The following is a 110,616-nucleotide window of genomic DNA, read 5'->3' as shown; positions in this document are numbered from 1 at the left end:
CAATGTCGCCATACGCTGGACCTTCGACCGTGTCGACAAGGCCGGCACCGTGCGCCGGCTGGAAGAGGTGGCCCTGCAGCGCTGGCATGGTGACCGGATTGCGGAGGAGCGGTTCGTCTACGGCACCGCCTCGGCCTGGCGCCTCGTGGGGCCGGACGGCAAGGTGGTGGAGGGGTGACGATCACCGGGTCAGGTCATGATGAGATTTGGTTGAAATCTCATCATGATCTAACCCTTTGTTGGAGCATGATCTTTTCCAAAACCGGCACCCACTTTTTGGGATCATGCTCTAGACGGCCCCGGCTGGGACCGTTACGCACTTGTGATGAAGGCAGCCGAGAAGGACGGATTGCAGCAAAACTCAGCGATGGCGCGGCTGCGTGACAGGCTGCGCAAGCTCTATCACGGGCGCACGCCGGCGGCGTTCCGGTTTCAACTGGCGGCGGTCATCATCGACCTCGCCATCATCGCCTTCTTCGTTGCCACGCCGGTGCTCCAGGACAAGCCGTCATTCCTGTGGCTCGACTATACCGTCGCCGCATTGGTCGCCGCCGACCTGATTGCCCGGCTGTTAGCCTCCAACGACATGTTGCGCCTGATGAAACAGCCGACATCCTGGGTCGATGTCTTCATCCTTTTGACGCTGCTGATGCCGACGGCGCTGGCAAATCTGGCGTTCCTGCGCATCCTGCGGCTGTGGTCGCTGTCGCGCAGCGGGTCGCTGTGGCGGCATTTCGAAATGCGTGGCTTGAGGCCCTGGCGCGAGGCGAGCCACGCGGTCATCAACCTGTTGACGTTCCTGTTCGTCATCACCGGCTTCGTCTACACCTTCTTCTTCCGCACCGGCGCCGGCCTCGAAAACTACATTGATGCGCTGTATTTCACCGTTGCCACGGTGACGACCACCGGTTTCGGCGACATCGTGCTGCCGGGGATCGCCGGCAAGCTGACCGCGATCGCCACCATGATCATCGGCATCTCGCTGTTCGTCAGACTGGCGACGGCGATTTTTCGACCCGCCAAGGTGTTCTTTCCCTGTCCGCAATGCGGACTGCAACGGCATGAGCCGGACGCCGTGCACTGCAAGGCCTGCGGGCATCTTCTCAACATACCGGATGAGGGGAATTGACCGACCGCTACGAGGCCGCGACCTCGGCCGGCTTTGGCGCCTTGCGCTGCAGGTTGAGCAGGTTGCCCATCAGGATCAGCAGGGCGCCGCCGGCTGTAAAGATGTCGATCTGCTCGCTGTAGAGCAGCCAGCCGATCAGCGCCGACAGCGGCACGCGCAGGAAATCCATCGGTGAAATCACCGTAGCGTCGGCATAGGTGAGGGCACGCGCCATGCAGAAATGCGACGACATGCCGGTGAAGGCAATCAGCAGGATCCATGGCCAGAGTTCGAGCGGTGGGTTGCGCCATTCATAAAGCGCCGGGATCAGGCCGACCACCGACTGGATGATCAGCATCCAGAAGATGATGCGCACGACGCTGTCCGTGCGGGTCAGCGACTTGACCAACACCACCGATACGCCAAAGCACACGGCCGCGCCGAGAACGACGAGGTGACCCGGATCCATGGAGCCGACGCCGGGGCGAACGATGACCACCACGCCGATCAGGCCAAGCACGACCGCCGCAATTTTCGGGCGGGAGAGCCTTTCGCCAAGAAAGGTCACCGCCAGGATCGCGGTCCAGATCGGTGTGGTGAATTCGATCGATATGAGCACCGCAAGCGGGATCAGCGTCAGCGCATAGAGCCATGCCGCCTGGCCCGTATAGTGGATGACATTGCGAGCGATATGGGCCAACGGGCGCTGCGTGAGCATTGCGGCGAATCCGCCGCTCATCATCACCAGCGGCAACAGGATGAAGAAGCCGATTACCGAGCGCAGTTCCAGTACCTGGAAGACGTTGAGCTCGGCGGTGGTTGCGCGGCCGGCGACTGACATCGCCAGAAACGAGGCGATCGACAGCGCCATCCAGAACGCGGCTTTGGGGATCGATGGGGAAGGTGCCATAGGCGCTATGTCGCAAGCCGGGACTTCTATCGCAACCGTTAGGCGACGCATTCGACTGGGCCAGACCGTTGCAAAACAGCCATGCTGGAAGTGGAACCTGACGCAACGGCAGGCGTTGGTTCCCGGTATTGGCCAATTGCTGGACGCATCGTTTCTTCAACATCAACGGGGGAAAGGTTCCGATGAAATCATTCGCGCGGTTTCTGCTAGCCGGCTGCCTGCTAACTGCAAGCGCCGCGGCCCATGCCGACGAGGCGAATTTTCTCAGCTCCTTGCAAGGGAATTTCTCCGGCAAGGGGACAGTCAAGGTCACCACCGACGCACCGACGATGAATGTGTCCTGCACCTTCAATTCAGACGCGACCTCGAGCTCATTGTCGCTTGACGGCAATTGCCGTGGTCTTGTCGTGGTGACGCGCGCCATCAGCGCCAATCTGAAGGCCCGCGGGGCGACGTATACAGGCGTCTATGTCGGGTCGCGCACCGGGCCGGCACAGCTCGCCGGCAGCCGCTCCGGCAACGCGATCAGTCTCGGAATTCGCTGGGCGGCGGAGGTCAATGGTGATCGCAAGGCGCGGTTGACGGTCGAGAAAACCAGCGGCGACGGAATGCGATTGACCGTTACCGACGTCGATCCGAAAACCGGCAAGAACGTGGTGACGAGCCGCATCGATCTCAAGCGTATCTAAGCCGTCTCACTCCTCGATCGGCTCCGGCGGGTTGGCGTTGCGGCCTTTACCGAAGGTGTAGCCGGTTTCCACCGCCTTCTTGCCGAACTTGTCGCGCAGCGTATCGATGGCGCTTTCGGCCATGGCGCGCTTGCGCGAGCCGACGTCGACGAGATCGGGCGGATCGGCCTTCTCGTCATCCGAGAGATCGCTGACACCGATGCCAAGCAGCCGGTACTTTGTCCCGTCCGCCTCCTTGCGCAACAGCTCGAGCCCGGTCTGGAAAATGCGGTCGGCCAGCCGGGTCGGGTCGCCGAGCTGGCGGTTGCGGGTACGCAGCTTGAAATCCTGCGTCTTCAGCTTCAGCACCACCGTGCGCCCGGCAATGCCTGACTTCTTCAGCCGCGCCGAGACCTTTTCCGACAATCCCCTCAACACTGGAACCAGTTCGCCCATTTCAGCTATGTCGGTGTCGAAAGTGGTTTCGGCCGACACACTTTTCGCATCCTGGTGGGGATCGACACGGCGGTCGTCCTGGCCGCGCGAGAGATGGTAGAGCCGGGTGCCCATCACGCCATAGCGGCGCATAAGATCGGCGCGCTCCATGCGCTGCAACTGGGCGATGCTGCGGATGCCGTCGCGTTCGAGCGTTGCGGCAAAAGCCTTGCCGACGCCCCAGATCAGCGTCACTGGCTGTTCGGCCAGGAAACCCAGCGCCTCGGCTTCGCCGATCACCGAAAAGCCTCGCGGCTTGCGGAAATCGGAGGCAACCTTGGCCAGGAACTTGCAGTAGGAAAGGCCGGCCGAAACGGTGATGCCGATTTCCTTTTCGACGGTCTGCGCAAAGCGCGCCAGCACCACCGCCGGAGGCATGCCGTGCAGGCGCTCGGTGCCGGCGAGGTCGAGAAACGCCTCATCGATGGAGAGCGGTTCGACCAGCGGCGTCAGCGCCTGCATCAAGGCGCGGACCTCGCGGCCGACGCGGACGTATTTCTCCATGTTGGGTGGAATCACGACCGCTTCCGGACAGGCTTCGAGCGCCTTGAACATCGGCATTGCCGAGCGCACCCCCTGGATGCGGGCGATGTAGCAGGCGGTGGAGACGACGCCGCGCTTGCCGCCGCCGATGATCAGCGGCTTGTCCTCCAGCGCCGGATTGTCGCGCTTTTCGATCGCCGCATAGAAGGCGTCGCAATCGATATGCGCCAGATGCAGCTGGTAGAGCTCGGGATGGCGGGTGAGTCGAGGGCTGCCGCAACGCTCACAGCGCCTGGTATCGCTGCGCTGAAAGGTCAGGCAGTCGCGGCAAAAACCGTGCTCGGGATTGTTGACAGGGGCCGCCATCGCTGCGAACATAAAGAGAACAGATGCGATGGTACGTCAGGACGGAAGCCGCCACAAGCGGTTAGCCGGGAGATAACTCATGAGCACGACCATAGCGCCGCTGGCGCCCGACCTGTGGGCGGATTTCGAGGATCTTTTCGGCAAGCAGGGCGCCTGTTACGGGTGCTGGTGCACGCATTTCCGGATGGCGCCGGCGGTCCGGCGGGCCAGCGACAAACAGCGCAACAAGGATCATATCAAGGCGCGCATCGAGGCTGGGCCGCCGCCGGGGCTTTTGGCTTTCGAGGACGGCATAGCGGTCGGCTGGATGCAGATCGGCCCGCGCGCCGACGTGCCCGAATGGAACAATCGGGGCAGGGGCTCGGCGCCGGTCGATCCAACCGACGCCGTAGATCCCGCCGTCTGGGCCATCTCCTGCTTCTTCATCCGCGCCAGCGCGCGCGGCCGGGGCGTCAGCCACCGCCTGGTCGAGGGCGGCATCGCTTTTGCCCGCCAGAACAAGGCGCGGCTGGTCGAGGCGTGTCCGATCGACGTGTCGCGCGATTCGCGTTCGATCGGGCTGTTCGTCGGCTCGTCGCGTGTGTTCGAAAAGGCCGGCTTCGAGCGGCTCCTCGAACGCAAGGCCGGCCGGCCGCTGATGCGGCTTGTGCTGTAGGCGGCAGCAATCCATAGGTCTTGTCTTGCGGCTGTGATGGTATTTTCCTACCAGTGGTAGAAGCGGTTTTGACGACTGCAATAAAGTGGAGGATCGATATGAAGCGCGTTTTGCCATTCGCTTTGCTTCTAGCCTGCAGTGCGCCGGCGCTTGGGCAGACGGTCGACAGCGAGGGCGCCAAGCAGCTTACCGACAATCTGGCGCGCTATTTCAGCAAGAAGCCGTTCGAGATCGGATTTCTGAAGGTCTCGGTCGAAGGCGACGCCTACAAGCTCGCATTCGATTTCAAGCCCGTCGTGGAACTCTTGGCAAAACAGGATGGCCTGAAGCTCGATCTCACCCCTTATACGCTGTTGACCAAACCACGCAGCGATGGCGCGTGGGATGTCTCAGGCAATCTGGCGCCGGAAGGGTCGATGGAGTTCAACGGCCCTCAGGGGCCGCAAAGCATGAAGATATCTATCAAGGGCGGGAAGTTCGTTGGTGTCTACGATCCCGAGTTGGCGGCTTTCAGCAGCGCCACGTCGTCACTTGAAGGCATGAATATGACGTCGCAGGACGCCAGGCAGCGCACGGAGATGAGTTCTGGTGCTGGAACCGCCACAATGAGCGCTACCAAGGGCGCAACTGGCGGTGTCGATTTTAGCATGGTTCAGACGTTTGCCGATTTTGCAGAGGTCATCACGATCGACAACCCCAACAGCGGGCAGAAAATCCCGCTGACGGTCAAGTCGCCCGAATTTTCGGTCGACGCGAAAGGCAAGGGGCTGCGCACGAAGCCTATTCTGGACCTGTTGGCTTTCGCCGTGGCCAATGAGGACGAGGCGAAACTGAAAGCCGATCAGGCGGAGCTCAAGTCGCATCTTCTGACCGCGCTGCCGATATGGGAGCGGATTGATGGGGCTTACAGTCTCAAGGATTTCAGCGTCGGCAGCCCGATCGGCAGTTTCGGCGCAGCAACACTCGGCATCGCCTTCGGCATGGACGGTGTCTCGCGCAACGGGACGATCAGCTACGGGATCAAAGCGTCTGGGCTCTCGATACCGCAAAATCTTGTTCCAGCCTGGAGCGTCGCGCTGTTGCCCACCGACATCGACCTCAATTTCGGTGGGGCCAACATCGATCTCGACACAATGGCCAAGAAGGCTATCGAGGCCTTCGATCTCAACAACAACCCGCCGCTTTCGGCGGATTTCGGCGACGGCGTGAAGAAAGATTTTCTGGCGAACGGCCCCAAGATCCTCATCGGCCACAGCACGGTCAAGGGCGGCGGTGCCGAAATCGGGCTGGAGGGCGATATGACGTTTCCCGATGGCGAGAAGCCCGATGCCAACGTGACGATCGACGTGACCGGCTACGACAAGATCGTGGCAAGCCTGCAGGAGGCGGCGAAGACCGACCCGCAGGCCTCACAGGCTTTTACCGGCGCCTTGGCCATCAAGGGATTTGCCAAGACGCTGCCGGATGGCCGTATCGAATGGGTGATCAACGCCAAGCACGATGGGTCGGTGACGGTCAACGGCGCCATGCTGAAGGGGCCGGATCCGGTCGTGGAAGACAACACCGATCAGGATGCGATCCCTGGCGAGGGCAACAATGGCGGAGCAGGGGCGAAGCTGCAGCCTTGATCGCCAAGCTTGGAGGCGCTTGGGCTTAAAGCCCGAGCGCGCTCGCGATCTTCGGCGCGGCATCGCGCCAGTCCTCGACGGAGATGATGTCGTCGGGCACCGGCGGCATGAAGGCGCGCAGCGAATTGTCGGCCATCAGGTGGAAGAGATGCGCGTCGGCGACGGAATTGCGCGCCGAGATAAGATTGGCGGGCTGGTCGTCGACAAAGGCCACCGGCCGGCCGTTCTTGCCGCGCAGTTTCGCCACCGCCGGTCCCTTGGCCATCTCGGTGGTCAACAGCGGGTAGGGCAGCCCGAGCGCATCGAGATGGGCGCGGCGCGCAGCGCGATGCCGGTGCGGCATGGCGGTCAAAAGGACGATCTCGACGCGGTCGCTGAGGCTGGCAAGCGCTTGTTCGGCACCGTCGGTAACGCTCTGCCAGTCGGCCTGCGTATCGAAGAAATCTCCGAGAAGTGCCGTCACCTCCGGCTGTTCGATCAGCCGGCCGCTCGCCGTTTCGGCAATGTTGCCGGTGAGACGGAAGGAGGCCAGGGTCAGGCCGAAGCCGCGCGATTTCAGGAAATGCGGAAACGGCCGGATGAATTCGAGCACGACATCGTCGACATCGAGGATCAGCAGAGGCCGGTCGTCGGCTGCAAGTTCGGCGATCTGGCGTGCCGTCTCGGGATCGTCGCTCATATCGAATGCTCATGGTCGTCGCCGCCAAGAGGCAGCGCCCGCAACGCCTTGCCGATGGCGGCCGGGGGCGTGTCGGTTTCCTCGGCAAAGCGCAGCAAGGTCGGCTCGTGGGCAAGCATGAACTGCAGCACGCCGGCAAGGAATCCCGGTTCGGCCGCGGCGCGGCGGATGGCGGACGCCTCGATGCCGGTGAGGGCCAGGAAGCGCGGCAGGAGTTCGGGGTCGGCGGCGACGAAGCCCAGTGCCTTCACGGCAATGGTTTCCGCTTCCTCGCGCATTGACGCTGCGTTTGCCATCACTACTTTCTCGTTGCGGAAATGAGTCTCTTTTCCGCAGTAATCGCAAGCGTCGCCTGCGGCAAGCCACAGCCCCGATCCAATGTGGTTTTCGAGGTGGAATCCGAATGGCTTTTGCCGCTTCGGGTTTCCATTTCGTCAATCATATTGCCTTAAGAGTGAGCGAGGGTTTGGTGTGCTTCGACAAGGGCGCATAGCGGCAGGGCTTCGGGCAGAAGCCTGGCCGGGACGGGAAATCGATGCCTAAGAAGGTCATGATCGTCGAGGACAACGAGCTCAATATGAAGCTCTTTCGCGACCTCATCGAAGCCAGCGGTTATGAAACGGTGCGCACGCGCAACGGGCTCGAGGCGCTCGATCTGGCGCGCCAGCACAGGCCCGACCTGATCCTGATGGACATCCAGCTGCCCGAAGTGTCGGGGCTGGAAGTGACGAAATGGCTGAAGGAGGACGACGACCTCCATTCCATTCCGGTCATCGCCGTCACCGCCTTCGCCATGAAGGGCGACGAGGAACGCATTCGCCAGGGCGGTTGCGAGGCCTACATCTCCAAGCCGATCTCGGTGCCGCGTTTCATCGAGACCATCAAATCCTATCTCGGTGATGCCTGATGCCTTCAGCCGGAGCCTTGTGACATGACCGCGCGGATCCTCGTCGTCGACGACATTCCTGCCAATGTCAAACTTCTCGAGGTTCGGCTGCTGGCCGAATATTTCGAGGTGTTGACGGCCTCCAACGGGCCGGACGCGATCGAGACCTGCGAAAACGGCAAGGTCGATGTCGTGCTGCTCGACGTGATGATGCCCGGCATGGACGGGTTCGAGGTCTGCAAGCGGCTGAAAAGCGATCCGGCGACCGCGCATATACCGGTGGTCATGGTGACCGCGCTGGGCCATGTTGCCGACCGGGTGCGCGGCCTCGAGGCAGGCGCCGACGACTTTCTCACCAAGCCGGTCAACGATCTGCAACTGATGACGCGGGTGAAGAGCCTGGTCAGGCTGAAGTCGCTGACCGACGAGCTGCGGCTGCGCGCATCGACCACCCGCAACATCGGCGTCGAGGCGCTGTTGAGCCGCAGCTTCGCGTCGGAGGACGCCACGCCGAAGGTGCTGTTGATCGACGAGCGCAAATCGTCGGTTGAGCGCATCCAGAACATGCTGCGCGGCAGCGCCGAGCTCGACATTGCCACCGATCCGCATGCCGGCTTCTTCCAGGCCGCCGAGGCGCCCTATGAGTGCGTGCTGATCTCGACCGGTTTTACCGATTTCGATCCGCTGCGGTTGTGTTCGCAATTGCGTTCGCTCGACCGCACCCGCTTCCTGCCGATCATCCTGATTGCCGACGAAGGCGAGGAGGGCCGCATCATCAGAGGCCTCGAGCTCGGCATCAACGACTATCTGATGCGGCCGATCGACCAGCAGGAGCTGACGGCGCGGCTGCGCACGCAGGTGCGCCGCAAGCGCTACAACGACCAGCTGCGCGCCAGTGTCACCCAGACCATCGAGATGGCGGTGACCGACGCGTTGACCGGGCTGCACAACCGCCGCTACCTCGACAGCCATTTGCAGACGCTGTTCGACCGCGCCGTGGCGCGGCGGCGGCCTCTGTCGGTGATGATCACCGATCTCGACCGCTTCAAGACCGTCAATGACTCGCATGGCCATGATGGCGGCGACGATGTGCTGCGCGAGTTCGCAAGGCGGCTGCGCAAGAACGTCAGGGGCATCGACCTTGCCTGCCGCTTCGGCGGCGAGGAATTCGTCGTTGTGATGCCGGACACGGACGGCACGGTGGCGGAGAAGGTTGCCGAGCGCATTCGCGCCGAAATCGCCCAGCTGCCGTTTGCCATCGGTCCTGACGGCAAGGCGATCGAAGTCACGGTCAGCGTCGGCGTGTCATCGGTTCTGAAGGGCGCGGACACGGTCGCGGCGTTGATGAAACGTGCCGACGTGGCGCTCTACGAAGCCAAAAGTGGCGGCCGCAACCGGGTCGTCGCCAAGGCAGCGTAGGCTAGACCACCGATTATCCAGGCAATCGGACAGGGTTAGGAATTTACCTTAATCCAAGCGATTCGGCAGGCTTGGTTAAGAAACTATTGATTTTCAAACATTGTTGCGCAAATGTGCGGTGCAAGAACAAGGGCGATGCGGGCACGAGGGTAGACAGCCGCATCGCTTCGCCGAATACCCCATGATGCTCAGGTCCGCCGCATCTCCTGGGTCCGTGGGGTCGGCCGGCCGGCGCTGGCACATAGTGGCCTCCTCGTACCGCTGCCATACGCCGACCGGCCCCCTTTTTTGCCAAAAAATGAGATGAGCACTTCGCGCCAAACAGCGGAGGGTTCTGGCTTTTCGGGGCCTTGAATCAAAAACGCCGCCCGAAGGGGCGGCGCTTTTGACAGAGCGTATGAAAACCAGATTACTTGATCTTGGTTTCCTTGAACTCGACATGCTTCTTGGCGACCGGGTCGTATTTGCGGAACGACAGCTTGTCGGTCTTGGTACGGCTGTTCTTGCTGGTCACGTAGAAGAAACCGGTGTCGGCGGTCGACAGAAGCTTGATCTTGATGTTTGCGGCTTTGGCCATTGTATCAGTCCGTTATGTTCGTGGGGTTTTGGCCGCTGGAGCGGGGGAAAACACCCGGACGCGGGAAACTTGGCGCGACACATAAAGAACGTGCCCGGAAAGTCAAGCCCGGCGCGGCCGCCGTGTCGTAAGCACATGAGTTGTCCGGATTAGGTAGCACATGAGTTGTCCGGTTTTATCATCGGCCCGATGGAGGCTGAGGATGAGACGGACAGCATGGCTATAGGCCGGCGAATGCCGCGACGCTGCGAAGCGGCGCTGGTTCGGCAGGGTGGATTGGTCACCCGCGCCCAACTCTTCGCAGGCTCAGGGCATTCGAATCTCGAAAAACCACGCAATTGGCTTTTCGTCCGCTACGGACCGCTTCTCACCTCACAACGGAGAAGGTAAGGCCGGTGCTTCCCCTCAGCGGGGCCGGATTTCTAGGCTTCTTCCTTAACTGGAAGCGCTTTCTTCCAGTCCCCGGTGGTGTTCCACCAGCGATTCGGATTGGCGCGGTCGTCCAGGCCCTTGGAGCGGCTGGCGAGGATCGGCTGGATGCGGATCACCGGCTCCTGGTAGGAATGCGCCTGGAAAATCGCCTCGACGACGCAGGCGGCGAGCACCTGGTCGTCGGGCAACTCGAACGAGACCTCGACGGTGCCGGGGCGGCGGCGCAGTTCGGTTTCGACGCCGGCGGCTGCACCTTCCAGCGGTCGGTAGCGTTCGATGCCGTGCGCCGTTTGATAGGCGTTGCGGTCGTATTTGCCCATTGCCAGCGGCGCGATCGCGACCACGGCGTCCATGATGCGGTCGACATCGGCTGCCGGGGCCTGGAAGCTGACAAGCAGCAGAAGCGTCATGCGCAGAGATGTGGTTTCAAAGCCGCTGTCGATCATCGCCGTATCCTCAAACTCGGGTTTTTTGGGACACCCTTTTAGCTGAGGTCTCCTGACACGGTTCTGTCAGCAGCGGCGACATCCCGTCAGGATTCCGCAGGCTGGCGACGGACAGGCTACCAGATCTTGCGGACCAGCCTGGCGCTGACCAAGGCGATATAGGCGGCAAAGAACAGGCCGAGCGACCAGCCGAAGCCGGAGGGCCCGAAGGCATCCATGCCGATGCCGATCGCCTGCGGGCCAAGCACCATGCCGACGCCGTAGCAGAGCACGAAGGCGGCATTGGCCGAGGCCAGTTCATGGCCGGAGAGCTGCGAGCCCAGATGGGCAAGGCCGATCGTGTACATGGCGGCCACCACGCCGCCCCAGACGAACAGAAGCGCCGCCATCAGGTGCCAATTGCCGGCGAAGAACGGCATGAAGATGGTGCCGGCAAGTCCGACCGTGGCACAGGCCAAAAGCAGATAGCGGCGGTCTGAGACGCGGTCGCTGATCATGCCGATAGGGATCTGCAACAGCACGTTGCCGAGGCCGATCATGGTGAGCAGGAGGGCTGCATCCGCCTCGGAATAGCCGATGCGGTTGCCATAGACGGGGAACAGCGCAAAGCCGCCGGTCTCGACGGCGCCGAACACCAGCACGGCGGCGGTCGCTGTCGGCACCAGCCAGATGTAGCGCAGGAAGTTGCTGGTTTCGCCGTCAACCACGATTGTGGGACTTTCATTCCGTGCGGCCAGCACCGGGATTGCGGCCAGCGCGACCAGGACGATGATGACGCCAAACGGCAAGAAGCCGGTGCTGCCGATATGGGCGAAGATCCATGGCCCGGCGGCGAAGCCGAGCGACAGCACTGTGGCGTAGATGCCGAGCACCAGGCCGCGCCGGCGCGGCGGCGCCGAGGTGCTGATCCAGAATTCCGACAGGATGAACAGCACCGTCAGCGCGATGTGCAGCACGACGCGTAGTGGGAACCACATCCAGAAGTCCGGCGCGAAGTGGAAGCCGACAAAGGCGAGCGCGCCGGCGGCGATCATGGCGATCATCGTCCAGGCGACGCCGAAGCGCATCGCCAGCGGCGTGGCCAGCGGGGCGCCGGCGATCGAGGCGAGGCCGGCGACCGCGGTGTTGAGGCCGATCATCGATGCCGAGTGGCCGCGGCTCTCGAGAATAACGCTGAGCAGCGGCATGCCGAGGCCTATGGCGATGCCCACGACGCTGATCGACGAGATCGCGGCGATCATAGGTAGCCAATGTACGCGCTCGTCGCCCTCTTGCTGGGTATCGACCGTCATGTGATGCCTGAATACTCTGTTTGTTTGATATTGCGTAATTCCGGACGGAAAACCGCGTCACACTTTTCCTGGAATTGCTCTAAAGAATTTCGCGAACGAAGCGATTGCGGAAAAGCCGGTAGAACGGCACGGACCCACCGGGTCGCAGGCGCGGATCGTCGGCAAGCCGCGTCTCCAGCTCCTGCAAGATCGTTCGGGTGATGTCGGGGATATCGGCCTCTCTGGCCTTGGCAAGCGGCAGCCAGACCAGTTCTTCCAGCTCATTGGTCGGGCCGCCACCCGGCAGTTCCACGGCGACATCGCTGCGCCAGGCGCTGAAGAAGCGGGTGTCGAAACGACGCACGCGATTGGGCGGGGTGATGGCGCGGGCGATGAAGCGCAGCGGCGCCAGCGAAGGCTGGACGCCGTGCTCGACAAAGCCCTGCCAGTCGCGTTTGTCGGTTGCGAACGAGCCTTTGCTGCCGATGAGCAGGCCGGCTTCCTCATAAGTCTCGCGGATGGCCGAGAGCGCGATGGCACGGGCCCGCGACGGGCTGATGCGGCCGACGCCGGCAGTCAGCCTGGCTTCTTCCTCCGGGAGCAATGGGGTGGCAACGGCAATGCGGCTGTCGGCCGAATCGGTGCGGCCGCCGGGAAAGACGAACTTGCCGGGCATGAAGGCGTGGCCTGCATGGCGCCGGCCCATCAGCACCAGAATCTCGTCGCCCTCGCGGTCGAGCAGGATCAGGGTGGCGGCATCGCGCGGGCGTATGGGCAGGCCGCTGTGGGCGGCTGCGCCACGGTCCATCCTGCTGACTTCCGCCTTGGTCATACCTTCCATGCGCAGGACCTAGCGGAAACTTCTGGCAAACGAAAGTGGCCTTTCACGGTCGGCATGTTGCGCCAGGCGACATTGCCCTGACGCAAACTAGGTTCCGGGATGCGGCTCGGTGCCGTCTTTTTCGCCGCCGAAGCCGTGCATATAGAGCGCCCATTGCAGTCCGATGACGGCGCCCTTGACCGGTTGCAGCAGAGCGACCGACAACACGATGGTCAGCGGCACCCAAATGGCGATGTGCTGCCACATGGAGAGCGTCGAGGTCGCCTCAACGCCCATGAAGGCGCCGAGAACGATGTGGCCGACAATGACGATGACGAGATAAGCGGGCAGGTCGTCGGCGCGGTGGTGGTGGAACTCCTCACCGCACACGGCGCATTTGTCGACACTTTTGGTGAAGCCGGCGAACAACCTGCCTTCGCCGCAATGCGGGCAGCGGCCAAGGGCGCCGCGCTTCATCGCCGTCCACAGCGGGCGGGCGACTCGGCCCGAATGATGTTCGCCGCCGAAAACCTGCTTCTGGATTCCCATTTCGCTTGCCATTATCGTCTCCTGCCGCGCGACCCCGGGCGCGATTGCGACGCGCGGGCGCGGCCTTTTGCCTTGTGAAACGACCGTTTGGAGCCGGGCAGGGGCTTCGGGTCGGTCAGCATCTCGAAACGCATCGCGCCGGCCATAGGCGCCACCTCGATCAGGCGAACCTCGACGCGGTCGGCAAGCTGATAGCCCTTGCCGGTGCGTTCTCCGAACAGCGATCGCGCGGTTTCGTCATATATATAGTAATCGCCATCCAGACTTGACACCGGGATGAAGCCATCTGCGCCAAACTGCGGCAATTGGACAAATAGTCCCGATTTGGTGACGCCCGAAATGCGGGCGTCGAAGCGGTCGTCGATGCGCTCGGCGAGGTAGGCGGCGATCAGCCGGTCGACGGTGTCGCGCTCGGCCGCCATGGCGCGGCGCTCGGTGCCCGAGATCAGCACCGCGACGTCTTCCAGCCGCGTCTCTTCGTCCTGCGTCAGCCCGCCGGGGCCGAGCCCAAGTGCGGCAATCAGCCCGCGATGCACGATCAGATCGGCATAGCGGCGGATCGGCGAGGTGAAATGCGCGTAGCGCTTCAGGTTGAGGCCGAAATGGCCGATGTTCTTGGGCGAATATTCGGCCTGACTCTGCGAGCGCAGCACCACTTCGTTGACCAGCCCCTCATTGTCGGCGCCACGCACGCGCTCGAGAATGCCGTTGAACTGGGCGGGCCGCATCTGCGCGCCACGCGCCAGCGACAGGCCGAGCGTCTGCAGGAACTCGCGCAGCGATTCCTGCTTGGCCAGCGACGGCGCATCGTGGACGCGGTAGACCAGCGCCTGCTTCTTCGCTTCCAGCGTTTCGGCGGCGGCGACATTGGCCTGGATCATGAATTCTTCGATCAGCTTGTGGGCGTCGAGCCGCTCCGGGACGACGACGCGGTCGACGGTGCCGTCCGGCTTGAGCAGGATCTTGCGCTCGGGCAGATCAAGCTCGAGTGGCTGGCGGCCATCGCGGCCGCGCTTGAGGATGGCGTAGGCGTCCCACAGCGGCTTCAGCACCGTATCGAGGATCGGGCCGGTCTTGTCGTCAGGAAGGCCGTCTATCGCGGCCTGGGCCTGCGGATAGGCGAGCTTTGCCGCCGATTTCATCATGACGCGGTGGAAGGTGTGACGCAGCTTGCGGCCATCGGCGGCAAAAATCATGCGCACGGCAAGCGCGGGACGGTCCTGGCCTTCGCGCAGCGAGCACAGGTCGTTGGAGATGCGCTCTGGCAGCATCGGCACGACGCGGTCGGGGAAATAGACAGAATTGCCGCGTTTCAGCGCCTCGCGATCGAGTGCGGTGCCATAGCGGACATAGGCTGCAACATCGGCGATCGCCACCGTGGCGATCACGCCGCCGGGGTTCTTCTCGTCGAGGTCGGGCGTGGCGAAGACGGCGTCGTCATGGTCCTTGGCGTCGGCCGGGTCGATGGTCACCAGCGGCAGGTCGCGCCAGTCCTCGCGGTGAGCAAGCGTCGCCGGTTTTACCGCCTCGGATTCGGCGATGACGTCGGCCGGGAAGATATGCGGAATGTCGTGCGCGTGGATGGCGATCATCGAGACCGCCTTTTCGCTGGTCAGCGAGCCCAGCACCGCCAGCACTTTTGCGCGCGGCAAACCATACCGGGAGGCCCGCGCGGGCTCGACCTCGACAAGGTCGCCGTTCCTGGCGCCGTTCTGGAATTCCTTGTCGACGATCAGTTCGGGCTGGCGACGTTCGACCGGCTCGATGCGGAAGGTGCCGTCCCTCAGGATCCGGAAGACGCCCAGCACGGCATCGGTGCGCTTCTCGAAAATCTTCATCACGCGGCCGGTATAGGCAGGCCCGGTCGCATCGTCGGTCGGGAAGGTCTTGGCCAGCACACGGTCGCCGATGCCCGGCTGCGGGCCATTGCCGCCGCGCGAGACGCGGATCGAGACGACGGGCGGTTCGCCGGTGCCTACGGGCTCGGCAGGATGCGCCAGCAGGATGCCGTCGCCATCGCGGCCAAAAATGTCGAGTACGGCGACATGCGACAAGGCGCCGACACGGGCCAGCCGTTTGCGCTCCTTGGTCAGGATGCCTTCGTCCTGCAGGTCGCGCAGGATGTCCTTCAGCCAAATGCGGTCGTCGCCGCGCAAGGCAAACGCCTTGGCGATGTCGCGTTTTCCCGCGCGGTCGGGGTTCTCGGCGATGTAGCGCAGGATTTCGTCACGCGACGGGCGATAGTCGTCCTTGACCTTGGCGCGGGTATCCGCGGTGCGCGGATCGCCGTGGCTTCTACCGGTGATCCTGCGCGCCACGCTGCTATCCCTTTTTCTTCGCCGCCGGCTTCTTGGTCGCCGATTTCTTGGCTGTGGTTTTCTTGCCAGTGGTTGTCTTGCCAGTGGTTGTCTTGGCTGCGGGGGCCTTGGCGGCTGCCGCCTTGCGGAACGGCTTCTTGCCGCCGCCGCCCTTGGCTTCCTTCTCGGCAATCAGCGCCACCGCGTCCTCGACGGTCACCGACTGCGGATCCTTGCCCTTGGGCAGTGTCGCGTTGACCTTGCCGTAGTTGACATAGGGCCCGTATTTGCCATCGCGCACGACGATCTTGCCGCCGCCATCGGGATGGTCGCCGAGTTCCTTCAGCGCGGCAGCAGTGCCGCCATTGCGGCCGCCCTTGCCCTTCAGCTGCTTCTCGGCGATCACGGTGACAGCGCGGTTGAGGCCGATCGAGAACACATCCTCTATGCTGTCGACATTGGCATAGGTGCCATCATGCAAAACAAACGGACCATAGCGGCCAAGCCCGGCGGAGATCATCTTGCCGGATTCAGGATGCTTGCCGATATCGCGCGGCAGCGACAGCAGCGCCAAGGCCTTTTCATGGTCGATCGAGTCGGGCGTCCAGCCCTTGGGCAGGCTGGAGCGCTTGGCTTCCTTGCCGTCGCCGCGCTGGATATAAGGACCGAAGCGGCCTGAGCGCAGCGTGATTTCCTCTGCTGTGTAGGGATCGTTGCCGAGCACCTTGGTGGCGTCCTCGCCGCCGCCATTCTCGCCATTCGGGTTGGCGGCATCGCCGAGTTGGCGGGTAAAGGAACATTCCGGATAATTGGAGCAGCCGACGAAGGCGCCGAACTTGCCGAGTTTCAGCGACAGATTGCCGGAGCCGCATTTTGGGCAGATGCGGGGATTCGAGCCATCCTCCCGCGCGGGGAACACCAGCGGCGCCAGTTCCTCGTTCAGCGCATCGAGCACGTCGGTGACGCGCAGTTCCTTGATGTCGGCGACGGCGCCGGAAAAGTCTTTCCAGAAGTCGCGCAGCACGTCCTTCCAGGCGAGCTTGCCGTCGGAAATCTCGTCAAGCTTTTCCTCGAGTGAGGCCGTAAAGTCGTATTCGACATAGCGCTCGAAGAAGCTTTCGAGGAAAGCCGACAGCAGCCGGCCCTTGGCCTGCGGCACCAGCCGGCGCTTGTCGATGGTGACGTAGTCGCGGTCTTCCAACGTCTTCAGGATCGCGGTGTAGGTCGACGGACGGCCGATGCCGAGCTCTTCCAGCTTCTTGATCAGCGACGCCTCGGAGTAGCGCGGCGGCGGCTCGGTGGTGTGCTGGGTGGCATTGATCGCCTGACGGGCCAGCTGCTCGCCGGCACGGATCTCGGGCAGACGACGGTTTTCCTCGTCTTCGGCGTCGTCGTCCTTCTGGTCGGTGTAGGCGGCGATGAAGCCGTCGAAGCGAACGACGGAACCGACGGCGCGAAGCTCCGCGGTGCGAGCGCCATTGACCGCCTCGATTTCGACCGTGGTACGCTCGATCTCGGCCGACTGCATCTGGCTGGCGATGGCGCGCTTCCAGATCAATTCGTAAAGCCGCAGCTGGTCGGAATCGAGATACTGCCTGACCGAAGCCGGCGTGCGCATGAAATCGGTCGGGCGGACCGCCTCGTGCGCTTCCTGGGCATTCTTAGCCTTGGCTGTGTACTGGCGCGGCTTTTCCGGGAGGTATCGTGGGCCGAATTCCTTGGCGATGGTGTCGCGGGCGGCGTCGATCGCCTCCGGCGCCATCTGCACGCCGTCGGTTCGCATATAGGTGATCAGGCCGGTGGTCTCGCCGCCGATCTCCATGCCTTCATAGAGGCGCTGCGCCACCTGCATGGTGCGCGTCGCCGAAAAGCCGAGGCCCGACGATGCCGCCTGCTGCAGCGTCGAAGTGGTGAAGGGCGGGCCAGGATTGCGCCTTGTCGGTTTGGCTTCCACCGACAGAGCCTTGAAGGTCGCGCCTTCGAGCATGCCCTTGATATCGTCGGCCTGCGCCTTGCTGGCGATGTCGAGCTTCTGCAGCTTCTTGCGCTCGAACGCGGTCAGCCGCGCCTCGAAGCTGTCGTTACGTGGCGTGCCGAGGAGGGCAGCGATCTGCCAGTATTCCTCGCGGATGAAGCGCTCGATCTCGGATTCGCGGTCGCAGACCAGGCGCAGCGCCACCGACTGGACGCGGCCGGCCGAACGGGCGCCCGGCAATTTGCGCCACAGCACCGGCGACAGCGTGAAGCCGACGAGATAATCGAGTGCGCGGCGAGCCAGATAGGCATCGACCAATGGTGCATCGATCTGGCGCGGATTGGCCATCGCTTCCAGCACCGACGACTTGGTTATGGCATTGAAGACGACGCGGCTGACCGGCTTGTCCTTCAACACGCGCTTCTGCTTGAGCACCTCCAGCACGTGCCAGGAAATGGCTTCGCCCTCGCGATCCGGATCCGTGGCGAGGATCAAGCCATCGGCATCCTTGACCGCGTTGGCGATGTCGGTGAGACGCTTTCCGGACGCGGTGTCGACCGCCCAGGACATGGCGAAATCCTCGTCGGGACGCACCGAACCATCCTTGGCCGGCAGATCGCGGACATGGCCGAACGAGGCCAGAACCTTGAAGTTCTTGCCGAGATACTTGTTGATTGTCTTTGCCTTGGCCGGCGATTCGACGACGACGACGTCCATGAGGTCTCATATCAGCTGTGGGGCGGCAGAAGAATTCCGCTGCGTGACGCATTCAATTGGTCGCTCACATGGCCGCGCTTTTGCGATCGGTCAAGGGCAAGCGGCCAAAATGCGGAGGCGTGTGCCGCAATACACTCTTAGAGTGTATGGAGAAGATCACAAAATTTCTGTCTGGGACGGTTCGTGTTTCGAGCCACCGGGAAAGGCGCCGCGACTAGTTCGTGCTGCGCGTAAATGCCGAACTGGTCGCCGGGTCGCTTGGAGCCGGCGGCCAGCCGAGTCCCGCCGATGGGGTGCGGGATAGAGGTTCGGACGATCAGTCGGCCTTGACGATGTGCCAGACTTCGCCGACGCCGTCGCCGGTGATGTCACCGGCCTTCTTGTCCTTGATGAAGGTGTAGACCGGCTTGCCGTCATAGGCCCACATCTTGGTGCCGTCGGTGCGGTCGACGATGGTCCATTCGTCGTCCGCCTTGGCGCCGTCCTCGGCCTTCAGCGGCGGCCAGTTGGTGGCGCATTTGTCGTAGCAGTTGGTCTTGCCCTTCTCGTCCTTGTCATAGGTATAGAGCGTCATGCCATTGGCATCGGTGTAGATCTTGGTGCCACCGACATCGGCTTCCTTCCACGCTTCGGCGGCGAAGGATGCGGCGGTGCTGAGCAGAAGGGCGGCCAGGCCGACAGTGATGCTTTTCATGGAAATCTCCCTGGTGATCCGACGAAGCGCGCAGAAATCGCGGCTTCGCTGTGTGAACGCTCGGCGAGGGGCATTTCTTCCCCGACTTGGTCAACTTGGGATTGGTCGGTAACAATTCGTCCGGCCGGACCGTATGTGTAGCCAAATGCCACACGATGGTGATTGGCGAACACGGTTTTCCACCGCTATACCGGCGCCAAGGAATCTGGAGTTCTGGAATGCCATTGGACATCGGCTATGTCAGCGCGGTCGGAGCGGGGGCGATCTCGTTCCTGTCGCCTTGCGTGCTGCCGCTGGTGCCTCCCTATCTCTGCTACATGGCCGGCGTGTCGGTCGACGATTTTCGCGGTGACGATGCCGGCGTCACGGCCAAGGCCGGCGCCCGCGGCGCGCTCATCTATTCCTCGCTCGCCTTCGTACTCGGTTTCTCCACGGTGTTCGTGGCGCTTGGCGCCGGCGCCTCGACCATCGGCCACTGGCTGCGCGTCTGGCAGGAGCCGCTGGCGATGGCGGCCGGGGTGCTGATCATCCTGATGGGGCTGAATTTCCTCGGCATCCTGCGCATACCACTTCTGTCGCGCGAGGCGCGCTTTCAGTCGCAGGGCAAGCCTGCCAGCATGGTCGCCGCCTATGTCATGGGGCTGGCCTTCGCCTTTGGCTGGACGCCGTGCATCGGCCCGGTGCTGGGGCCGATCCTGACCTTGGCCGGCGGCCGCGAGACGGTGGGCGAGGGGGCGCTGCTGCTCGCCGCCTATTCGCTTGGCCTCGGCATTCCGTTCCTGATCGCTGCCCTGTTCTCCGGCGCCTTCATGCGCTTCCTCGGCAGGTTCCGCGTCCATCTCGGCCGCGTCGAAAAAGCCATCGGCGCGCTGCTGGTCGTCGCCGGCGTGTTCTTCCTCACCGGCGGCGTGCAGACGGTGTCCTACTGGCTGCTGGAGAATGTTCCGGTGCTGGGCCGGCTGGGGTAGAGATCCGCTGATCGAGAGTGAACTGCCTCATCACCTCACCGGAATTTAACCCCATTGGTGCAGCATGGCGCCAGATGCTACCACTCTGCGATTCCTGATCCCATTCATACGGTTGTCCTTCCATGAGCCAGAGATCCTGCTTGTCCGTCATTCTCGCCGCCGGCGAAGGCACGCGCATGAAGAGCGCGATGCCGAAGGTGCTGCACCAGATCGCCGGACTGCCGATGGTCGCCCATGTGGTGAAAGCGGCCGAGGCCGCCGGCGCCCGCAGCCAGGCGCTGGTGATCGGCCATGGCGCCGATGATATGCGCAAGGCGGCGGCGAAATTCGCGCCCAAGGCCGAGACCTTCGTGCAGGAGAAGCGGCTCGGCACTGCGCATGCCGTGCTGGCTGCGCGCGATGCGATATCAAAGGGTTATGACGATATTCTCGTGATGTTCGGCGACACGCCGCTGATCGACCCTGAAGCCCTGGTGACCGCGCGGCAAAAGCTTGCCGATGGCGCGGCTGTTGTGGTGATCGGCTTCCGCCCGCCCAGCCAGACCGGCTATGGCCGGCTGATCGAAAAGGGCGGCAAGCTCACCGCCATCCGCGAGGAGAAGGACTGCTCCGCCGAGGAAAAGAAGATCGGCTTCTGTAATGCCGGCATGATGGCGGTGGCGGGCAAGCATGCGCTCGACCTGCTCGACCAGGTTGGCAACAAGAACGCCAAGGGCGAGTTCTATCTCACCGACATCGTCGAGATCGCCAGTGCGAAAGGGCTCGATGTCGTTGCCACCGAAACCAGCTTCGAGAGTGCGCTCGGCATCAACAACCGAGCCGAACTGGCGCAGGCCGAAGGCATCTGGCAGGTGCGCCGGCGCTACGAGGCCATGCGGTCGGGCGTAACGCTGATCGCGCCGGAAACCGTGTATTTCTCGCATGACACCGAAATCGGCGCCGATACGATCGTCGAGCCCAATGTCTGGTTCGGACCGGGCGTGAAAATTGCAACCGGCGCCAAGATCCACGCTTTCAGCCACATCGAAGGCGCCACCATTGCCTCCAACTGCGTTGTCGGGCCGTTCGCGCGGCTGCGGCCGGGTGCCGATCTTCGCAACAAGGCGAAGGTCGGCAATTTCTGCGAGGTCAAGCAGGCGGTCATCGAGGAAGGCGCCAAGGTCAATCATCTGACTTATATCGGCGATGCCCGTGTGGGCGCGGGGGCCAATATCGGCGCCGGCACCATTACCTGCAACTATGACGGCTACTCGAAGTTTTTCACCGACATCGGCGAGGGCGCCTTCATCGGTTCGAACTCGTCGCTGGTGGCGCCGGTTACGATCGGCAAGGGCGGCTACATCGCCTCGGGTAGCGTCATAACCGAAAGCGTGCCGGACGATGCGCTGGCCTTCGGCCGCGCCCGCCAGAAGACCATTCCCGGCAAGGGCAAGGAATTGCGCGAGCGCTTCGCGTCTGCCGCAGCGGCGAAGAAAAAGGCCGGCACCGACCATTAACCGCCGAAGCAATTGAACAACCGAGGAATTGCGGTAACCGGATTGCAAGAGCGGTGTGTCATAGTGCATCGGGTTGAGAAGCGTTCCGTTACAGCAGACGAAACGCAAAGTGACTTTCGCGGCGGGCCGGCAATCCCTAGATAGCGCTGGTTTTCCATCGGGACTGGTTTTCCAGCGGGAATTGGGGGCAGGCATATGTGCGGTATCGTCGGAATTGTCGGCCAGAGCCAGGTCGCGCCGCTCATCGTCGATGCGCTGAAGCGGCTGGAATATCGCGGCTATGACTCGGCCGGTGTCGCCACGGTCGAGCATGGCCGGCTTGGCCGCCGCCGCGCCGAAGGCAAGCTGATCAACCTCGAACGCCGGCTGAAGGACGAGCCGCTCAATGGCACGATCGGCATCGGCCACACGCGCTGGGCCACGCATGGCGTGCCCAACGAGACCAACGCCCATCCGCATTTTTCCGACGGCGTCGCCATCGTACACAACGGCATCATCGAGAATTTCGCCGAACTGCGCGACGAACTGATCCGCGACGGCTATTCCTTCTCGTCACAGACCGACACCGAGGTCGTGGCGCACCTGGTGGCGCGCGAACTCGCCAAAGGGTTGAAGCCGATCGAGGCGGCGCATCAGGCGCTGAAGCGACTGGAAGGCGCCTTTGCTCTGGCCATCATGTTCACCGGCGACGAGGACCTCATCGTCGGCGCCCGCAATGGCCCTCCGCTGGCCGTCGGCCATGGCGATGGCGAGATGTTTCTGGGCTCCGACGCCATCGCGCTGGCGCCCTTCACCAATTCCATCACCTACCTTGAAGACGGCGACTGGGCGGTGGTGCGCCGCGATGGCGTCACCATCTTCGACATCGACGGCAAAGAGGTTGCCCGCAAGCGCCAGCAATCACTATCGACCAGTTTCATGGTCGATAAGGGCAACCGCCGCCATTTCATGGAAAAGGAAATCCATGAACAGCCCGAGGTGATCTCGCATACGCTGGCGCACTATGTCGATTTCGTCTCTGGCGTGTCGAAGCCGCTGGAACTGCCGTTCGACTTTGCCAAGATCGGCCGGCTGGCGATCTCGGCCTGCGGCACCGCCTATCTCGCGGGGTTGATCAGCAAATACTGGTTCGAGCGCTATGCGCGGCTGCCGGTCGACATCGATGTCGCCTCGGAGTTCCGCTACCGCGAAATGCCGCTATCGGCTGATGACGCGGCCTTCTTCATCTCGCAGTCGGGCGAAACCGCCGACACGCTGGCGTCGCTGCGCTATTGCCGCAAGGCGGGCATGAAGATCGGCGCCATCGTCAATGTGCGCGAATCGACCATGGCGCGCGAATCCGACGTCGTGCTGCCGACGTTGGCCGGGCCGGAGATCGGCGTCGCCTCGACCAAGGCTTTCACCTGCCAGCTTTCGGTGCTGGCCTCGCTGGCGGTGCGTGCGGGTGTGGCGCGCGGCACGATCTCGAAGGATGAGGAAAAGACGCTGGTGCGCGCTCTTTCGGAGGCCCCTCGCTACGCCAACCAGGTACTGAAGCTCGAAGAGCAGATCGAGCGCATCGCGCGCGAAATCTCGCGCTACAAGGACGTGCTCTATCTCGGACGCGACACCAATTTCCCGCTGGCCATGGAAGGCGCGCTGAAACTCAAGGAAATCTCCTACATCCATGCCGAGGGTTATGCCGCGGGCGAACTGAAGCACGGGCCGATCGCGCTGATCGACGAGAACATGCCGGTCATCGTCATCGCGCCGCATGATCGCATCTTCGAAAAAACCGTGTCGAACATGCAGGAAGTGGCGGCGCGCGGCGGCAAGATCATCCTGATCACCGACGCCAAGGGCGCGGCGCAGGTCAGCGTCAAGACGATGGAGACGATCATCCTGCCCGACGTGCCGGAAATCATCTCGCCGATCATCTATGCGCTGCCGATCCAGATGCTGGCCTACTACGCCGCCGTGTTCATGGGGACGGACGTCGACCAGCCGCGCAACCTGGCGAAATCGGTGACGGTGGAGTAGTCGGCGCTCATCGGGGGTCTAAAAAACTTCGCAGTTCCAAAGCGCCGTCCGCTTCACTAGTGTGGCGCTGCAACCCGCGTCCCCGGTGAACCATGTCCGATGCTCCCAGAACTTCAGGCATGACCCGGCTGAGGAACTATTTCCTCACAGGCTTTATCGTCTGCGCGCCGCTGGCGATCACCGCCTATATCGCCTGGTCGTTCGTCGGCTGGGTCGATTCCTGGGTGAAGCCGTACATTCCGGCGCGCTACAGCCCCGACACCTATTTGCCGTTTCCGGTGCCCGGCTTCGGCCTGATCGTGGCGCTCGTGCTGATCACGCTGATCGGCTTCATGACCGCCAACATCGTCGGTCGCGCCATCGTCAATTTCGGCGAACGGCTGCTTGGCCGTATGCCGCTGGTGCGCGGCATCTACGGTTCGCTGAAGCAGATTTTCCAGACGGTGCTGTCGAACAAGGGCGATATGTTCCGCCAGGTCGGGCTGGTCGAATATCCGCGAAAAGGCGTCTGGTCGCTGGTCTTCGTCGCCAGCGAGAAGGAAACCGAGATCAACCAGAAGCTCGACCATGCAGGCGACCCGATGATCGCCGTGTTCATGCCGTGCACGCCGAACCCTACCACCGGTTTCCTGATGTACGTGCCGAAATCCGACATCGTGCTGCTCGACATGACGATCGAGGACGGCGCCAGGCTGATCGTCTCGGCCGGGCTGGTGGCGCCCGAAGTTAAGCCGAAAATGGTGACGATGAACGGCCAGCCGATCGACGGAGATCTCGCCAACCCGCCGCTTGGCGGGCTGATCGCCGAGGGCGCTCAGCCGGCGCGCAAGAGCCGTACGGCCTCGTCGCGGCCGAACAAATAGAGCAGCAGGCGCAGCGCCTCGCCGCGCTCAGACTGTAGTTCCGGGTCGCGCGACAGGATCAGCCTTGCATCGTCGCGGGCTGCTTCGAGCAAGTCGGCGTGCACCTCGATGCGCGCCACCTGGAAGCCCGGCGTGCCGGACTGGCGGGTGCCGAGCAATTCGCCTTCGCCGCGCAGCTTCAGATCCTCTTCGGCGATCAGGAACCCGTCCTCGGTCTCGCGCATCACCGACAGCCGGCGCTTTGCCGTCTCGCCGAGCGGGTCCTTGTAGAGCAGCACGCAGGAAGAAGGCTTGTCGCCGCGCCCGACGCGGCCGCGCAGCTGGTGCAGTTGCGCCAGGCCAAAACGCTCGGCGTGTTCGATGACCATGATCGTGGCGTCCGGCACGTCGACGCCGACCTCAATAACGGTGGTGGCGATAAGGATGCGGGTTTCGCCGGCCTTGAAGGCGCGCATCGCCTCGTCCTTTTCGGCGCCCTTCATGCGGCCGTGCACGAGGCCGATGCGATCGCCGAACAAGGGCTGCAGCGAGGCAAAACGGTCCTCGGCCGACATAAGCTTGATCTCTTCGGATTCCTCGACCAGCGGGCAGATCCAGTAGATCTTCTGACCGTCGGCAACCGCGTCCAGCATGCGACCGACCAGCTCGTCAAGCCGTTCCAGCGGCAGCGTGACGGTGCGGATCGGCTGGCGGCCGATCGGTTTTTCCGTCAGCTTGGAGACGTCCATGTCGCCGAAGGCGGTCAGCACCAGAGTGCGCGGGATCGGCGTCGCCGTCATCACCAGCATGTCGGGGGCGTCGCCCTTGGCGGTGATGGCAAGCCGCTGGTGGACGCCGAAGCGGTGTTGCTCGTCGACCACGGCAAAGACGAGGTCGTGATAGGTCACCGTTTCCTGGAACAGCGCATGGGTGCCGACGACGATGTCGATCTCGCCGCTGGCGAGACCTGATAGCGTTTCAGTGCGTTCGCGGCCCTTTTCGCGGCCGGTCAGGATAGCGACGCGCAGGCCGGCCTGTTCGGCCAGCGGCGTGATTGTCGCCAGATGCTGGCGCGCCAGGATTTCGGTCGGCGCCATCAAGGCCGCCTGGCCGCCGGCCTCGACTGCGCGCCCCATGGCCAGCAGCGCCACCACCGTCTTGCCGGAGCCGACATCGCCTTGCAGCAGGCGCAGCATGCGCTCGGGGTCGGCCAGATCGGCATTGATTTCGGCAAGCGCGAATTCCTGGCTGCCGGTCAATGAATAGGGCAGGGCTGCGCGCAGTTTCTCGACGATGCGACCGTCGCCGATGAGCGGCCGGCCCGACAGGCGGCGCACTTTTGCCCGCACCAATGCCAGCGAGACCTGGCCGGCGAGAAGCTCGTCATAGGCAAGGCGGCGCCATGCCACCCCCTCGATGGCGACATCGATCGGGTCCGCGGGATAGTGGATGCGGGCGAGCGCGTCGGCGAAGGCGGGGAAAGTCTGCTTGCGCATGAAGGCGCCGTCCTGCCATTCCGGCAATTCCGGCAGCCGGCCGAGCGCCTGGCCGATGGCGCGGCGCAGCACCTTGCCCGACAGGCCGGCGGTCAGCGGATAGACCGGTTCGACCAGCGGCAGTGTTTCCGCCTCGCTCACCAGGGCGATATGGTCGGGATGGACCATGGTCGGGCGGCCGTTGAACCACTCCATGCGGCCGGAGACGACGACATGCTCGCCCACCGGCATCGCCTTTTCGAGATAGGCGGCATGGGCGTGGAAGAAGATCAGGCCGATCTCGCCGGTGTCGTCATGGGCATAGACGCGGTAAGGCACCGACCGGTTGCCGCGCGGCGGCGGCTGGTGGCGGTCGATGCGCACGTCGAGCGTGACGATGGCGCCGGCCGGCGCAAGCGCGATGCCGGGACGATTGCGACGGTCGATGACGGTGTGCGGCAGCACGAACAACAGGTCGCCCGCGCGCGCCGGCCGTTCGCCGAGATCGGCCGCCACCACCTTCTCGATCAGAGCGCCAACCTTGGGGCCGACGCCGGCAAGCGAAGTGATGGGGACGAAGAGAGGGTCGAGGAGGGAGGGGCGCATGCCTTTACCCTCCCCCCTGTGGGGAGGGTCGATCCGCGAAGCGGAGCGGGGTGGGGGTAGGTGCGCGTCTAACTTTCGAGGAAGTCGGTAGGTCAGCGCCGCACCCCCACCCCGTCTCACTCGCTTCGCTTTGCGAAGCGTGCTCGCCGACCCTCCCCACAAGGGGGAGGGTGAAGTGCGGGCGGTGTCCGGCACCAGCGTTGTCAGGAGTGTTCTTCACACCCGGGATGTTTAGCCGCCCACCCGTGCGTTGCAAGGCTGACACCGCCCTCTATCCACGCTATATGCGCCGCACCAAGCAAGGATGCGGCACGATGACCGGGACGAAACGATCAAGCGAGGGGCTGGATATCAGGCGCCGCAAGCTGTTGTTCCGCTCCTGGCATCGCGGGATGCGCGAGATGGACCTTATCCTCGGTACGTTTGCCGACAACGAGATCGGCGCCTTGACCGGCGATGAAATCGACCAATATGAAAGGCTGCTCGACATTCCCGACACCGAATTCCTGCCCATGGTCACCGGCGAACGCCCGGTTCCCAGGAATATCGACTGTGCCGTCCTGCAAAAGATCCTGGCATCGCGCCGGACCATGACATTTTAAACGTGCAACCATGAGCCTCATTCCCAAAATCGGTCTGCCGAAAGGCCGTGCCGGCCAGTTCATCGTCGACGGCGTTGCCGATGGCTACGAAGCCTTTGCGCTGGTGCAGGCGATCCATGAGATTGCGCCTGACAAACCGGTGCTGTTCGTGGCGCGCGACGGCCAGCGCCTGCCGTCGATCATCGAGGCGCTGACCTTTGCCGCCCCCGGCCTGCCGGTGCTGGAGTTGCCGGCCTGGGATTGCCTGCCCTATGACCGCGTTTCGCCAGGCTCCGATGCCGCTGCCAAGCGGCTCGACGCCCTGACGGCGATGATCGCGCTGGCAAAAAAGCCGCATCGCGCGGTCATCCTGACCACTGCCAATGCGCTGCTGCAGCGCATTCCGCCGGCCGATCTGGTCGAAGCGCAGACTTTCCACGCAAAGCCCGGCAACCAGATCGACATGAACGCGCTGGTGTCCCGGCTGGAGATTTCCGGCTTCGAGCGGGTGCCGACGGTGCGCGGTATCGGCGAATTCGCCGTGCGCGGCGGCATCCTCGACCTCTACGCACCCGGCTGGACGGAAGCACTGCGGCTCGATTTCTTCGGCGACACGCTGGAATCGATCCGCGTCTTCGACGCCGCCACGCAGCGCACCACCGGCCAGCGCAAGTCGATGGCGCTGCAGGCGATGAGTGAAGTGGCGCTGACCCCCGAAACCATCAGCCGCTTCCGCCGCTCCTATATCGAAGCCTTTGGCGCGCCACAGCGCGACGACGGCCTTTATGCGGCGGTGAGCGAAGGGCGGCGCTTTGCCGGCATGGAGCACTGGCTGCCGCTGTTCTACGAGCGGCTGGAGACAGTGTTTGATTATCTGCCGGATGCGCCTGTCATCTTCGACCATCTGGCGCACGAAGCGCTGGCTGAGCGTCACACGCTGATCCTCGACCACTACGAAGCGCGCCGCAAACAGGCCGACGCCGCGTTGAAGGACGCCGTGCCCTACAAGCCGGTGGCGCCGGACCTGCTCTATCTCTCACCGGAAAACCTCGTGGCGTCGCTCGGACCGCGCGAAGCCATCGACTTCACCGCCTTCGACGCGCCCGATGTCGGGGCCAAGAAGGTCTTCCATGGCGGCTCGCGCCATGGCCGCAGCTTTGCCGAGGAACGGGCTGACCCAAACATCAACGTCTTCGATGTCGTCGTAAAACACATCGCTGACGAGCGCGCGGCGCGCCGCCGGGTCATCGTCGCCGGCTGGACCGAAGGCTCGCTCGACCGGTTGGGCCAGATCCTGGCCGAGCACCATCTCGGCAATCTCGTGCCGGTGGCGACGCTGGCCGAGGCGGAAAAGCTCGAGCCGGGGCAGGCGGCACTCGCCGTGCTGCCGCTGGAATCCGGCTTCGAGACCGAACAACTGGTTGTCGTCGCCGAGCAGGACATTCTGGGCGACCGGCTGATCCGCCGCTCGAAGCGCAAGAAGCGCGCGTCGGATTTCATCGCCGAGGCCTCGTCGCTGTCGGCCGGCGACATCGTCGTCCACGCCGATCACGGCATTGGCCGCTTCATCGGCCTGCGCACCATCGAGGCGGTCGGCGCGCCGCATGACTGCCTGGAAATCCACTATGCCGGCGACGACCGGCTGTTCCTGCCGGTGGAAAACATCGAGCTTCTGTCGCGCTACGGCTCTGACACAGCCGAGGCGACGCTGGACAAGCTCGGCGGCGGCGCCTGGCAGTCGCGCAAGGCGCGGCTGAAGAAGCGCCTGCTCGACATGGCCGGACAGCTGATCCGCATTGCCGCCGAGCGCCAGATGCGTACCGCGCCGCCCATGGTGCCGGCGGAAGGGCTTTACGGCGAATTCTCGGCGCGCTTTCCCTACGAGGAGACCGACGACCAGCAGGGCGCGATCGATGCCGTCGTGGACGATCTCGGCGCCGGCAAGCCGATGGACCGGCTGATCTGCGGCGATGTCGGCTTCGGCAAGACCGAAGTGGCGTTGCGCGCCGCCTTCATCGCGGCGATGGAAGGGTTCCAGGTCGCGGTCGTGGTGCCGACGACGCTGTTGTCGCGCCAGCATTTCAAGACCTTTTCGCAGCGCTTCTCCGGCCTGCCGATCCGCGTCGGCCAGGCCTCGCGGCTGGTCGGCGCCAAGGAACTGGCGGAAACCAAGAAAGCCATCGCCGAGGGGCAGGTCGACATCGTCATCGGCACCCATGCACTGCTCGGGTCGGCGATCTCGTTCAAGAATCTCGGCCTTCTGATCATCGACGAGGAGCAGCATTTTGGCGTCAAGCACAAGGAACGGCTGAAGGACCTCAAGACCGACGTCCACGTGCTGACGCTGTCGGCGACGCCGATCCCGCGCACGCTGCAGCTTGCCTTGACCGGCGTGCGCGAACTGTCGCTGATCGCCACGCCGCCGGTCGACCGCATGGCGGTGCGCACCTTCATCTCGCCCTTCGATCCGCTGGTCATCCGCGAGACGCTGCTGCGCGAACGCTATCGCGGCGGCCATTCCTTCTATGTCGTTCCGCGCATCAGCGATCTCGCCGAAATCCATGATTTCCTGCGCGAATCCGTCCCCGAGCTGAAGGTGGCGGTGGCCCATGGCCAGATGCCGCCGGGCGAACTCGACGACATCATGAACGCCTTCTATGACGGCCAGTACGACGTGCTGTTGTCGACCACCATCGTCGAATCCGGGCTCGACATTCCGACCGCCAACACGCTGATCATCCATCGCGCCGATATGTTCGGCCTGTCGCAGCTCTACCAGCTGCGCGGCCGCGTCGGCCGTTCCAAGGTGCGGGCATATGCGTTGTTCACGCTGCCGGCCAACCGCAAGCTCACCGACACGGCCGAGCGCCGGCTGAAGGTGCTGCAGTCGCTGGACACGCTTGGCGCCGGGTTCCAGCTCGCCAGCCACGACCTCGACATCAGGGGCGCCGGCAATCTACTCGGCGAAGAACAATCCGGACACATCAAGGAGGTCGGCTTCGAGCTCTACCAGCAGATGCTGGAAGAGGCGGTGGCCGAGGTGAAGGACTCCGGCGAGGTCCAGGACGGCGGCTGGTCGCCGCAGATCGCTGTCGGCACGGCTGTCATGATCCCGGAAAGCTACGTGCCGGACCTTCAGCTCAGGCTGGCGCTCTACCGCCGCCTTGGCGATCTCGAAAACACCGAGGAGATCGATGCTTTCGGCGCCGAGCTGATCGACCGCTTCGGCCCGCTGCCGGAGGAAGTGAAGCATCTGCTCAAGATCGTCTTCATCAAGGCACTCTGCCGGAGGGCCAATGTCGAAAAGCTCGATGCCGGCCCCAAGGGCGTTGTCATCCACTTCCGCAAGCGCGAGTTTTCCAACCCGGTCGGGCTGGTCAAATATATCGGCGAACAGGGCTCGCTGGCCAAGATCAGGGCCGACCACAGCGTGGTCTTCATCCGCGACTGGCCGACAGCCGAGAAGCGTCTGGCGGGCTCGGCTGTCGTCATGACGCAGTTGGCGCGGCTGGTGGAGAAGGCCGCATAGCCCGCCGGCTACCATTCGCCAGCGCTTGAATTCCGGTCTAGAATAGAAAATCGGCTTCGTGTATGGAGCCGCGATCCCCATGTGGGGCGGGAATGGCGGGCAAAAGCCTGCTGGAAAGAGCGTTTGGGTGCAGCGATGACGAAATGGTCGCCGAATTCTTGGAGAGCGAAGCCGATCAAGCAGGTTCCTGCCTATCCGGACCTTGCCGCGCTGAAGAGCACGGAAGCCCAGCTCGCCACCTTTCCGCCGCTGGTTTTTGCAGGTGAGGCGCGCAAGCTGAAGAAGCAGCTTGCGGCTGTCGCTGCCGGCGACGCATTCCTTCTGCAGGGCGGCGATTGCGCCGAGAGTTTCGCCGAACATGGCGCCGACAACATCCGCGACTTCTTCCGCGTCTTCCTGCAGATGTCGGTGGTGCTGACCTTTGCCGGCGCGCAGCCGGTGGTGAAGGTCGGCCGTGTCGCCGGCCAGTTCGCCAAGCCGCGCTCGTCCGACAATGAGACCAAGGGCGAGGTGACGCTGCCAAGCTACCGTGGCGACATCATCAACGGCATCGAGTTCGACCCCAAGTCGCGTATTCCCGACCCGGCCCGCCAGGAAATGGCCTACCGCCAGTCGGCGGCGACGCTTAACCTGCTGCGTGCCTTCGCCCAGGGCGGCTATGCCAGCCTGGAGAACGTGCATAGCTGGATGCTGGGTTTCGTCTCCGACAGCCCGCAGGGCGAGAAATACGGCAAGCTCGCCAACCGCATCACCGAGACGATGGACTTCATGAAGGCCGTCGGCATCACCTCGGAGACCAACTACGCGCTGCGCGAGACCGACTTTTACACCAGTCACGAGGCGCTGCTGCTCGGCTATGAAGAGGCGCTGACCCGCGTCGATTCGACCTCCGGCGACTGGTACGCAACGTCGGGCCACATGATCTGGATCGGCGACCGCACCCGACAGCCCGACCATGCGCATGTCGAATATTGCCGCGGCATCAAGAACCCGCTCGGCCTCAAATGCGGCCCGTCGCTGACGACTGACGGCCTGCTGGAGCTCATCGACCTGCTCAATCCGGAGAACGAGCCGGGCCGGCTGACGCTGATCGCCCGCTTCGGCTCCGACAAGGTCGCCGACCATCTGCCGAAGCTGGTGCGCGCGGTGCAGAAGGAAGGTCGCAGCGTCGTGTGGTCGTCCGACCCGATGCACGGCAATACGATCGAGGCTGCCGGCTACAAGACGCGGCCGTTCGACCGCATCCTCAAGGAAGTGCAGACCTTCTTCGAGGTGCATCGCGCCGAAGGCACGCACCCCGGCGGCATCCATGTCGAGATGACCGGCAAGAACGTCACCGAATGCACCGGCGGCGCCCGCGCCATCACCGCCGAGGAGCTGCAGGACCGCTATCACACCCATTGCGACCCGCGCCTCAACGCCGACCAGGCGATCGAGCTGGCGTTCCTGGTGTCGGATCTCTTGAAGAAGAGCCATCCGGTGCAGCACAAGCAGGTGGCTAACGGCTGAACCCGTTTTCAGAATTGAAATGATAAGCGCCAGAGAAATCCGGCGCTTTTTCGTTTGATCAACGCCCGCGTTCCCAGCGCAATCCGTTGAGCCGGGGATCATTGGCGAAGGCGGTTCTGGAAAACTCGATGCGCCTTTCCGGAAATTCGCAGATCCCCTGGACGCCGAGGGAGCCTAGCCGGATGCGCCATGTGTGCGGCTCCAGCGGCTTGGCCTTGGTAAAGCCGCGGCATGTCAGCAGCGCCACATTGACGCCCTTCGGGTCGCGCGCCGAACGGTAACGGATCGCCTCCAGCCCAGCCTCACGCGCGACATCGGCAATCGCCTGGCTGGCGGCATAGTCGGTCGGATGCGTCCAATGGGCCCGGTCGCGGTCGAGCGGCGGCCGCGTCAGGTCGATGGCATTGTCGGTACGGATCGCGGCGGCGAAGGCGGTGTATTCGGCGGCGTCGTGCGGCCATGGCGTCTCGGGCGAATCGGCGAAGAACAGCAGGCGGTAGAAGGCCATTTCGGCGACCGCCGTCATGATCGTCTCCGCCGCGTAGTAGACCCCCAGAGTGCGGCCGGCGCGGCGGAAGCGCGAGCCGTACGGATAGATCGACCCGTAGCGGAACGGCGTCGCCAGAAGGTAGTGGAGATGCCGGCACTCCATGGGGATTTGCGGCTTGGTTTCCTCGATCAGATCCTCGAGCAGCGCCTGTTCATCCAGCGTGTCGACGACTTTCAGCGTCGAGACCCTGTGCTGCGCCTCGACCATGCGCCAGTATTTGCCGTCGAGCCGTACGGCTTCAGACGAGAGCGCGTCGGGAGTCCAGATAGGCAATGACATCGACAAGCCCGGTAATGGTGAGGATCTTTTCAAGCGGGCTGCCATCGAACGCCGTGTTGGCGTTCTTCAGCCATGCCCGGGCTATCGTCTCGTCACCGCCGACAATGGCGTCGAGCGAACGGAACAGCCGCACGAACAGCACCGCGAGTTCGAACGGCTTGGTGCCGCGCTCCAGCAGGAAATCCTGCCTGCGCATGCGTGAAACCGTGGCTTCCGAGACGCCGATGATCGACGCAAGCACCCTGGCGGTTATATCCAAGAGTTCGGCGGCGCGCAGCGTGGCCTTGGTCAGAACCGCATTTTCGGCCGCCTTCGCGGTCAGATCAGGGGCGGCAGCATTGGGTTGTGTAACAGACATGGCCTCTCTCTTTCCATGGAAAATATAGTCCACGAAAATTCATATGGAAAGAGGCGGGATCCGATAAATTTGCCCGTGCCCGGGAATTGGCTGCACGCCGAAGCGTCAGTCTTTCTTGTATAGCAGCCAGTTCTTGCCGGTGCGGCCGGCCATTGTCGAGTGCCGGGTGACGCGGTTGCGCCCGCCAACCTTGGAGCGGTAGAGCGCCCGGTCCGCCTTGGTGTAGAGATCCTCCGGGCTTTCCGCTTCGGAAGCCATGCAGATGCCCATGGAAACGGTCACCGTGCCGTAATTGGCGCCGGTCTGGCTGCTGGTGAACGGCGTCTGTTCGATCAGCACGCGGATGCGTTCGGCGATCTCGTAAGTGGTATCCTCGCTGGCGCCCTCGACGATCAGCGCGAATTCCTCGCCGCCGGTGCGGGCTACGAACATGTCTTCACGGATGCTGGTCTGGAAGATTTCAGCGACGATCTGGATGATCTTGTCGCCGACCGGGTGGCCGTAGCGATCGTTGACACCCTTGAAATGGTCGATGTCGGCAAGGATCAGGGCGTTGAACAGGATCCCCTTGTTGGAGGTGTAAATCGCCGTGATTTGCTTGTCGAAGGCGCGGCGGTTCCAGATATGGGTCAAGGGGTCGGTGTCGGCGAGCCGCTTGTACTCCTCAAGCTTCGACTTGACGCTCTCCAGTTCCGCCGTCTTGTCGCTCAGCGTGGTTGCAACCTGCTTGCCGTGGTCGAGGGTCGAGTTGGTGGCCGCCGCCATGGCGCTGGCGACCTTCTGCAGCAGATCCTGCGAAAGCAGGCTGCGGTTGGCGAGGCCACTCGATGTCTCATCGAGGATCTTGCCGTATTTCTCGATATGGCTACGTTCGCTGCGCAGCAGCAAGGCGATGTCCTCGAGTTCCCTGGCCAGCACGTCGCGCGCCTGCTCGACAATGCCGGGACCGTGATGCTGGGCAAAGAAAGCGCGGCCGATGCGGTCGAGATCGTCCTGCGTCGGCTGGTTGCCCAGCGCGACGACGGCCAGGCCGAGTTCGCGATTGGTGCCTTTCAGTGCTTCGTAGAAGATTTCGTAATTGCGCGGCAGGCCAAGCACGCCGAGCTGACGCATGGTCGCCACAACGGCTGTTGCAATGTCGCTGTTTCGGTCGGTCTGGACGGCTGCCGGCTGCATGTTCTGTTCACTCTGCCTCTGGGAACCATCGCAGACCGTGCGAGATGCCGCCGACCGGAGAGTGCCAGCCGTATTTCGGATCATCCTGCGAAAGACACGTCCCCAATCGCGACATTCGCTTGGCAACGACCATAGATGCGCCGGCGCTAAAGTTTCCTTAATGTGCCGCCAGGTAACGCGTCCGTTCTACCGCAGGCTGCAGAAATGGTTTGCAAAGATCCTGAGGTCAGGTCCGAACACGCCCACCCCATGTCGCATTTGCCGGTGCCCGGCTGCGGCAAAACTGAAATCCTCTCGGCCAGCGGCGAAGCCGTGGACGATGGCTGGTGGAGGTAGGGATGAGCGACAACCACAGCGGATCTTGCCTGTGTGGAGCCGTGCGTTTCCAGACGCGAGGGCCGTTGCGCGGCGTCATTTATTGCCACTGTTCGCAGTGCCGCAAGCAGAGCGGGCATTTTTACGCCGCGACCAACGTCGCCGACGGCGACATCACGATAACCGGCGCCGACAACATCAGCTGGTACGAATCGTCTTCCTTTGCCAAGCGCGGCTTTTGCAAGATCTGCGGCTCGGTGCTGTTCTGGAAGCCGGGTCAGGATGCCTATGTCTCAGTTCTGGCCGGATCGTTCGACAACCCGACCGGGCTCGAAGGCCAATGCCACATCTTTGTCGGCGACAAGGGCGATTACTATACGATCGACGATGGACTGCCGCAGTTCGAGAAGTCGACGCCGACGATCAAGGTTGCGGAGGAGTGATTTTGCGGCGGCTGCCTTATTCCCTTGATCCAGCCATTGCGATATCCCCTGCCGGTGATTCGAAGGGGATGCGGCATGCAGCGGCTGATCGGTGCTTACTTCAATTCTGTGCGAGCCTTTCGCAAGCTCGCCGCCAGCGAAAGGGCATTTCAGCAGGAACTGATGCTGCTGGTGCTGGCGCTGCCGCTCGGCTGGTTCGTCTCGGTCTCGTGGCGCGGCTACGCGCTGTTGATCGGCGCGGTGCTGCTGCTCATCATGGTCGAAGTGCTGAACACCGGCATCGAGGCAGCCTGCGATGCCTTCAGTCGCGAGTTCAACGTCGACATCCAGCTCGCCAAGGACTGCGGCTCGCTGGCGGTGCTGATTTCGGTTATTATCGTCGCCGGCGTCTGGGGAATCGCCCTCATCGAGCGCATCACGGGACTACCGATCTGATCTGAACGCTCCCATATGTTAGTCACCAAAGGAGACTGACGTCGTGGAAGCCAATTTTCTGCTGCTTGAAAGAGCCGGCCTGCCGGAAGACCTGCGCTGGCTGGCGGAAAAATATCCGCGCGAGACATGGCAGGGCCACGCCAACATCCACGGCATGGCAAACATGTGGCTGCAGCGGCACGACATGTTCCGAGAGCTGGGCGGCATGCTCACCAACGGCATTGGCGACTATCGCGAAGGCAGGCTGACGGCGCCGGATTTCGCGCGCTGGTTCGCGCCGCGGCTGAACCACTTTCTCGGCAATCTCGACGGCCACCACAATGTCGAGGACTACCAATATTTCCCGGCTTTCGCCAAGGCGGAGCCGCGCCTGAAGCGCGGCTTCGAAATCCTCGATGCCGACCATCACACCATTCATGAGGGGCTGGAGCGCAACGCCGAGACGGCGAACGCCTTCATCCGCACGCTCGAGGAGAGCGAGGACAGGCAGCGCTTCGCCGCCGACGCCTATGCGGACGAGAACAGCCGGCTGATCGCCATGCTGAAGCGGCATCTGGCCGACGAGGAAGATCTCATCATCCCGCTGATCCTCGATCGCGGCGACCGGGCTCTGGTCGAGGACGACGACTGAACCTTACGATGTGGTTTCGCTGTCGCGGGCGTCCTTGGCGCGCTCCTTGCCGGCGACGGTGCGGGCGATGAGCCAGGCAAGGATGGCGACACCCAGACCTATGGCAAGCGCGATCAGCAGCCGTTCGTGATGGAGCAGTGCCTTGCCTATCATCTGCTCGGCGCCGAGGCCGAAGACGTAGCCGATGCCGCAGAACAAAGCCGCCCAGACCAGCGACGACACCGCGTTGAGGATAACGAAGCGCGCTACCGAAATGCTGGCGAAACCGGCCGCGATGCCGCCGACCAGGCGCAGGCCATAGATGTAGCGGTTGGACAGGACGAATATGTTGGGATGGGACGAGACGAGACGGTAGGCGTGGTTGAAGCCGGGCCTCGCCTTCAGTTTCAGCACCCTGGGATGGTCGGCAAAGCTGCGGCCGAGAATGAAGAAAAACGTGTCGCCGACGAAGGCGCCAATGGCGGCCGTGAGGAAAGCCTTCCAGAGGATGAAGACATGCTGATGGGCGAAGAAGCCGCCGAGGATGGCCGCACTTTCGCCTTCGGCGACACAGCCCAGGAAAACCGCGATCAACCCGTATTGCTCGATGAGGTGATGGACGATCCCGGTCATTGAGAGGTTTGCCGGCCCGACAGTTTTTCGTCTATGCGGTTCACCTGTTCGGCCAGGCGCGCAATGTCCTCGCGCACGCCGATGATCTGGCTGTGGCGCAGTTCGTCCAGCTTTTCATGCAGAGCCATGATCTCGATCTCGGCCTTGAGGTTGACCTCATAGTCATGCGCGGCGTCGATGCGGTCGCGCGCGGCCTGGCGGTTCTGCGACATCATGATCACCGGCGCCTGCAAGGCGGCGATCATCGACAGCACCAGGTTGAGGAAGATGAAGGGATAGGGGTCGAACGAGTCTCGCCCGAGCAGCCACCAATTGGCGCCGATCCACAGCACCAGGAAAGCAATGAAGGACAGGATGAACGTCCACGAGCCGCCGATGCGGGCAATGGCATCGGCGATCCGGTCGCCGGCGCCCTGAAGGCCGGTGAGGCTGTCGTTGATATCCTGCGAGATGGGCTTGCGGTCGACAGTGCTCTGCAACACCCGCCGCTCGAGCTCGCTGAGGCCCTCCGGCGTTCGCTTCAGCCAGCGGTTGGCCAGTTCTGGCACGGTCTTGTGCATGGATGTCTCCATAGGAAAAGCGTCGGCTTGGCAGCCTCGTTTGCATATAGGAAGATGGCGTTTCGTCAAAAGCGCGGCGCGAGGATGCAGGATGCCCGATTTCGCGAAGATTCGCGCCCGTGCTGCAAAACGCAAAGGCGGCGACGCGGTGCTGACCTCGCTGCTCGGGCCGGCGCCTGAAAATGCCGCCGTGGCTGACATTACGGACGATCGTATCCTCTCGACAATGGCCGAGCGGGTGTTTGCCGCCGGCTTCGTCTGGCGCGTTATTGAACAGAAATGGCCCGGGTTCGAGGACGCGTTTCTCCATTTCCAGCCGAAACGGCTGTTGTTTCAACCTGATGACTTCTGGCACGACCTGACGGCTGATCAACGCATCGTGCGCAACCCGCAGAAGATCAAATCCGTCCGCGACAACGCCGCCTTCGTTGAGCGTGTGTCGAAGGAACATGGCGGTTTCGGCAAATTCCTCGAGGAGTGGCCTGGCGACGACCAGGTCGGGCTGATGGCGTATCTCGGCAAGTATGGCAGCCGGCTTGGCGGCAACACCGGCCAGTATTTCCTGCGCTGGCTGGGCTGGGACGCATTTGTCATCTCAGCCGATATGGGGGCGGCACTGCGCGACGCCGGCCTCGACATTGCGGAAAGCCCGACGTCGAAGAGGGACCTGGCCAAGATCCAGATGCAATTGAACGAATGGCATGTCGAAACCGGTTTGCCCTATCAGCATCTGTCACGCATTTTGTCGCTGTCCATTGGTGCGAACCATTCGGCCGAAGAGATCCGGGAATGGTGGGAATAGCGGGATCGGGTTGAGCCGGCCGTCCACTGAGGTTCGCATCTGGCATATGGTCTTGAAACACCGTGCCATTGCCGGAGCAATTTTGCCGCGCTAAACCGCACACATGACCAAAAAGACCGCACCCGATATTCTGCGCATCGCCGTTGCCCAGCTCAACCCGACGGTCGGCGATGTCGCCGGCAACCTTGCCAAGGCGCGCGAGGCGAGGGCCGATGCCGCCCGCCAGGGCGCCGACATCGTGCTCTACACCGAGCTTTTCCTTGCCGGTTACCCGCCGGAGGACCTGGTGCTGAAGCCGGCCTTCCTCAAGGTTTGCGAGAAGGCCGCGCAAGACTTCGCCGGAGATACCGCCGATGGCGGGCCGGGCGTCATCATCGGCACGCCGCTGAAGCGCAAGAGCGGCACCCACAATTCGATCATCATCGCCGATGGCGGCAAGATCCTCGCCGAGCGCTACAAGCTCGATTTGCCAAACTATGGCGAGTTCGACGAGAAGCGCGTCTTTCAGGCCGGCCCCGAGGCTCAGGGACCCGTCAACTTCCGCGGTGTGCGCATCGGAATTCCGATCTGCGAGGACATCTGGGGCGACGTCGGCATCTGTGAAACCCTGGCCGAAAGCGGCGCGGAAATCCTGCTGGTGCCGAACGGCTCGCCCTACTACCGCGCCAAGATGGACGTGCGCCATCAGGTCGTTATCCGCCAGGTCATCGAGACCGGTTTGCCGATGATCTATGCCAATCAGATCGGCGGCCAGGATGAGCTGATCTTCGACGGCGCCTCTTTTGCCATAGGCGCCGACAAGACGCTTGCCTTCCAGATGAGCCAGTTCGAGGAAACTGTCGACGTCACCACCTGGAAGCGCAACCGCGTCGCCGCAGGCGCGCAAAACGCAGAAGAGTTCGACGGCTGGGTCTGCTCGGAAGGGCCGATGTCGAAAATCCCCGAGCGCGAAGAGGCGGACTACCGCGCCTGCATGCTCGGCCTGCGCGACTACGTCAACAAGAACGGCTTCAAGAACGTGGTGCTGGGTCTCTCCGGCGGCATCGATTCGGCGATCTGCGCGGCCCTTGCCGTCGACGCACTTGGCGAGGAGCGGCTGCGGGCGGTGATGATGCCCTACCGCTATACCTCGGAGGATTCGCTGAAGGATGCCGAGGATTGCGCCCGCGCGCTTGGCTGCCGCTATGACATCGTGCCGATCTTCGAACCGGTCGAGGGTTTCCTGCACACGCTGGCGCAGCTTTTTGAAGGCACCAAGGAAGGCATCACCGAAGAGAATCTACAGAGCCGCGCGCGCGGCACGATCCTGATGGCGATTTCCAACAAGTTCGGCTCGATGGTCGTCACCACGGGCAACAAGAGCGAGATGTCTGTGGGCTACGCCACGCTTTATGGCGACATGAATGGCGGCTTCAACCCGATAAAAGACCTCTACAAGATGCAGGTCTATGCGCTGTCGCGCTGGCGCAACAGCCATGTGCCGCCGGGCGCGCTCGGCCCCTCAGGCGAGGTGATCCCCAGGAATATCATCGACAAGGCGCCGTCGGCGGAATTGCGCGAGAACCAGACCGACCAGGATTCGCTGCCGCCCTATCCGGTGCTGGACGACATTCTGGAATGCCTGGTCGAGAACGAAATGGGCGTCGACGACATCGTCGCGCGCGGCCACGACCGGGCGACGGTGACGCGCGTCGAACATTTGCTCTACATTGCCGAGTACAAACGCCGGCAAGCGGCGCCGGGTGTGAAGATCACCCGTAAGAATTTTGGCCGCGACCGCCGCTATCCCATCACCAACCGTTTCAGGGATCGCGGCTAAACATCTGATTAAATCAATGAACCTTGGGGGACGCATGTTTATCAGCTATTTCAAGGGAACGCCTGAGTATCACATCCTGCGCTTCAAGAACGGCAAGATCAGGGAGCAGGGGCGCGGCATCTCCTTCTGGTACGGCACGTTCGGCACCACGATAGCGATGGTGCCGGTGACGTCGCTCGATAACCCCTTCATCTTCACCGAGACGACGGCGAATTTCCAGGATCTGGCAATCCAGGGGTCGGTCAGCTACCGCATCATCGATCCACTCAAGGCAGCCGAAGGTTTTGATTTCAGCGCCAAGCTCAGCCGTGCCGACGTCGTCGGCGACGGCCGGGAGAAGATCGCCGAGCGCCTGGTGCTTGCGATACAGAGCCGCGCCCGCGCGGTGGTTTCGAGCATGACGCTGGAACAGGCGCTGGCCGAGGTGACCAAGCTCGGTGGCAATCTGGCCGAACTGCTCCGCAACGATCCGATTGCCGCGACCGCAGGCCTGTCGATCGAGGAGGTCCACATCACCTCGGTCCAGCCGACGCCGGAGATCCGCAAGGCGCTCCAGACCGAATATCGCGAGGCGCTGCAGCGCCAGGCCGATGCCGCGATCTATGGGCGCCGTGCCTGGGGCGTGGAGAAGGAGCGCGAGATCAAGCAGAGCGAGTTGGCGACCGAAATCGAGCTTGCCGAACGCAACAAGCTGCTGGTCGATACCGAGGCGCGCAACAAGCTGACGCTTGCCGAGGCGGAAGCCAAGGCCCAACAGCTCGAACTCACCGTCTATTCGTCGGCGCCGGCGCACGTGCTGACGGCGATGGCTTTCAAGGCCTGGGCGGAAAAGGGCGGTTCGGTCGGCAATCTGTCGATCACGCCTGATATGCTCACCAGCGCGCTCAGCCAGCTTTCCACGCCGAAAGCCGGGTCCTGAAAGGCAAGCTCGGGTGGCAAGCGACCAGAGCGGCAGGCCGATCGACCGGGTGATCGTCGTCACCCGCAAGACCGAGCTGGAGGAGCTGACGACGCGCTTCAACACGCAGGGACAGGCGCGCTTCTATCTCCGGCAGGCCGGCATGAATTTCGACCCGGTCAAGGCGGCGCATGACGTCTATCACCAGGCGCTCGACCGGGTGATGGGTTCGCTTCCCCAAGGCCTCAAACAGTTGCGGCTCGACCGCGAACTGGTACCGCAGTTCGAATTCGGGTCCGACGCGGTGATCGCGCTCGGTCAGGACGGGCTGGTGTCCAACACCGCGAAGTACCTCCCGTACCAACCGCTGATCGGCATCAACCCGAACCCGGCGCTTTTCGACGGCGTGCTGCTGCCGTGGAATGCCGACGATACCGAAAAGGTCCTCGGCCTGACGATCGCCGGCAAGGCGAAGCGCCAGGCGGTGGTGATGGCCGAAGCGCGCTCCAATGACGGACGCCGGCTGATCGCCTTCAACGATCTGTACGTCGGCGCCTCGACGCATGTCTCGGCGCGCTACGAGTTGACCTATGGCGGCAGGACCGAGCGCCAGTCGTCGAGCGGCATTATCATCTCCACGGGCGCCGGCTCCACCGGCTGGCTGCGGTCGGTGATGGCGGGCGCCGCGGGACTGGCCGCGGCCTATGGTGACAACTCCGTGCCGACCGTGCCGCCGCAAGGCTACGATCGCGAAGGCGAACAGCTGTTCTTTTCGGTGCGCGAACCGTTTCCGAGCAACACGACCGGCGTGTCGCTTGTGCATGGCGTCATCACCCGCGACCGGCCGCTGGTGGTTTCTTCGCGGCAGAGCAGGGGCGGCGTTATCTTCAGCGACGGCATGGAGCTCGATTTCGTCGAGTTCAATTCCGGCACCGACGTGACCATCGCGATCGCCGACCAGAAGGCCTATCTCGTGGTGCCATAAACGCGCCACGTGGGCAGCCAAATCACCGGCCGGACTGAATTCGGCCGCCCGCCATTCTTTGCGATGCACCATGCCCGACTGTGAAATCAGCTTCGACATGTCACGGATCGATTTCCGGGCGACCTCCGATCTATTGATGGCGAGTTATTGGGGCGCCGGCCGCAGCGATGACTTTCATCGCCGCGCCTTTGCCAACTCGTTCTGCACCGCGGCCTATATCGACGGGAACCAAGTCGGTTTTGGCCGGGCCATCACCGACCGTACGGTGTTTGCCTATCTCGCCGACATCATCATCTGGCCGCAGCATCGCGGGCAGGGCATTGGCACGCAACTGGTGCGGGCGCTCATCGACCACCCTGAACTCAGCACGGTCTCGCACTGGAGCCTGTCGACCAGTGACGCGCATTGCCTTTATGAGAAGCTGGGCTTCAAGGCATCGATCGACGGCCGCTACATGCGCCGCGATCGCAACCCGGAATGAGGCATAGCGAGGGGGTCGACCGGCTGTTGTTGCAAAATAACCTCACTGGTTGGGCCAGTTACGCTTTGCCACGTGCCCGGCCTTGGCGATCCTTCATGGCGTCTCCATAAGGACCGCTCCGCAAGTGTCTTGCGGGAGGTCCGAATGGCAGTATTTCACATGGTAATGCGAGGCCGCTAGGTCTCACCTGGCGTCCGGCGAAGGTTTGTCCTTCGCGCCGATGCCGGGTCGAGTACAGGCTTCTGCCGATGCCGGTCGCCACCCGACGAATCGGGCGCGCCGCCACCTATGCCGAACCTCCGCAGCCCCGGGCGAATTGCCCAGCGCGGTTTTCAATTTCAGACCTTACCGGGACCGGGCAGATTTGCGCCCGGATGACAACATGGCTCGTTTCCGAATCGATCTGCGTGCAAGCGCCTTTCGCAGCGTTCTTGGCTTCACGCTCAGCCACTGGAGGCGCCAGCCGTGGCGGCTTTCGCTGATCATGGGCAGCTTCCTGCTGTCGACCCTGGCCGACGTCTTGACGCCGCTCTATTCCGGCCGGCTGGTCGACGCCGTCGCCAGCAGTGCGTTGGCTGACGATGTCGCGTGGAACGCGGCAATGGCGGCGTTCTTCGCGCTCATCGCTTTGGCGCTGACCGGCGTGGTGCTGCGCAACCTCGCCTTCATGGGCATTGTCGAGCTGACGCTGAAGATGATGGCCGACATCGCCGCCGACGCGTTCCATCGCGTGCAGCGCTTCTCAACCGACTGGCACGCCAACAGCTTTGCCGGATCGACGGTGCGCAAGGTTACGCGCGGAATGTGGGCTCTCGACCTGCTCAACGACACCATCCTGATTGCGTTGTTGCCGTCGGTCGCCATGCTGGTCGGCTCGACGTTGCTGCTCGGCTGGTTCTGGCCACTGATGGGGCTGGTCGTGGCAGTCGGCTCGCTGCTGTTCATCACGGTGACGGCGCTGCTGTCGCTCGGCTATGTCGCGCCCGCGGCACGGCTCGCCAACAGCTGGGATACGCGGCTTGGCGGCTCGCTTGCCGATGCGGTGAGCTGCAATGCCGTGGTCAAGGGTTTCGGTGCCGAGACGCGCGAGGAGACGCGTCTTGCCAAGGTCGTCGCCAAATGGCGCGCGCGGACCAGCCGCACCTGGGTGCGCGGCACCATCAACGGCACGACGCAAGGCGCCATGTTGCTGGTGCTGCGGACGGCAGTAATCGGCCTGTCGCTGATGCTGTGGGCCTGGGGCCAGGCAAGTGCGGGCGATGTCGCCTTCGTGCTGACCTCGTTCTTCGTGCTGCAGGGCTACCTCAGGGACATCGGCACGCATATCCGCAATTTGCAGCGTTCGGTCAACGACATGGAGGAACTGGTCGATTTCCAGTCGCAACCGCTCGGCATCGAGGACCGGCCCGGCGCCAAGCCGATCCGGATCACGCATGGCCACATCGCCTTCGATAACGTCACCTTCCACTATGGCTTCCACTATGGCAGCCATCGCCTGCCGCTCTACCGCGATTTTTCGGTGGAGATAGCGGCGGGCGAGCGGGTCGGACTGGTCGGCCATTCCGGCTCGGGCAAGACGACCTTCGTGAAGCTGATCCAGCGTCTCTATAATGTCAGCGGCGGCAGGATCCTGGTCGATGGCCAAGACATCTCCCAGGTTGCACAGGCGTCGCTGCGCGCGCAGATTGCCATCGTCCAGCAGGAGCCCATCCTGTTCCACCGCTCGCTGGCGGAAAACATCGCCTATGCCCGTCCGGACGCCACGCAGGCCGAGATCGAGCATGCCGCCAAGCTCGCCAGCGCGCACGACTTCATCACCAGCCTGCCGAAGGGCTACGGCACGCTGGTCGGTGAACGCGGCGTGAAACTGTCGGGCGGCGAGCGCCAGCGGGTGGCGATCGCACGCGCCTTCCTGGCGGATGCGCGCATCCTGATCCTGGACGAGGCGACATCGAGCCTCGATTCGGAATCGGAAGTACTGATCCAGCAGGCGATGGAGCGGCTGATGGTTGGCCGCACGACGCTGGTCATCGCGCACCGTCTGTCGACGGTGCGAGCGCTGGACAGGCTGCTCGTGTTCGACCGTGGCAAGATCGTCGAGGAAGGCTCGCATGACGAGCTGATCCGGCTGAAGGGCGGCATCTACCGCCGCCTGTTCGAGCGGCAGGCGCTGGAACTGACCAAGGGCCTGGTGATCTGAGCTGAACGCAGAGCCCTATCCGAGGGATAGGGCTCTGCCTGGTTCATCCAGGCATTCGCTCGAATGGCTGAAGCGCTGGGTCGATCGTGTCCCAGGCGTGGCCGCGCACGGTGTAGGTGACCGCCTGCGGGTCGAACTGGCCGGGATCATCGAGGCTCGTGGCCTGGATAGCCGTCACCTCCGGCATGGCGACGAACGTTACGTAGACCGGCGTGCCGCAGGTCGGGCAAAAGGCCTGGGCTTTTTCATTGCCGCTGTCGGCGATCATCCGCCACGTGCTCGGCTCGCCGGTGATCTTTACGTCAGCGCGCCGGCCGAAGGTCACATAGGAACAATGGCCAGTACCGCTGCGCTTTTGGCAATCGAGGCATTGGCAGTGGTTCTGAAAGATCGGCTCGCCGCTGGCCTCATAGCGGATCGCGCCGCAGGCGCAGCCGCCGGTAAAGTGCTTGGTCATCATCGTTCTCCGCGGTTGCTTCAGGCCGATTTCGGCTTGGCGAACAGGTCGATGCCCGTGCCGGTTTCGAGGAAGGATTTCATGCTGGACAGCACGGCCGGCCAACCCTGGCTGATGCCCTTGGCCATGCCGCTGCCGGCTTCGAGCTCGTCATGGCTGACGGTCAGCTTGACCATGGTGTCGTATTCCTCGATGGCGAACGTCACCTGGCTGTGCTTGGTCGGATCGTCGGCCTGCGAGGCGTTGGCCCAGCTCATGACCAGCCGGGTTGGCGGCGAGATTTCGACGACCTTGCCAACGAGTTCGACGATCCGTTCGTCATTGGCGCGGATGTGTTCCCATTTCGAGCCGGGCTTCCAGTCGGAGACGTTTTCGTGGCCCCAGTAGCGCTTGGCGATATCGGGCCTGGTGATGGCTTCGAACACCTTTTGTGGCGTCGATCTGATGTAGGTCACGTAGACAAAACTGGTGGTTTCCCGGGTCATTGGTCGTCTCCTTCGAGTTCTTGTTTCAGGTCGTGCAGCAGGCTCAGCCGCTGCCGTTCGAATTTTCGCACCCACCGCTCGTAGACTTCGTGCAGCGGCACGGGGTTGATGAAATGCAGCTTCTCGCGGCCACGCTTGACCGTGCTGATCAGATTGGCCGCCTCCAGAAGATCGATGTGCTGGGTCGCGGATTGCCTTGCCATGTCGAGGTTTTGGCAGAGCTCGCCCAGCGTCTGGCCGTTCTTCTCACACAGAAGATCGAGCAGCATTCTGCGGGTCGGGTCGCCCAGCGCTTTGAAAACCTTGTCGGCGTCCATTGGTCTCACTCATCTTGAAGACACAATATGCAGGTAAATGCCTGCGTGTCAAGCTGTGGCTAAGCTTGGCCTGAAGGGGAGGGATTTATAGTGTCGGATTGCTGGCGCGCGGAGCGAAGCACCGGAGCCCGGAATCGGGGCAAGAACCGGTGCGGGCGCGCAGGACTATGCAGCGGTGGCTGTGAGCTACGCTCTAACGACGAACTTGTCGGGATCGCCGCAGAAATGGGCGATGATCTGGCAGAGGTCCGGTTCGTTGACCATGCGTACGGCCTCGGCCCCATTGACCCATTTGCGGGTGCGCGCGCGCTTTTCCTTCCAGCGGTCGGCAACGTGCTCGACCTGCAGCGGAAACACCAGCACTTCGCAAGGGACTTCCTCGCCGGACGCGAGGGCCTTGGCGTAGAAGTAACGACCGGCCTCGAAAAGCGAAATCTTGCCACGCAATCCGGCTTCCTCGCCCGCCTCGCGCGCCGCTGCCTCGCAGAGCGGCTCCCTGGCCTCGGGCCAGCCCTTCGGCAGCACCCAACGCCCGGTGTCTCGGCTGGTGATCAGCATGATCTCGACGCCGTCTTCGTTATTGCGCCATGGCAAAGCGGCAACCTGCAGGCGACAAGGCGAAGTGCCGAAGAGCTTGCGGACCCTTTCAGCCAGATGATCGTGTGTCGCCGGTGTCGTCAGCATCAGTGAAAGCTACCCCAGCCCTCAGAATCGTTAGCCGCCGTATGAATCTACCGACAAGTGTAAGTCTTAAAAGTAAAAAACATCACACCGACCCGTCAAACTCCGCCAACAGCTGTCGATTCGACAGAATATGTCCCTTCCAGTGCCTGTTTTCATAGCAAACGGGGCGGGTTTGGCCGTCTGGGCAGAAATGGGGCTGGCGCGAATCAGCCTGCGTGATCGTCGGCGATCGGCTTCTGGTAGGTAAAACCCATGTCCCAGGGAAAGTAGATCCAGGTGTCCTGACTGACTTCGGTGATAAAGGTGTCGACCAGCGGCCTGCCTTTCGGCTTGGCGTAGACGGTGGCGAAATGCGCCTTGGGCATCATGGCGCGCACGATGCCTGCCGTCTTGCCGGTGTCGGTGAGGTCGTCGATGATCAGCACGCCCGCGCCATCATCGGCGAGCAGCGCCGGGGTGATCTCCTTCAGCACCTGCAACTGCCCCTGGCTGGTGTAGTCGTGATAAGAGGCGACGCAGACCGTCTCGATGACGCGTATTCCGAGTTCGCGCGAGATGATGGCGGCGGGAACCAGGCCGCCACGGGTGATGCAGACGATGGCCTTCCACTGTCCCTTGTTGGCGCCGGCAAGCCGCCAGGCGAGCGCCCGGGCATCGCGGTGGAACTGGTCCCAGGAGACCGGAAAGGCTTTTTCGGGAAGGGACATTCTGCACTCCGCGCGCACCATTGTGGAATGCGCGCGGAATTAACTGGAAAGTCAGGGCATTGGCAAGGGCGGGGCCAGTCTGTGGAGTTACCGCGACAAAAAGGCCGCAACCGGCACGCTGCGCAACACGGTGCGCGTGACGCCGCCGAACAAAAGCTGACGCAGCCAGGAATGGCTGTAGGCGCCGAGCACCAGAAGGTCGGCTCCGGTCTCGGCGATCCGGGTCTGGATGACGTCATCGACCGAAGCATTACCCGATTTCTGCACCGACACGCTGACCGTTGCGCCATGCCTGGAGAGTGCCGCGGCGATCTCGGCGCCAGCGGCTTCCGGGTTGTCATCCAGCGTATCCGGCGGATCGATGACCAGAATGTCGGTCTTTTCGGCCTCGATGATGAAGGGCAGCGCGTCGAAGGCGGCACGCGCCGCCTCCTTGCTGCCGTTCCAGGCCAGCAGCACATGTTTGAATGTGGTGACCAACGGCCCCTCATGCGGCACCACCAGCACTGGCCGGCCGGCATCGTAAACCAGCGTGTCGACATCGGCGCTCGTGTCGCCCCCGGTCTCGCGCTGCGCGGCAATGATCAGGTCGGCGGCGCGAACGCTGGAAATGCCGGTCAAAGCGCTGTCGCCGGAAAAACTCTCGAGGCTGCGCCATTCGAAGGACAGGCCGGAATTCTCGATCCGCCCAACGAAAAGCGCCTGCAATTTCTCGGCGCGCTCGCGGTTCATGTCGGCGGAGACCTGCAGGAACTCGGTGTCGGGGAAGCCGGTTGCCGAGGTGTAGGGAACGGGCAGCGCTTCGGCATGGATGCCGATGAGATGGCTCTCGAACCGGTCGGCAAGCGGGATGGCGCAGTCGAGCACGCGTTCGGCGTCCTGTTCGTTCTGCAATATGGCGACGATGGTCTTGAAGCGCATGCGAAATCCCTCAAATCTGCCAGCGCGTGCTGCGCGCGAGGGAAAACGTGGAGTGCGGTGCTTGGTTCCGGCCCGGCGATGGTCCGCGAACCCAGGGTCAATTGGCGGCGGTGAAGCCGGCCACCATCGCCTCGACGTCCTTGCGTGCCGAATCCAGCGCCTCCTGGCTGCGGGCGCGGACGACCAGCTCCGTCCAGAATTTGCCGTCGCCATATTTCGGATAGGAGCCGATGATGGTGTCGGGATGCGCCTTCTGGATGTCGCCCAGGGGACCGCCGATCAGGCCTTCGCCGAACGGGCAATGGACGGTGGCCGACAGCATCTTGGTGCCGGCCTTCAGCGTCGGCACGACATTGTCGAGCATGGCCTGGAAAATCGCCGGCACGCCGGCCATGACATGGACGTTGCCGATGCGAAAGCCGGGCGCGACGGAGACCGGATTGTCGATATGGTCGGCGCCGCGCGGCATGCGCGCCATGCGCTTGCGGGCCTCGGTGTATTCGATGCCGCGCGCGGCATAGCTCTCGCCCAGCATGGCATAGGCCTTGGCGTCGTATTCGCACGGCACCCCAAAAGCCTTGGAAACGGAATCGGCGGTGATGTCGTCATGCGTCGGGCCAATGCCACCGGTGGTAAAGACATAGGTGTAGCGGGCGCGTACGGCATTCACCGCAGCGACAATCTCGTCCTCCTCGTCGGGAACGATGCGCACTTCCTTCAGGTCGATGCCGATGGCCGTCATGATGTCGGCGAGGTGGCCGATATTTTTATCCTTGGTGCGGCCGGACAGAATCTCGTCGCCGATGACAAGCATGGCGGCAGTGACGATTTCAGGCATGGAAGGCTCCGGCAAACAGGCCCGTTGGCAGACAAGGTCGCCTGAGGCAGAAAGAAGGTCGCCTGAGATAGCGCGCCATCGAACTGGCGGCAATGCCGACACAAGCCGCCATCTGCCTTGCCGAGCGTTCGTCAGTGGGTGATGGTGCGCGCCGGTCCGCTTCCCGGGTGAAAACATGCTGGTATCGATTCTGCTTTGGCTTGTCGCCGGCCTGTCCGTGCTGGCTCTCGTCATCGTGGCCTGTCTGGTGGCCGCTACGCTCTGGATTGCCGCCAAGGCCGAAAGGCTGGTGCCGGCCAGCGGAAACTTCGTCGAGATCGACGGCAGCCGCATCCATTATGTCGAAACGGGCGAGGGACGGCCGATCCTGTTCGTGCACGGACTTGGCGCCCAGCTTCATCAGTTCCAGCACACGCTGTTCAACCGCTTCGGCCCCGGTTGCCGGCTGATCGCGCTCGACCGGCCGGGATCGGGCTATTCGGTGCGGGCCAAAGGAGCCACCGGCCGCTTGCCTGAGCAGGCCGAGATCATAGGGCGCTTCATCGAAACGCTCGCGCTGGAAAGGCCGCTTGTGGTCGGGCATTCCCTGGGCGGCGCCGTCGCGCTGACCCTGGCCGTGGAACATCCCGGCGCGATTTCCGGCATCGCTTTGCTGGCGCCGCTGACGCATCTGGAAGCCGGCGTCCGCGAGAAAGCGGGCCTGCTCTATATCCGTTCGCGGCTTTGGCGCTGGATCATGGCCTACACCGTCGCGATACCGACAAGCCTCAGATATGCGCGGCAGACACTGGAGTTCATCTTCTCGCCCCAGGCCGTTCCCGCCGACTACATGATCGATGGCGGCGGATGGCTCGGGCTGAGGCCAAGCCATTTCCATGCGACCTCCACCGATTTCGTAGCGGTCGAACAGGATCTTGGCCGCATCGAAGAGCGCTATGGAGAGATCGCCATGCCGGCCGGGATTTTCTTCGGGACAGCCGATCGCGTCATCGCCATGCGCATACATGGGGAGCCGATGAAGGACAGGATCGAAGGGCTCGATTTCGAGGCGGTCGAAGGCCTCGGCCACATGCCGCAATTCGTCGAGCCGGACCGCGTCATCGCCTTCATCAAGCGCATTGCCGAGCGGGCATTCGCCGGCCAAGACCTCACCACAGCCTCACAACAATTTCACTGAACCATTCGGCTGATATCCGGTTTACCCCGTGTCGCACCCAAGGCGGCGGATACGGAGTAATTCAATGTACAGGAAAGTTTTTGCAGCATCCGTGCTGACGATCGGTCTTGCCACATCGGCGATGGCGCAGTCATCGGACGGCACGTATTCCAACCATCACAGCTGGTGGCCGTTCGGGAACGAGCAGTCATCGACCGTCGACCAGAGCACCACCGGCAGCATCAATGCCGACGGCAGCCAAGGCTATGGCGGCGCTACGGGGCCGTGCGCCTCCGACCCGTCAGGACCCTATGGAAATGTGAGGCCCAACGTGAACGATCAATATTGCGGCAAGTGATCAAGCCGCGGCTTCGACTGACCGGCAGGATGTCCCGCCTGTTTGTTTGAAGCAATTCCCTAGGGGATTGCTTAGGCGAGCATCCACGGCCGGCAGCGAAAGCTGAGGGGCAAAGATCAGTCGGAAACTTCAGTCTGCGGCCGGTCGCGGCCGTCGGCCAGTTCGTCGTGCCACTTGCCTTCGGCATCCTCATACTGGATGCCGTCCGTGGCGCCGGCGATCTGCTGTTCGGCCGAGGCGATCTCGGCGGCGCGTAGCGCATCCTGGTGGGTCGGGAATGTCTCCGAGAATGTCGAACCGACCTTGTAGGCCCAGCCCCCGTCATGCTCGACGATCTTGTAAGTCAGCTTCGCCATGAAATCCTCCGGTTCGTCCGTCCGCTCAATGCGGCCCGTTTTTCATTGCAATTTGGGCTTCAATGCAACTTGGCGTCTGGCAGCCGGTCTTCGGGAACCAGCACTTCCGATTCCTTGGCCGCTTCGATCAAGGCCCTGCGTGCATCGGCCGTCGAACGATAACCTTCCAGCACTTTGAGGCAAGTGTCGAGAGCATCACGATGGCGCGGGCCGCGATTGAGCGGCCACACCGTCATCAGACACTCCGCCGCTTCCTGGGTGCTGCGGATCTGGCGATATTTGCCGACATGGCCGAGTTCGACCACGACCGGGGTTTCAAAAGGTTTGTTATCCATGATGGCCGCAACGCAAAGCAGCCAATATGGTTGCAAAAGTGGCCGTCAGCCTGCGCCCAAAAGTCGCGTCGCGTTTGCGACGCGCTTTTGATTTCTGTTTAATGCATGTCGTTGTCCCAAAACCGGGTCCCACTTTTGGGCGACATGCATTGGCGTCTCAGCAACCGCAATCGTTCGTCTCAGTAACCGCAGTCGTTGCGCAGCCAGTGGGCGTTGGCCCAGCCGGTCCGTCCGCCGATTTCGACCTGGTACCAGTTGCCCCGGCGGTCGAAAATCTCGGTGTGGTCGCCGTTGAACAATTGCCCGATCATGCGCGACGACGAGTTCGGCCGTGCGCGCACGGCGAGAAACCCGCTGCCGGTATCGAGATCGTAGTGCCTGGACAGGCCGTGCACCGTGCCTTCGCAATATTGCGCGCCGACCGGAGACGACGCGGCGAACGACAGTGCGACCACCAGAGCGGCTGCCGCCGGATAGATTGCCCTTGATGCCATGGACTTTGCTCCCAATCCGGCCGCCAAGGCGGCCTGCCCCCAGGGACTATAGCGGGCGGATTAAAGCGAAGCTGCGGCAATCTGTCCAGCAGATGCGTTTGGCGCATCCGTCGGCGCTGCCTGTTCAGCCCTTCGTCCAATGCTGCATCGTCGTCACCGAGCGGGCGAGCTGTGGCGCGGGATGGATTTTCTCGCTGAAGGTGGCGGCGGCGCGCCAGCCCCAGCGCGGATCGGCGAGGAAGGCGCGGGCCAGCGCGACCATGTCGGCGCGGCCGTCGGCGACGATCGCTTCTGCCTGCGCGGGATCGTCGATCAGGCCGACAGCCCGTGTCGGGATGCCGGCGCCCTTGCGCACCGCTTCGGCCAGATGCACCTGATAGCCGGGGCCGGTCGGCAGCTTCTGCAACGGCGAATTGCCGCCGCTCGAACAGCAGAGATAGGCAACATCAAGCGCCTTCAAGGCTTTGGCCACCTCGATCGCGTCCGCGACCTCGAAACCGCCATCGACCCAGTCCTTCACCGACAGGCGGGCGCCAAGCATCAGGTTTGGAACCGCCTTCCTCACCGATTTGGCGATCTCGATGAGGAAACGCATGCGGTTTTCCAGCGAGCCGCCCCAGCGGTCGGTGCGCTGGTTGGAGAGCGGCGACAGGAACTGGAAGATCAGATAGCCGTGCGCGGCGTGCAACTCGAGGAAGTCGAAGCCGGCGCGCTCGGCCCGCCTCGCGGCTTGAGTGAAGCGCTCGATGAGCTGCAGGATTTCATCCTCCTCCAGCGCATGCGGCACATTCCAGCCGGTGTCATAGGCGACGGCCGAGGCTGAGACGGTCTGCCAGGGATCCTCGCCCGGCTGCAATGGGCCGCCGCCTTCCCAGGGCTTTCGGTTGGATGCCTTGCGGCCGGCATGGGCAAGCTGAATACCGAATTTCGTTTCCGGCGCGGCGACGCGCCTCGCTGCATCCAGCGTGCGCCGGGCGGCCGCCTCGTTGTCGTCGGAATAGAGGCCGAGGCAGCCATGGGTGATGCGGCCGCGCCGTTCGACGTCGGTCATCTCGACGGTGACCATGCCGGCGCCCGACATCGCCAGGTTCATCCAGTGATAGAGATGCCAGTCGCTGGCCGAGCCGTCTTCGGCGGAATACTGGCACATCGGCGCCACCGCGATACGATTCGGAAAGGTCAGGCCATCGAGGACGATCGGCTGGAAAAGCGCTGCGGTCATCAAAAAACTCCGGAGAGGGACTGCAGCTATTTAGGCGATGGCAGTTGCCGGCACCAGACACGAGGCGGTGAAAGCTTCGCCGTTCCGGTTGCGCGCAAAACCGTTCGCGGTTACGCCATGGCGCCGACAGCTTGGAGCTCATCATGGAAGATCGTATCCGCATCCGCTCGGAGGAAGTCCTGTCCGACGACTGGGCGGTCCTGAAGAAGACCGTTCTCGATTACCGTCGGCGAGACGGGCAGTGGGAGACGCAGATTCGCCAGACCTACGATCGTGGCGACGGCGCGGTGATCCTGCCTTTCGATCCCGAGCGTCAGACGGTGCTTCTGGTGCGGCAGTTCCGCTACCCCGCCTACGTCACCGGCCACCGCGAACCGCTGATCGAGGCCTGCGCCGGCCTGCTCGACAAAAACGATCCCGAAACCGCCATCCTCAAGGAGGCCGAGGAAGAGCTCGGCTATCGCCTACAGAACATCGAGCGGCTGTTTTCCCCCTATATGAGCCCGGGCAGCGTCACCGAACGGCTATGGTTCTTCGTGGCGCGCTATTCACCCGCCGACCGCATCTCGGCCGGCGGCGGCGCGGCCGACGAGGGCGAGGACATCGAGGTTCTGGAAATGCGGCTTGATGAAGCGCTGGCCGGCATTTCAGACGGCCGCATCATCGATGCCAAGACGATCATCCTGATCCAGCATTTGAAACTGTACCCGATGAAGGGCTAGCTCGGCGAAGCTCGACGTGCCTCACTGCTGCGGGCAGGGTGGCCGTCCACTTCGCGGATGAAGTTGCGCAAGTTGCAAGGACACCTGAATGGCGCGTGGCGCAAAGGCATGGCTGAAGCGAAACAGCGCGCGGGCATCTCTCCTGTTGCTGAACGCCGCGCTGCTTGTCCGCTATCGCCGGTTGACCCAGCGTTTCCTTGAGCGAATGCGGCATCTGCCGAATTTTGCAGCCCCGGTGACGTTCACGGAAAAGGTCCACTGGCGCAAGATTTTCGATGACGATCCTCGCTTTATCGGCCTTCTCGACAAGCTCAAGTCCAAGGAAATCGTCAGGGAGCGGCTTCCCGGGCTCGCCATCCCGGAGGTGCTGTGGCAGGGCGACGATCCGCGCCAGATCCCCTTCGATGACCTGAAAATCCCCTACGCCGTCAAATGCAACCACGGTTGCGCCATGAATGTCATCGTTCGCGATCCGGCCAACGCCGACCGGGAGGCGATCATTGCCGAGATGACGGAATACCTTGGCCAAACCTATGGCGCCCGCAAGCTGGAGCGCAGCTATGCGCACATAGAGCGGCGGGTTTTCGTCGAAGCGCTTGTCGGCAAGGACCAGGATTATGACCCGGTCGACTACAAATTCTGTGTGCTGGCTGGCCGCGTCGCCTACATCGTCGTCGTCGCCTTCCGTTCCACGGTCAAGAATACCGCCCACCTGGATCGCGATTGGCGCCCGCTGAACATCGTCCAGGGCGCGATCGACTCGAGCCTGGAAATTCCCCCTCCCAAGAGCCTGGCGCGGATGATCGAGGCAGCCGAGGCGCTCGGCAGCGAGTTCGACATGGTGCGTGTCGATTTCTACGAGGAGGAGGGGGAGCCGATCTTCGGAGAATTCACGGTCTACCCACGCAGCGGCTTGCTGCAATTCGACCCGGCTGCCTTCGACCGCGAACTGGGCGCGCATTGGGATATTGGCGCGTCAAGTTACCTCAGCCGTTTGCCCAGCCGATTTGCCCAACGGTACAAGGCAATGCTCGTCGCCGCCGGCTATCTCGACGTTTGAGATGGCTGCCTTGGTGGCGTGCTACCCGAAGCTCGAAGAGCGAAGGGTGGTGCGGAGAACCCATACCATTAGAGATCGAGGGAAACTGATAGCTCAGCAGGTCAATAGCCGTGATTTCGAAGTGCTGCCTCAACTGAGCCGTAGCGTTCATAGCGACGCCGCAGTCTTCGTCGAGCAAGTTTTCGGCGCGCTTCCTGCTGCGACTCGGCCGATTACCGCTAAGGTTACCGGCAAGCTCTCCCACGTCCCGACTGGGTCGAGATCATTTGAAGAACTCTTTCAGCTTGTTGAGTCGACTGTCGCCAGAGGCCTTCCGGCCTTCAGGACACGCCGCCTCGCCGATCGTATCCTGCTGGATAAAGCGAGGTTCTCAGCCACCATTTTCTCGCTGAGTACCAGCGCGAACTCGGTCTGTTTGATGCGCTGCTGAGCATCAGCGAGTTGCATCGTGAAAAGATCGGTTGCCATTGTTGATCCGGGATCCGCGAGATTCATGATTGCGTAACACATGGCGGCCGAAATCGTTCCTAGTTGTCGGGCGAAGCCGGTGCCGCAAAGGGCGGCTGAGTTTGAACTTCCCACCCGACCAGACGTCCGCGAGCGCCAAGGCATCGAGAGCCCAGTGATCGGAGGGCCACTACGAGCGGGCGCAACCCGATCACTTAAGTGATCAGCCTCGCTACAGCCTTGACAGGTACAGTCGCGGCCTCATCAAGGGGAGGTATCAATGGTCTCGGCGATTGGAAACCAACATCGGCAGGCAGCTGAAACTCGACCGAAACCCGCAAAGACAGAACCGGGCGAAGGATTTGCGCCAGGCAAAAGCGCAGACAGCGTAGGACATCGCGCCAAGGCAATGGCGGCAGAAAGTGGCGACACGGATTCTGGCGCCCAGGGGCGCGCCGCATCGACAATCGCCAGGATGGATATCACCGTTTTGGCTCCACAGAGCGAAGAGCCGCCTTTGGAGTAACCCGGGCGGCCGTGCCGCTGCCTCGGTCCTTGTGCAGCACGACGCGCGCTGGCTACGCTCGGTGGACATCGTCGTCTCGAAACACTTCGGGCGTTGCACTGCCGCGAGCCGCCTTCGCTGCTGGTCGAGGGGCTGTAACCCTTGGTGAGGCCGGCATCGCCTCGCCGGTCGTTGCGAGCCCACGATCGCGCGGCCAAGCGACCTTCCCTGTGTCGGTCTCTATTTGATACTAGGGGGCGGCGGTTTCATCACGTGCAATTGCAGCTGGTCAATGGTTGCGACGATGCCGGCGGCAATGGCTTCCGCCTCATGCATCAGTTCCGGACCATAGAGCCCATTGACCATCTCTTCGCTCGGCAGCACGCCAGGAGGACAGTGCTCTTCCATTGTGCGCCGGATGAGCGTCAGCGCTGCCCGGCATTGGTCGGCTTCGATCTTCATAGCCCTTCAAACATCCAATTCGTCTAAAATGTTCCGGAACTAATTTAGCGCTAGCTAATTGAAGTCGCAGTTCTGCGAGTCAGTGCATGCGTCTGAAATTCATTAAGCCCATGGAACCCGAACTGGTCGACACGCCGCCGATGGGCGATGAATGGATTCATGAGATCAAATTCGATGGCTACCGCACCCAGGTCATCAAGGATGATGACGGGATTCGGCTGATCACCAAGAACGGTTATGATTGGACGGGCCGCTACATCCAACTTGCCGGTGAGGCGGAAGCGATCGAGGCGAAAGACTTCATCATCGACGGCGAGACCATTACGATCAATGAGGCTGGCCTATCCGACTTCCATGCGCATCAATCAGCCGCGACCAGCCGCAAGCCGTCGCGCGATCTGTATCTGCTAGCATTCGACCTCTTGCACCTGAACGGGCATGACTTGCGGAACACGCCGGTGGAAGACCGTCGCGAGATACTCCGGGCGTTGATCCCGGACGGCGGCCGAATTCAGTTCAGCGAAGCGATGCCGGGCACTGGCGACGCCGTCTTTCATCTGGTCGACCAGGCTGGGCTTGAAGGTATCGTTTCAAAGCGGAAGGGCAGCAAGTATCGGTCGGGTACGACGACGAACTGGCGCAAGATCAAGTGCTATGCCGAAAAGGAGATGGACATCATCGGCGTGCAGCGCGAGCCCGGCAAGCCTGCCATGGTGCTGATGGCCGACAAAGGCCACTATGCCGGCGGCGCCTTCGTCACCTTCAAGGCGGACAAGCGCCAGCGCCTATGGGACCGCGTGCAAGGCAAGATTGGCGGGCCGGCGCCGAAAGGGCTCAAAAGTGACAAAGCCGAATGGCTAAAGCCGGGCCTGGTCGGCCGCGTGCGGTTCCTGAAGGGCGAGGAGAAGCTTCGCCATGCCAAGCTGCTGGATTTCCGGGAGGAGACTTAGCCCGGAGGCTTGTCCCGGGGCTGTGCCGGTCCTGTCCCGTTCCACTGGATGAACTTCGACTTCTGGCCGGTGATGGTCTCGATCGACTTCAACAGGGGTCCATGGACCTTACGTAGAGCTTGGTAGTGCTCGCCGTGGTACGCCAGGAGCGGCCCGACGATGCTCTTGTGCAGCGCTTCGGCTGCCGCCAGGAAGCGCTCGATTTCAGCCCGGGAAAGTTGTTCCGAAGGTTTGGTTCTGGCCATTGGCGCTCTCCATTGAGGGGTCGCCGCAACGAGGACTATAATCCTACATGCCGGACTGCCTGACAAGAGGGCTCGCCGGCCTTATCCCGCAGGTAGCAGTAGGGCGACGGCGCCAAGCGCAGCCATCAGGAGCAACCACCAGCAAAGATGAGCAACGGCAGGCCCGGCGACCTCCTTTGGCACACGGGACAAACAAGAAGGTCGCCGAGCCTTACCGGCGCTGCTTTGTGAGGGAGACGACGCCGGATGAGATGAGAGTATGCGATCGTGCTAATCTCTGCGAACCATGCGAACGAAGGAAAGCCTTGTGGCACCGACGTTGAGATCAAGGTCGGCGGGGCGCTGATGCAGGATTCTTCCAAAGCGGTAGTGAGTCCAGAGCGGAACATTAGCGTCGGCTAACGGTTAATTCGGCAGTGTTCCGAACCGTGATTGGTAGAGCGATGGTGACGTTTCATCTTGTCTATTTTTCCGGCCTCACGGCAGACCAGCTGCTAGGCAGCGCCGTTCCTATCCTGGCGTGTTTGCTGCTTTATAACGCTCTGGCTACGGACGCCTAACTGATGGGTCGGCCAGCGGCCCGGCATCCTTGGCAGCCGGCGATTGCCATCCCGATGCCAACTCCTATGACGAGGCCAAAGACAAGCTTGCCGACGAAATCAATGGCGAGGGCCGGACAGGACTCCACACGTCCAGGCAGGGCTCTCTGACGGCATTGGCGATGGCCCGTTGGCAATTCGGGGGTCCATTGTTCCCATTTCTGTTTCTCCCAAAACTGCCCGCTGCCTCACGGTGGCGAGCTTTTTCGTCATAGGGCCCTCCGCGCTGGGCAATCTGTTCCAAGAGCTTCTGTGACGCCTCTATGACGCGGCAAACCTTGGAAAAGGTTTCCGTGGCAGGACCGGGGTACGATTCTAACCAACTAGGGCTGTATAGGCCACTAGCGCCCGACGATCCGGCTAATCATGTCGTCATCAGGTGCGCTGTCGGTGAATTCCCGTAGGAGCGCCTTCGCGTGGTCTACCCAATGCTCTTCAGCCAGGTTCAGCTCCCGAACGGATCTCCTGAAGGTCTCGCACACCACATCGAAATCGAAGGCGTCAATGCTGTAGCCTTCCTCGTCATGGTCCATCGGCCGCCTCCCCAATGGGGGAAACTGTACGGAATCGTACGAAGCAAGTGCAAGGGCATTCAAAAGCAATTGGCTGATGCCGCCCGATCGTTCCACAATGTGTTGCTAATATGCAGCACCGACTGAATCTCCGATCAGCGGCACTTGTGGTTGGTTCCAACAGCTGCACGTTGACGGCAAGATGCCAAAGCCAACGACATGCGGGCGACGAAGATGGACAAGCGACAAAACACAAGAAATGTTGAGTTGGTCGGTCTTCTGGCCGTGCCGTTGTCAGTTCTAATCACGCTGCTGATAGCTGGAATGATCCTTTGCTGAAATTTTCTAGTGGCAAAAGGCTGGGGCGGCGGGTTTTCCCCCTTTGAAAGAAGTCACAATGTCCCAATCCGTCGAACCCCCGATATTGCCAGAGGATAGCCCAGACCGTGAGGTGAACTGTGAAGTCGCATTAGAAGCCGCGTTTGCGGCCTTGGTGACTGCGTCAGAAGCGCAAGGTTGGACGCCACAGGAAACGGCTGCAACTCTTCTTAAAATCGCGACGGAGCATGCCCACCGAGTTGGGGCCGCTGCGGCCCCAGCCGGCTCCTAAGGGAGTGCCTTGGCCTGGCCGCGCGGTCGGTCGCTACCGACAGGAGTGTTGCAGCAGGTATTCCAGCAAGAGTGTTAAAACCTCTTCAGTTTTGTCCCTCTTCTCTGCCAATGCGATTTATCAAAGCCAAGCCCTAGTGGCATCGATATGATAAGCGGCTCGCAAAGGTCTTTGAGACGTTCTGCAGCCACATCCTGATGTCATAATGACCGTTAAGGCCGGACGACGCGTATTTCTCATGTCATTGTAAGTTCCCGTACGGAGATCCTTCGGAAGGCATCCTCGATGTCGACATGCTCCATAGCGTATGAAGAGCTACCAGCACGCTTCTAATATAGCATTTGATCGCTGCGGTGTGGTCGACGTTCCGACCGTGGCACGTCGATGACTATGAAACCGGCGTTTTGGTCGGCATTCGATGCAAATCCGGACACGGATACCGTCGTTTTTCGGCTGCAGTAGATCCCCAACTGCCGAGCTTACGACCGAAGGGGCTACTTTCCAGTTCGGGATTGGCTCAAGCGCAGTTGCGCAGTCAGCCCGTCACTGTTCTTACGGCAGCCAATACCGAACACCAAAACACCACCGGCCGAATTGGAAGGCTGACAGTGCTTTTGCCAACGCCGCCCGACCATCCTTAGTTGGTTGTTCGTGAGCTGTGAAAGCGGGCCCCTGTTTTCCAACCGCAGTGTCTTGAAGTCTAGGCTTAGGCTTTCCTGCATCTCGGCCTCAACTGCTGATTTAGCAGAGCTTCCCAATGAGCGACCAAGTCTTGAAAATCCAGCATGGCAGTTCCCGGCTTTGTATCCCGGCTGCCCTACGGCTACCCGCGTCAGCCTTTTCTATGGTAGCCAGTCAGTTCGTACAGAACGAATCCTAAGTATTTCAATTGGTGCGGACGACGGGAATCGAACCCGTACGATCAGAGATCGAGGGATTTTAAGTCCCTTGCGTCTACCAATTCCGCCACGTCCGCAGGCCAGCCCTTTTCAGACGCCAGCGAAAACCCGTCAAGCCATCTTTTGCCGAGTGTCGAACTCATGAAAGGGGGTTCGTGATTTCAAAACAATTGGTTGTCGCGAAAATCTCAGTCGCCGAGAACGCTCAGAATTTGTAGCTGAGATTGATACCGACCGCGTTCAGTTTCACATCCTGATCCCGATCGTTGAAGGGTTCCGCCACGTCATAGTGCTCGGAGCCGAAATCGTAATAGCGATATTGCGCGCCGACGATGAATTTGTCGGTCAGCGCATAGTCAACGCCGGCGCCCAAGGTCCAGCCGACATTCGTGCGTGTGCCGGCGAACGACGCGCCCGCGACTTGCGAAGTTTCGATGCCGGCAAAGGCGACGCCGCCGACGCCATAGACCAGCACGCGGTCCATGGCGAAGCCCGCTTTGGCGTTTACAGATCCGAACCACTTGATGTCCGTGCGGAATGTGCTTCCAAGGCCTGATACCGCCGTACCGTCGACGGCGGAATAATTGAGCTCCGCCTCGGCGCCGAGCACCGCCTGATCGAACTGCCACAGGCCGGCGACATGGCCGCCGACGAAACCGCCGTCAATGTCGGGCGAGATGGAAAACGGCGCGCCTTCCGTCACTGATATGTCGGACTGGCCCCAGCCGTAGCCGGCCTGCAGGCCGGCATAGTAGCCGGTCCAGTCGAAGCCTGGTTCGGTCATCGGCACCGCCATCGGGTCGGCGGCGAATGCCGGCCCGGCCAGAGCAATCAGAAATCCGGCACTGGCAATGGTCAGACAGCGCATCGAGTTCTCCGAAAAGGCGGTTCAGAAGGCGCCTTGCCGGAAGGTAATCCTATTCGCCGCAAAACGGAACCCATTGTTCAACAATCGGAATGTACCCGTTGCTGCGCTGGGTGCTCAGCTGGGGGCGCTATTTGGCGTCGATGAAGTCCAGCGCCGCCTGGCTATATTCGTCCGGCGCCTGCAGCATGGCGAAATGACTGGCGTTGGGCAGGATGATGAGCTTGGCGCCCGGAATGACGGAGGCCATGTATTCGGTGTGTTCGCGCTTGATCGCCTCGTCATGGTCGCCGGCAACGATCGCGGTCGGCGTGGTTATCTTGCCGAGCTGTTCCTTGGTCCAGGCCGGCTCCGACTCCCACATGTGGCTGATCTGCGCCACGAAGGCACCGTACTGGTCGGGAGTCTTCGCCAGTTTCTTGTAGTCGCGGCCCGAGCGGTCGATGTAGGCGGCAAAGGTCTTGTTGGTCAGCACACCCGGATCGACGCCATCGGTGGTGACGTTGGCGGCCTGCGCAAAGAGCCGTGTCAGCCGCTCCGGATGATGCAGCGCGATGTCGATGCCGATAATGCCGCCGTCGCTCCAGCCGACAAGAGCGGTCTTGTCGATCTTGAGATAGTCGAGCAGCGCAAGATAGTCCGACGCCATGAGGTCATAGCCGTAAGCTTGCTCGGTGCGGGTAGAACGGCCATGGCCGCGGCTGTCGGCAATGATCACCTTGTGCGTCTTGGACATCGTCGCCACCTGGCTTGCCCAGATGTCGCCATGGCCAAGGCCGCAATGGATCAGGAGAATCGGATCACCGGCGCCGAAAACGGCATAGTACATCTGGATGCCGTTGACCGGCGCATATCCGCTCTGTTCAGGCTTGGGCATGGCCGCCGGTTCGGGCAGCGTCAGCCAGCGCTCCTCGGCGGATGCAAAGCCGGCCGAGATCAGGAACAGGGTGACGAGGGCGATTGCTTTCAGGAACCGGATCATGACTTCACCTCAGGAGGTTTCGGGCTCATCACAACAAAAACCCGCCTCGCGGCGGGTCGTCGGCGCAAATCAGCACCATGGCCAGAATGGTACCATAAGTGGCGGCACAAGCCAACTGAATGACTGCACCGTTGATGCCTGCCATCGGGGTGAACAGGTGCAGCGCATCCGCCCGGGTGAGTTCTCATCAAGCGGATTTCGTCCGTGATCGCTGGCCAAAACCTTGCCGGCTTGGCACAGTCGGGCAAACAGGAGTCTTTCATGGCCAAGCAGCCGTCGGCGACGAAACCCAAACCCTGGACCGAGATGGCGACGCATCTGGTCGACGTCGCGACGGGGCGCAAGCCTGCCGATCTCGTCATTCGCAACGGCCGCTGGGTGAACGTGCACTCCGGCGAAATCATAGCCGGCACCGACATCGCCGTTGCCGGCGGCCGCTTCGCCTATTGCGGGCCGAATGCCAGCCATGCCATCGGCCAGGGCACCAAGGTGGTCGATGCCGGCGGCCGCTATCTGGTGCCCGGCCTGTGCGACGCGCACATGCATGTCGAGAGCGGCATGGTGACGGTGACCGAGTTCTGCCGCGCCGTCATCCCGCACGGCACCACCTCGATGTTCATCGATCCGCACGAGATCGCCAATGTGCTGGGTCTGCCCGGCGTGCGGCTGATGCATGACGAGGCCGTCGCCATGCCGATCAACGTCCATGTCCAGATGCCGTCCTGCGTGCCGTCCGCGCCGGGGCTGGAGCATGCCGGGGCCGAACTGACGGTCGCCGATGTCGCGGAAGCGATGACCTGGGAAAACATCATCGGGCTCGGCGAAGTGATGAATTTTCCCGGTGTCGTGGCCAACGATCCGGTGATGTCGGGCGAGATAGCCGCCACGGTGCGAGCGGGCAAGACGGTCGGCGGCCACTATGCGTCGCGCGATCTCGGCCTGCCGTTCCATGGCTATGTCGCCGGCGGGCCGGAGGACGACCATGAAGGCACGCGCGCCGAGGACGCGATCGCCCGCGTGCGCCAAGGCATGAAGGCAATGCTGCGGCTGGGCTCGGCCTGGTACGATGTTGCCTCGCAGATCAAGGCGGTGACCGAGAGCGGGCTCGACCCGCGCAACTTCATCCTGTGCACCGACGACAGCCATTCCGGCACGCTGGTGCATGAAGGCCATATGGACCGGGTGGTGCGCCACGCCATCCAACAGGGATTGAAGCCGGTGACGGCGATCCAGATGGCGACGCTGAATACCGCCCAGCATTTCAAGCTGGAGCGCGAGATCGGCTCGATCGCGCCGGGACGGCTGGCCGATCTGCTGATCGTCTCCGATCTCGCCGCCATGACCATCGACGAGGTCTATGGCCGCGGCGTCAGGCTGGCCAAAGGCGGCAAGCTCGAGATCGACATTCCGGCCTATGATTACCCCAAATCGGCGAAGAACACCGTCAAGCTCGGCAAGAAGCTGAAGCCAGGCGACTTCGACATTGCGGCGCCCAAGGGCGCCAACGAGGTGCGGGTGCGGGTCATCGGCGTGATCGAAAACCAGGCGCCGACGCGGGCGCTGGAGGCCGACCTGCCGGTCGAGGACGGGCTGGTCGCCATGGACCGCCGCAACGACATCTGCCAGATCGCGCTGGTCGAGCGCCACCGCGGCACCGGCGGCGTCACCAATGCCTTCGTCTCAGGCTTCGGCTATATGGGCGACTGCGCCATGGCGTCGAGCGTCGCACATGATGCCCACCACATCATCTGCGTCGGCACCAACAAGGAAGACATGGCGCTGGCCGTCAACCGGCTGGGCGAGGTCGGCGGGGGCGTGGTGCTGTTTTCGAAGGGCAAGGAGCTTGCGCTGGTCGAAATGCCGATCGCCGGGCTGATGTCGGACGAGCGGGCGGAAATCGTGGCGGCCAAGGCGGAGAAACTGACCGAGGCGATGCGCAAGATGGGCTGCTCGCTCAACAACGCCTACATGCAGCACTCGCTGCTGGCGCTGGTCGTCATTCCGGAGCTCAGGATTTCCGATGTCGGCCTGATCAACGTGACGACGTTCCAGAAGGTCGATCTTTTTATCTGAGATCAGCCCGCTGCTTGGCTCTCATCCGCCGGTGGCGATGGTCAGCACCTTGAATGGCGTCGTGATGATGATCTCGGCGACGGATCCGACTGCCTTGCCGAGGCCTCGGCCGAGATTGTCGATCTGGCCCTGCGTGGGTTCGTCCGATGCCAGGCCGGCTGGAGCGCGCAGACGGTCGCCGAGCAATTGCACCAGGAACGGGTTGTCGGCGAATTTGGCGTGGTTCAGGCGGTCGCCGCCCTTGATCTGGCTGAGGTCGGCCACGACCACGCCGTAGCTGGCAATGTCGGCGGCGTTGCCGTAGTCGCCGACGCGCGGCTTGTCGCCGGATATCAGGCTGGACAATCGCAGAGCACGGTCGTCGGCGGAAAGCAGGATGACGAACGGCCTGTCGGGCTTGCCGTAGCGGATCATCTGCTTCTTGAAGACGTCGACATCGATATCGGGCGATGCCAGGACGACACGGCCGAGCTTGCCGTCGAGATCGCGGTCGCCGGTGATGGCGAGCTGGCGCAGCGCTTCCATCGTCACCCAGGTTCCCATCGAATGCGCGATGATGTCGATGCTCTTGACCTTTGTCTTGGCGAGCATCCTGAGCGTCGCCTCGAGGTCGTCGCGCGCGGCGTTGGCGCTGTCCTTGTCGTAGATATAGCCCGTGGTCTTGCCGCTCGAAGCCCACGAAAACAGGATCGGCGTGCCGGGATATTCGGTGTCGTGGGCGATCTGCGTCAGCCGGTAGACCCCGTCGTCGAAGCCGTTGTTGAAGCCGTGGACGAAGACCAGCGCGCGGTCGCCATTCATGGTGATGTTGGCACCGACGGCCTTGGCGAATTGCGAGGCGTCGCCATAGTGGACGACGTCGGTGGCGGTGAATTGCTTGGCCGGGTTCGAATTTGCCGAGCCCTTGGCGCGCTCGATGGCGCCGACCTGGTGGACCTTCGGCACGGTGACGTCGACGCGGGCGTAGCTGGTGGTCAGCGAGCGATCGCCATCGAACACCTGGCGTGGGTCCTTGGTCGCCTGCTTGCGGGTGGTGGCGACGAAGATTTCGTGGGTGGCCGCGATGTCGGAGGCAGGCACCGAAACCGTCGTCTTGTTCAACAGGTCATGGGTGTTGGGGCCGGCGCAGCCGGCGGCAGCGAGCGCGAACGCAAGGACCAGGACAGTCTTCCATCGCTCGTTCAAGCGGGCTCCCGCTGGCGCATTGGCGCCGATTTCAATGTCGTAGAGGCAGAGACCGGTCCGGTCCAGTTGAAAGTGAGCGGGCCGGTCGGCATTCGCGACCTCACGCGGCGACGGTCGCCGCAAGGCAACAGCCTTATTGTCCGAGCGCGCTGATGCGGTCGGTCACCGTCTGGTCGCTGGCAAAGCCGTCATCCTCGCGCAGCCGTTGGCCGATCATCTTCACCAGTTCGGGATTGTCGGCGAACTTGGTGTGGTTGAAGCTGTCGCCTCCCTTGACCTTGGAAAGGTCGACCACGGTGACGCCATAAGCGGCGAGGTCGGCGGCATCCTTGTAGTCGCCGACGCGTGGCCGCGAGCCGGCAATCAGGCCTGAGAGCCGCAGCGCCCGGTCGTCGTCGGAGAGCAGCAGGATGAACGGCTTGTCCGGCTTGCCGTAGCGGCGCATCTGGCTCTTGAAGACGTCGACGTCGATGTCGGGAGAGGCCAGCACGACATCGCCGAGCTTGCCGCCGAGATCGCGGTCGCCGGTGATGGCCATCTGGCGCAGCGTTTCCATGGTCACCCAGGTTCCGAGCGAGTGGGCGACGATGTCGATGCGCCGCGCGCCGGACTGCTGCAGCATGCGCAATGTCACCTCCAGCTGATCGCGGGCGGCGCTGGCGCTTTCCTTGTCATAGACATAGTCGGTGGTTCTGGCGCCGGATGCCCAGGAAAACAGCACCGGCGTGCCGGGATAGCCGGAATCGTGGACGATCTGGGTCAGGCGGTAGACCGCGTCGTCGAAGCCGGTGTTGTAGCCATGCACGAAGACCATGACGCGGCCGCCGCGCGCGGCAATGTCGGCATTGAGCGCGCTTGAGAACTGAGGCTGCGCATCGTAGCCGACGACCTCGGAAGCCATGAAGTATTTCGCCGGGTCGTTCGACTTGCCGCGCGAGCGGCGCTCGATCTGGCCGGTCTGGTGGATGCCGGGAACGGTGACGGTGACGCGGGCGTAGTTCAGCGTCGCCGAGCGTTCGCCGTCGAAAACTTTGTTGGGATCGTCGGATTTCTTGCGTGTGGTGGCAATGAAGATCGAGTGATTGCCCGAGATTTCGGTCACCGGCGTGGACATGACGGCGCTGCCGAGCAGTTCCTCGGTTTTGCGGCCGCCGCAGCCGGCGATCAACAGGGCAAGTGCAAGAATGCAAATCGTCTTCAAACGCACGTCAAAAATTCCACTCCGGCCAAAAGGCCCATATACCCCCGCGGCACCTCCCGGACAGTGAGAGTGCGGCAGAAGTAAGTCGTGTCCAGCCGAAATGTGGTCAGCGTCGAGCCACGGTCATCGCACTGTTGCGCGAAAGCCAGAATGGCGGCAGGAACGCAGGGATGTTGGAGAAGGGCAATACCTCGGGCTTGAGCCTGATGCCGAGCACATCGCCCATGAAGGCGCGGCGCGCCTCGATGCGGCGCCATGCCTCGGGATAGCGGGCCGCGATCTCCTCGCGCAACGCCTCATCGGCAAGCGCGATACCGTCCTCGATGTTGGTGGTGAAATAGCTGGTTCCGGTCGCCGGAATGATGTCGACCTGCAGCGCCATGCCGGACCCCAGCTTGATGTCCGAGCCCGAAAACACCGGCGAATGCATCCATTCGTCGATATGGACGAGATGGCCGGGATTGAGCGAGACGCCGAAGAACGGGTCGCCTATGCGGTCATGCACGGCTTTCCAAAGCGCTCCGCCGGCAACGCCTATGCCGATGGTCTCGTACCAGTCGACGACGGCGGCGAAATAGGGCGCTACCAGCTGTTCGACATAGTCGCTTATCTCGCGCGGCAGTTCGGCCGCGCTCTCGACCAGGAAGCCGGCGCGGGCGTTGAGCGAGCCCTGGATGCCATAGGCCATGGTGACGGGATCGCCGCGCTTGATGATGTCGAGGCGCGGGCTAGGCAAGCCGTAGGGCGCACGCCTGCCGGCGGACAGCATCGGGTGGCAGCACAGGGGCAGGCCGTTGATCCCCATCAGCCGCGCGGCCTGCAATTCGCTCATGCCGGGCTCGATATTCCCAAGCACGTTGCGCAGGCCCTGCGAGGAAAAGGTCGCGGCGAATTCGAAGGACGCCAATTGGTCTGCCTCGTTGATGGCGCGTAGGCCGTCGGATGGGTTCATCAACAGGTTGGCGGCGTTGACCACCGCGCCTCCGTCTCCGGCCAGTGTGCGCAGCGTATCGGCGATGAAGGACGGCAGGTCGAGCGTCGTCTCGCCAAAGCCGCCATCGCCGGGGCCGAACGGCTTCCAGCCGATGGCGCCGATCTTCTGGCCGGCTTTCAGGCCGCAGGCGGCAAGTGTGTCGGCAAGCGAGGCCGAGCGGTCGCGTGGCTGCGCCGGCAGCGAGAAGGTCTGGTAGAGGACGCGCTCGTAAGGCCCGTCGCAGATTTCGGCATAACCCCAGCCCTCATTGCCGACGAGAAGCTTTGACTGGCTGCCGGGGACGATGACCAGCAACGTCTCCTCGAAACGCGGATCGTAACCACTGAGATAGGCGACATTGGCCGCGTGCTCGCGGTCGCCATAGACGGCAAAGGCGTCGAGCCCGGCCTTGGCGCCGCGCGCCAGCAGAGCCTCGATGCGCGCTTCGTAGGTCCGCCGCTGAACTAGCGGCATCACTGTTGGCTCGCCGAATTCAGGAAGGTCTACGGTCTTCAGGGCGACAGCCGAAACAGGCATGAAGATGGCTCCAATGGATTTCCTGCTGGCGCGTCAAAGCGGCCGCGCCGCATCGGTGGCTGCAAACGGCGAATTGTGCAATAGGCTTCGCCTTCGAACCATTCGATCCAGAGGTGACGGCGCCATGAACAGTTTCTCCTCCCGTGTCGCCACCGCCGCAGCCGCGATCCGCGAGATCTTTCCCGAAACGCCGCTGCAGGAAAACGACTATCTGTCGAAGAAGACGGGGGCTCGGGTGCTGTTGAAGCGCGAGGATCTTTCGCCGGTGCGCTCCTACAAGATCCGCGGCGCCTTCAACTTTTTCCGCAAGGCGCTTGCCGCCGGCAACGAGGCCGAGCTGTTCGTCTGCGCCTCGGCCGGCAACCATGCGCAGGGCTTTGCCTTCGTCTGCCGCCATTTCGGCAAGAAGGGCGTGGTCTTCATGCCGGTGACGACGCCGCAGCAAAAGATCGACAAGACGCGGCTGTTCGGCGGCGATTTCGTCGAGATCAGGCTGGTCGGCGACTTCTTCGACGACTGCTACCGCGCCGCCTTCGAATTCACCGAAAGTTCCGGCGCGCATATGGTGCCGCCCTTCGACCACAAGGATATTATCGAGGGGCAGGCGACGGTCGCCTATGAGATCGCCGACCAGATGCCAGGCGCGCGCATGCCCGACATCATCATGCTGCCGGTCGGCGGCGGTGGCCTGGCCGCGGGGGTGACGCACTATTTCGCCGATCAGCAACGTGACGCGCGCTACGTCTTTTGCGAACCGGCCGGTGCGCCGAGCCTGCATCAGAGCCTCGCCAGCGGCAAGCGCGTCCGGCTCGCCAATGTCGACAATTTCGTCGACGGCGCGGCGGTGGCCGAGATCGGCCGCGAGCCGTTGCGCCACCTCAAGGAGTTCGCCGCTCAGGCGGTGCGGCTGATCCCTGAGAACCGGCTCTGCGCCACCATGATCGAGATGCTCAACATCGAAGGTGTGGTGCTGGAGCCGGCCGGTGCCTTGGCGATCGACGCGTTGAAGGATTTTTCGCGCAAGGAAATCCGCGGCAAGACCATCGTCGCGGTGGTGTCGGGCGGCAATTTCGATTTCGAGCGGCTGCCCGACGTGAAGGAGCGGGCGCTGCGCTTCGAGGGGCTGAAGAAATACTTCATCATCCGCTTTCCGCAGCGGCCGGGCGCGCTGCGCGACTTCCTCGAACTGCTCGGTCCCGACGATGATATCGCCCGCTTCGAATATCTGAAGAAATCGGCACGCAATTTCGGCTCTGTGCTAATCGGCATCGAAACCAGGGACCGGCGCAATTTCGACCTGCTGAAGGCGAATTTCGAGGCCGAGGGCGTCCACTATCAGGACATCAGCGACAACGAGACCCTGGCCGGGTTCATCATATGAGCGGTACAGCCTGCCACCCGAAGCTCGAAGAGCGAAGGGTGGTCTTCGTCGCGCTGTTTTCCGGCATCAATGTCGGCGGCAACCGCATCGTCAAGATGGCGGAGTTGCGGGCGTTTTTTGAAGAGCTCGGTTTCTCCGACGTAGCCAGCTATGTACAGAGCGGCAATGTCGTGTTCCGGGCCGAAAAGGGCGACGCCGCCACGCTGGCGAAACAGATCGAAACGGCGTTCGAGAAAAAATGGGGCTTTCACTCGCGCATCATGGTGCGCAATCTCTCCTGGTTCGAACGGCTGGTGGGCGAAAATCCCTATCCGGAGGTCGCCGGCGATCCGACCAAGCTGCACGCCTACACGCTGGAGCGCCAGCCGACGGCGGACGAGATCGCCAGGCTTGCCGAAAAATGCACCGGCCCGGAAAGCTTTGAGGTCAAGGGTGACGTGCTCTACCTCAAGGCGCCGGACGGGCTCGGCAAATCGATGTTCGCCAATCTCATCCCGCGCACGTTGAAAGTGCCCGGCACCGCGCGCAACTGGCGCTCGGTGCTGGCGCTGCTGCAGATGGCGCGTTCGCTTTGAACCGCTTCTGCGTTGCGGGCGCGATGCTAATTAAGTCTCGGCTAAACAGTTGTTTTTCTGCAGCAATTTCCGATTTTCCGGCCTGGGCAGCTTAATGAATACTGCATGTCTGTGCTATGCTCTTTCCGACTGCATTGGGGAGTTTCATGAAACGTCTGCTTCTCGCATCCACTTTCCTGATTTCGGCTTGCGGCGCGACGTTCGCCGCCGACGTGATTGAGACCGTACCGGCAGGGTTTGTCTGGTCGGGTGGCTATGTCGGCATCAACGCCGGCTATGGCTGGGGACGCGGTGACGCGGTCGACCAGACGGATTCCTTCTTCGACGAGGAGCTTGGTCAGACCCATGACGTCGATACCGACGGCTTCCTCGGCGGCGTTCAGGCCGGTTACAACTGGCAGTCCGGAGCATTCGTCTATGGCGTCGAAGCCGATCTGGGCTATCTCGGCCTCGACGGCGACAGGACTATCGTCGAAGAGCCGGACAATTTCGGATCGGCGAAACTGGGCGTCTATGGCGATCTGACGGCACGTCTGGGCTACGCCACCGACAGGCTGCTGATCTACGCCAAGGGCGGCGCGGCGGCGACTCACTACAAATTGAGTTATGGCGATACTTTCGATTTTGACGGGGTGCCCGACCCGGACAGCAGCGCATCGAGGAGCGGAGGCCGCTTCGGCTATACGATCGGTGGCGGTGTCGAATGGGCCTTCGCCGACAAATGGACCACGAAGCTGGAATACCAGTACTTCGACTTCGGTAAGGTCCGTTTGACAGATATCGAGGGCAACGACGCAAAGGTGAAGATTGACGCCCATACGATCAAGATCGGCCTGAACTACAAGTTCTGATCGATCCGTCGTTCCGACGGCGTCGCAACCAAGTGACGCCATAACGTCGCCCGGGGCTGGCAGCTTCCGGCGTTCGGCGTTGCGGCTGACAGCAGATCAGGTCGCCGGAGCCTGCTTCCACTCGAAAGTCAGTTCCTCGCGGAAGGCAAAGCGCTTGATGTGATCGGCAACAACGCTCTCCATGCGCTCCAGCGATCCACTTTCATCCGTCGACACCGTGATATGCAGCGCTGCCGCATCGGCATCGAGAACCGTGCGGCCGAGCGACAGATCGATGGTGCCGTGGTTTGGATCGAACTCGACGGGAAATTTGTGCGCCCAGTGCTTGCACAGCTGCTGCAAATAGCGGCTGGCATATGCGGTGGTGACATCGGCACGGCTGGTCGGCATAAATGAATTCTCCTGGATGAGGCACTGGCTTTGTTTGGCTGGCGCGACAGGCAGGTAAATAGGTGCCGTTGCTCGAAATGGCAAAGGCGGCCGGCTTGTCGGCGCGGCCGCCTCGCTCAAGATGGCGTGATCGCTACCAGGTGCCGGTGTTCGGCATCGATGCCCACGGCTCGGCCTTGGGCTTGGCCAGGCCCTTCTGCAGCAGTTCGAAGGAGATGCCGTCCGGCGACTTGACGAAGGCCATGTTGCCGTCGCGCGGCGGCCGGTTGATGACGACGCCATTGTCCATCAGATGCTGACAGGTGGCGTAGATGTCGTCGACCTCATAGGCGAGGTGGCCGAAATTGCGTCCGCCCTTGTACTCCTCCGGGTCCCAATTGTAGGTCAGTTCGATCAGCGGCGCCTTCTCAGTGGTGCCGCTTTCTACATCCTCGGAGGCGGCGAGGAAGATCAGCGTGAAGCGGCCCTGCTCGTTTTCGTAGCGGCGCACTTCCTTAAGGCCGAGCTTGTTGCAATAGAAATCGAGCGAGACATCGACGTCGGCGACACGGACCATTGTGTGGAGGTAGCGCATGGGATTTCCTCGGGGATGTTTGGGTTGCGAGGCAACATAAGGTCCACCCCGCCGAAGGGCAACGAGCATCGACTGAAAGTGGTCACCGGTTTTCGAAAAATCAGATTGCTCTGACAAAAGCGCCGGACACAAGTGGTTGCCGATTTCGGCGAAATCCCTTGCAAATTGCCGACCGGTTGACCGCCCTGATGGATCGTCATTGCTGTCGGCAGCGACGCCGGCAACAACAAGTCAGCTATTCCTGTATTCAACCGTGAAAAAAGGCACGGCAGGTCTTGCACACCCCGGAAGCGGCGGTGTTAATCTAATGTCAAGAATCACTTGCGGTTTTCTTGAAAAAAGGGGGCGTTCTTATGGGGGATAAGGCCTCTTTCACGAGGCGGGATGAGAACCTTGACGACGCCCTGAAGAGTGACAGTGGCGGCGATAGCGCCGACCTTGTCGAAATCGCCGGCGCCATCAAATGGTTCGACGTGGCCAAGGGCTACGGTTTCATACTGCCCGATGACGGTTCTTCGGGCGACATCCTCCTCCATGTCACCTGCCTTCGAAAGGACGGTTTTCAGACGGCATTGGAGGGCGCGCGTGTCGTGTGCCTTGTCAAGCATGGCGACCGTGGTTTGCAGGCTTTCCGGGTGCTGTCCATGGACACCACCACCGCGGTCCATCCGGCCGAGATGCAGGAACAGCGCACCCATGTGGCGGTGACGCCGGAAAGCGGGCTCGAGCGGGCGCTGGTTAAGTGGTTCAACCGCACCAAGGGCTTCGGCTTTCTGACGCGCGGCGAGGGCACCGAGGATATCTTCGTCCATATGGAGACGCTGCGCCGCTATGGCATCACCGAGCTCAGGCCCGGACAGGTCGTGCTGGTGCGTTTCGGACGCGGTGACAAGGGCCTCATGGCTGCCGAGATTCACCCTGATATGGGCACCTTGCCGGTCGCGCATTAGGACGCGAGCCTTCCTGAGGAAGTCAGGACGGCGTTTTTCTTGGTTTCACCACGATCTTATCCGAATACCTGAGACCACTTTTAGGGATCATGGTCTTTGGTCGAGGATTTCCAATGGCGTACAGGAACTGGCTGACAGCGGGCGCGCTCTGCGTCATCGTTGCGGTAGCCGCAGGCGCTTACTTCTATTCCGGGCAGCCGACCGCATCCCAGCAGACGATCGCCGGCGGTCAGGCGATGATCCTTCCCGTCGATCCGACACCCTTGGTCGTGGCGACGAAAGGGGGCAATAAATCGTTTTCGATCGAAGTCGCCGACACCGACTCGGAACGCGAGGCCGGCCTGATGTATCGCCAGGATATGGCCGACAATCATGGCATGCTGTTCGTCTTCGAGATGCAGAAGCAGGTCGGCTTCTGGATGCACAACACGCCGATGCCGCTCGACCTGATCTTTGTTGGACAGGACGGCAAGGTCCGGGCCGTCAAGCACGGCACTCCACTGTCCGATGCAGTCATCTCGCCGGGTGTGCCAGTGCGCTTCGTGCTGGAGCTCAAGGCCGGCTCCGCCGCCAAAAACGGCATCGACCATGGCGATCTGCTGCGCCATCCGGCCGTCGGCACGGTGTCCGGCCCCGGCATGCCGCCATCGGACAAGGGCAACGCGCCCACGCCCGGCGCCGGCTGAGCCGCTCCCGATGCAATTCTTCTCCCATGACGGGTTCGACTTCGCCTTCCTCGACCGCCGGCCGGCGTCGGGGGCGGGCGATCCGGTGCTGATGATCCACGGCTTTGCCTCCAGCCACTATGTCAACTGGGTATCGCCCGGCTGGTTCAAGACGCTGAACGATGCCGGCTATCGCGCCATCGCCTTGGACAATCGCGGCCACGGCTCGTCGTCGAAAAGCTATGACGAGGCCGACTACACCCCGGCCAAAATGGCTTCGGACGCGGCGGCCCTGCTCGACCATCTCGGCATCGGCCGCGCGCATGTCATGGGCTATTCGATGGGCGCGCGCATCGCGGCGTTCCTGGCGCTGTCGGATCCCGGCAAGGTGGCGACTCTGGTCTTCGGCGGGCTCGGCATCGGCATGGTCGACGGCGTCGGCGACTGGGACCCGATCGCCGAGGCGCTGCTGGCCGACGATCCGGCCGCCACCAGCCATCCGCGCGGCCGCTCGTTTCGCGCCTTTGCCGATCAGACGCGTAGCGACCGCCGCGCGCTGGCCGCCTGCATCGCCACGTCGCGCGAACTGCTCAGCGAACACGACATGACGCGCATCGCCCAACCGACGCTGATTGCGGTCGGGACGACAGACGATATCGGCGGCTCGCCCGACGAGCTCGCCGCGCTGATGCCGAACGCCAAGGTGTTTCACATAGACGGCCGCGACCATATGCTGGCTGTGGGCGACAAGACCTTCAAGCAGCGGGTTTTGGAGTTTTATGCCGAAAATCCGCTTTAACCGGTAAGCGATTTTCGGGCGATATGGATTGGGCGGCCGGCGAGGGGTGGCAAACAATGGCACAATGGGGAAGAAGCGCCGACGCTCTGCCGGGCGCCGTCGTGACAAGCAAGTTCGGCAAGCGTTCCGTCATCCTGGCGCTGCTCGCCTTCGGTGCCGGTGTGATAGCGCTGACCACAATGGTGGCGCTTCCGACCCACGCATCCGAGCGTGCCCAGAACATCGCCACGGGTTTCTTCATGGCGGTTTTCCTGCTGGCAGGGCCGTTGGCGCATATTGCCGGATTGATTTTCGGGCTGATGGCGCTGGTGCGTTCGAACGATAGCCGCGTGCTTGGGGTCGTCGGCATCCTGCTCAACGGCGGCTCCTTGGCGGTTGGCTTCCTGCTGCTTGTGGCAATGGCATCGACGATAGGCGCTTTCACCTGATCGGGGACGAGTAATGGCCGGATGGGGAAGAAGCATGATAGCAATGCCCGGCGTGGTGGGGCGGAGCAGCTTCGGCAAACGCTCGGTGATCCTGGCCCTGCTGGCGTTCGCAATGGATTTTGCGGCGGTGGTCACGCTGGCGTTGATGCCAGGCGAGGCGTCGCTGGCCGCTCAAAACGTCCTCGGCGGGGTTTTTCTGGTGGTGTTTCTCGTTGCGGCGCCGCTGGCGCACATCACTGGCGTGGTTTTTGGCTTGATGGCACTGGGACGTTCAAACGACAATCGTGTCCTCGGCATCGTCGGTATCATCCTCAACGGGCTGTCGTTGGTGATCGGCCTGTTCTTTGTTTGGGCGGCCACCAAGTCCGTTGGCGCCTTCAGGTGATCGATCTTCGTCTGGCTTGCAGCCGGAGGCGGTGCCGCTTTGGTTGACCTTCTCGTCACCTATATGGACATGCGCGAACCGAATTCGGCGCCGGCTTTCGACTGCCCGCTATCGGGCGCCACGGTGGCGCGTGAAACACTTGATGTGGCCGACTATATCAGCCTCTACCACGCGGTCGGCGAGCCCGTGCAATGGGACCAGCGGCTGCGCATGCCGGCGGAAGACCTCGAGCGCCTGCTGGCGCTGCCCTCGACACATATCCATGTGCTGCGCGTCGAGGGCGAGGCCGCTGGCCTGTGCGAATTCAACGGCGTCGGCCAGCCTGAGGTCGAGCTGGTTCATTTCGGGCTGGTTCCCGCCTTCCAGGGTCGCAGGCTCGGCCCGTTCCTGCTCGACCAGGCGCTTCGCGCCATCTGGTCGCGGGCGCCGCAAAGGGTCTGGCTTCATACCGACACATACGACCATCCGGCCGCGCAATCGGTCTACAGGCGCGCCGGTTTCAAAGCCTATGCGCAGCGCATGGAGACATTTCCGGATTAGGATTTGAGCGTTTCTAGAGACCGCGCCAGGTTTTGCCTGGCCTGGGGCTCGAACCTGTGGCGGAATTCCTGCGTGTGAAAAATATGCTGGCGCGCGAGGAAAGTCTTGAGAATCGCGCCGCGGCCGGCGCGCCACATCGGCTCCTCGACCCAGCCATATTCGCGGCGGACCGCTTGTTCATAGGCGTCGAAAGCGTCGGCTGACGCACCCAGTATCGCCAGGTCCATGTCGAGGAAAAGCGCTGCGTCGCGGAGGGCGTTCTCATCGGCAAGGCACCGTGGTTGAAGGCTGGGCAGTTCATGCGTGGCGGTGGCGACGATCATCGCCGCTATGCGGCCGAGGCGCTCCGGATCGGTGCGGGCGGCAAGTTTGTCCTGCGCAAGTGCCGCACTCCTGGCCTCGTTGTCCTTGGCGCGGCTGTCATAGATGGCGTCATGGAACCAGATTGCGGCTTCGACGGCGCCGGAATCATGCAGCGATGCTCGATATTCGTCCGCCAGCGCCAGCAACGCCTCGATATGGGCGAGGTTGTGATAGTGGCGATCCGGAGCTTGATAGAGCGCGGAGAGCGCGCGTTTCAGCGGAGCGTCGATCAAGGGTTCGTTTTCCATGGCGGCTTGAATTTCCGTGAACCAAATCCATTTCACCGAGCACTAAGGAAAATTGAGTTCAATCGTGCTATGATCTGGCTTATATGTGCCGCCGGAGAATAGGCAAGCGGCCAGGACGCAGGACAAGACGTCGATGAACAGCATCAGCATTTCCCGCCCCACAATGGTCCAGCCGGTCGATCCGATCTGGCGTTCGGTCCGCGACGAGGCGATGGAAGCGGTCAACCGCGACCCGCTTCTGGCGGCGTTCCTCTATTCGACCATCCTCAACCAGGAGAGCCTGGAGGAAGCTGTCATCCATCGGCTCGCCGAGCGGCTCGCGCATCAGGACATCGGCTCCGACCTCATCCGCCAGACGTTCAAGTCGATGCTGGCCGACGACAAGGAATGGTCGTCGATCGTGCGTGTCGACATCCAGGCCTATTACGACCGCGATCCGGCCTGCGACCGCTTCATCATGCCGGTGCTCTATTTCAAGGGTTTCCATGCCATCCAGACGCACAGGCTGGCACATTGGCTGTGGAATCAGGGCCGCAAGGATTTCGCCCTCTATCTGCAGAGCCGCTCGTCCTCGGTGTTCCAGACCGACATCAACCCGGCCGCCCGCATCGGCAAGGGCATCTTCATCGACCACGCCACCGGCCTCGTCGTCGGCGAGACGGCGGTGATCGAGGACGATGTGTCGATCCTGCACGGCGTGACGCTGGGCGGCACGGGCAAGGCCGGCGGCGACCGCCACCCCAAGATCCGTTACGGCGTACTGATCGGCGCCGGCGCCAAGATTCTCGGCAATATCGAGATCGGCCATTGCTCGAAGATCGCGGCAGGCTCGGTCGTGCTGTCGCCGGTGCCGCACAACAAGACGGTTGCCGGCGTACCGGCCCGCGTCGTCGGCGAGACCGGCTGCGACCAGCCTTCGCGCCAGATGGACCAGCTTTTGCCGTCGCAATCGATGGACCAGGTCGTCAGCTTCGACATCTGATTTGCAACACCCGGCGCGCCGGACTGAAGTCCGGTTGCCGGCGCCGTTGCCTCTGAAGCATGATGCCGAAAAGTGTGAGGCGGTTTTCGGACGACATCATGCTCTACCTCCTTGATTTAGAGGCGGATTTGGATTCGACCTGAAATCATCCGGCCCCAGGGTTCGCGTTCTATCCAGCCGGCTTGCCTTTACATCGCCATTGTCGACGTGCCAGAAGCGCGTTCCAACGAGCAAGCCCGACGATCGGAGAAGACTTTTGAAGCCGGACGAAATCAGAAAGCTGGACGCCTATTTCAAGCGCGTCTTCCAGAATCCCAAACTCGAGGTGAAGGCGCGGCCGCGCAAGGAAGATTCGGCCGAGGTCTATGTCGGCGACGAGTTCCTCGGCATCGTCTTCAAGGACGAGGACGACGGCGACTATAATTTCTCGATGGCGATCCTCGACATCGATCTGGCCTGAGCCCAGACGGCTACGGACTTCGACGATTGGCGGCAGCCAGCTGCGCCATCGTCATCCCGGGGAGAAGCAGCCGCACAGCGGCGTCGCTGAGACCCTGGGATACATTCCGGGCCTCGGCTCAGGAATGTGGCGGTCCAGAACTGCCTCTGCTGCTTCCCAACAGTAATTCTGCACCGCTTCGCTGCCTTAAGGGCATGGAACGGATCCTCGGGTCCGCGCGGCTTCGCGCCCGTGTATGACAAAAGCAGAGGGCCGCTACCGTGCGGTCTTTAAGACGCGCGTGGCCTCGGCGACGATAGCGGCATCAAGCGCCGGCCAGTTGCCCAGCAACTCCCGGGGAAAGCGGTAGCTCAGGCTGAGACTGTCGCCGACCTGGATGTCGCGCTCGCAGGGCGCCAGCGATTCCTCAGCGCTCGGTCCGCTCAGGCAGCGGACGACGAACGGGTCCTTGCCGGCCCGGTCGGCGACCGCAAGCACCTCGTTGAGATAGCCTGATTTTTCGCTAAAGCCGTAAATCGTCGTGCCGCCGGGGCCGGGCGCGCCGGGCTGGCTGATCAGCGCGCTATAGATCGGCGCGAAACGGCCGCTCATGTCGCGCGACATCATCTGCGGTTCGAACGACAGGAAGATGATGTTCTTGGCCGTGCCCGTGTGGTTGAAATCGTCGCGGGCGGCTTCGCTGTAGCCGTCCATTTCGGGATAGCGCAGATAGAGGTCGAGCCGCGAAGCGATGCCGTCGCGGCGCGCCTGCAGGAAGCGGATGGCGTTGGCCGGTACGGCAATGACATTGTTGCCGATCACTACCCTGTGGACCGTGATGTCGTCGGTGTAGCCGGCCATGGCGATCGAGCGGCCGAACCATTTTCCGCCAAGGCTGATCGCCAGCGACAGCAGCGCCAGTGCGGCAAAAGCATAGAACACCCGCTTCATCAGCACGGAATCGACGACGTTGAACTCTTCTGCGGTCGCTGCCTGCTTCATCGCAATCCCCATAGTCGCCGCCCTCTGTCCCTAGGCGGCACACATGCCGCGGCATGGCTCTTGCTGCGCTGGACGCGACTGTGCGATTTCATGGTAAACGGAAGGTAAAGATGAGCCTGCTGCTACCCGCTCTCTTCGCTTTTGCCGTCGGGGCTCACCGCCTGCGGGCTCGCTGGGTCCGTGATGGAACTGGCGGCGGGCCGCCGGCTTGCCTTTGCCGAGCCTTATGTGTCGCCGGCGTACATCCTGCGCTCGCTGGCCACGACCGCTTGCGCCGGGCCGTTCATGCTCGCCAACGATGCGCTCGATGCGCTCGATGCGCGGCGCGAAGGCCGCATTTCCACGCTCATGCTGATGTCCTGCGGCTGCACGGTGATCGCCTGGGCGCTGGTGCTGGGCATCGTGCTGATCGCCATTGCCTCCTGGGGCATCAGCTCTCCTGGTGCGCTTCTGCTTTTGGTGGAATCGCTGGCGCGGTATTTGCCTTGAGGCAAATGCGGGAGAAAACCGGCACGCGGTTTTCCTCGGATTGTTCTAGGGTTTGTCCCGGCCTGCGACGAATCGGAGACTGCAAATGCCGACCTACGCAATCGACGGAAAAGCGCCCCGTTTCGAGGATGCCGACAGCAACTGGATCGCGCCGGACGCTACGTTGATCGGCGACATCAGCGTCGGCCGCAATGCCGGCTTCTGGTTTGGCGTGGTCATCCGCGGCGACAACGAGGCGATCGTCATCGGCGCCGACAGCAATGTCCAGGAACACACGGTGATGCACACCGATCCCGGTTTTTCCCTGACGATCGGGCAGGGCTGCACGATCGGCCACCGCGCCTTGCTGCATGGCTGCACGATCGGCGACAACAGCCTGATCGGCATGGGCGTCATAGTCCTCAACGGCGCCAGGATCGGCAAGAATTGTCTGGTCGGCGCCGGCGCGCTGGTCACCGAAGGCAAGGAGTTCCCCGACAATTGCCTGATCGTCGGCTCGCCCGCGCGGGTGATCAGGACGCTGGACGACGCCGCGGTCGCCAGGCTGCGCGCCTCGGCCGCGCACTACGTCGCCAACGGCAAGCGCTTCAAGGCGGGGCTGAAAGAGACGTAAGGCCAGCCGGCCAATCTTGTCCCGACGGTTCATTGCGCCCAACTCACTGTCCGTCGGAGCCGCGCCCGGCCATCGCATCGCGCAGCAATGAAGCGCCGTCCTCGAAGCCGGCATTGTCGGCTTCCTTGAGGGCTGTCGTATAGTCATCAATGCGGGTTTCGAGTGCCGGGTCGGCGCCCACCGCCAAAAGCAGGCGGATCGCATCGACACTGCGGATGGCCACAGCATAGGGAAGCGGCGTCCAGTCGTTCACGCCCCGCATGTCGGGGTCGGCGCCACCGTTGACCAGCACCTGGGCGATTTCCAGTCTGTCGGTTCGGTCGGTGGACAGAGCAGCAATGATTGCCGGAAACCCGCCATGATCCGGATAATTCGGATTCGAGCCGGCATCGAGCAAGGTCAAGATGAACCCGACGGGGCTTCAATAGACCGCATACTCCAGCGGGTGCCCGAGGCCGATCTCGAACGGCATGTGCTCGTCGAACCAGCGGGGCGTGCCGCAATGCCACGCCGAGCCCCGCGAAATCGCCGGTCTTGAAGGCACCGTCGATCGCCTCGAACAGGCGATGGCGCTCGCAGTGATCTTCGGGGATTTCCAAGATCGCCGCGATCCAGAAGGCAAAACTAACGGCCTATAGTGCCTCGATCTCCTGCCCGTGGAAAGGCGGTCGTTAGATGCGCTTGGCGGGGGCGATAGGGAGGTGTCGACTGTGCACGGTCCCTTACAAGAGACGGATTGACGTTTGGCCGCTACCATAGTTCCCTGTTGCGGGGGGATATGACGGATCTAAGAAACCTTCAGTATCGTGCCTGGGTGCGCCGACATTTAGCTAAGAGCCAAGGCGGGAAATGTTGCTATTGCAAGCGCCAGTTCACGAAGAGCGGCTCGACCCGTTTCACCATTGAACACAAGAAAGCTCGAATGGACGGCGGCTCTGACGATCTGAGCAACCTTGCAGCCGCTTGCTTTTATTGCAATCAACATCGCGGCCTACAAAAGAACCGTGCCCGGCAAAAAGCGCAGCGACAAGTTCAAACTGACCCCACTACCCAAAATTGACATCGCTGGCCCCTTGGCTGCTTATTGTTGCAACTGGAACTAGGCCGTCAATGAATAATCTAGTCGTGGAGGTAGCTTACTTGCATGCCACCGGAGTACGTTGAGCTAATCGCGAAACCTCTTCTGCCAACCGCTATTTTCCTCGCGGGCGTTTTCGCTGGCATGGCCCTAGAGCGTTTCGTGTCAAGAATTCGAAAGCAGGCATGGAGGAAGAGAAACCGCTGGCGGTGGGCGAGAGAGCGCAGTGGTGGTGACATCCTTAGCGGCCTGTGGACCGCCACGAAGCCTGTTTCCGCGCCACCGAAACCAATTGATCCAGCTGACCAGTTGCGAATTGTCATGGATGCGAACTTCACAGTTCAACCGCTTCTCAACAAGAGTGAAGCGCGCGTCTTCAAGGAACTCGACCGTATGGTTATTGGCTGTAATCCAGCATGGCAGGTTATGGCACAAGTGTCTTTGGGGGAGATCCTGCGCAGCAAGGACGCGGACGCCTACAGCTGTATCAACTCGAAACGCGTTGACCTCCTCCTCGTGGACGAGAATTGTTTGCCTCGACATGCCTTGGAATACCAAGGTCACGCGCATCATCAGGGTTCGGCTGCGGCGCGTGATGCGGTTAAGAGGGAAGCCTTGCGAATAGCGGGTATCAGTTATCACGAGATCGTCGGTGGCCACACTACACCTTCCGAACTCAAGCGGCTGGTTGAGAAACTCGTGGACAAGCCCCTAGCAGCTCAATAGCTGGCCTATGCCAGCTTCGGGAGCTTGGCTGATCTTCTAGCCATCCTCCAGAAATGGTGGAGCCGGCCCGGGGACGGGGCCGGCTCCTTAAAACCCGGTCGTTGGGGACGGGGAGGGTGGGGACTCGACCGGGCTTTCTCGTTAGGCACGTCGCATTATTCGATGTGCTTGACCTCTGTGATGGCGTCCTAGCGGACGCTGGCAACCGCGTCGGCGCGGCCGTCGTTGATCGTCACCCACACGCCGGAATTCTGGTCGGACTGGCGCTTCAGGTAGGTGTAGTCTGTGTCGGTCCAGGACAGCACCTTGGACTCCAGATTATCGAGGATGAACTCGCCGAGGCTGGTGCGCACGGTCAGCACCGCATGGCCGTCGCCATTTTGTTGGCGCGCCACGGTCATCAAGAGATTGCCGGCGGGAACGCCAAGCGCCATCAATTCGCGGCGCTTCTCCAGCGCATAGTCCTCGCAGTCGCCGAAGCCGCTGCCGGGATAGGACCAGACCTCTTCCTTGCCCCACATTTCCATGTCGGTGCGCGGCACGATCCGGGTGTTGACAGAATTGTTGACGTCGACGATCGCCGCCCACAGCTTGCGGGTCAGTTCGACCGGTGCCTGCTTCGGCGTGCGCTGAGCGCACTCCTGCGGCAGCTTCTGGCAGAATTCGTAGTGACCGACCGGCTGTGTCGTGCGGCCGCCAGTGTGCATGTAGGCCGGTCCTGCTGCTTGCGCCGTTCCCCAAGCGGAAAGTTGCATCGCCATTGCCAAGAGCAACAGCTTGCCCCACGTCTTTGCCATTCGTCAGTCTCCCCGTTTGAGGAGACAATGACAGCGTTGGATTTATTTGACGCAAAAACCCGAAGTAGACATTGAGTAAAAGCTCAATAGAATAAGCGTAAAATTTGATCTATTTTAATCTAAAATCGTTCAGGTCTCGCCGCCGAGCCGAGGCTTTCGCGGCGCGATTTTGGCTGGGAGCCGTGGATATCTAGCGTAGCGGCGGCGAGGCGCATGGCGGAACGCCGGCAACAAAAAACCGGCCGCGCAGGGCCGGTTCGTCTTTGCTGCCTGTTGCCGATCGTTCAGGCGCGCGGGGCGTTGAACTCGGAATCGAGCGTTTCCGGGCGCTGGATGACGGCGAATTCGATAGCGACGCCATCCTCGAAATGACGCACCACCTGGCCACGCATGGTGCCCAGCATCACCTGGATGCCGAGCGCCGGCTTGACGTCGATCTCGACCGCCGCGCCCGACAGCGACAGGTCGATGATGCGGCACTGGTACTGCCGCCCATCGGTGAGCTGCAGCACGCTTGTCGGGTTGCGCGGCGCCACGCGTTCGTGGCGGCGGTCTTCCGGCAGGTCAAGTTCATGCTTGTTGGCGAGCCAGGTCAACTGCGCGGCAAGCTTGTCCTTCTTGCGATCCGAAGCAATGACGGTCATGGCGAAGCCGTCCTGCGAGGTGCGCGTCACCACGCCCTCGATACGGCCGATATGATCGATATAGGCAATGATTTTTTCGCCCGGCATGCCGACGCGCTCGGTGCGCAGCGCGACATTGCCCGGCGACATGTCGACGACCTGGCAAGGGTGCTCGGTGCGGTCCTCCAGCATGAAGCGCCCGTAGATCTTGACCCGGACGCGCTGAAAGTTACGCCTTTCGGCGCGGGACGGTGCGTATTCGACCGCCGCTGACCTCATGACTGCCTACACCCCGTTGGCATTCCCGCGTCGTGCGTGGAATCTCGGCAAAAACTACAGCCAAGCAGGTTAACAAAGGGGAAAAGTGGGCCCCCGATAGTTAAGATTAGCGCCGGCTTGGAGACTATTGCTCGCGCCCGCCGTCGAACACGACGAGGTGGCGGATACGGCGCGACCGACCGAGCGCCGAGATCGTCTCCGGCGCTTCGAGTTCGGGAGCCAACGACGGAACGGATATTTCCGGCCGGTTTTTCAGGAACATCGGGTCCTTGTCGGGATCGATGACGCGGATGGCATCGATCAGCGCATCGGTGATCGGGTCGGCGCCCAGCCAGAACGGCTTTTCCACGGCGCTGATGACGCCAAGGCAGCGCGGGTTCTCGACGCCGCCGTCGAGCGGCAGCGCAAGCAACTCGAAGTGGTTGGACCGGCCGCTGCGGCTGAACCCCTCATAAGTGATCAGCACCACGGATTTCTGCTCGAAAACGCCGTGAATGAGGCGCGACACCAGCCGCTGGTCCTTCTCGCGCCATAGCGAGGGGAACGAAAAACCCTTGAGCTCGCGGCCGTAGCCGGCGCAAAGCCTGGTGCCGGCAAGCCGGAACACCGCTTCGCCGCGCGTATCCCTTTCCAGGATGAAGGTGTCGGCCAAAAGCGCCTTGATATCGGCTGGTTCGACTTCCGAACGCTTTGGGGCAGGACGTCCATGACGCAGGCGATTCCAATAATGGAACAGCGCGATTGATCCGTTCTGGTTCATGCTATGAAACTCCGCGCATTCTGCCGTCTGATGGTCCCATCGGTGAACAGAAAGGGCGCCCTCCGATGACCTACATGCGTTCCGGAGCAGGATGCGTGCCAGCGTCGTTAAGACTTGTTCACGGGTCGGGGACGTTAAGGTTAACAAATGGTTTACGTTGCGCGCACAGGCTCGCCATGGCACACCAAAACCACTCCAGAAGCGGTCGTTTCGCGACGACCAACAGCACTTCGGTCAATAGTTTTAGGGGAGCAGGGGGCTCGACCAGCCGTTCAAGGGAAACCTTGGACGGCTTCTTTTTGATTCGCGGTTTGTGATTCGCGCTTTGTGATTCGTAGTTTGTGATTTGTCCGGGCATGGCCTAGATGCTCGCGACACGCAAATCCCTGGATCAGAGCATATGAGCGAACCGGCCGGCCCCCTGGAGACCGAACAGACCGCGGAGGCGCCGCCGCCGCGCCGCGAGCCGGTGTTCAACCTGCCACCGGTGGTGCTGGCGGTGATCGGCATCTGCGTCGCCGTCTTCCTGCTGCAGCAATATGTGCTGACCGAAGAGCAGCAGATAACATTGCTCACCGACGGCGCCTTCATTCCGGTCCTCTACACCGGCCAATACGGTTTCGACTGGTTCCTCTTCACCCGTCCTTTCACCTATGCCTTCATGCATGGTGGCGTTGCCCACATTGCCATCAACATGGTTGCGCTGGCCGCCTTCGGGTCGCCGCTGGCCAACCGTCTCGGCTGGTTCTGGTTCGCCTTGTTTTTCGCCGCCACCGGGCTGGCTGCGGTGGTGCTGTTCTGGGCGGTCCATCCATACGGCGAAGCACCGCTGGTCGGCGCTTCCGGGGCGATATCGGGCATGATGGGTGCGGCGGCTCGCTTCGGGTTCCGTACCGACCGCTCCTCCGGCAGGGCGGCATTTGCCGGTCCCGTGCTGCCGATCGCAATCGTTTTGCGCATGCGCGGCGTCGTCAATTTTCTCGGCGCCTGGATGGTCATCAATCTCGCCACCGGCCTTTACGGTCTCGGGCTCGGAGAACCCGGCCAGATCGCCTGGGAAGCGCACATTGGCGGCCTCGTCGCAGGCTTCTTCGGATTGCGCTGGTTCGACCGGCGCTGGCGGGCGCCTGAATGGGAGATCCCCGACGACCAGCGCACCCCCGACTAGCGCACTCTATTGGCGCACCCCACTGGCACACCCCACTGGCACACTTGAAAAGCAACCGATCACGGCGCACGATGTTCACTCTTATGTGAAGCCGGTCAGGGCGGGAGCTGGCTAGCCAAGCAGGAGGAGGAGGACGCCATGACGGTTAAGGCAATTCTCGAGAGAAAAGGCCATGACGTGTTCACGCTCGGGCCGAATGTAAAGCTCAGCGAAGCCATTCGAATCCTGGCCGACCACAAGATCGGTGCACTGGTCATCACCAACGGCGATCGCAAGATCGTCGGCATCCTTTCCGAGCGTGACATCGTGCGGGTCGTTGCCAGGGAAGGCGCTGCCGCACTTGATATAACGGTACGCTCGGCGATGACGCCGAAAGTGAAGATCTGCAACGAGAACCACACGGTCAACGAGGTGATGGAGATCATGACCAAAGGCCGTTTCCGCCATCTGCCGGTGGAAAAGGATGGGCTGCTCGACGGCATCGTGTCGATCGGCGACGTGGTCAAGCGCCGCATCGAGGATGTCGAGCGCGAGGCCGACGAAATCAGGGCCTATATCGCAACGGCCTGACCTGACGAAGAAACCGCCGACCGAATACCGGCCGGCGGCGTTCATTCTATCGGTTGCCGAGCGGCCGAAAGGGGCTGAAAAGGCCAGCCCACTGCTCTGCGCTGCTTTGGGCGCTTGTCTCGCGAAGCGGTTTGCACTAGCGAAGACCGATACCCAAATTCGCGAAAATCGCAGTTTTCGCGAGCCAAAAGCGCAGGCCACCATGACCCTTATCGATACCCGCACGCCCGATGCCAAACGTTTTATTCCCGGCGCTACCGGCGATTGGGAGATCATCATCGGCCTCGAGGTCCATGCGCAGGTGACCTCGGAAGCAAAGCTGTTTTCCGGAGCGTCGACGACTTTCGGCGCGGCGCCCAACGCCAATGTCAGCCTGGTCGACGCGGCCATGCCCGGCATGCTGCCGGTCATCAATGAGGAATGCGTCAAGCAGGCGATCCGCACCGGCCTCGGATTGAAGGCGCAGATCAACCACAAGTCGGTTTTCGACCGGAAAAACTATTTCTATCCCGACCTTCCGCAGGGCTACCAGATATCGCAGTTCAAGCAGCCGATCGTTGGCGAAGGCACGATCGTCATTTCGGTCGGTCCCGACCGGCAGGGCGAGTTCGAGGACATCGAGATCGGCATCGAGCGCCTGCACCTGGAGCAGGACGCCGGCAAGTCGATGCACGATCAGCATCCCACCATGTCCTATGTCGATCTCAACCGCTCCGGCGTGGCGCTGATGGAGATTGTCTCCAAGCCCGACATGCGCTCCGCCGACGAGGCCAAGGCGTATGTCACCAAGCTGCGCACCATCGTGCGCTATCTCGGCACTTGCGACGGCAACATGGACGAAGGCTCGATGCGCGCCGACGTCAACGTCTCCGTTCGCAAGCCCGGCGGCGAATTCGGTACGCGCTGTGAGATCAAGAACGTCAACTCGATCCGCTTCATCGGCCAGGCCATCGAGTTCGAGGCGCGCCGCCAGATCGCCATCCTCGAGGATGGCGGCAAGATCGACCAGGAAACCAGGCTGTTCGACGCCGTCAAAGGCGAGACGCGCTCGATGCGCAGCAAGGAAGAGGCGCATGACTACCGCTACTTCCCCGATCCCGACCTTTTGCCGCTGGAGTTCGACCAGGCCTATGTCGACGCGCTGGCCAAGGAGTTGCCGGAACTGCCCGACGACAAGAAGGCGCGCCTGATCTCCTCACTTGGCCTGTCGACATACGACGCCTCGATCCTGGTGTCGGAAAAGCCGATCGCCGACTATTTCGAGCAGGTGGCCTCGGGCCGCGACGGCAAGCTTGCCGCCAACTGGGTCATCAATGACCTGCTCGGCCAGCTTAACAAGGCCGGCAAGGGCATTGAAAATGCTCCTGTAACACCGGAGCAGCTCGGTGCCGTGATCGACCTGATCAAGGAAGGCACCATCTCCGGCAAGATCGCCAAGGATCTGTTCGAGATCGTCTGGAACGAGGGCGGCGATCCCCGCCAGTTGGTCGAAAGCCGCGGCATGAAGCAGGTCACCGACACCGGCGCCATCGAGAAAGCGGTCGACGAGGTGATCGCCGCCAACCCCGACAAGGTCGAGCAGGCTCGCGCCAAGCCGACCATGGCCGGCTGGTTCGTCGGCCAGGTGATGAAAGCCACCGGCGGCAAGGCCAACCCGCAGGCGGTCAACGATCTGGTCAAGGCCAAGCTCGGTATCGAATAGAACAATGTTCGTCCGCACCGCCAGCGAACGTGACCTTGCCGCCGTCCGCGCGCTGCTGGTCGAAACCTGGCACGCAACCTACGACACGATCTATGGCGCCGAGCGGGTGATCGAAATTACCGACGACTGGCATTCGATCGCCTCGCTCAAGGCGCGGCTGACAAGGCCGAACTCGGAATTCCTGGTCGCCGATGACGGCAAGCGTATCGGCGGCATGGCTTTTGCCGCCGCAACGACGGATGCGAAGATCGTGCTGCTGAACCAGCTCTATGTACTGCCGGCCTGCCAGGGGCAAGGCATCGGCCAGGCCTTGCTGGACGAGGTCGAAGCCAGCTTTCCCGAGGCGAACAGGTTGCGCGTCGAGGTGGAAGAGGCCAACGTTCCGGCCATCGCCTTCTACCGTTCGAAGGGATTTTTGCCGGTCGGCAGCACAGCCGATTGCGGCGGCGGTTCGGGGTTGCCGGCGCTGATCTTCGAGAAGCCGCTGGGATAGGCGTCCGACGAAACGTTCAGTGCTGTCCCTTCAGAACGACCAGATAGCCGCGTTCCACCGGCTGCCGGAAGGCGATCTGTTCGGATGTGCCCGGATCTTTCGATTGCTTTTCGATGACGTAGCCGCCGGGATGAGACTTGAGCCATTCCTCAGGCTTGTCGGCGTTCTCGAATGGCTTCTCTATTCGCCCAAGGAAACCGACCTCGCCCTGATAGTCGTAAGCGACGGCCCAGTCGGCGTCCTTTCGTTCGTCGATGAAGCTCGCCAGCGGCGTGAGATCGTAGCGTTTGAACACGGTCGCCGAGGCGGCGGCGTGGCCGATGGCGAAAAGGGCAAGCATGACAAAGGCCGTCGCCCTCAGCCTGGCGACTGAAATCTCGGCCATGAAGTAGCCCAGCAGAATGGTCGCGAACGGTAGTGCCGGCACGACATAGTGCGGCTGCTTGCCGGATATGGCGCTGAAGACCAGCAGCACCGCAATGAACGAGAACGACAGCAGGCGCAGGGCACGCAGATCCGGGGATTTGGTGTCGATCAGGCTGCGTATCCGGGCAACCGGCCTCAGCCGCCACACCGGGGGGATAAAGGCCCAGGGCACGAACATGAGCGGCAACAGCATCAGGTAAAAGTAAAACGGCCGGCCATGCGAATTGTGCAGGCTTCCGGTAACCCGACCTGCCGACTGGTTCCAGACGAGATCGTAGACGAAACTGCCCTTGGTCAGGATGGTCGCGGGCGCCAGCCATATAGCGACCGGGACAAGGGCGGCGAGAATTGCCAGGCCGGCTCCGGCAAAGAACTGCAAAGGGGCAAGGCCGGCTCGCCGGTCACGCCAGAGGGGATAGAGCAGGACGGGCGCGCCGATGTTAATGAGCACGACCGGGCCTTTGGCCAGCACGCCGAGCCCGATGAAGAGACCCGCCAGCACCGCCTGCCAGCGGTTGCCGGTCCTGGCGAAGCCCAGCAACGCCAGCAGTGCGGCGACCACACAGGCCGTCAAAAGCATGTCGAACAGGATCAGGGTCGAATAGATGACAAAGACGGTGCTGCCGGCCACCAGCCAGGGGATGCGGCTGGCGATGTCCTGGCGCTCGGGAAACAGGGTTTTGGCCAGAAGCGTCGTCAGCCAGATGACCAGCGACGAGGCGGCGAAGATGACGAGCATCGCCGCCGCGCGGCTCACACCGAAGATGTTCCAAGAGAGATCGATGAGCCAGAACAACAGCGGCGGCTTCTGCAGATAGGGCGCAAAGTTCATCGTCGGTACGAAGACATGTCCACCGAGATACATCTCCCAGGCGACGCTGAGATAACGCGTCTCATCGACCGGCAGTAGCGGACGGAAAGCGAGCGCGATGCAAAGCAGGGCCAGCAGGAAGAGGTAAGGCAGCAGCCGTTCAATTCGTGTCGGTATCAAGTTCGGGGACCGCCCAGGAAATGGTTTCCACGTCCGGTCGTGCACGATGCACCGTCTCCGGACCGGAGCAGAACCGCACCATGATTTTGGCCGAATTGCAACGATGCCGGCTTGGTATTGTGGATTACGCCTGCGTACCGGCAAATAGTTGAAAAATTTGACGATTGGCTCCGAGTATGGCTTCAGGCCGAGCGCAGCGGCGGCGTCAATTCGCGCATCAGGAGTTCCAGCTCTCGCTGGTCGCCGGTGGCGGTCTTGTCGAAGATGATTGCCAGCTGTGATTTGACGGTGCCGTCCGAGACGCCGCTGGCAGCCGCGATTTCACGCCGTGTCAGCCCGGCGGCGACATGGCCGGCGACACGCTTTTCCGCTGCGGTCAGTCCGAACAGCGCAGCGATCGCTTCCAGCGCCGGCACTGATGCGGCGCCGGCGGCGGAAATGAAGATGGCCGCGGCGGCGCGCGGCGACATGCGGGCCGAAATGTCGCGTCGCGCCAGAGGCATGACATGCGCCACCGCCGGAGACATGGCCTTCACCAGCGGAATGTTGATGCCGGACGGTCCGAGCGCGAATTCGTCGCGCGTGCCGAGCTGGACGGCGCGACCGATGGCGGTGTTGGCGTTGGCATAAGCGAAGGACAGCTGGCCGCGCACCGAGGACACTGAGGCGGTTTCGGTGAGCAGGGCTTCGGCTGCCGGATTGGCGAAAATGATCTGCATATCGTCGGCGACGATCAGCACCGGATGGTCGAGGCTCTCGAGGATCGAGCGAAAGACGTCGGCCTTGCGCCGCTCGGCCTCGAACAGGTCGCCGATGGTCACCGCACGCCGGACATGGGGGGCGAGCGTGGACATCAGGTCGATATCGCTGGCTGAAATCTGAGGCCTGTCCTTATCGGTAACCAGCATCAGCGTGCCGGTGCGCGCCGGCTGCTTCATCAGCGCCACCCAGAAGAAATCGTCGAGACGGTTGGGTTCCACCCACTCGCGCACGATGCGGCTTTCGAGCCAGTTCTGGCGGGCGTCAGGGCCTTGCAGGGCGTAGACGCTATCGACGGTGAACGGCATGTCGATTTCCATCTTCGGCACCGCCTTGAAGAAGGGCACCTCGCAGGCGTAGTCGCGCTGCAGCGGCTCAAGCAGAACCGGATCGCCGCAGGAAGTCGAAAACCGGGCCGAGTTTCTCGCCGTATCGACGACCGCCAAGCATGGCAAGGCGGCCGAGCGCCAATTTGCAGATTGATTCAAGCGTCGATGGCCAACGGCCGACATCGACAATCGAATCATAGATCGCTTCGACGATCTGCGGCAGGGCGCGACCGAATATGTTGGCCTGGACAGACACGTAGAGCCTCGTAAGTATTGCAGCGTAGTGGCAGGTCACACACTGTCTCCGCCTGGGGGTCGCACACAACATAGCCGGGCTGGTTACGTCTGTGAAACGTCTCACAGCGGCGTTCGGTGTATTGTGAGCGCTTACGGGCTGGCCAGAACATGCCTGATGAGCCGTTGTCTAAGAGCGCTCGGGCCGGTCTGCGATACAAATCAAAGTGAATGGAATTGGAATTTTTCAGGGAATGAATGAGGAAACTTCCACATTGTCGATCAACCTGGTTCTGCCAAGCCACGCCGCGGCAAGCAGGCGGCCATCGCCGTCACGCCGCCACGAGGTGAGCGTCAGGCTCTCGCGCGCGGCGACATAGTCGACGCTGTCGAAGCCTGCCTCGAGAAGCGCGGCAGTGGCTTTACCGGTCACGCCGTTTTCATCGGCACCGGCCGCGAGCGCTGCCGCCGTCTGGCGCAAGATGACATTGAGCTGTCGCGCGACGTCGAGTTCGGCGGCGTCGAGATAGGCGTTGCGCGACGACATTGCCGGGCCATGCGCATCGCGCACGGTTGGCGCGCCGACGATGTGCACCGGAAGTTCGAGATCGCGGCAGAGCTTTCGGACGACACAAAGCTGCTGGTAGTCTTTTTCGCCGAAGATGGCGTAGTCGGGCAGGGCTTGCAGAAAGAGCTTGGCCACGACCGTGGCGACGCCCTCGAAGAAGGTCGGCCTGAAATCCGATTCCAGGCCAGAAGACGGGCCGCCCACCGAAATTTTTGTGGCAAAGCCTGCCGGATACATTTCGGAAACCGTAGGGGTGAAGGCAAGCTGTGCGCCGGCCTCGGTCAGCCGGTCGAGATCGCGGGCCAGCTGCCGCGGATACTTGTCGAGATCTTCAGTGGGGGCGAACTGGGCCGGGTTGACGAAGATGGAGACGACGCAGCGATCGGCCGTTGCGAGCGCGGCCCCGACCAGCGAGATATGGCCGTCATGCAAAGCGCCCATGGTCGGCACCATGGCGACGCTCAGGCCTTCGCGCCGCCATTCGCGGATCTGCGCGCGAAGGCCGAGCACGGTGTCGACGACGAGCGGCTGGCTGATGGGGGGCCGGTTCATGCCTTGTCCTTGTCGCTTGCGGCTGAAAAGACGTGGCCCGGCCCGGGGAAGGTGCGGCTGCGCACCTCCGCTGCGTAGCGCGCTGCGGCATTGGCGACCACGCTGCGCAAATCGGCGTATTCCTTGACGAATTTCGGCACCCGGTCGACCGTCAGGCCGACCATGTCGTCGATGACCAGGATCTGGCCGTTGCAATCGCGGCTGGCGCCGATGCCGATGGTTGGAATGGCAATGCGCCGGGTGAGGTCGGCGGCAACAGTCTCGACCGTGCCCTCGATAACCAGCGAAAACGCGCCGGCCTTTGCGACCGCGTCGGCGTCGCGCATGGGCGCGGCCACATTCTCCGGCGTGCGGCCCTTGATCTTGTAGCCACCGTCCTTTTCCACCGATTGCGGCTGCAAGCCGATATGGCCCATCACTGGAATGCCGGCCGCGACGATTGCGGCGATCTGGAGGGCGACGTCGACGCCGCCTTCCAGCTTCACCGCCTGGCACCCGGTTTCCTCAGAGATGCGGCGCGCCGAGGCAAGGGCTTGCGCGGCCGAAGTCTCGTAGCTGCCGGCCGGCATATCGACCACCACGCAGGCCTTTGATGAACCGCGCATCACGGCCTGGCCATGGGCGATCATCATCTCCAGCGAGGCGCCGAGCGTGGTCTTGTGGCCATGCAGCACCATGGCAACGCTGTCGCCGACCAGGAGAAGGTCGACATGATCGTCGAGCAGGCGGGCGACGGGATAGGTGTAAGCGGTAAGGCATACGACCGGCACGCCGCCCTTGCGGGCGCGTATTGTCTCCGCACTGATCCTGGCGACAGCTAAGGCCATTCCTCACCTCCCGCAGCCGGCGTTGACTACAACGCCGCGCGTCCCGTGGACGCGCAAAGGACGCTGTAGCACTTGGGTTTGCGCATGATCCTTTCCGAAAATCGATTTCGATTTTCGGGGTCATGCGGCAGCGCCGGGCGATGAGAGCTTTAGGAAGACGCAGCCGGCTTGGCAAGCGTCGGTTCGCAGGTGCGAAATGGATCGGCCAATGACCGAGCGTTTCGGCATGCCGTCAGTGCCGCAGGCGCCGCAAAACCCTTGCCTTCGCCAAGGCCTGACGCCATAAGCAGGGACAGCCACCGCCGCGCGCCCGCGAGGATCTGAATGAAAACTTTCCTTCTGCAGTTTTTCACCTGGTGGAACCGCCAGACGCTGGGAACCCGTTTTCACACCTGGCGCCACGGCAACAAGGTCGGCCAGGATGGGGCCGGCAACGTCTACTACGAAGGCGGCGTCGATTCGGAAGGCCGCACCCGCCGCTGGGTCATCTACGCCAATTATTCGGAGGCGTCGGCGATCCCCCCGGGCTGGCACGGCTGGATGCATCACCGCGTCGATGTGGCGCCGCCAAGCGATGACTATCGGCCGCGCGAATGGGAAAAGGCGCATGAGCCGAACCTCACGGGAACACCGGCGGCTTATCGCCCAAAGGGTTCCGTGCTCACCAATCAGCACCGTCCGCAGGTGACGGGCGACTACGATGCGTGGACGCCTGGTTCTTGACCGCCGGCCGGTCCTTTGTCGCCACAATTGGCGTTTAGCTGCTTGCTGATATGACAACGGCGAATAGCCTTGGGCGTGACAGAATCACCCGGGCCCAAACCACCGGTATCTCCGCATGAACATTTTCAGCCTGACATCGATGGCCGGACTGGCGGCAATTGGCGCTATCGCCATGTTCCCGACAGCGTTTGCCGCGGCGCAGGCGCCTGCGGCAGCACCCGCAATCTCCGATCGCATCACCAATCCGGTCGCCGAATTTGCCGGCATCGACAAGATCACCGGCCGTATCATCACCTTCGATGTCTACATCGACGAAACCGTGCAGTTCGGCGCTTTGCAGGTGACGCCGCGCATCTGCTATTCGCGGCCGGAGAATGAAGAGCCGAAGACCGATTCCTTCGTCGAAGTCGACGAAATCACGCTCGACCGCAAGATCCGCCGCATCTTCACCGGCTGGATGTTCGCCGAGAGCCCCGGCCTAAACGCCGTCGAGCACGCCGTCTATGACGTCTGGCTAAAGGGCTGCAAGCAGAAGTCGGATGTGCCGCCGCCCGACGCGGCCAATGCCGAGACGCCCAAGGTCGACACGTCCAAGCCAAAGCCCGCCGCTGCTCCGGCCGCCGAACAGCCGGACCCCACGGAGCCTGACGCGACCAACACCAACTGATCCTCCGGAACCGTCATGGCCACCATGCGTTGGGCCATGGACGACCGCGCATTTGCGCGCTTGGAGGATATTCTGATGTCGGACAGCAAACGGATCACGGCCAGCAAAGACGACCTGCTCGAACTCGAAAAGGGGTTCTGGACGGGCGACGAAGCTTACTACGCCGCCAATGTCGACACAGAATGCCTGGTAGCATTTCCTGAGATGGCACAGGCAATGGACAATGCCGATCTGGCCAAGACCGCGACCAAGCCCAACCGCTGGCGCGACCTTCAGATCGACCTCAAGGGTATCATCGAGCCCGGCAGCGACATTATCATGCTGACCTATGAGGCTCATGCGACACGAGAAAACGGCGAGCCCTACGCCGCGTTGGTCAGCACCGGCTATGTTCATCGTGTCAACGGCTGGAAGATGATGTTCCATTCGCAGACGCCGATGGAAACCGCGAAGGGCTGACCCCTTTCACCGGTCGAGCCGGCTCGGCCGCTCGGTCTCCGGTCAGGGATAAAAAACGGCTTCGCCCTTCAGCGCGTCGGCCAACATCTTCTCGTATTTGACGCGCGGCACGTCGACCGCGCCGAAGCGTTTGAGATGCTCGGTGGTGAATTGCGTGTCGAGCAGGGCAAAGCCGCGCGCCTTCAGCCGCTCGACCAGATGATAGAGGCAGGTCTTGGACGCGTCGGTTTCCCGGGCGAACATGCTTTCGCCGAAGAACACGCGACCGAGCGAGACGCCATAGAGGCCGCCGACCAGCCGTTCCTCGCGCCATGCCTCGACCGAATGGCAGTGCCCAAGACGGTGCAGCTCGATATAGGCTTCGCGGATCGGCGCGTTGATCCAGGTCGAGCGGCGCTCCTCGCGCTTTTCGGCGCAGCCGTCGATCGTCGCCTCGAAATCGAAATCGAAGCGGATGTCGAACGGGTGCTTGCGGATCGTCTTCCGCAGGCTCTTCGGCGTGTGGAAGCCGTCGAGCGGGATGATGCCGCGCGTCTCCGGCCGCACCCAGAACACTTCCGGGTCGGAAGCGCTCTCCGCCATCGGGAAGACGCCCGAGGCATAGGCCTTGAGCAAGAGGTCGGTCGGAATGCGATAGCCGGGTGCGTAAGGGCGGGTCATCGCGGCATCATAGCGGCAATTCGGGCGCTATTCCTCTTTGGCCAGATACTTTTCCAGCCAGTGGATGTCGTAGTCGCCATTGGCGATATCGGCATTGCCGACCAGGTCGCGAAACAGCGGCAGCGTCGTTTTGATGCCGTCAACGACGAATTCGTCGAGCGCCCGGCGCAGCCGCATCATGCATTCGACGCGGTTGCGGCCGTGCACGATCAGCTTGCCGATCAGGCTGTCATAATAGGGCGGGATCTTGTAGCCGGAATAGACACCGGAATCGACGCGGATGCCGAGACCGCCAGGCGTGTGGAAATGCGTAATCGTGCCGGGCGAAGGCGTGAAGGTGCGCGGGTCCTCGGCATTGATGCGGCATTCTATGGCGTGGCCGTTGAACTTGATGTCCTCCTGGCGCACCGAAAGCCCGCCGCCGGAGGCAACGCGGATCTGTTCGTGGACGAGATCGATGCCGGTGATCGCCTCCGTCACCGGATGCTCGACCTGCAACCGCGTGTTCATCTCGATGAAGTAGAACTCGCCATTCTCGTACAGGAATTCGATGGTGCCTGCGCCGGAGTAGCCGAGGTCGGCGATGGCCTTGGCACAGATATTGCCGATGCGGGCGCGCTCCTCGGCGTTGAGGGCCGGCGAGGGCGCCTCTTCCCAGACTTTCTGGTGGCGGCGTTGCAGCGAACAGTCGCGCTCGCCGAAATGCACGCCGCGGCCGGCGCCGTCGCCGAATACCTGCACCTCGATGTGGCGCGGCTTTTCCAAGTATTTCTCGATGTAGACGGCATCGTCGCCGAAGGCGGCTCCCGCTTCCGTGCTCGCTGTCTGCAAGGCGATCTCAAGGTCAGCCTCGGTAAGGGCGACCTTCATACCGCGCCCGCCACCGCCTGCCGATGCCTTGATGATCACGGGATAGCCGATCTCGGCGGCAATGCGCCTGGCTTCCTTTTGATCGGTGACGGCGCCGTCGGAGCCCGGCACAACCGGAATGCCGAGCCGCTTTGCCGTGCGCTTGGCCTCGATCTTGTCGCCCATGATGCGGATATGGTCGCCCGACGGACCGATGAAGGTGATGTTGTGGGCGGCGAGGATATCGGCGAACTTGGCGTTCTCCGACAGGAAACCGTAGCCCGGGTGCACGGCGTCGGCGCCGGTGATCTCGCAGGCGGCGACGATCTGGTGGATGTTGAGATAGCTGTCGCGCGACGGCGGCGGACCGATGCACACGCTTTCGTCGGCGAGCCTGACATGCATGGCGTCAGCGTCGGCGGTCGAATGCACGACCACGGTCTGGATGCCGAGTTCCTTGCAGGCGCGCAGCACCCGAAGCGCGATTTCGCCGCGGTTGGCGATGAGGATCTTCTGGAACATCCGGCCCGCTCTACTCGATCACGACGAGCGGCATGCCGTACTCGACCGGCTGGCCGTCCTCGAACAGGATCGCCGTCACCGTGCCGGCGCGCGGCGAAGGGATCTGGTTCATCGTCTTCATCGCTTCGATGATCAGCAGCGTCTGGCCTTCCTTGACCTTCTGGCCGACTTCGATGAAGGCCTTGGCGTCGGGCGAGGGCGCGAGATAGGCGGTGCCGACCATCGGCGAGGGGACCGCGTTCTTGGACGGGTCGGCCACTGCTGGTGCGGCAGCCGCGCCCGCCGCGGGCTGCTGCGCTGCCGGAGCATAACCGGCCTGCGGGGCGGCGATGGCGTGGACGGCCGGCGCCTGGCGCGACACGCGCACCTTCAGGTCGCCGAGCTCGACTTCGATCTCGGTGAGATTGGTGTCGTTCAGTATGCCCGCCAGATCGCGGATCAGTTGCTGGTCAACACCGGTCTTCTTTATCGACATTTTCGAGCCTTCTGTTTGTGGGCCGGTCATAGGCGTGCCGCCAGCGCCTGCAGCGCCAGCGAGTAGCCAAGCGGCCCGAACCCGCAGATCATGCCGACAGCGACCGGCGCGACCATGGAGACGTGGCGGAATGGTTCCCGCGCGTGGATGTTGGAGAGGTGAACTTCGGCGACGGGCAGCGGCGCGACAGCGCGGATGGCGTCGTGAATGGCAATCGAGGTGTGGCTGTAGGCACCCGGATTGATGACGATGCCGGCTGCCTTGTCGCCGGCTTCCTGGATCCAGTCGACGAGGTCGCCCTCGTGGTTGGACTGGCGAAAATCGATCTCGAGGCCAAGCGCGGCGCCCGCCTGCTTGCAGTCGTTGGCGATCGCGGCAAGCGTCTTGCCGCCATAGATGCCGGGCTCGCGCTTGCCGAGCGCGTTCAGGTTGGGGCCGTTCAGGACGAAAATCGTTTTCAAAAATGCCGACCTTTTCCCACGCCGGCCTCAAGCCGGCGCGCAGGGCCTTCTATAATGGGCATAGCCGCCCGCGGAAAGAGCACAAGTGCGATCTTTCACCGTCCACAACAGGCGGAAATGTGCCCGTGAGAAATAGGCTCGCGTGCAAGATCAGAGTGCGGCTTTCGCCGCCTCGATCTTTTCAGCCAGCACTTCCTGGCCGAGCGCCCCGAACACCACTTCATTGCCGACCACGTAGGACGGCGTTCCGGTGATGGCCAGCTTGTTGGCGAGGTCGAAGGTCTTTGAGAAGGCCTCGGTGATGGTCGGGTCCTTCATCTTCTCGCGCAATTTCGCCTCATCGGCGCCTAGCGACAGCGCAACCTTGATGGCCGCCGCCTCGGTGGCGCGGCCCTGGCCGCCGAGCAGGGCGTTGTGGAACTCGCCGTATTTCTCCGGATGCATCAGGTGGAAAGCCATCGAGACGACGCTGGCCTTTTGCGAATCCGGCCCGAGGATCGGGAATTCCTTGAGCACGAAGCGCAGCTCCGGATCGGCCTTTGTCAGAGCCTGCATGTCGTCGATGGCGCGTTTGCAGAAGCCGCAATTGTAGTCGTAGAATTCGACGATGGTGACCTTGCCCTTCGGATTGCCGACGACGCCGTCGAAGGTCGAGTTGAAAATCTCGGACTTGGCCTTCTCGATGACGCCGAGGCTGGCTATGCGCTGCTCTTCCTTCTGCTTGGCCTCGAGCGCCTCCTGCACTTCGAGCAGCACTTCGGGGTTCTTCAGGAGATAGTCGCGGATAATGCCCTCGACCTCGGTGCGATCGATCTTGGTGTCGGCAGAGGCGGTCTGCACGGTCTGCGCCGTGCCGGCCTTGGCCACTTGCGGACTGCCGGCGACGAACCCGAAAGCCAGCATGGCAAGAGCAGCCGCCACTCCCGTCGTGCCGAGCAATATTGCCTTGTTCATCGTCTCATCCTCTTTACCGGTTCCGGTCTATCCTAGTCGCCGCGGGCGACCGGAAGGTTCATTTCTTGAGTTTGCCTGAAGGGTTGTAGTTTATGATGTCCTGCGCCCGAATCCAGCCGGGCTCGCCGCGCTTCAAGTCTTTTTGCGCGCGCATGGCGAAAATTTTCGCATTCGTGTAATCGCCGGAATAAAAGTGGCCCTCGGCGGTGGCGAGTTCCGCCGCCGGAATGTTGCCAAGCTCGCCATAGGCCTGGGCGAGATAGCGGTATCCGACCGTGTTTTCCTTGTCGCGCCCGAGACCGTTGTTGATCTGCACCACCGCCTTCTTCAGCGAGTCGGGCGTGCCGATGGCCATCAGCGCCTGGCCGAGGGAAACGGGCAACAGGCCCGACCTCACCGGATCGAGGCTGACCGCCTTGGCATAGGCGTCCGCGGCGTCCTTGGGCTTGTTGGCCTTCATCAGTATGTCGCCGCGCATTTCCTGGAAGTAGGGGTTCTTCGGCTGTTCCTTGATCAATGCATTGGCCTTGGTCAGTGCTGCACCCAGATTGCCGTAGAGATAGGCCATCTGCGCTTCGCCATAGCGCGAGGCGAGGCTGCCTGGGGCCTTGCGGATCAGCCGCGTGGCGGCGGCCTGGCCGCCCATATAGGCGGCGATCTTGATGCGCATCATGTCGTGCCGCTGCTGCAGTGCCGGGGGATCGACCTTGTCGACGTTAGGGCTCTGCTTGACCAGCACTTCGAGATTGGCGATGCGCTCCTGCGGCATCGGGTGGCTGATGCGGTAGGGATCGACCTGCGTGCCGGAAAGCGACAGCGCGCTCTGGAAGCGGGCGAAGGTCTTCAGCATGCCCATGCCGGACTGGCCGGTGGCATTGAGATAGGTGATGGCAGAGCGGTCGGCGGTCGACTCTTCGGTGCGCTGGTAGGCAAGAATGCTGCGCTGCGCCATCTCGCCGCCGCCCGCAGCCACGCCCATGCCGGCGCCGGCAAGGCCGCGGCTGTTGGTGGTGGCGCCGGCAACGATGGCGCCGGCGCCAAGCAGCGTGGCGATGATGGCCATGGTCTTGGCGCGCTCGAGCTGGTCGCGCAATTTCTGCTGATGGCCGCCGGCGATGTGGCCGGCCTCGTGGGCGATGACGCCGATGATCTCGTTGGGCGTTTCGGCCTGCATCAGCGCGCCGGTGTTGATGAACAGCCGGCGCCCGGTAACGAAGGCGTTGAAGCTCTGATCGTTGACCAGAACGATATCGACACCGTCATTGGCAAGACCGGCCGCCTTGAAGATCGGCCGCGCATAGTCGCGCACCAGCGCCTCGATCTCGGCATCGCGCACGACCGGCACCGCCTGCGCGAAGGCCGTCACCGAGCCGGTGACAGCGACGGCGGCGGCAAGCAAAAGCGTCGCGAAGCCGCGCGCTGTCTTCCCGATGGAAGATTTGGACATCGTCGATTTGGGTCGGCTCAGCATGAGGTCCACTGGTAAACGAGCGGGCGAACGATGAAAAGTCACGGCACCGAAACTAGGCGAACTTGTGATCCTCACATCAATCGGGCATTTGTGCGGCGCTGCCGCCGGTTGATGGCTTTGAGCGGCGGGCCGGACGGAGAGATTGAGGTCAAATGGTAGTTTCGCTGTCGCGCCGCGGTGAAGTCGAGCCGTTTCACGCCATGGACATTCTGGCCGAAGCCAACCGGCTGAAGGCGACGGGCGTGCCTGTCGTCTCCATGGCCGTCGGCCAGCCATCCGATCCGGCGCCCGTGGGCGTGAGGGAAGCAGCCGCAAATGCGCTGAGGATCGGACGCATCGGCTATACCGACACGCTCGGTCTGGCGGATCTGCGCAAGGCGATCGCCACGCATTATGGCGACCATTACGGGATCGATGTCGCGCCGAACCGGATCGCCGTGACCACGGGATCGTCGGCCGCCTTCAATCTGGCCTTCCTGGCGATGTTCGATCCCGGCGACCGCGTCGCCATCGCAGCACCCGGCTATCCGGCCTACCGCAACATTATGGCGGCGCTCGGCATCGAGATCGTCGAGATCGAGCTCGGGAGCGACGCCTATCTTCATGCCGAGCATTTGAAGGCGGCGCATCGCGAAAAACCGCTGAAGGGCGTGTTGTTCGCCAGCCCGGCCAATCCGACAGGTGCGGTCATTCCCGTCGACGACTTGTCGGCACTGGTGAGGACAGCCGAAGAACTCGGCATCGCGGTGATATCGGACGAAATCTATCACCGGCTGGCCTATGCCGCGCCCGATACCACGGCGCTGGCCTATGGCTCAGGCGTGACGGTGATCAATTCCTTCTCGAAATATTATTGCATGACCGGCTGGCGCGTTGGCTGGATGGTGCTGCCGGAAGCTCTGGTGAGGCCAATCGAGCGCATCGCCCAGAGCCTCTACATCTCGCCGCCGGAACTGTCGCAGATCGCGGCGATCGAAGCCTTCAAGGCGACGCAAGAGCTGGAAGCGGTAAAGGCGCGCTACGCCTGGAACCGCGAGCTGTTGATGCGGCGCCTGCCGGAACTCGGATTTCCCTTGGCGGCGCCGATGGACGGCGCCTTCTACGCTTTCTGCGATGTTACCCGGCATACCAATGACAGCATGGCCTTTGCGCGCAAGATGCTGGCCGAGGCGCATGTGGCGGCGACGCCCGGCCGCGATTTCGATCCACTTCAGGGCCACCGCACGATGCGCTTTTCCTATGCCGGCAGCCATGACGACATGGTCGAGGCGATGGCGCGCATCGAGCGCTGGCTGAAAAGCGGGGACGAGCATGCCGGATCTTGAACAAGCGCTGGCCGACGTCGCCGCCGAGATGGCCGAGCGCTCCGATCGCGGCGAGGTCGCCACCTACATTCCGCAGCTCGGCAAGGTCGATCCGAACAAATTCGGCATTGCCGCCGTGACCAATGACGGCCGCGTGCTGGTCGCCGGCGACGCCGACCAGGCGTTTTCGATCCAGTCCATCTCCAAGGTGTTTACGCTTACGTTGGCGCTCGGCAATGTCGGCGACGCGCTGTGGCAGCGTGTCGGACGCGAGCCGTCGGGCAATCCGTTCAACTCGATCGTGCAGCTCGAGCATGAGAACGGCATTCCGCGCAATCCGTTCATCAATGCCGGCGCCATCGTCGTCTCCGACATACTGCTTGCCGGCCACCAGCCGCGCGAGGCGATCGGCGAAATCCTGCGCTTCATCCAGTTCCTTGCCGATGACGAAACCATCATCATCGACCGCGAGGTCGCGGCTTCCGAACGCGCCACCGGCTATCGCAACTTCGCGCTTGCCAACTACATGAAATCCTTCGGCAATCTCAACCATGCACCGGAGCTGGCGCTGGGCGTGTACTTCCACCATTGCGCCATCGCCATGAGCTGCCGGCAATTGGCGCTGGCCGGCCGCTTCCTCGCCAATGGCGGCAGAAACCCGGCAACCGGGCACTCCGTGGTGTCTGCCGAGCGGGCGCGGCGCATCGGCGCCATGATGCTGACCTGCGGCCACTATGACGGTTCCGGCGATTTCGCCTTCCGTGTCGGCATTCCCGGCAAAAGCGGCGTCGGCGGTGGCATATTGGGGATCGTGCCGGGTGTTGCTTCGCTCGCCGTATGGTCGCCGGGCTTGAACGCCAACGGCAATTCCAAGCTGGGGTCGATCGCCTTGGAAAAACTGGCCAGGATGATGAACTGGTCGATTTTCGCCCCCTGACGCCTTCCGTCATTCGCGTATGCAAAAATCCCGCGCCGTGGTTTGAACGGCGCGGGATTTTTGTCAGGAACCTATCTTAATCGGCTGAATAGCTTAGAAAAAGCCCTTCCGCTGCCACCAGCCGGCGCGCTTCGGCTTTTCCTCGGCCTTTGCCTCGTCGGCAACGCTGGAGGAAACCACCGGCACCGCGGAGGTATCCGCGGCCACGGCTTTGCGCCGTGACGGGCGAGCCTTGGCGGGCTCGTCGTCGACGGTCGTTTCCGTGGCGGCATCGGCCGCAGCGGGGGCGGCTGCTTCGACGGCAGCTTCCGGTGCAGCCTCGGCCGCCGTCTCATCGGCGACTTCCACCACAGCCTTCTTTGCCCTTGAAGCGCGCTTCTTCTTCGGCTTTTCGGCTGGAGCGTCGTCGTTCGCCGCGGCGGGAGCCGCTGCTTCTTCAACCGCTACGGCTGCTACGGGCTCGCTTGCGGCCGTTCCGACTTCAGCGGCCTCGGCCACCGAGGCGGTTTCGCCGGCTTCGGTCTCCGTGCCGTCTTCGCGACGATTGCGCTTGCCGCCGCGCTTGCCGCGACGGCGCTTCTTGCTCTGGGCGTCATCTGATGCTTCCACCGGTTCGACGGCGCCAACCTGGGCTTCGTCTTGCTGTGTTGCATCGTCATCGCCTGGTTCAGCGGCAAAGTCGTCGCTTGCCGCAGATACCGAAGCACCTTCGGCGCCATGCTCGCGATCGCCATGTTCGCGTTCGCGATCCTTGCCGCCGCGCCGCCTGCGACGCTTGCGACGCTTGCGGTCGCGGCCTTCGCCGTCCTCAGCCGATCTCGGCTGCTGCTGCTGCGACTGCGGCTGCGCCTGGCGCGGCTGCTCGGCCTGTACCACAACCTCGTCGTCTTCCTCCTCGATGACGATCTCGTCCTCGGGCTCTTCCGGCTCGACATAGGCCGGGAAGGTTCGCGCTTCGACAAAGCCTTCCGGCTTTTCGGCAATGGCGCCGCGGAAGATCGCGTAGTGCTGCACACCGACCGTATCATCGGCCTCGACGGTGATGGTCAGGCCAAAGCGGCTTTCGAGTTCCACCAGCGTGCCGCGCTTGTGGTTGAGCACATAGAGAGCGGTCGCCGCCGGGGTCCGCACCGTGATGTGGCTGCGCGAATCCTTGAGCAGGAATTCCTCGATCGCCCGCACCACCATCAGCGCCACCGACGAATCGGAGCGCACATGGCCAGTGCCGCCGCAATGAGGGCACGGCTTCATGGTTGATTCCAGCACGCTGGCGCGGATGCGCTGGCGCGACATCTCCATCAGACCGAAATGCGAGATGCGGCCGACCTGGATGCGGGCTCGGTCGTTCTTGAGGTGATCCTTCAGCCGCTTCTCGACGGAGCGGTTGTTGCGGTTCTCCTCCATGTCGATGAAGTCGATGACGATCAGGCCGGCGAGATCGCGCAGCCTCAATTGCCTGGCGACTTCTTCCGCCGCTTCAAGGTTGGTGTGGAGAGCGGTGTCCTCGATCGAGTGCTCCTTGGTGGAGCGGCCCGAATTGACGTCGATGGCGACCAGCGCTTCGGTCTGGTTGATGATGATGTAGCCGCCGCTCTTCAGCGTCACCTGCGGCTGCAGCATGCGGTCGAGCTGCGCCTCGATGCCGTTGCGCACGAAGATCGGCGTCGTGTCGCGGAAGGGCTGAACCACCTTGGCGTGGCTCGGCATCAGCATCCGCATGAAGTCCTTGGCCTCGCGATAGCCTTCCTCGCCGGAGACAAGAATCTCGTCGATATCCTTGTTGTAGAGGTCGCGCACCGAGCGCTTGATCAGGCTGCCTTCCTCATAGACGAGGGCAGGGGCGGTGGATTGCAGCGTCAGATTGCGGACGTTTTCCCAAAGCCGCATCAGATATTCGTAGTCGCGCTTGATTTCCGCCTTGGTGCGACTTTCGCCGGCGGTGCGCAGGATGACGCCCATGCCCTGCGGCACTTCGAGATCGGCAACGACCTCCTTGAGGCGCTTGCGGTCGACCGCACTGGTGATCTTGCGCGAAATGCCGCCGCCGCGTGCGGTGTTGGGCATCAGCACCGAATAGCGGCCGGCAAGCGACAGATAGGTGGTGAGCGCCGCGCCCTTGTTGCCGCGCTCCTCCTTGACCACCTGCACCAGTAGAATCTGCCGGCGCTTGATGACTTCCTGAATCTTGTACTGGCGGCGCACCGGCTTGCGGCGGCTGCGCACCTCTTCCAGCGCATCCTCGGCGCCTACGGATTCGATCTCGTGGTCGTCCGGATGCGAGGACTGCACCTCTTCCAGCATGCCGCGATCATTGTCCCCGGAAGTGGCTTCGCCGCTTGCCTCGCTGGACGACCTTTCGTCACCCGGTTCCGCCGCAGGGGCAGCTTCGGAGATCACATCCGCTTCGACGCTTGCCGCGATCGATGTCGGGCCGCCTTCGGACGGTTCGCTCCCGGATGTCTCGGCGTCGGAGGCTTCGCTGTCGCCATGCCCGGCATGATCGTCATGCCCGGCGGTATCGGCCGCGGCATGCTCGGAAGCAGGCTCTTCGGAGACGGCATCGCTGCCGGCATCGCCATGTTCGCCGTTTTCATCATCGGCGCCGGCGTCGCGCTTGTGTTCGCCGCGCTCACGACCCTTGCCGCCGCGCCGGCGGCCGCGCCGGCCGCGATCGCGGCTCTGGCGGTCGTCGCCGTCATTGTCCTCGTTCTCCTCGTCCTCGGCTTCCTGCGCTTCAGCGCGCAGCAAAGCCTGACGATCGGCGACCGGGATCTGGTAGTAGTCGGGGTGAATTTCACTGAAGGCGAGGAAACCGTGACGGTTGCCGCCATATTCGACAAAGGCTGCCTGAAGGGAAGGTTCGACACGCGTTACGCGGGCGAGATAGATGTTTCCTTTGAGCTGCTTCTTGTCCTGAGATTCAAAGTCGAATTCTTCAATACGGTTACCGCGGATAACGACAACGCGTGTTTCCTCCGGGTGGGAGGCGTCTATCAGCATTTTGTTGGGCATTATTTCGTTTCCTCCCGGCAGCCGTCAGCCGCAGCTTGCGAGGCAAAGCCCGCTGCTGCGTGTCTGGGATGTGGGTGCCGGATGTCTGAATGTCCGCCGGACGCCGCTTGAGCGCCATGGCGGTGCCGCCCGCAGCCACAATGGCGCGGTTTGATGCGGACCTTTCCATGATTGCGCTTGAAGCCATCGTCACCAGCAGAACCTTTTGAACCAAAGCCCGGACGAACCGGACCAGCTTGTTTGCTCATACAGAGCCGGCACGGGAACAAACCCGGCCGTTTTCCTCACGCAGGCGATTCCCCCGCCACGGGCGCACACCTGCGAAATTCGTCGCGATCACCTGAAGCCTTTTCGCTGGAGCGAAAGGAGCCGCCTTTCATCTGACCTGTAGCAGGAAGCTGCGGGAGAAGCGGTTCCAGGATTGCAGTGATCCACCATCGCTTTTATGATTTGACGGGGTGGAAGGCAACCCCGATTTCGGATGCCGGCAAAAAGCAGTGCCGTAACGGAAGCACAGGCCTTAATCCTCGATGAAAAGGCTTGGTTAACCTTCTCTGGATACCAATCGTTAATTGAGTCTGCGGCCTGACCGGCATTTCGACCAACCACGCGGGCGCAAGGCGCCAAACCGGGAGCGACTGCAAAGAAATGGGACTGGCGGGCACCACAGACAAGGGCCATGGCCGCGCAGGCCGTTTCCTGCGCGCTGCCGGTGTGCTGTTGTTGCTGGCGCTTTGCCTTGCTTTTGCGCCGGTTTCACGCGCCAACGATGCGCCACTCGGCGCCACCGCCTACAAGATGGCCGGCGACGCAACCAAGATGCGCATCGTCATCGATTTCGACCGCGAGCCCGAAATCAAATGGTTCCTGCTGCGCGCCCCCAACCGGCTGGTCGTGGACCTGCCGCGCACCCGATTCGCCATTGGCGCGAAGGACGCCAAGGCCCGCGGCCTGGTCAAGGCGGTGCGTTATGGCGATCAGGGCGAGGGATCGCGGCTGATCCTGACCGGCAAGGGGCCGTTCTCGGTCGACAAGCTCGACGTGCTCAAGAACGATGACGGCGCAGGCTACCGCATCGCCATCGACATGTCGGCGGCCTCCGACCGCGAGTTCGACGAAGCCCTTGCCAACCAGGCGCTGACCACCGGCTCGACCGTCTCCACCGACAAGGGCTCCAGGGTCGGCACAGGGCCAATCTCCAATCCCGGGCATCGCTTCACCATCGTCATCGATCCCGGCCATGGCGGCATCGACGGTGGCGCCGAAGGCCTCACCGGCACCATCGAGAAGAACGTGACGCTGGCCTTCGCCACCGAACTGCGCGACAAGCTCGCCGCCGTCGGCAACTACGACGTGTTCATGACGCGCGATACCGACGAGTTCCTGCGGCTCGATGACCGCGTGCGCATCGCCCGTCAGCACGAGGCCGACCTTTTGATCTCGATCCATGCCGACACGATCAGCGTCAAGGGTATCAGAGGCGCCACCGTCTATACCGTCTCCGACAAGGCATCCGACCCGGAAGCGCAGGCGCTTGCCGACCGCGAAAACCTCTCCGACCAGTTCGCCGGCATGGTGATCAAGGACGACAACAAGGAAGTCACCGACATACTGATCGACCTGATCCGCCGCGAGACGCATAATTTCTCGATGAGCTTTGCCCACACTCTGGTCGGCCAGTTGTCCACCAGCATCGGCCTGATCAACAATCCGCAGCGCTCGGCCGGCTTCAAAGTGCTGAAAGCGCCCGATGTGCCGTCGGTGCTGGTCGAACTCGGCTATCTCTCCAACGCCAAGGATGAGGCGCAACTGCTCGACGCCGACTGGCGCGGCAAGGCGGCGCAGAGCATCACCAACGCCGTCGCCCTGTTTGCCTCCGCCAAGATGGGAACGGGAACCGGAGGCTGAGATGGTCGCCGCCGCCCACGACCGGAGGCAGCGTTGCACGGGGACAACACCAGGCGCTTTTATTTCCGGTGGGGGATGCCGAAACCGGGCACTGCCGTATTTTGCCCACATGGTGGCGACATGGGTTTTCCATCACGGATCGGGACAGTTGCGAAGGCTTGCGCGAAAGGCGGCTTCGTCTAGGAAATTCCCGGACCTCGGACTGGAGCGGGCATGATTCGTCTTATCGGCTATTTCTTTGGTATCGGCACGACGCTGGCGCTTATCGTCGCCGCGGGCGTGGCGATATACATCAGCCATCTGTCGAAAGACCTACCCGACTACGAGGTGCTGGCCAAGTACGAGCCGCCGGTGACGACCCGCATCCATGCTTCCGACGGCTCGCTGATGGCCGAATATGCGCGCGAACGGCGGCTCTATCTGCCGATCCAGGCGGTTCCGGACCGGGCCAAGGCGGCGTTCCTGTCGGCCGAGGACAAGAATTTCTACAACCATCCCGGCATCGACATCACCGGGCTCGGCCGCGCCATCTACGTCAACCTGCAGAATCTTGGTTCGGGCAGGCGCCAGGTCGGCGCCTCGACCATCACCCAGCAGGTGGCGAAGAACTTCCTCTTGTCCTCGGACCAGACCTACGAGCGCAAGATCAAGGAGATGATCCTGGCCTTCCGCATCGAGCAGGCCTATTCGAAGGACCGCATCCTTGAGCTCTACCTAAACGAAATCTTCTTCGGCTTCGGCGCCTATGGCGTTGCGGGCGCGGCACTGACCTATTTCGACAAGTCGGTCAACGAACTCACCGTCGCGGAAGCCGCCTATCTGGCGTCGCTGCCGAAGGGGCCCAACAACTACCATCCCTTCAAGCATGCCGACCGCGCCATCGAGCGCCGCAACTGGGTCATCGACCAGATGGTCGAGAACGGCTACGTGACGCGCGAGGAAGGCGACAAGGCCAAGGCCGAGCCGCTCGGCGTGACTCCGCGCCGCAACGGCTCTTATTTGTTTGCGGGCGAATATTTCACCGAGGAAGTGCGCCGCCAGATCATCTCGCGCTATGGCGAGAACGCGCTCTATGAGGGCGGCCTTTCGGTGCGCACGACACTCGATCCGAAGATCCAGCTCATCGCCCGCAAGTCGATGCAGAACGGCTTGCTCAAATACGACACGCTGCGCGGCTATCGCGGACCGGTGACGCATATCGATGCTTCCGGCGACTGGGGCGTGGCGCTGGGCAACGTCAAGGGGCTGGAAGACGTGCCGGAATGGTCGCTTGCCGTCGTGCTCGACAGCTCGGCGACCGGCCTTTCCATCGGCCTGCAGCCGACGCGGCAGATTTCGGGCGATATCGTCAAGGAACGCATCGAAGGCGCCGTCAGCAAGGAAGACATGAGCTTTGCCATGCGCCATGTGGTCGATGGCAAGACGGTCAAGGCCAAGTCTCCGGCCGATGTACTGCAGCCCGGCGACGTCATCTTCGTGCAGAAGAACGAAGGGTCGGAAGGCGCCTACACGCTGCGCCAGGTGCCGGAAGTGGAGGGCGGCCTGATCGCCATGGATCCTCATACCGGCCGCGTGCTGGCCATGGTCGGCGGCTTCTCCTATGCGCAGTCGGAGTTCAACCGCGCCACGCAGGCGATGCGCCAGCCGGGATCGTCCTTCAAGCCGATCGTCTATTCGGCCGCGCTCGACAATGGCTATACGCCGGCCTCGGTGATCATGGACGGACCGATCACCATCCAGAGCGGCACCACGACCTGGACGCCGAAGAACTATGACGGCACGGTGGCCGGCCCCGCGACCTTGCGCTCCGGCATCGAAAAGTCGCGCAATTTGATGACGGTGCGGCTCGCCAACGACATGGGCATGAAGCTGGTGGTGGAATATGCCGAGAGGTTCGGCGTCTACGACCATCTGGCGCCGTATCTACCGATGGCGCTGGGCTCCGGCGAGACGACGGTGATGCGCATGGTGTCGGCCTATTCGATCATGGCCAATGGCGGCAAGTCGATCAAACCCTCGCTCATCGACCGCATCCAGGACCGCTACGGCAAGACCGTGTTCAAGCAGGACGAGCGCGGCTGCGAAGGCTGCAACGCGCCCGAATGGAACAACCAGCCCGAACCGGAACTGGTCGACAATTCCGAGCAGGTGCTCGATCCGATGACGGCCTACCAGATCACCTCGATGATGGAAGGCGTGGTCCAGCGCGGCACGGGCGCCACCATCGCCGAGCTTGGCCGCCACATCGCCGGCAAGACCGGAACGACCAATGACGAGAAGGACGCCTGGTTCATCGGCTATACGCCGAACCTCGTCGTCGGCCTCTACATGGGTTACGACACGCCGCGCGGTCTCGGCCATGGCGCCACCGGCGGCGGTCTGGCGGCGCCTATCTTCAAGGACTTCATGCGCGTTGCGCTGGACGGCACGCCGAATGTCGACTTCAAGGTGCCGGAAGGCATGAACCTCGTCGCGATCAACCGCAAGACCGGCATGCGTGCCGCGTCGGGCGATCCCGGCACCATCATCGAAGCCTTCAAGCCCGGCACCGGCCCAGCCGACAGCTATTGGGTGATCGGCATGGGCGCCGACGGGTCCAACGGCGCCGGCGGACCGCTATCGCCGCAGGCTACGGAAGCCATCCAGGCACCCGGCGGCGGACTCTACTGACGACCTGATTTTTTACGTCGAGTGGGCTGGCTTGTTGAGCCGGCCCATTTCGCTTTACAGGCAGCAATGCCGTGCCTATGTATCGCGCCGACCCAAGCGCCACTTCAAAAACAGGACAGAACAACCAGCCATGCGCGCGGAAACGCAGAATATTGTCGACGAGATCAGGCAGGCGATCACCCTGCTGAGGAGGCATCTTTGACTGGGATCAGGCCATAAAGCGGCTTGAATACCTGAACGTGCGCGCCGAGGATTCCAGCCTCTGGAATGATCCGCTGGAAGCGCAGAAGCTGATGCGCGAGCGCCAGGGCCTCGAAGACGGGATCGCCGGCGTCAAAAGCCTGACGCAGGCGCTGGAAGACAATATCGGCCTGATCGAACTGGGTGAGGAAGAGGGCGATCAGAGCGTGATCGCCGAAGCGGAAGCAGCCCTCCGCTCGATGCAGGGCGAGGCCAAGGCCCGCCAGGTCGAGACGCTGCTGTCGGGCGAGGCAGACGCCAACGACACCTATCTCGAAGTCCATGCCGGCGCCGGCGGCACCGAGAGCCAGGACTGGGCCTCGATGCTACTGCGCATGTATACGCGCTGGGCCGAGCGTCGTCGTTTCAAGGTCGAAGTGCTCGAAGTCCATGACGGCGAAGAGGCCGGCATCAAGTCCGCCACGCTTCTGATCAAGGGCCACAATGCCTATGGCTGGCTGAAGACGGAGTCGGGCGTTCATCGCCTGGTCCGCATTTCACCCTATGACAGCAATGCGCGCCGCCACACGTCCTTCTCCAGCGTCTGGGTCTACCCGGTCGTTGATGACAGGATCGAGATCGACGTCTCGGAATCCGATGTACGCATCGACACCTACCGCTCATCCGGTTCGGGCGGCCAGCACGTCAACACCACGGACTCGGCGGTTCGCATCACCCATATCGCCACCGGCATCGCGGTTGCCTGCCAGGCCGAACGCTCGCAGCACAAGAACAAGGCGAAGGCCTGGGAAATGCTGCGCTCGCGCCTTTACGAGGAAGAGCTGAAGAAGCGCGAAGCGGTGGCGAATGCCACAGAAGCGTCGAAGAGCGACATCGGCTGGGGTCACCAGATTCGTTCCTATGTGCTGCAGCCCTACCAGTTGGTGAAGGACCTGCGCACCGGCGTCGAGAGCACCAGCCCGTCGAGCGTGCTCGACGGCGACCTC

114 protein-coding genes and 1 tRNA gene (2 of these 115 running past the window's edge) are annotated in these 110,616 nt (G+C 62.6%); 56 read left to right on the top strand and 59 right to left on the bottom strand.

Going from position 1 to position 110,616, the window contains the following annotated elements; all coding sequences use genetic code 11:
• Both NKJ76_RS20620 and NKJ76_RS20615 read left to right on the top strand, forming a co-directional pair.
• Positions 1-178: the 3' portion of a nuclear transport factor 2 family protein gene (locus NKJ76_RS20620; protein WP_352538241.1), read on the top strand. The gene continues 221 nt to the left of window position 1, outside the view; only the last 178 of its 399 coding nucleotides appear in the window; its start codon lies beyond the left edge, outside the window; it ends in the stop codon at positions 176-178.
• A 147-nt stretch (positions 179-325) separates the two neighbouring features.
• Complete coding sequence (locus NKJ76_RS20615) at positions 326-1,129, top strand: potassium channel family protein (protein WP_023701195.1); 804 nt, start codon at positions 326-328, stop codon at positions 1,127-1,129.
• A 7-nt stretch (positions 1,130-1,136) separates the two neighbouring features.
• Here NKJ76_RS20615 and NKJ76_RS20610 read toward each other — a convergent pair whose 3' ends face one another.
• Positions 1,137-2,018, bottom strand: a complete 882-nt coding sequence (locus NKJ76_RS20610) for a DMT family transporter (protein WP_023701194.1) — start codon at positions 2,016-2,018, stop codon at positions 1,137-1,139.
• 182 nt (positions 2,019-2,200) lie between these two features.
• Between NKJ76_RS20610 and NKJ76_RS20605 the strand changes: the two genes are divergently transcribed.
• Positions 2,201-2,707 (top strand): hypothetical protein, encoded by a 507-nt coding sequence (locus NKJ76_RS20605; RefSeq protein ID WP_023701193.1) that lies wholly within the window; start codon positions 2,201-2,203, stop codon positions 2,705-2,707.
• 6 nt (positions 2,708-2,713) lie between these two features.
• On the opposite strand, the gene NKJ76_RS20600 is transcribed toward NKJ76_RS20605, so the two are convergent.
• The gene (locus NKJ76_RS20600; protein ID WP_352538240.1) at positions 2,714-4,042 is read right to left on the bottom strand and encodes a DNA polymerase IV; all 1,329 of its coding nucleotides are present in this window, start codon (positions 4,040-4,042) and stop codon (positions 2,714-2,716) included.
• Between the two features lie 67 nt (positions 4,043-4,109).
• Between NKJ76_RS20600 and NKJ76_RS20595 the strand changes: the two genes are divergently transcribed.
• Positions 4,110-4,685, top strand: a complete 576-nt coding sequence (locus NKJ76_RS20595; RefSeq protein WP_352538239.1) for a GNAT family N-acetyltransferase — start codon at positions 4,110-4,112, stop codon at positions 4,683-4,685.
• Positions 4,686-4,783: 98 nt separating this feature from the next.
• On the top strand, positions 4,784-6,313 hold the full coding sequence (locus tag NKJ76_RS20590) for a hypothetical protein (RefSeq protein WP_352538238.1): 1,530 nt from the start codon (positions 4,784-4,786) through the stop codon (positions 6,311-6,313).
• Positions 6,314-6,338: 25 nt separating this feature from the next.
• On the opposite strand, the gene NKJ76_RS20585 is transcribed toward NKJ76_RS20590, so the two are convergent.
• Complete coding sequence (locus NKJ76_RS20585) at positions 6,339-6,992, bottom strand: hypothetical protein (RefSeq protein ID WP_023741458.1); 654 nt, start codon at positions 6,990-6,992, stop codon at positions 6,339-6,341.
• Complete coding sequence (locus NKJ76_RS20580) at positions 6,989-7,288, bottom strand: DUF3572 domain-containing protein (protein ID WP_023681573.1); 300 nt, start codon at positions 7,286-7,288, stop codon at positions 6,989-6,991. Before NKJ76_RS20580 ends, NKJ76_RS20585 begins: the two co-directional genes overlap by 4 nt.
• Before the next feature lie 239 nt (positions 7,289-7,527).
• Here NKJ76_RS20580 and NKJ76_RS20575 point away from each other — a divergent pair, with 239 nt between their 5' ends.
• Positions 7,528-7,899: a response regulator gene (locus tag NKJ76_RS20575; protein ID WP_023667574.1), complete on the top strand. Its 372-nt coding sequence runs from the start codon at positions 7,528-7,530 to the stop codon at positions 7,897-7,899.
• 24 nt (positions 7,900-7,923) lie between these two features.
• Positions 7,924-9,297, top strand: coding sequence for a PleD family two-component system response regulator (locus NKJ76_RS20570; protein WP_352538237.1), 1,374 nt, complete (start codon positions 7,924-7,926; stop codon positions 9,295-9,297).
• A 409-nt stretch (positions 9,298-9,706) separates the two neighbouring features.
• On the opposite strand, the gene rpmG is transcribed toward NKJ76_RS20570, so the two are convergent.
• The 8 genes from rpmG to NKJ76_RS20530 form a co-directional block, all read right to left on the bottom strand.
• Positions 9,707-9,874 carry a 50S ribosomal protein L33 gene (gene rpmG, locus NKJ76_RS20565; RefSeq protein ID WP_006201775.1) on the bottom strand — a complete coding sequence of 56 codons (168 nt, stop codon included), beginning with the start codon at positions 9,872-9,874 and terminating at the stop codon, positions 9,707-9,709.
• A gap of 422 nt (positions 9,875-10,296) precedes the next feature.
• A complete protein-coding gene (locus tag NKJ76_RS20560) occupies positions 10,297-10,752 on the bottom strand; it encodes a YqfO family protein (protein WP_023741456.1) in 456 nt (151 codons plus the stop codon).
• Between the two features lie 116 nt (positions 10,753-10,868).
• Positions 10,869-12,044, bottom strand: a complete 1,176-nt coding sequence (locus tag NKJ76_RS20555; RefSeq protein WP_023681570.1) for an MFS transporter — start codon at positions 12,042-12,044, stop codon at positions 10,869-10,871.
• Between the two features lie 79 nt (positions 12,045-12,123).
• A complete protein-coding gene (locus NKJ76_RS20550; protein WP_023741455.1) occupies positions 12,124-12,864 on the bottom strand; it encodes an NUDIX hydrolase in 741 nt (246 codons plus the stop codon).
• A gap of 87 nt (positions 12,865-12,951) precedes the next feature.
• Positions 12,952-13,404 (bottom strand): DUF983 domain-containing protein, encoded by a 453-nt coding sequence (locus NKJ76_RS20545; RefSeq protein WP_031194788.1) that lies wholly within the window; start codon positions 13,402-13,404, stop codon positions 12,952-12,954.
• Positions 13,404-15,710 carry a ribonuclease R gene (gene rnr, locus NKJ76_RS20540; RefSeq protein WP_352499643.1) on the bottom strand — a complete coding sequence of 769 codons (2,307 nt, stop codon included), beginning with the start codon at positions 15,708-15,710 and terminating at the stop codon, positions 13,404-13,406. Before rnr ends, NKJ76_RS20545 begins: the two co-directional genes overlap by 1 nt.
• 4 nt (positions 15,711-15,714) lie before the next feature.
• Positions 15,715-18,381 carry a type I DNA topoisomerase gene (gene topA / locus NKJ76_RS20535; RefSeq protein WP_023704548.1) on the bottom strand — a complete coding sequence of 889 codons (2,667 nt, stop codon included), beginning with the start codon at positions 18,379-18,381 and terminating at the stop codon, positions 15,715-15,717.
• Between the two features lie 316 nt (positions 18,382-18,697).
• Positions 18,698-19,075 (bottom strand): COG4315 family predicted lipoprotein, encoded by a 378-nt coding sequence (locus NKJ76_RS20530; protein WP_023704549.1) that lies wholly within the window; start codon positions 19,073-19,075, stop codon positions 18,698-18,700.
• Between the two features lie 218 nt (positions 19,076-19,293).
• Here NKJ76_RS20530 and NKJ76_RS20525 point away from each other — a divergent pair, with 218 nt between their 5' ends.
• The 4 genes from NKJ76_RS20525 (at position 19,294) to NKJ76_RS20510 (ending at position 24,421) form a co-directional block, all read left to right on the top strand.
• Positions 19,294-20,043, top strand: a complete 750-nt coding sequence (locus NKJ76_RS20525; RefSeq protein ID WP_023704550.1) for a cytochrome c biogenesis CcdA family protein — start codon at positions 19,294-19,296, stop codon at positions 20,041-20,043.
• A gap of 122 nt (positions 20,044-20,165) precedes the next feature.
• Positions 20,166-21,539 carry a bifunctional UDP-N-acetylglucosamine diphosphorylase/glucosamine-1-phosphate N-acetyltransferase GlmU gene (gene glmU / locus NKJ76_RS20520; protein WP_352538236.1) on the top strand — a complete coding sequence of 458 codons (1,374 nt, stop codon included), beginning with the start codon at positions 20,166-20,168 and terminating at the stop codon, positions 21,537-21,539.
• A gap of 195 nt (positions 21,540-21,734) precedes the next feature.
• A complete protein-coding gene (gene glmS / locus NKJ76_RS20515) occupies positions 21,735-23,558 on the top strand; it encodes a glutamine--fructose-6-phosphate transaminase (isomerizing) (RefSeq protein ID WP_023729847.1) in 1,824 nt (607 codons plus the stop codon).
• A gap of 92 nt (positions 23,559-23,650) precedes the next feature.
• Positions 23,651-24,421: a DUF502 domain-containing protein gene (locus NKJ76_RS20510; protein WP_031193123.1), complete on the top strand. Its 771-nt coding sequence runs from the start codon at positions 23,651-23,653 to the stop codon at positions 24,419-24,421.
• On the opposite strand, the gene recG is transcribed toward NKJ76_RS20510, so the two are convergent.
• The gene (gene recG / locus NKJ76_RS20505) at positions 24,373-26,481 is read right to left on the bottom strand and encodes an ATP-dependent DNA helicase RecG (protein ID WP_023688323.1); all 2,109 of its coding nucleotides are present in this window, start codon (positions 26,479-26,481) and stop codon (positions 24,373-24,375) included. The genes NKJ76_RS20510 and recG overlap by 49 nt on opposite strands.
• A gap of 314 nt (positions 26,482-26,795) precedes the next feature.
• Between recG and NKJ76_RS20500 the strand changes: the two genes are divergently transcribed.
• From NKJ76_RS20500 to NKJ76_RS20490, 3 genes are all read left to right on the top strand, one after another.
• Complete coding sequence (locus NKJ76_RS20500) at positions 26,796-27,083, top strand: FAD assembly factor SdhE (RefSeq protein ID WP_023681561.1); 288 nt, start codon at positions 26,796-26,798, stop codon at positions 27,081-27,083.
• 10 nt (positions 27,084-27,093) lie between these two features.
• Complete coding sequence (gene mfd / locus NKJ76_RS20495; protein ID WP_023701179.1) at positions 27,094-30,591, top strand: transcription-repair coupling factor; 3,498 nt, start codon at positions 27,094-27,096, stop codon at positions 30,589-30,591.
• Positions 30,592-30,726: 135 nt separating this feature from the next.
• Positions 30,727-32,100 (top strand): class II 3-deoxy-7-phosphoheptulonate synthase, encoded by a 1,374-nt coding sequence (locus NKJ76_RS20490; protein ID WP_352538235.1) that lies wholly within the window; start codon positions 30,727-30,729, stop codon positions 32,098-32,100.
• A 58-nt stretch (positions 32,101-32,158) separates the two neighbouring features.
• Here NKJ76_RS20490 and NKJ76_RS20485 read toward each other — a convergent pair whose 3' ends face one another.
• The 3 genes from NKJ76_RS20485 to NKJ76_RS20475 form a co-directional block, all read right to left on the bottom strand.
• On the bottom strand, positions 32,159-32,929 hold the full coding sequence (locus tag NKJ76_RS20485) for an RES family NAD+ phosphorylase (RefSeq protein WP_352538234.1): 771 nt from the start codon (positions 32,927-32,929) through the stop codon (positions 32,159-32,161).
• On the bottom strand, positions 32,889-33,287 hold the full coding sequence (locus tag NKJ76_RS20480; protein ID WP_352538233.1) for an antitoxin Xre/MbcA/ParS toxin-binding domain-containing protein: 399 nt from the start codon (positions 33,285-33,287) through the stop codon (positions 32,889-32,891). Before NKJ76_RS20480 ends, NKJ76_RS20485 begins: the two co-directional genes overlap by 41 nt.
• Before the next feature lie 105 nt (positions 33,288-33,392).
• Positions 33,393-34,463 (bottom strand): GGDEF domain-containing protein, encoded by a 1,071-nt coding sequence (locus NKJ76_RS20475; RefSeq protein WP_023681555.1) that lies wholly within the window; start codon positions 34,461-34,463, stop codon positions 33,393-33,395.
• A 338-nt stretch (positions 34,464-34,801) separates the two neighbouring features.
• On the opposite strand from NKJ76_RS20475, the gene NKJ76_RS20470 reads away from it, so the two are divergent.
• The 3 genes from NKJ76_RS20470 (at position 34,802) to NKJ76_RS20460 (ending at position 36,287) form a co-directional block, all read left to right on the top strand.
• Positions 34,802-35,221 (top strand): GFA family protein, encoded by a 420-nt coding sequence (locus NKJ76_RS20470; protein ID WP_352538232.1) that lies wholly within the window; start codon positions 34,802-34,804, stop codon positions 35,219-35,221.
• A gap of 75 nt (positions 35,222-35,296) precedes the next feature.
• A complete protein-coding gene (locus NKJ76_RS20465) occupies positions 35,297-35,656 on the top strand; it encodes a diacylglycerol kinase (RefSeq protein WP_023681553.1) in 360 nt (119 codons plus the stop codon).
• A 43-nt stretch (positions 35,657-35,699) separates the two neighbouring features.
• The gene (locus tag NKJ76_RS20460; RefSeq protein WP_023667553.1) at positions 35,700-36,287 is read left to right on the top strand and encodes a hemerythrin domain-containing protein; all 588 of its coding nucleotides are present in this window, start codon (positions 35,700-35,702) and stop codon (positions 36,285-36,287) included.
• A gap of 3 nt (positions 36,288-36,290) precedes the next feature.
• Here the strand turns inward: NKJ76_RS20460 and NKJ76_RS20455 are convergent, their stop codons facing one another.
• Positions 36,291-36,899, bottom strand: a complete 609-nt coding sequence (locus tag NKJ76_RS20455) for a DedA family protein (RefSeq protein ID WP_023688331.1) — start codon at positions 36,897-36,899, stop codon at positions 36,291-36,293.
• The gene (locus NKJ76_RS20450) at positions 36,896-37,459 is read right to left on the bottom strand and encodes a DUF1003 domain-containing protein (RefSeq protein ID WP_023691179.1); all 564 of its coding nucleotides are present in this window, start codon (positions 37,457-37,459) and stop codon (positions 36,896-36,898) included. The genes NKJ76_RS20455 and NKJ76_RS20450 overlap by 4 nt, the downstream gene beginning before the upstream one ends.
• Positions 37,460-37,550: 91 nt before the next feature.
• Between NKJ76_RS20450 and NKJ76_RS20445 the strand changes: the two genes are divergently transcribed.
• The 6 genes from NKJ76_RS20445 (at position 37,551) to NKJ76_RS20420 (ending at position 44,644) form a co-directional block, all read left to right on the top strand.
• Positions 37,551-38,261 carry a DNA-3-methyladenine glycosylase I gene (locus NKJ76_RS20445; protein WP_352538231.1) on the top strand — a complete coding sequence of 237 codons (711 nt, stop codon included), beginning with the start codon at positions 37,551-37,553 and terminating at the stop codon, positions 38,259-38,261.
• A 103-nt stretch (positions 38,262-38,364) separates the two neighbouring features.
• Positions 38,365-40,080 (top strand): NAD+ synthase, encoded by a 1,716-nt coding sequence (locus NKJ76_RS20440; RefSeq protein WP_352538230.1) that lies wholly within the window; start codon positions 38,365-38,367, stop codon positions 40,078-40,080.
• Between the two features lie 34 nt (positions 40,081-40,114).
• Positions 40,115-40,999 carry an SPFH domain-containing protein gene (locus NKJ76_RS20435; protein ID WP_023695413.1) on the top strand — a complete coding sequence of 295 codons (885 nt, stop codon included), beginning with the start codon at positions 40,115-40,117 and terminating at the stop codon, positions 40,997-40,999.
• A gap of 13 nt (positions 41,000-41,012) precedes the next feature.
• A complete protein-coding gene (locus NKJ76_RS20430; RefSeq protein ID WP_050588495.1) occupies positions 41,013-41,963 on the top strand; it encodes a diacylglycerol kinase catalytic domain-containing protein in 951 nt (316 codons plus the stop codon).
• 70 nt (positions 41,964-42,033) lie between these two features.
• Entirely contained in the window at positions 42,034-42,444 is a 411-nt protein-coding gene (locus tag NKJ76_RS20425; protein ID WP_352462555.1) for a GNAT family N-acetyltransferase, read from the top strand.
• Between the two features lie 382 nt (positions 42,445-42,826).
• On the top strand, positions 42,827-44,644 hold the full coding sequence (locus NKJ76_RS20420; protein WP_352538229.1) for an ABC transporter ATP-binding protein: 1,818 nt from the start codon (positions 42,827-42,829) through the stop codon (positions 44,642-44,644).
• A gap of 43 nt (positions 44,645-44,687) precedes the next feature.
• On the opposite strand, the gene NKJ76_RS20415 is transcribed toward NKJ76_RS20420, so the two are convergent.
• The 7 genes from NKJ76_RS20415 to NKJ76_RS20385 all read right to left on the bottom strand — a co-directional run bounded on the left by NKJ76_RS20415 (position 44,688) and on the right by NKJ76_RS20385 (position 49,053).
• Positions 44,688-45,101 carry a GFA family protein gene (locus tag NKJ76_RS20415; protein WP_023725741.1) on the bottom strand — a complete coding sequence of 138 codons (414 nt, stop codon included), beginning with the start codon at positions 45,099-45,101 and terminating at the stop codon, positions 44,688-44,690.
• Between the two features lie 20 nt (positions 45,102-45,121).
• The gene (locus tag NKJ76_RS20410; protein ID WP_352538228.1) at positions 45,122-45,586 is read right to left on the bottom strand and encodes an SRPBCC family protein; all 465 of its coding nucleotides are present in this window, start codon (positions 45,584-45,586) and stop codon (positions 45,122-45,124) included.
• Positions 45,583-45,903 (bottom strand): ArsR/SmtB family transcription factor, encoded by a 321-nt coding sequence (locus NKJ76_RS20405; RefSeq protein ID WP_023741436.1) that lies wholly within the window; start codon positions 45,901-45,903, stop codon positions 45,583-45,585. Before NKJ76_RS20405 ends, NKJ76_RS20410 begins: the two co-directional genes overlap by 4 nt.
• A gap of 186 nt (positions 45,904-46,089) precedes the next feature.
• A complete protein-coding gene (locus tag NKJ76_RS20400; RefSeq protein ID WP_352538227.1) occupies positions 46,090-46,587 on the bottom strand; it encodes an NUDIX hydrolase in 498 nt (165 codons plus the stop codon).
• Between the two features lie 206 nt (positions 46,588-46,793).
• Positions 46,794-47,294, bottom strand: a complete 501-nt coding sequence (gene gpt / locus NKJ76_RS20395) for a xanthine phosphoribosyltransferase (RefSeq protein WP_023667540.1) — start codon at positions 47,292-47,294, stop codon at positions 46,794-46,796.
• Positions 47,295-47,381: 87 nt separating this feature from the next.
• Complete coding sequence (locus NKJ76_RS20390; protein WP_023681540.1) at positions 47,382-48,215, bottom strand: universal stress protein; 834 nt, start codon at positions 48,213-48,215, stop codon at positions 47,382-47,384.
• 97 nt (positions 48,216-48,312) lie between these two features.
• Positions 48,313-49,053, bottom strand: coding sequence for a competence/damage-inducible protein A (locus NKJ76_RS20385; RefSeq protein WP_023681539.1), 741 nt, complete (start codon positions 49,051-49,053; stop codon positions 48,313-48,315).
• Between the two features lie 175 nt (positions 49,054-49,228).
• Between NKJ76_RS20385 and NKJ76_RS20380 the strand changes: the two genes are divergently transcribed.
• Both NKJ76_RS20380 and NKJ76_RS20375 read left to right on the top strand, forming a co-directional pair.
• Positions 49,229-50,230, top strand: a complete 1,002-nt coding sequence (locus NKJ76_RS20380) for an alpha/beta fold hydrolase (RefSeq protein WP_352538226.1) — start codon at positions 49,229-49,231, stop codon at positions 50,228-50,230.
• Positions 50,231-50,294: 64 nt separating this feature from the next.
• Positions 50,295-50,567: a hypothetical protein gene (locus tag NKJ76_RS20375; protein ID WP_023667536.1), complete on the top strand. Its 273-nt coding sequence runs from the start codon at positions 50,295-50,297 to the stop codon at positions 50,565-50,567.
• A 116-nt stretch (positions 50,568-50,683) separates the two neighbouring features.
• Here NKJ76_RS20375 and NKJ76_RS20370 read toward each other — a convergent pair whose 3' ends face one another.
• From NKJ76_RS20370 to NKJ76_RS20355, 4 genes are all read right to left on the bottom strand, one after another.
• Positions 50,684-50,923, bottom strand: coding sequence for a DUF2188 domain-containing protein (locus tag NKJ76_RS20370; protein WP_023667535.1), 240 nt, complete (start codon positions 50,921-50,923; stop codon positions 50,684-50,686).
• A gap of 59 nt (positions 50,924-50,982) precedes the next feature.
• On the bottom strand, positions 50,983-51,261 hold the full coding sequence (locus NKJ76_RS20365; RefSeq protein ID WP_032891817.1) for a DUF982 domain-containing protein: 279 nt from the start codon (positions 51,259-51,261) through the stop codon (positions 50,983-50,985).
• A 176-nt stretch (positions 51,262-51,437) separates the two neighbouring features.
• Complete coding sequence (locus tag NKJ76_RS20360) at positions 51,438-51,752, bottom strand: SH3 domain-containing protein (RefSeq protein WP_023691186.1); 315 nt, start codon at positions 51,750-51,752, stop codon at positions 51,438-51,440.
• A 124-nt stretch (positions 51,753-51,876) separates the two neighbouring features.
• Positions 51,877-52,974, bottom strand: coding sequence for an NADH:flavin oxidoreductase/NADH oxidase (locus NKJ76_RS20355; RefSeq protein ID WP_352538225.1), 1,098 nt, complete (start codon positions 52,972-52,974; stop codon positions 51,877-51,879).
• A gap of 143 nt (positions 52,975-53,117) precedes the next feature.
• Between NKJ76_RS20355 and NKJ76_RS20350 the strand changes: the two genes are divergently transcribed.
• Together NKJ76_RS20350 and NKJ76_RS20345 are read left to right on the top strand one after the other, a co-directional pair.
• A complete protein-coding gene (locus NKJ76_RS20350) occupies positions 53,118-53,696 on the top strand; it encodes an NUDIX domain-containing protein (RefSeq protein ID WP_023688346.1) in 579 nt (192 codons plus the stop codon).
• Between the two features lie 88 nt (positions 53,697-53,784).
• A complete protein-coding gene (locus tag NKJ76_RS20345) occupies positions 53,785-54,756 on the top strand; it encodes an ATP-grasp fold amidoligase family protein (protein ID WP_352538224.1) in 972 nt (323 codons plus the stop codon).
• A 279-nt stretch (positions 54,757-55,035) separates the two neighbouring features.
• Here NKJ76_RS20345 and NKJ76_RS20340 read toward each other — a convergent pair whose 3' ends face one another.
• Positions 55,036-55,224, bottom strand: a complete 189-nt coding sequence (locus NKJ76_RS20340; protein ID WP_023688348.1) for a hypothetical protein — start codon at positions 55,222-55,224, stop codon at positions 55,036-55,038.
• A gap of 724 nt (positions 55,225-55,948) precedes the next feature.
• On the bottom strand, positions 55,949-56,170 hold the full coding sequence (locus NKJ76_RS20335; protein ID WP_352538223.1) for a hypothetical protein: 222 nt from the start codon (positions 56,168-56,170) through the stop codon (positions 55,949-55,951).
• 86 nt (positions 56,171-56,256) lie between these two features.
• On the opposite strand from NKJ76_RS20335, the gene NKJ76_RS20330 reads away from it, so the two are divergent.
• The gene (locus tag NKJ76_RS20330; RefSeq protein WP_352538222.1) at positions 56,257-57,120 is read left to right on the top strand and encodes an ATP-dependent DNA ligase; all 864 of its coding nucleotides are present in this window, start codon (positions 56,257-56,259) and stop codon (positions 57,118-57,120) included.
• On the opposite strand, the gene NKJ76_RS20325 is transcribed toward NKJ76_RS20330, so the two are convergent.
• The 5 genes from NKJ76_RS20325 to NKJ76_RS20305 all read right to left on the bottom strand — a co-directional run bounded on the left by NKJ76_RS20325 (position 57,117) and on the right by NKJ76_RS20305 (position 61,832).
• Positions 57,117-57,365, bottom strand: a complete 249-nt coding sequence (locus NKJ76_RS20325) for a hypothetical protein (protein WP_352520436.1) — start codon at positions 57,363-57,365, stop codon at positions 57,117-57,119. The genes NKJ76_RS20330 and NKJ76_RS20325 overlap by 4 nt on opposite strands.
• Before the next feature lie 940 nt (positions 57,366-58,305).
• Entirely contained in the window at positions 58,306-58,497 is a 192-nt protein-coding gene (locus NKJ76_RS20320) for a hypothetical protein (protein ID WP_023667524.1), read from the bottom strand.
• A gap of 1,479 nt (positions 58,498-59,976) precedes the next feature.
• Positions 59,977-60,062 (bottom strand) — tRNA-Leu (locus NKJ76_RS20315).
• 128 nt (positions 60,063-60,190) lie between these two features.
• Positions 60,191-60,853, bottom strand: a complete 663-nt coding sequence (locus NKJ76_RS20310; protein ID WP_023744835.1) for an outer membrane protein — start codon at positions 60,851-60,853, stop codon at positions 60,191-60,193.
• Positions 60,854-60,980: 127 nt separating this feature from the next.
• The gene (locus tag NKJ76_RS20305) at positions 60,981-61,832 is read right to left on the bottom strand and encodes an alpha/beta fold hydrolase (RefSeq protein WP_352538221.1); all 852 of its coding nucleotides are present in this window, start codon (positions 61,830-61,832) and stop codon (positions 60,981-60,983) included.
• Between the two features lie 261 nt (positions 61,833-62,093).
• On the opposite strand from NKJ76_RS20305, the gene ade reads away from it, so the two are divergent.
• Positions 62,094-63,905 carry an adenine deaminase gene (gene ade, locus NKJ76_RS20300; protein ID WP_352538220.1) on the top strand — a complete coding sequence of 604 codons (1,812 nt, stop codon included), beginning with the start codon at positions 62,094-62,096 and terminating at the stop codon, positions 63,903-63,905.
• 21 nt (positions 63,906-63,926) lie between these two features.
• Here the strand turns inward: ade and NKJ76_RS20295 are convergent, their stop codons facing one another.
• From NKJ76_RS20295 to NKJ76_RS20285, 3 genes are all read right to left on the bottom strand, one after another.
• On the bottom strand, positions 63,927-65,090 hold the full coding sequence (locus tag NKJ76_RS20295; RefSeq protein WP_352538219.1) for an alpha/beta hydrolase: 1,164 nt from the start codon (positions 65,088-65,090) through the stop codon (positions 63,927-63,929).
• Between the two features lie 133 nt (positions 65,091-65,223).
• On the bottom strand, positions 65,224-66,297 hold the full coding sequence (locus NKJ76_RS20290) for an alpha/beta hydrolase (RefSeq protein ID WP_023667519.1): 1,074 nt from the start codon (positions 66,295-66,297) through the stop codon (positions 65,224-65,226).
• Positions 66,298-66,397: 100 nt separating this feature from the next.
• Positions 66,398-67,801, bottom strand: coding sequence for an aminopeptidase P family N-terminal domain-containing protein (locus NKJ76_RS20285; protein ID WP_352538218.1), 1,404 nt, complete (start codon positions 67,799-67,801; stop codon positions 66,398-66,400).
• Positions 67,802-67,925: 124 nt separating this feature from the next.
• On the opposite strand from NKJ76_RS20285, the gene ilvA reads away from it, so the two are divergent.
• From ilvA to NKJ76_RS20270, 3 genes are all read left to right on the top strand, one after another.
• Complete coding sequence (gene ilvA, locus NKJ76_RS20280; protein ID WP_352538217.1) at positions 67,926-69,182, top strand: threonine ammonia-lyase IlvA; 1,257 nt, start codon at positions 67,926-67,928, stop codon at positions 69,180-69,182.
• Complete coding sequence (locus NKJ76_RS20275; RefSeq protein WP_352538216.1) at positions 69,179-69,757, top strand: DUF1697 domain-containing protein; 579 nt, start codon at positions 69,179-69,181, stop codon at positions 69,755-69,757. Before ilvA ends, NKJ76_RS20275 begins: the two co-directional genes overlap by 4 nt.
• A gap of 146 nt (positions 69,758-69,903) precedes the next feature.
• On the top strand, positions 69,904-70,608 hold the full coding sequence (locus NKJ76_RS20270) for an outer membrane protein (protein WP_352538215.1): 705 nt from the start codon (positions 69,904-69,906) through the stop codon (positions 70,606-70,608).
• Between the two features lie 96 nt (positions 70,609-70,704).
• Here the strand turns inward: NKJ76_RS20270 and NKJ76_RS20265 are convergent, their stop codons facing one another.
• Together NKJ76_RS20265 and NKJ76_RS20260 are read right to left on the bottom strand one after the other, a co-directional pair.
• On the bottom strand, positions 70,705-70,998 hold the full coding sequence (locus NKJ76_RS20265; RefSeq protein WP_023681521.1) for a DUF2218 domain-containing protein: 294 nt from the start codon (positions 70,996-70,998) through the stop codon (positions 70,705-70,707).
• Positions 70,999-71,131: 133 nt separating this feature from the next.
• Positions 71,132-71,572 carry a VOC family protein gene (locus NKJ76_RS20260; RefSeq protein WP_023805270.1) on the bottom strand — a complete coding sequence of 147 codons (441 nt, stop codon included), beginning with the start codon at positions 71,570-71,572 and terminating at the stop codon, positions 71,132-71,134.
• Between the two features lie 353 nt (positions 71,573-71,925).
• On the opposite strand from NKJ76_RS20260, the gene NKJ76_RS20255 reads away from it, so the two are divergent.
• The 6 genes from NKJ76_RS20255 to NKJ76_RS20230 all read left to right on the top strand — a co-directional run bounded on the left by NKJ76_RS20255 (position 71,926) and on the right by NKJ76_RS20230 (position 75,339).
• Positions 71,926-72,522, top strand: a complete 597-nt coding sequence (locus NKJ76_RS20255) for a cold-shock protein (RefSeq protein WP_031193130.1) — start codon at positions 71,926-71,928, stop codon at positions 72,520-72,522.
• A gap of 113 nt (positions 72,523-72,635) precedes the next feature.
• Entirely contained in the window at positions 72,636-73,208 is a 573-nt protein-coding gene (locus NKJ76_RS20250; RefSeq protein WP_352520430.1) for a DUF192 domain-containing protein, read from the top strand.
• A gap of 10 nt (positions 73,209-73,218) precedes the next feature.
• On the top strand, positions 73,219-73,986 hold the full coding sequence (locus tag NKJ76_RS20245; RefSeq protein ID WP_352520429.1) for an alpha/beta fold hydrolase: 768 nt from the start codon (positions 73,219-73,221) through the stop codon (positions 73,984-73,986).
• A gap of 56 nt (positions 73,987-74,042) precedes the next feature.
• Positions 74,043-74,414 carry a hypothetical protein gene (locus tag NKJ76_RS20240; RefSeq protein WP_156033759.1) on the top strand — a complete coding sequence of 124 codons (372 nt, stop codon included), beginning with the start codon at positions 74,043-74,045 and terminating at the stop codon, positions 74,412-74,414.
• Positions 74,415-74,448: 34 nt separating this feature from the next.
• Positions 74,449-74,799 carry a hypothetical protein gene (locus NKJ76_RS20235; protein WP_352538214.1) on the top strand — a complete coding sequence of 117 codons (351 nt, stop codon included), beginning with the start codon at positions 74,449-74,451 and terminating at the stop codon, positions 74,797-74,799.
• A gap of 39 nt (positions 74,800-74,838) precedes the next feature.
• Positions 74,839-75,339, top strand: coding sequence for a GNAT family N-acetyltransferase (locus NKJ76_RS20230; RefSeq protein ID WP_023821378.1), 501 nt, complete (start codon positions 74,839-74,841; stop codon positions 75,337-75,339).
• Here the strand turns inward: NKJ76_RS20230 and NKJ76_RS20225 are convergent.
• Positions 75,336-75,950 (bottom strand): HD domain-containing protein, encoded by a 615-nt coding sequence (locus tag NKJ76_RS20225; RefSeq protein WP_027050421.1) that lies wholly within the window; start codon positions 75,948-75,950, stop codon positions 75,336-75,338. The genes NKJ76_RS20230 and NKJ76_RS20225 overlap by 4 nt on opposite strands.
• A 133-nt stretch (positions 75,951-76,083) precedes the next feature.
• Here NKJ76_RS20225 and cysE point away from each other — a divergent pair, with 133 nt between their 5' ends.
• Both cysE and NKJ76_RS20215 read left to right on the top strand, forming a co-directional pair.
• Positions 76,084-76,932 carry a serine O-acetyltransferase gene (cysE, locus tag NKJ76_RS20220; protein WP_023667506.1) on the top strand — a complete coding sequence of 283 codons (849 nt, stop codon included), beginning with the start codon at positions 76,084-76,086 and terminating at the stop codon, positions 76,930-76,932.
• Between the two features lie 256 nt (positions 76,933-77,188).
• Positions 77,189-77,392 (top strand): DUF3126 family protein, encoded by a 204-nt coding sequence (locus tag NKJ76_RS20215; protein WP_006200852.1) that lies wholly within the window; start codon positions 77,189-77,191, stop codon positions 77,390-77,392.
• 255 nt (positions 77,393-77,647) lie between these two features.
• On the opposite strand, the gene NKJ76_RS20210 is transcribed toward NKJ76_RS20215, so the two are convergent.
• Positions 77,648-78,373 carry a hypothetical protein gene (locus tag NKJ76_RS20210; protein WP_352538213.1) on the bottom strand — a complete coding sequence of 242 codons (726 nt, stop codon included), beginning with the start codon at positions 78,371-78,373 and terminating at the stop codon, positions 77,648-77,650.
• A 183-nt stretch (positions 78,374-78,556) separates the two neighbouring features.
• On the opposite strand from NKJ76_RS20210, the gene NKJ76_RS20205 reads away from it, so the two are divergent.
• Entirely contained in the window at positions 78,557-78,862 is a 306-nt protein-coding gene (locus tag NKJ76_RS20205) for a DUF6949 family protein (protein ID WP_352538212.1), read from the top strand.
• An 85-nt stretch (positions 78,863-78,947) separates the two neighbouring features.
• Entirely contained in the window at positions 78,948-79,475 is a 528-nt protein-coding gene (locus NKJ76_RS20200) for a gamma carbonic anhydrase family protein (RefSeq protein WP_352538211.1), read from the top strand.
• Between the two features lie 43 nt (positions 79,476-79,518).
• Here NKJ76_RS20200 and NKJ76_RS20195 read toward each other — a convergent pair whose 3' ends face one another.
• Positions 79,519-79,878 (bottom strand): ankyrin repeat domain-containing protein, encoded by a 360-nt coding sequence (locus tag NKJ76_RS20195; protein ID WP_352538210.1) that lies wholly within the window; start codon positions 79,876-79,878, stop codon positions 79,519-79,521.
• An 18-nt stretch (positions 79,879-79,896) separates the two neighbouring features.
• Positions 79,897-80,019 (bottom strand): hypothetical protein, encoded by a 123-nt coding sequence (locus NKJ76_RS20190; RefSeq protein ID WP_280812998.1) that lies wholly within the window; start codon positions 80,017-80,019, stop codon positions 79,897-79,899.
• 234 nt (positions 80,020-80,253) lie between these two features.
• Here NKJ76_RS20190 and NKJ76_RS20185 point away from each other — a divergent pair, with 234 nt between their 5' ends.
• Together NKJ76_RS20185 and NKJ76_RS20180 are read left to right on the top strand one after the other, a co-directional pair.
• A complete protein-coding gene (locus tag NKJ76_RS20185) occupies positions 80,254-80,535 on the top strand; it encodes an HNH endonuclease (RefSeq protein ID WP_352538252.1) in 282 nt (93 codons plus the stop codon).
• An 84-nt stretch (positions 80,536-80,619) separates the two neighbouring features.
• The gene (locus tag NKJ76_RS20180; protein ID WP_352538209.1) at positions 80,620-81,279 is read left to right on the top strand and encodes a DUF2726 domain-containing protein; all 660 of its coding nucleotides are present in this window, start codon (positions 80,620-80,622) and stop codon (positions 81,277-81,279) included.
• Between the two features lie 188 nt (positions 81,280-81,467).
• Here NKJ76_RS20180 and NKJ76_RS20175 read toward each other — a convergent pair whose 3' ends face one another.
• The 3 genes from NKJ76_RS20175 to NKJ76_RS20165 form a co-directional block, all read right to left on the bottom strand.
• Positions 81,468-82,076 carry a transglutaminase-like cysteine peptidase gene (locus NKJ76_RS20175; protein ID WP_023830701.1) on the bottom strand — a complete coding sequence of 203 codons (609 nt, stop codon included), beginning with the start codon at positions 82,074-82,076 and terminating at the stop codon, positions 81,468-81,470.
• Positions 82,077-82,360: 284 nt separating this feature from the next.
• Positions 82,361-82,978: a PilZ domain-containing protein gene (locus NKJ76_RS20170; protein ID WP_023667501.1), complete on the bottom strand. Its 618-nt coding sequence runs from the start codon at positions 82,976-82,978 to the stop codon at positions 82,361-82,363.
• A gap of 124 nt (positions 82,979-83,102) precedes the next feature.
• Complete coding sequence (locus NKJ76_RS20165) at positions 83,103-83,738, bottom strand: PAS domain-containing protein (RefSeq protein WP_352538208.1); 636 nt, start codon at positions 83,736-83,738, stop codon at positions 83,103-83,105.
• Positions 83,739-84,138: 400 nt separating this feature from the next.
• Between NKJ76_RS20165 and NKJ76_RS20160 the strand changes: the two genes are divergently transcribed.
• The 4 genes from NKJ76_RS20160 to NKJ76_RS20145 all read left to right on the top strand — a co-directional run bounded on the left by NKJ76_RS20160 (position 84,139) and on the right by NKJ76_RS20145 (position 87,671).
• Positions 84,139-84,906 carry a rhomboid family intramembrane serine protease gene (locus tag NKJ76_RS20160; protein ID WP_023681507.1) on the top strand — a complete coding sequence of 256 codons (768 nt, stop codon included), beginning with the start codon at positions 84,139-84,141 and terminating at the stop codon, positions 84,904-84,906.
• 138 nt (positions 84,907-85,044) lie between these two features.
• Complete coding sequence (locus NKJ76_RS20155; protein WP_023667498.1) at positions 85,045-85,476, top strand: CBS domain-containing protein; 432 nt, start codon at positions 85,045-85,047, stop codon at positions 85,474-85,476.
• A gap of 202 nt (positions 85,477-85,678) precedes the next feature.
• Positions 85,679-87,178, top strand: coding sequence for an Asp-tRNA(Asn)/Glu-tRNA(Gln) amidotransferase subunit GatB (gene gatB, locus NKJ76_RS20150; RefSeq protein WP_023688375.1), 1,500 nt, complete (start codon positions 85,679-85,681; stop codon positions 87,176-87,178).
• Positions 87,179-87,182: 4 nt separating this feature from the next.
• Complete coding sequence (locus tag NKJ76_RS20145; RefSeq protein WP_352538207.1) at positions 87,183-87,671, top strand: GNAT family N-acetyltransferase; 489 nt, start codon at positions 87,183-87,185, stop codon at positions 87,669-87,671.
• Between the two features lie 16 nt (positions 87,672-87,687).
• Here the strand turns inward: NKJ76_RS20145 and NKJ76_RS20140 are convergent, their stop codons facing one another.
• The 4 genes from NKJ76_RS20140 to panB all read right to left on the bottom strand — a co-directional run bounded on the left by NKJ76_RS20140 (position 87,688) and on the right by panB (position 92,357).
• Complete coding sequence (locus tag NKJ76_RS20140; protein WP_352538206.1) at positions 87,688-89,088, bottom strand: ArnT family glycosyltransferase; 1,401 nt, start codon at positions 89,086-89,088, stop codon at positions 87,688-87,690.
• Positions 89,089-89,270: 182 nt separating this feature from the next.
• Positions 89,271-90,335, bottom strand: coding sequence for a helix-turn-helix transcriptional regulator (locus NKJ76_RS20135; RefSeq protein ID WP_352538205.1), 1,065 nt, complete (start codon positions 90,333-90,335; stop codon positions 89,271-89,273).
• Positions 90,336-90,657: 322 nt separating this feature from the next.
• A complete protein-coding gene (gene panC / locus NKJ76_RS20130; RefSeq protein WP_352538251.1) occupies positions 90,658-91,515 on the bottom strand; it encodes a pantoate--beta-alanine ligase in 858 nt (285 codons plus the stop codon).
• A gap of 11 nt (positions 91,516-91,526) precedes the next feature.
• A complete protein-coding gene (gene panB / locus NKJ76_RS20125) occupies positions 91,527-92,357 on the bottom strand; it encodes a 3-methyl-2-oxobutanoate hydroxymethyltransferase (protein WP_352538204.1) in 831 nt (276 codons plus the stop codon).
• Between the two features lie 324 nt (positions 92,358-92,681).
• Between panB and NKJ76_RS20120 the strand changes: the two genes are divergently transcribed.
• The 3 genes from NKJ76_RS20120 (at position 92,682) to NKJ76_RS20110 (ending at position 94,206) form a co-directional block, all read left to right on the top strand.
• Positions 92,682-93,080, top strand: coding sequence for an NADH:ubiquinone oxidoreductase subunit NDUFA12 (locus tag NKJ76_RS20120; protein WP_023667491.1), 399 nt, complete (start codon positions 92,682-92,684; stop codon positions 93,078-93,080).
• 115 nt (positions 93,081-93,195) lie between these two features.
• Positions 93,196-93,747 carry a DUF2155 domain-containing protein gene (locus tag NKJ76_RS20115; RefSeq protein WP_023667490.1) on the top strand — a complete coding sequence of 184 codons (552 nt, stop codon included), beginning with the start codon at positions 93,196-93,198 and terminating at the stop codon, positions 93,745-93,747.
• 75 nt (positions 93,748-93,822) lie between these two features.
• Entirely contained in the window at positions 93,823-94,206 is a 384-nt protein-coding gene (locus NKJ76_RS20110) for a hypothetical protein (protein ID WP_023667489.1), read from the top strand.
• Between the two features lie 42 nt (positions 94,207-94,248).
• On the opposite strand, the gene aat is transcribed toward NKJ76_RS20110, so the two are convergent.
• From aat to NKJ76_RS20080, 6 genes are all read right to left on the bottom strand, one after another.
• Entirely contained in the window at positions 94,249-94,866 is a 618-nt protein-coding gene (gene aat / locus NKJ76_RS20105; RefSeq protein ID WP_023681498.1) for a leucyl/phenylalanyl-tRNA--protein transferase, read from the bottom strand.
• Between the two features lie 27 nt (positions 94,867-94,893).
• Positions 94,894-96,237, bottom strand: a complete 1,344-nt coding sequence (gene accC / locus NKJ76_RS20100; protein ID WP_023681497.1) for an acetyl-CoA carboxylase biotin carboxylase subunit — start codon at positions 96,235-96,237, stop codon at positions 94,894-94,896.
• A 10-nt stretch (positions 96,238-96,247) separates the two neighbouring features.
• Complete coding sequence (accB, locus tag NKJ76_RS20095; RefSeq protein ID WP_023681496.1) at positions 96,248-96,712, bottom strand: acetyl-CoA carboxylase biotin carboxyl carrier protein; 465 nt, start codon at positions 96,710-96,712, stop codon at positions 96,248-96,250.
• A gap of 26 nt (positions 96,713-96,738) precedes the next feature.
• Positions 96,739-97,173 carry a type II 3-dehydroquinate dehydratase gene (gene aroQ, locus NKJ76_RS20090; RefSeq protein ID WP_352538203.1) on the bottom strand — a complete coding sequence of 145 codons (435 nt, stop codon included), beginning with the start codon at positions 97,171-97,173 and terminating at the stop codon, positions 96,739-96,741.
• A gap of 150 nt (positions 97,174-97,323) precedes the next feature.
• A complete protein-coding gene (locus NKJ76_RS20085; protein WP_023667484.1) occupies positions 97,324-98,127 on the bottom strand; it encodes a DsbA family protein in 804 nt (267 codons plus the stop codon).
• A 58-nt stretch (positions 98,128-98,185) separates the two neighbouring features.
• Complete coding sequence (locus tag NKJ76_RS20080) at positions 98,186-99,598, bottom strand: M48 family metalloprotease (protein WP_023691221.1); 1,413 nt, start codon at positions 99,596-99,598, stop codon at positions 98,186-98,188.
• 152 nt (positions 99,599-99,750) lie between these two features.
• Here NKJ76_RS20080 and NKJ76_RS20075 point away from each other — a divergent pair, with 152 nt between their 5' ends.
• The gene (locus tag NKJ76_RS20075; protein WP_352538202.1) at positions 99,751-100,923 is read left to right on the top strand and encodes a pyridoxal phosphate-dependent aminotransferase; all 1,173 of its coding nucleotides are present in this window, start codon (positions 99,751-99,753) and stop codon (positions 100,921-100,923) included.
• Positions 100,910-101,839, top strand: coding sequence for a glutaminase (locus tag NKJ76_RS20070; RefSeq protein ID WP_352538201.1), 930 nt, complete (start codon positions 100,910-100,912; stop codon positions 101,837-101,839). Before NKJ76_RS20075 ends, NKJ76_RS20070 begins: the two co-directional genes overlap by 14 nt.
• 93 nt (positions 101,840-101,932) lie before the next feature.
• On the opposite strand, the gene NKJ76_RS20065 is transcribed toward NKJ76_RS20070, so the two are convergent.
• Positions 101,933-104,851: an Rne/Rng family ribonuclease gene (locus tag NKJ76_RS20065; protein WP_352538200.1), complete on the bottom strand. Its 2,919-nt coding sequence runs from the start codon at positions 104,849-104,851 to the stop codon at positions 101,933-101,935.
• A gap of 648 nt (positions 104,852-105,499) precedes the next feature.
• Between NKJ76_RS20065 and NKJ76_RS20060 the strand changes: the two genes are divergently transcribed.
• The 3 genes from NKJ76_RS20060 to prfB all read left to right on the top strand — a co-directional run.
• On the top strand, positions 105,500-106,759 hold the full coding sequence (locus NKJ76_RS20060; protein WP_352538199.1) for an N-acetylmuramoyl-L-alanine amidase: 1,260 nt from the start codon (positions 105,500-105,502) through the stop codon (positions 106,757-106,759).
• Between the two features lie 213 nt (positions 106,760-106,972).
• The gene (locus NKJ76_RS20055; RefSeq protein WP_352538198.1) at positions 106,973-109,429 is read left to right on the top strand and encodes a penicillin-binding protein 1A; all 2,457 of its coding nucleotides are present in this window, start codon (positions 106,973-106,975) and stop codon (positions 109,427-109,429) included.
• Positions 109,430-109,559: 130 nt separating this feature from the next.
• Positions 109,560-110,616 (top strand): peptide chain release factor 2 gene (gene prfB / locus NKJ76_RS20050; protein WP_155922402.1). Its coding sequence is split into 2 segments (ribosomal slippage): positions 109,560-109,625 and positions 109,627-110,616, totalling 1,131 coding nucleotides; it runs 75 nt beyond the window's last position; the frame shifts between segments, so codons are not numbered across the junction.

The organism is Mesorhizobium sp. M0029 (assembly GCF_040323735.1).
Taxonomy (GTDB): Bacteria; Pseudomonadota; Alphaproteobacteria; order Rhizobiales; family Rhizobiaceae; genus Mesorhizobium.
The sequence above is the reverse complement of the archived record's forward strand: the minus strand, read 5'-3'. Positions and strand labels throughout refer to the sequence as shown.

Excerpts from the sequence above, each read along its gene's own strand:
- NKJ76_RS20185 (WP_352538252.1), top strand. The coding sequence starts at position 80,254 with ATGACGGATCTAAGAAACCTTCAGTATCGTGCCTGGGTGCGCCGACAT.
- gpt (WP_023667540.1), bottom strand. The coding sequence starts at position 47,294 with ATGTCCCTTCCCGAAAAAGCCTTTCCGGTCTCCTGGGACCAGTTCCAC.
- NKJ76_RS20285 (WP_352538218.1), bottom strand. The coding sequence starts at position 67,801 with ATGCCTGTTTCGGCTGTCGCCCTGAAGACCGTAGACCTTCCTGAATTC.
- ade (WP_352538220.1), top strand. The coding sequence starts at position 62,094 with ATGGCCAAGCAGCCGTCGGCGACGAAACCCAAACCCTGGACCGAGATG.
- NKJ76_RS20510 (WP_031193123.1), top strand. The coding sequence starts at position 23,651 with ATGTCCGATGCTCCCAGAACTTCAGGCATGACCCGGCTGAGGAACTAT.
- NKJ76_RS20270 (WP_352538215.1), top strand. The coding sequence starts at position 69,904 with ATGAAACGTCTGCTTCTCGCATCCACTTTCCTGATTTCGGCTTGCGGC.
- NKJ76_RS20610 (WP_023701194.1), bottom strand. The coding sequence starts at position 2,018 with ATGGCACCTTCCCCATCGATCCCCAAAGCCGCGTTCTGGATGGCGCTG.
- NKJ76_RS20110 (WP_023667489.1), top strand. The coding sequence starts at position 93,823 with ATGTCGGACAGCAAACGGATCACGGCCAGCAAAGACGACCTGCTCGAA.
- cysE (WP_023667506.1), top strand. The coding sequence starts at position 76,084 with ATGAACAGCATCAGCATTTCCCGCCCCACAATGGTCCAGCCGGTCGAT.
- NKJ76_RS20155 (WP_023667498.1), top strand. The coding sequence starts at position 85,045 with ATGACGGTTAAGGCAATTCTCGAGAGAAAAGGCCATGACGTGTTCACG.
- NKJ76_RS20165 (WP_352538208.1), bottom strand. The coding sequence starts at position 83,738 with ATGAACCAGAACGGATCAATCGCGCTGTTCCATTATTGGAATCGCCTG.
- NKJ76_RS20485 (WP_352538234.1), bottom strand. The coding sequence starts at position 32,929 with ATGTCATTGCCTATCTGGACTCCCGACGCGCTCTCGTCTGAAGCCGTA.
- NKJ76_RS20180 (WP_352538209.1), top strand. The coding sequence starts at position 80,620 with ATGCCACCGGAGTACGTTGAGCTAATCGCGAAACCTCTTCTGCCAACC.
- NKJ76_RS20275 (WP_352538216.1), top strand. The coding sequence starts at position 69,179 with ATGAGCGGTACAGCCTGCCACCCGAAGCTCGAAGAGCGAAGGGTGGTC.
- NKJ76_RS20210 (WP_352538213.1), bottom strand. The coding sequence starts at position 78,373 with ATGAAGCAGGCAGCGACCGCAGAAGAGTTCAACGTCGTCGATTCCGTG.
- NKJ76_RS20075 (WP_352538202.1), top strand. The coding sequence starts at position 99,751 with ATGGTAGTTTCGCTGTCGCGCCGCGGTGAAGTCGAGCCGTTTCACGCC.
- NKJ76_RS20265 (WP_023681521.1), bottom strand. The coding sequence starts at position 70,998 with ATGCCGACCAGCCGTGCCGATGTCACCACCGCATATGCCAGCCGCTAT.
- NKJ76_RS20145 (WP_352538207.1), top strand. The coding sequence starts at position 87,183 with ATGTTCGTCCGCACCGCCAGCGAACGTGACCTTGCCGCCGTCCGCGCG.
- mfd (WP_023701179.1), top strand. The coding sequence starts at position 27,094 with ATGAGCCTCATTCCCAAAATCGGTCTGCCGAAAGGCCGTGCCGGCCAG.
- NKJ76_RS20500 (WP_023681561.1), top strand. The coding sequence starts at position 26,796 with ATGACCGGGACGAAACGATCAAGCGAGGGGCTGGATATCAGGCGCCGC.
- NKJ76_RS20490 (WP_352538235.1), top strand. The coding sequence starts at position 30,727 with ATGACGAAATGGTCGCCGAATTCTTGGAGAGCGAAGCCGATCAAGCAG.
- NKJ76_RS20385 (WP_023681539.1), bottom strand. The coding sequence starts at position 49,053 with ATGCCTGAAATCGTCACTGCCGCCATGCTTGTCATCGGCGACGAGATT.
- NKJ76_RS20440 (WP_352538230.1), top strand. The coding sequence starts at position 38,365 with ATGACCAAAAAGACCGCACCCGATATTCTGCGCATCGCCGTTGCCCAG.
- NKJ76_RS20170 (WP_023667501.1), bottom strand. The coding sequence starts at position 82,978 with ATGAGGTCAGCGGCGGTCGAATACGCACCGTCCCGCGCCGAAAGGCGT.
- NKJ76_RS20400 (WP_352538227.1), bottom strand. The coding sequence starts at position 46,587 with ATGCTGACGACACCGGCGACACACGATCATCTGGCTGAAAGGGTCCGC.
- NKJ76_RS20475 (WP_023681555.1), bottom strand. The coding sequence starts at position 34,463 with ATGCAGCCGGCAGCCGTCCAGACCGACCGAAACAGCGACATTGCAACA.
- gatB (WP_023688375.1), top strand. The coding sequence starts at position 85,679 with ATGACCCTTATCGATACCCGCACGCCCGATGCCAAACGTTTTATTCCC.
- NKJ76_RS20330 (WP_352538222.1), top strand. The coding sequence starts at position 56,257 with ATGCGTCTGAAATTCATTAAGCCCATGGAACCCGAACTGGTCGACACG.
- NKJ76_RS20085 (WP_023667484.1), bottom strand. The coding sequence starts at position 98,127 with ATGAACAAGGCAATATTGCTCGGCACGACGGGAGTGGCGGCTGCTCTT.
- NKJ76_RS20525 (WP_023704550.1), top strand. The coding sequence starts at position 19,294 with ATGCCATTGGACATCGGCTATGTCAGCGCGGTCGGAGCGGGGGCGATC.
- topA (WP_023704548.1), bottom strand. The coding sequence starts at position 18,381 with ATGGACGTCGTCGTCGTCGAATCGCCGGCCAAGGCAAAGACAATCAAC.
- accB (WP_023681496.1), bottom strand. The coding sequence starts at position 96,712 with ATGTCGATAAAGAAGACCGGTGTTGACCAGCAACTGATCCGCGATCTG.
- NKJ76_RS20580 (WP_023681573.1), bottom strand. The coding sequence starts at position 7,288 with ATGGCAAACGCAGCGTCAATGCGCGAGGAAGCGGAAACCATTGCCGTG.
- NKJ76_RS20420 (WP_352538229.1), top strand. The coding sequence starts at position 42,827 with ATGGCTCGTTTCCGAATCGATCTGCGTGCAAGCGCCTTTCGCAGCGTT.
- NKJ76_RS20470 (WP_352538232.1), top strand. The coding sequence starts at position 34,802 with ATGAGCGACAACCACAGCGGATCTTGCCTGTGTGGAGCCGTGCGTTTC.
- NKJ76_RS20345 (WP_352538224.1), top strand. The coding sequence starts at position 53,785 with ATGGCGCGTGGCGCAAAGGCATGGCTGAAGCGAAACAGCGCGCGGGCA.
- NKJ76_RS20235 (WP_352538214.1), top strand. The coding sequence starts at position 74,449 with ATGATAGCAATGCCCGGCGTGGTGGGGCGGAGCAGCTTCGGCAAACGC.
- NKJ76_RS20560 (WP_023741456.1), bottom strand. The coding sequence starts at position 10,752 with ATGATCGACAGCGGCTTTGAAACCACATCTCTGCGCATGACGCTTCTG.
- NKJ76_RS20425 (WP_352462555.1), top strand. The coding sequence starts at position 42,034 with ATGCCCGACTGTGAAATCAGCTTCGACATGTCACGGATCGATTTCCGG.
- NKJ76_RS20320 (WP_023667524.1), bottom strand. The coding sequence starts at position 58,497 with ATGGACCATGACGAGGAAGGCTACAGCATTGACGCCTTCGATTTCGAT.
- NKJ76_RS20390 (WP_023681540.1), bottom strand. The coding sequence starts at position 48,215 with ATGCGCTTCAAGACCATCGTCGCCATATTGCAGAACGAACAGGACGCC.
- NKJ76_RS20455 (WP_023688331.1), bottom strand. The coding sequence starts at position 36,899 with ATGACCGGGATCGTCCATCACCTCATCGAGCAATACGGGTTGATCGCG.
- NKJ76_RS20225 (WP_027050421.1), bottom strand. The coding sequence starts at position 75,950 with ATGGAAAACGAACCCTTGATCGACGCTCCGCTGAAACGCGCGCTCTCC.
- NKJ76_RS20410 (WP_352538228.1), bottom strand. The coding sequence starts at position 45,586 with ATGACCCGGGAAACCACCAGTTTTGTCTACGTGACCTACATCAGATCG.
- NKJ76_RS20450 (WP_023691179.1), bottom strand. The coding sequence starts at position 37,459 with ATGCACAAGACCGTGCCAGAACTGGCCAACCGCTGGCTGAAGCGAACG.
- ilvA (WP_352538217.1), top strand. The coding sequence starts at position 67,926 with ATGAACAGTTTCTCCTCCCGTGTCGCCACCGCCGCAGCCGCGATCCGC.
- NKJ76_RS20355 (WP_352538225.1), bottom strand. The coding sequence starts at position 52,974 with ATGACCGCAGCGCTTTTCCAGCCGATCGTCCTCGATGGCCTGACCTTT.
- glmS (WP_023729847.1), top strand. The coding sequence starts at position 21,735 with ATGTGCGGTATCGTCGGAATTGTCGGCCAGAGCCAGGTCGCGCCGCTC.
- NKJ76_RS20335 (WP_352538223.1), bottom strand. The coding sequence starts at position 56,170 with ATGAAGATCGAAGCCGACCAATGCCGGGCAGCGCTGACGCTCATCCGG.
- NKJ76_RS20555 (WP_023681570.1), bottom strand. The coding sequence starts at position 12,044 with ATGACGGTCGATACCCAGCAAGAGGGCGACGAGCGCGTACATTGGCTA.
- NKJ76_RS20550 (WP_023741455.1), bottom strand. The coding sequence starts at position 12,864 with ATGGAAGGTATGACCAAGGCGGAAGTCAGCAGGATGGACCGTGGCGCA.
- NKJ76_RS20585 (WP_023741458.1), bottom strand. The coding sequence starts at position 6,992 with ATGAGCGACGATCCCGAGACGGCACGCCAGATCGCCGAACTTGCAGCC.
- NKJ76_RS20115 (WP_023667490.1), top strand. The coding sequence starts at position 93,196 with ATGAACATTTTCAGCCTGACATCGATGGCCGGACTGGCGGCAATTGGC.
- aat (WP_023681498.1), bottom strand. The coding sequence starts at position 94,866 with ATGACCCGCCCTTACGCACCCGGCTATCGCATTCCGACCGACCTCTTG.
- NKJ76_RS20370 (WP_023667535.1), bottom strand. The coding sequence starts at position 50,923 with ATGGCGAAGCTGACTTACAAGATCGTCGAGCATGACGGGGGCTGGGCC.
- NKJ76_RS20250 (WP_352520430.1), top strand. The coding sequence starts at position 72,636 with ATGGCGTACAGGAACTGGCTGACAGCGGGCGCGCTCTGCGTCATCGTT.
- NKJ76_RS20055 (WP_352538198.1), top strand. The coding sequence starts at position 106,973 with ATGATTCGTCTTATCGGCTATTTCTTTGGTATCGGCACGACGCTGGCG.
- NKJ76_RS20200 (WP_352538211.1), top strand. The coding sequence starts at position 78,948 with ATGCCGACCTACGCAATCGACGGAAAAGCGCCCCGTTTCGAGGATGCC.
- NKJ76_RS20360 (WP_023691186.1), bottom strand. The coding sequence starts at position 51,752 with ATGGCATCAAGGGCAATCTATCCGGCGGCAGCCGCTCTGGTGGTCGCA.
- NKJ76_RS20545 (WP_031194788.1), bottom strand. The coding sequence starts at position 13,404 with ATGGCAAGCGAAATGGGAATCCAGAAGCAGGTTTTCGGCGGCGAACAT.
- NKJ76_RS20260 (WP_023805270.1), bottom strand. The coding sequence starts at position 71,572 with ATGCGCTACCTCCACACAATGGTCCGTGTCGCCGACGTCGATGTCTCG.
- NKJ76_RS20310 (WP_023744835.1), bottom strand. The coding sequence starts at position 60,853 with ATGCGCTGTCTGACCATTGCCAGTGCCGGATTTCTGATTGCTCTGGCC.
- NKJ76_RS20060 (WP_352538199.1), top strand. The coding sequence starts at position 105,500 with ATGGGACTGGCGGGCACCACAGACAAGGGCCATGGCCGCGCAGGCCGT.
- NKJ76_RS20120 (WP_023667491.1), top strand. The coding sequence starts at position 92,682 with ATGAAAACTTTCCTTCTGCAGTTTTTCACCTGGTGGAACCGCCAGACG.
- NKJ76_RS20375 (WP_023667536.1), top strand. The coding sequence starts at position 50,295 with ATGTACAGGAAAGTTTTTGCAGCATCCGTGCTGACGATCGGTCTTGCC.
- NKJ76_RS20415 (WP_023725741.1), bottom strand. The coding sequence starts at position 45,101 with ATGACCAAGCACTTTACCGGCGGCTGCGCCTGCGGCGCGATCCGCTAT.
- NKJ76_RS20595 (WP_352538239.1), top strand. The coding sequence starts at position 4,110 with ATGAGCACGACCATAGCGCCGCTGGCGCCCGACCTGTGGGCGGATTTC.
- glmU (WP_352538236.1), top strand. The coding sequence starts at position 20,166 with ATGAGCCAGAGATCCTGCTTGTCCGTCATTCTCGCCGCCGGCGAAGGC.
- NKJ76_RS20590 (WP_352538238.1), top strand. The coding sequence starts at position 4,784 with ATGAAGCGCGTTTTGCCATTCGCTTTGCTTCTAGCCTGCAGTGCGCCG.
- NKJ76_RS20070 (WP_352538201.1), top strand. The coding sequence starts at position 100,910 with ATGCCGGATCTTGAACAAGCGCTGGCCGACGTCGCCGCCGAGATGGCC.
- NKJ76_RS20305 (WP_352538221.1), bottom strand. The coding sequence starts at position 61,832 with ATGATCCGGTTCCTGAAAGCAATCGCCCTCGTCACCCTGTTCCTGATC.
- NKJ76_RS20065 (WP_352538200.1), bottom strand. The coding sequence starts at position 104,851 with ATGCCCAACAAAATGCTGATAGACGCCTCCCACCCGGAGGAAACACGC.
- NKJ76_RS20325 (WP_352520436.1), bottom strand. The coding sequence starts at position 57,365 with ATGGCCAGAACCAAACCTTCGGAACAACTTTCCCGGGCTGAAATCGAG.
- NKJ76_RS20340 (WP_023688348.1), bottom strand. The coding sequence starts at position 55,224 with ATGGCAACCGATCTTTTCACGATGCAACTCGCTGATGCTCAGCAGCGC.
- NKJ76_RS20435 (WP_023695413.1), top strand. The coding sequence starts at position 40,115 with ATGTTTATCAGCTATTTCAAGGGAACGCCTGAGTATCACATCCTGCGC.
- NKJ76_RS20465 (WP_023681553.1), top strand. The coding sequence starts at position 35,297 with ATGCAGCGGCTGATCGGTGCTTACTTCAATTCTGTGCGAGCCTTTCGC.
- NKJ76_RS20240 (WP_156033759.1), top strand. The coding sequence starts at position 74,043 with ATGGCACAATGGGGAAGAAGCGCCGACGCTCTGCCGGGCGCCGTCGTG.
- NKJ76_RS20530 (WP_023704549.1), bottom strand. The coding sequence starts at position 19,075 with ATGAAAAGCATCACTGTCGGCCTGGCCGCCCTTCTGCTCAGCACCGCC.
- NKJ76_RS20175 (WP_023830701.1), bottom strand. The coding sequence starts at position 82,076 with ATGGCAAAGACGTGGGGCAAGCTGTTGCTCTTGGCAATGGCGATGCAA.
- recG (WP_023688323.1), bottom strand. The coding sequence starts at position 26,481 with ATGCGCCCCTCCCTCCTCGACCCTCTCTTCGTCCCCATCACTTCGCTT.
- NKJ76_RS20160 (WP_023681507.1), top strand. The coding sequence starts at position 84,139 with ATGAGCGAACCGGCCGGCCCCCTGGAGACCGAACAGACCGCGGAGGCG.
- NKJ76_RS20245 (WP_352520429.1), top strand. The coding sequence starts at position 73,219 with ATGCAATTCTTCTCCCATGACGGGTTCGACTTCGCCTTCCTCGACCGC.
- panB (WP_352538204.1), bottom strand. The coding sequence starts at position 92,357 with ATGGCCTTAGCTGTCGCCAGGATCAGTGCGGAGACAATACGCGCCCGC.
- NKJ76_RS20605 (WP_023701193.1), top strand. The coding sequence starts at position 2,201 with ATGAAATCATTCGCGCGGTTTCTGCTAGCCGGCTGCCTGCTAACTGCA.
- NKJ76_RS20600 (WP_352538240.1), bottom strand. The coding sequence starts at position 4,042 with ATGTTCGCAGCGATGGCGGCCCCTGTCAACAATCCCGAGCACGGTTTT.
- NKJ76_RS20205 (WP_352538212.1), top strand. The coding sequence starts at position 78,557 with ATGGAACTGGCGGCGGGCCGCCGGCTTGCCTTTGCCGAGCCTTATGTG.
- NKJ76_RS20445 (WP_352538231.1), top strand. The coding sequence starts at position 37,551 with ATGCCCGATTTCGCGAAGATTCGCGCCCGTGCTGCAAAACGCAAAGGC.
- NKJ76_RS20615 (WP_023701195.1), top strand. The coding sequence starts at position 326 with ATGAAGGCAGCCGAGAAGGACGGATTGCAGCAAAACTCAGCGATGGCG.
- accC (WP_023681497.1), bottom strand. The coding sequence starts at position 96,237 with ATGTTCCAGAAGATCCTCATCGCCAACCGCGGCGAAATCGCGCTTCGG.
- NKJ76_RS20380 (WP_352538226.1), top strand. The coding sequence starts at position 49,229 with ATGCTGGTATCGATTCTGCTTTGGCTTGTCGCCGGCCTGTCCGTGCTG.
- NKJ76_RS20405 (WP_023741436.1), bottom strand. The coding sequence starts at position 45,903 with ATGGACGCCGACAAGGTTTTCAAAGCGCTGGGCGACCCGACCCGCAGA.
- NKJ76_RS20570 (WP_352538237.1), top strand. The coding sequence starts at position 7,924 with ATGACCGCGCGGATCCTCGTCGTCGACGACATTCCTGCCAATGTCAAA.
- NKJ76_RS20480 (WP_352538233.1), bottom strand. The coding sequence starts at position 33,287 with ATGTCTGTTACACAACCCAATGCTGCCGCCCCTGATCTGACCGCGAAG.
- rpmG (WP_006201775.1), bottom strand. The coding sequence starts at position 9,874 with ATGGCCAAAGCCGCAAACATCAAGATCAAGCTTCTGTCGACCGCCGAC.
- NKJ76_RS20575 (WP_023667574.1), top strand. The coding sequence starts at position 7,528 with ATGCCTAAGAAGGTCATGATCGTCGAGGACAACGAGCTCAATATGAAG.
- NKJ76_RS20350 (WP_023688346.1), top strand. The coding sequence starts at position 53,118 with ATGGAAGATCGTATCCGCATCCGCTCGGAGGAAGTCCTGTCCGACGAC.
- NKJ76_RS20080 (WP_023691221.1), bottom strand. The coding sequence starts at position 99,598 with ATGCTGAGCCGACCCAAATCGACGATGTCCAAATCTTCCATCGGGAAG.
- NKJ76_RS20255 (WP_031193130.1), top strand. The coding sequence starts at position 71,926 with ATGGGGGATAAGGCCTCTTTCACGAGGCGGGATGAGAACCTTGACGAC.